Source organism: Pantoea sp. ABR1s (genome assembly GCF_057812235.1).
Window position 1 is genome coordinate 399,057 of the sequence record NZ_JBSZSY010000004.1, and the last position, 113,344, is coordinate 512,400.

Annotated in this window: 108 protein-coding genes and 4 pseudogenes (1 of these 112 running past the window's edge); 51 read left to right on the forward strand and 61 right to left on the reverse strand. The window is 51.1% G+C overall.

The features are described from left to right. Window positions 1–115: 115 nt before the first annotated feature. On the reverse strand, window positions 116–625 hold the full coding sequence (locus ACXKZD_RS23035) for a GNAT family N-acetyltransferase (RefSeq protein ID WP_488982271.1): 510 nt from the start codon (window positions 623–625) through the stop codon (window positions 116–118). Between the two features lie 63 nt (window positions 626–688). On the opposite strand from ACXKZD_RS23035, the gene ACXKZD_RS23040 reads away from it, so the two are divergent. Beyond that, window positions 689–1,267 carry a helix-turn-helix domain-containing protein gene (locus ACXKZD_RS23040; protein WP_033773786.1) on the forward strand — a complete coding sequence of 193 codons (579 nt, stop codon included), beginning with the start codon at window positions 689–691 and terminating at the stop codon, window positions 1,265–1,267. A gap of 127 nt (window positions 1,268–1,394) precedes the next feature. On the opposite strand, the gene ACXKZD_RS23045 is transcribed toward ACXKZD_RS23040, so the two are convergent. The 3 genes from ACXKZD_RS23045 to ACXKZD_RS23055 form a co-directional block, all read right to left on the reverse strand. Then, window positions 1,395–2,426, reverse strand: a complete 1,032-nt coding sequence (locus ACXKZD_RS23045) for a methionine synthase (RefSeq protein ID WP_488982272.1) — start codon at window positions 2,424–2,426, stop codon at window positions 1,395–1,397. 27 nt (window positions 2,427–2,453) lie between these two features. Further along, on the reverse strand, window positions 2,454–3,434 hold the full coding sequence (locus ACXKZD_RS23050; RefSeq protein WP_182504931.1) for a DUF1852 domain-containing protein: 981 nt from the start codon (window positions 3,432–3,434) through the stop codon (window positions 2,454–2,456). Window positions 3,435–3,897: 463 nt separating this feature from the next. Continuing rightward, on the reverse strand, window positions 3,898–4,608 hold the full coding sequence (locus ACXKZD_RS23055; RefSeq protein ID WP_223564354.1) for an IclR family transcriptional regulator: 711 nt from the start codon (window positions 4,606–4,608) through the stop codon (window positions 3,898–3,900). A gap of 172 nt (window positions 4,609–4,780) precedes the next feature. Between ACXKZD_RS23055 and ACXKZD_RS23060 the strand changes: the two genes are divergently transcribed. The 3 genes from ACXKZD_RS23060 to ACXKZD_RS23070 all read left to right on the forward strand — a co-directional run bounded on the left by ACXKZD_RS23060 (window position 4,781) and on the right by ACXKZD_RS23070 (window position 7,199). Next, entirely contained in the window at window positions 4,781–5,473 is a 693-nt protein-coding gene (locus tag ACXKZD_RS23060) for an RraA family protein (RefSeq protein ID WP_223564353.1), read from the forward strand. Beyond that, entirely contained in the window at window positions 5,473–6,423 is a 951-nt protein-coding gene (locus ACXKZD_RS23065; protein WP_223564352.1) for a hydroxyacid dehydrogenase, read from the forward strand. Before ACXKZD_RS23060 ends, ACXKZD_RS23065 begins: the two co-directional genes overlap by 1 nt. Window positions 6,424–6,800: 377 nt before the next feature. Then, window positions 6,801–7,199, forward strand: coding sequence for a TonB family protein (locus tag ACXKZD_RS23070; RefSeq protein ID WP_223564351.1), 399 nt, complete (start codon window positions 6,801–6,803; stop codon window positions 7,197–7,199). A 253-nt stretch (window positions 7,200–7,452) separates the two neighbouring features. On the opposite strand, the gene ACXKZD_RS23075 is transcribed toward ACXKZD_RS23070, so the two are convergent. Continuing rightward, window positions 7,453–8,484, reverse strand: a complete 1,032-nt coding sequence (locus ACXKZD_RS23075; protein WP_427053061.1) for an MFS transporter — start codon at window positions 8,482–8,484, stop codon at window positions 7,453–7,455. Window positions 8,485–8,643: 159 nt separating this feature from the next. Then, window positions 8,644–9,171, reverse strand: coding sequence for a GNAT family N-acetyltransferase (locus tag ACXKZD_RS23080; protein ID WP_191920193.1), 528 nt, complete (start codon window positions 9,169–9,171; stop codon window positions 8,644–8,646). A gap of 98 nt (window positions 9,172–9,269) precedes the next feature. Between ACXKZD_RS23080 and ACXKZD_RS23085 the strand changes: the two genes are divergently transcribed. Beyond that, on the forward strand, window positions 9,270–10,175 hold the full coding sequence (locus ACXKZD_RS23085) for a LysR family transcriptional regulator (protein ID WP_191920194.1): 906 nt from the start codon (window positions 9,270–9,272) through the stop codon (window positions 10,173–10,175). A gap of 229 nt (window positions 10,176–10,404) precedes the next feature. On the opposite strand, the gene ACXKZD_RS23090 is transcribed toward ACXKZD_RS23085, so the two are convergent. The 5 genes from ACXKZD_RS23090 to ACXKZD_RS23110 all read right to left on the reverse strand — a co-directional run bounded on the left by ACXKZD_RS23090 (window position 10,405) and on the right by ACXKZD_RS23110 (window position 14,388). Continuing rightward, window positions 10,405–10,827, reverse strand: coding sequence for a surface-adhesin E family protein (locus tag ACXKZD_RS23090; protein WP_235605086.1), 423 nt, complete (start codon window positions 10,825–10,827; stop codon window positions 10,405–10,407). 49 nt (window positions 10,828–10,876) lie between these two features. Further along, a complete protein-coding gene (locus ACXKZD_RS23095; protein ID WP_010669693.1) occupies window positions 10,877–11,494 on the reverse strand; it encodes a hypothetical protein in 618 nt (205 codons plus the stop codon). Window positions 11,495–11,835: 341 nt separating this feature from the next. After that, complete coding sequence (locus tag ACXKZD_RS23100; RefSeq protein WP_364109860.1) at window positions 11,836–12,273, reverse strand: hypothetical protein; 438 nt, start codon at window positions 12,271–12,273, stop codon at window positions 11,836–11,838. A 49-nt stretch (window positions 12,274–12,322) separates the two neighbouring features. After that, entirely contained in the window at window positions 12,323–13,711 is a 1,389-nt protein-coding gene (locus ACXKZD_RS23105) for a sensor histidine kinase (protein ID WP_337028719.1), read from the reverse strand. Beyond that, window positions 13,711–14,388: a response regulator gene (locus ACXKZD_RS23110; protein ID WP_277976798.1), complete on the reverse strand. Its 678-nt coding sequence runs from the start codon at window positions 14,386–14,388 to the stop codon at window positions 13,711–13,713. The genes ACXKZD_RS23105 and ACXKZD_RS23110 overlap by 1 nt, the downstream gene beginning before the upstream one ends. 206 nt (window positions 14,389–14,594) lie before the next feature. Between ACXKZD_RS23110 and ACXKZD_RS23115 the strand changes: the two genes are divergently transcribed. Further along, the gene (locus ACXKZD_RS23115; RefSeq protein WP_488982273.1) at window positions 14,595–15,431 is read left to right on the forward strand and encodes a MipA/OmpV family protein; all 837 of its coding nucleotides are present in this window, start codon (window positions 14,595–14,597) and stop codon (window positions 15,429–15,431) included. An 832-nt stretch (window positions 15,432–16,263) separates the two neighbouring features. Here ACXKZD_RS23115 and ACXKZD_RS23120 read toward each other — a convergent pair. The 3 genes from ACXKZD_RS23120 to ACXKZD_RS23130 form a co-directional block, all read right to left on the reverse strand. Next, window positions 16,264–16,500: a hypothetical protein gene (locus tag ACXKZD_RS23120; protein WP_010669697.1), complete on the reverse strand. Its 237-nt coding sequence runs from the start codon at window positions 16,498–16,500 to the stop codon at window positions 16,264–16,266. 93 nt (window positions 16,501–16,593) lie between these two features. Beyond that, window positions 16,594–17,154 (reverse strand): hypothetical protein, encoded by a 561-nt coding sequence (locus ACXKZD_RS23125; RefSeq protein WP_223564349.1) that lies wholly within the window; start codon window positions 17,152–17,154, stop codon window positions 16,594–16,596. 253 nt (window positions 17,155–17,407) lie between these two features. Continuing rightward, window positions 17,408–18,382, reverse strand: a complete 975-nt coding sequence (locus ACXKZD_RS23130; protein ID WP_033760113.1) for a hypothetical protein — start codon at window positions 18,380–18,382, stop codon at window positions 17,408–17,410. A 730-nt stretch (window positions 18,383–19,112) separates the two neighbouring features. Between ACXKZD_RS23130 and ACXKZD_RS23135 the strand changes: the two genes are divergently transcribed. After that, on the forward strand, window positions 19,113–19,556 hold the full coding sequence (locus ACXKZD_RS23135; RefSeq protein ID WP_031292560.1) for an NUDIX hydrolase: 444 nt from the start codon (window positions 19,113–19,115) through the stop codon (window positions 19,554–19,556). Between the two features lie 160 nt (window positions 19,557–19,716). Here ACXKZD_RS23135 and ACXKZD_RS23140 read toward each other — a convergent pair whose 3' ends face one another. Both ACXKZD_RS23140 and ACXKZD_RS23145 read right to left on the reverse strand, forming a co-directional pair. Next, window positions 19,717–20,019, reverse strand: coding sequence for a putative quinol monooxygenase (locus ACXKZD_RS23140; RefSeq protein ID WP_488982274.1), 303 nt, complete (start codon window positions 20,017–20,019; stop codon window positions 19,717–19,719). A gap of 63 nt (window positions 20,020–20,082) precedes the next feature. Continuing rightward, window positions 20,083–21,098: pseudogene (locus tag ACXKZD_RS23145) on the reverse strand (NADP-dependent oxidoreductase). An 89-nt stretch (window positions 21,099–21,187) separates the two neighbouring features. Between ACXKZD_RS23145 and ACXKZD_RS23150 the strand changes: the two are divergent. Further along, entirely contained in the window at window positions 21,188–22,099 is a 912-nt protein-coding gene (locus tag ACXKZD_RS23150; protein ID WP_033760103.1) for a LysR family transcriptional regulator, read from the forward strand. Window positions 22,100–22,279: 180 nt separating this feature from the next. Here the strand turns inward: ACXKZD_RS23150 and ACXKZD_RS23155 are convergent, their stop codons facing one another. Continuing rightward, on the reverse strand, window positions 22,280–23,620 hold the full coding sequence (locus tag ACXKZD_RS23155) for an MFS transporter (RefSeq protein WP_488982275.1): 1,341 nt from the start codon (window positions 23,618–23,620) through the stop codon (window positions 22,280–22,282). Window positions 23,621–24,097: 477 nt separating this feature from the next. Between ACXKZD_RS23155 and ACXKZD_RS23160 the strand changes: the two genes are divergently transcribed. Beyond that, on the forward strand, window positions 24,098–24,568 hold the full coding sequence (locus ACXKZD_RS23160) for a DUF1203 domain-containing protein (RefSeq protein WP_346456824.1): 471 nt from the start codon (window positions 24,098–24,100) through the stop codon (window positions 24,566–24,568). 153 nt (window positions 24,569–24,721) lie between these two features. On the opposite strand, the gene ACXKZD_RS23165 is transcribed toward ACXKZD_RS23160, so the two are convergent. Then, window positions 24,722–25,597 (reverse strand): LysR family transcriptional regulator, encoded by an 876-nt coding sequence (locus ACXKZD_RS23165; RefSeq protein WP_033760092.1) that lies wholly within the window; start codon window positions 25,595–25,597, stop codon window positions 24,722–24,724. A gap of 101 nt (window positions 25,598–25,698) precedes the next feature. Here ACXKZD_RS23165 and ACXKZD_RS23170 point away from each other — a divergent pair, with 101 nt between their 5' ends. Then, a complete protein-coding gene (locus ACXKZD_RS23170; RefSeq protein ID WP_400368914.1) occupies window positions 25,699–26,673 on the forward strand; it encodes a nitrilase family protein in 975 nt (324 codons plus the stop codon). A 491-nt stretch (window positions 26,674–27,164) separates the two neighbouring features. Here ACXKZD_RS23170 and ACXKZD_RS23175 read toward each other — a convergent pair whose 3' ends face one another. Further along, entirely contained in the window at window positions 27,165–27,638 is a 474-nt protein-coding gene (locus tag ACXKZD_RS23175) for an Lrp/AsnC family transcriptional regulator (protein WP_154210262.1), read from the reverse strand. Between the two features lie 472 nt (window positions 27,639–28,110). Between ACXKZD_RS23175 and ACXKZD_RS23180 the strand changes: the two genes are divergently transcribed. Both ACXKZD_RS23180 and ACXKZD_RS23185 read left to right on the forward strand, forming a co-directional pair. Continuing rightward, window positions 28,111–28,737, forward strand: a complete 627-nt coding sequence (locus ACXKZD_RS23180; RefSeq protein ID WP_060678999.1) for a LysE family translocator — start codon at window positions 28,111–28,113, stop codon at window positions 28,735–28,737. Between the two features lie 433 nt (window positions 28,738–29,170). Then, window positions 29,171–29,971 carry an SDR family oxidoreductase gene (locus tag ACXKZD_RS23185; protein ID WP_010670685.1) on the forward strand — a complete coding sequence of 267 codons (801 nt, stop codon included), beginning with the start codon at window positions 29,171–29,173 and terminating at the stop codon, window positions 29,969–29,971. A 180-nt stretch (window positions 29,972–30,151) separates the two neighbouring features. Here the strand turns inward: ACXKZD_RS23185 and ACXKZD_RS23190 are convergent, their stop codons facing one another. After that, a complete protein-coding gene (locus tag ACXKZD_RS23190; protein ID WP_179256621.1) occupies window positions 30,152–30,700 on the reverse strand; it encodes a TetR/AcrR family transcriptional regulator in 549 nt (182 codons plus the stop codon). A gap of 127 nt (window positions 30,701–30,827) precedes the next feature. Between ACXKZD_RS23190 and ACXKZD_RS23195 the strand changes: the two genes are divergently transcribed. The 4 genes from ACXKZD_RS23195 (at window position 30,828) to ACXKZD_RS23210 (ending at window position 34,636) form a co-directional block, all read left to right on the forward strand. Continuing rightward, the gene (locus tag ACXKZD_RS23195; protein ID WP_132498944.1) at window positions 30,828–31,916 is read left to right on the forward strand and encodes an alkene reductase; all 1,089 of its coding nucleotides are present in this window, start codon (window positions 30,828–30,830) and stop codon (window positions 31,914–31,916) included. A 75-nt stretch (window positions 31,917–31,991) separates the two neighbouring features. Continuing rightward, complete coding sequence (locus ACXKZD_RS23200) at window positions 31,992–32,774, forward strand: SDR family NAD(P)-dependent oxidoreductase (RefSeq protein ID WP_307618310.1); 783 nt, start codon at window positions 31,992–31,994, stop codon at window positions 32,772–32,774. Window positions 32,775–32,976: 202 nt separating this feature from the next. After that, window positions 32,977–33,999 (forward strand): NADP-dependent oxidoreductase, encoded by a 1,023-nt coding sequence (locus ACXKZD_RS23205; RefSeq protein ID WP_488982276.1) that lies wholly within the window; start codon window positions 32,977–32,979, stop codon window positions 33,997–33,999. Window positions 34,000–34,159: 160 nt separating this feature from the next. Next, window positions 34,160–34,636, forward strand: coding sequence for a glutathione peroxidase (locus ACXKZD_RS23210; RefSeq protein ID WP_488982277.1), 477 nt, complete (start codon window positions 34,160–34,162; stop codon window positions 34,634–34,636). A gap of 235 nt (window positions 34,637–34,871) precedes the next feature. Here ACXKZD_RS23210 and ACXKZD_RS23215 read toward each other — a convergent pair whose 3' ends face one another. Beyond that, window positions 34,872–35,885: a LacI family DNA-binding transcriptional regulator gene (locus tag ACXKZD_RS23215; RefSeq protein ID WP_033760065.1), complete on the reverse strand. Its 1,014-nt coding sequence runs from the start codon at window positions 35,883–35,885 to the stop codon at window positions 34,872–34,874. A 113-nt stretch (window positions 35,886–35,998) separates the two neighbouring features. Here ACXKZD_RS23215 and ACXKZD_RS23220 point away from each other — a divergent pair, with 113 nt between their 5' ends. Beyond that, window positions 35,999–36,829 carry an SDR family oxidoreductase gene (locus tag ACXKZD_RS23220; protein WP_033760062.1) on the forward strand — a complete coding sequence of 277 codons (831 nt, stop codon included), beginning with the start codon at window positions 35,999–36,001 and terminating at the stop codon, window positions 36,827–36,829. 9 nt (window positions 36,830–36,838) lie between these two features. Continuing rightward, window positions 36,839–37,981, forward strand: coding sequence for a phytanoyl-CoA dioxygenase family protein (locus ACXKZD_RS23225; RefSeq protein ID WP_033760058.1), 1,143 nt, complete (start codon window positions 36,839–36,841; stop codon window positions 37,979–37,981). 506 nt (window positions 37,982–38,487) lie between these two features. On the opposite strand, the gene ACXKZD_RS23230 is transcribed toward ACXKZD_RS23225, so the two are convergent. Both ACXKZD_RS23230 and ACXKZD_RS23235 read right to left on the reverse strand, forming a co-directional pair. Beyond that, window positions 38,488–39,675 (reverse strand): MFS transporter, encoded by a 1,188-nt coding sequence (locus ACXKZD_RS23230; RefSeq protein ID WP_488982278.1) that lies wholly within the window; start codon window positions 39,673–39,675, stop codon window positions 38,488–38,490. Window positions 39,676–39,847: 172 nt separating this feature from the next. After that, on the reverse strand, window positions 39,848–40,777 hold the full coding sequence (locus ACXKZD_RS23235) for a LysR family transcriptional regulator (protein WP_488982279.1): 930 nt from the start codon (window positions 40,775–40,777) through the stop codon (window positions 39,848–39,850). Between the two features lie 127 nt (window positions 40,778–40,904). On the opposite strand from ACXKZD_RS23235, the gene ACXKZD_RS23240 reads away from it, so the two are divergent. Together ACXKZD_RS23240 and ACXKZD_RS23245 are read left to right on the forward strand one after the other, a co-directional pair. Beyond that, window positions 40,905–41,471, forward strand: coding sequence for an NADPH-dependent FMN reductase (locus ACXKZD_RS23240; protein ID WP_187494838.1), 567 nt, complete (start codon window positions 40,905–40,907; stop codon window positions 41,469–41,471). 43 nt (window positions 41,472–41,514) lie between these two features. Then, window positions 41,515–42,039 carry a VOC family protein gene (locus ACXKZD_RS23245; RefSeq protein ID WP_089415235.1) on the forward strand — a complete coding sequence of 175 codons (525 nt, stop codon included), beginning with the start codon at window positions 41,515–41,517 and terminating at the stop codon, window positions 42,037–42,039. Window positions 42,040–42,294: 255 nt separating this feature from the next. Here the strand turns inward: ACXKZD_RS23245 and hemH are convergent, their stop codons facing one another. From hemH to ACXKZD_RS23280, 7 genes and pseudogenes are all read right to left on the reverse strand, one after another. Continuing rightward, on the reverse strand, window positions 42,295–43,266 hold the full coding sequence (hemH, locus tag ACXKZD_RS23250) for a ferrochelatase (protein WP_033760042.1): 972 nt from the start codon (window positions 43,264–43,266) through the stop codon (window positions 42,295–42,297). Window positions 43,267–43,895: 629 nt separating this feature from the next. Continuing rightward, window positions 43,896–44,186 (reverse strand): Bor family protein, encoded by a 291-nt coding sequence (locus tag ACXKZD_RS23255; RefSeq protein ID WP_033760039.1) that lies wholly within the window; start codon window positions 44,184–44,186, stop codon window positions 43,896–43,898. Between the two features lie 198 nt (window positions 44,187–44,384). Then, window positions 44,385–44,519 (reverse strand): annotated as a pseudogene (locus ACXKZD_RS23260) (molecular chaperone DnaJ); the annotation flags it as partial. Between the two features lie 175 nt (window positions 44,520–44,694). Further along, entirely contained in the window at window positions 44,695–44,922 is a 228-nt protein-coding gene (locus ACXKZD_RS23265; protein ID WP_008924478.1) for an Imm74 family immunity protein, read from the reverse strand. Between the two features lies 1 nt (window position 44,923). Beyond that, window positions 44,924–46,087, reverse strand: a complete 1,164-nt coding sequence (locus ACXKZD_RS23270) for a PAAR domain-containing protein (protein ID WP_033768635.1) — start codon at window positions 46,085–46,087, stop codon at window positions 44,924–44,926. Continuing rightward, window positions 46,084–46,890: a DcrB-related protein gene (locus ACXKZD_RS23275; RefSeq protein WP_488982280.1), complete on the reverse strand. Its 807-nt coding sequence runs from the start codon at window positions 46,888–46,890 to the stop codon at window positions 46,084–46,086. Before ACXKZD_RS23275 ends, ACXKZD_RS23270 begins: the two co-directional genes overlap by 4 nt. Window positions 46,891–47,134: 244 nt before the next feature. Continuing rightward, window positions 47,135–47,353: a DUF7661 family protein gene (locus ACXKZD_RS23280; RefSeq protein WP_033768639.1), complete on the reverse strand. Its 219-nt coding sequence runs from the start codon at window positions 47,351–47,353 to the stop codon at window positions 47,135–47,137. 696 nt (window positions 47,354–48,049) lie between these two features. Here ACXKZD_RS23280 and ACXKZD_RS23285 point away from each other — a divergent pair. Both ACXKZD_RS23285 and ACXKZD_RS23290 read left to right on the forward strand, forming a co-directional pair. Then, on the forward strand, window positions 48,050–48,436 hold the full coding sequence (locus tag ACXKZD_RS23285; RefSeq protein WP_033768640.1) for a hypothetical protein: 387 nt from the start codon (window positions 48,050–48,052) through the stop codon (window positions 48,434–48,436). Window positions 48,437–48,574: 138 nt separating this feature from the next. Beyond that, window positions 48,575–48,886 carry a hypothetical protein gene (locus tag ACXKZD_RS23290; protein ID WP_071998025.1) on the forward strand — a complete coding sequence of 104 codons (312 nt, stop codon included), beginning with the start codon at window positions 48,575–48,577 and terminating at the stop codon, window positions 48,884–48,886. A gap of 292 nt (window positions 48,887–49,178) precedes the next feature. Here the strand turns inward: ACXKZD_RS23290 and ACXKZD_RS23295 are convergent, their stop codons facing one another. Then, a complete protein-coding gene (locus ACXKZD_RS23295) occupies window positions 49,179–50,426 on the reverse strand; it encodes a sensor domain-containing diguanylate cyclase (protein WP_010259132.1) in 1,248 nt (415 codons plus the stop codon). Between the two features lie 433 nt (window positions 50,427–50,859). After that, window positions 50,860–51,243, reverse strand: coding sequence for a nuclear transport factor 2 family protein (locus ACXKZD_RS23300; protein ID WP_010670660.1), 384 nt, complete (start codon window positions 51,241–51,243; stop codon window positions 50,860–50,862). A gap of 233 nt (window positions 51,244–51,476) precedes the next feature. On the opposite strand from ACXKZD_RS23300, the gene ACXKZD_RS23305 reads away from it, so the two are divergent. The 5 genes from ACXKZD_RS23305 (at window position 51,477) to ACXKZD_RS23325 (ending at window position 55,894) form a co-directional block, all read left to right on the forward strand. Beyond that, entirely contained in the window at window positions 51,477–52,115 is a 639-nt protein-coding gene (locus tag ACXKZD_RS23305; protein WP_480250153.1) for a TetR/AcrR family transcriptional regulator, read from the forward strand. Window positions 52,116–52,178: 63 nt separating this feature from the next. Beyond that, window positions 52,179–52,760 (forward strand): TetR/AcrR family transcriptional regulator, encoded by a 582-nt coding sequence (locus ACXKZD_RS23310; RefSeq protein WP_488982281.1) that lies wholly within the window; start codon window positions 52,179–52,181, stop codon window positions 52,758–52,760. Window positions 52,761–52,813: 53 nt separating this feature from the next. Then, complete coding sequence (locus ACXKZD_RS23315; protein ID WP_010259137.1) at window positions 52,814–53,917, forward strand: alkene reductase; 1,104 nt, start codon at window positions 52,814–52,816, stop codon at window positions 53,915–53,917. Window positions 53,918–53,971: 54 nt separating this feature from the next. Next, on the forward strand, window positions 53,972–54,715 hold the full coding sequence (locus ACXKZD_RS23320) for an SDR family oxidoreductase (protein WP_122890060.1): 744 nt from the start codon (window positions 53,972–53,974) through the stop codon (window positions 54,713–54,715). A 405-nt stretch (window positions 54,716–55,120) separates the two neighbouring features. After that, complete coding sequence (locus ACXKZD_RS23325; RefSeq protein ID WP_022624647.1) at window positions 55,121–55,894, forward strand: COG4705 family protein; 774 nt, start codon at window positions 55,121–55,123, stop codon at window positions 55,892–55,894. A gap of 103 nt (window positions 55,895–55,997) precedes the next feature. Here the strand turns inward: ACXKZD_RS23325 and ACXKZD_RS23330 are convergent, their stop codons facing one another. Together ACXKZD_RS23330 and ACXKZD_RS23335 are read right to left on the reverse strand one after the other, a co-directional pair. Beyond that, a complete protein-coding gene (locus ACXKZD_RS23330) occupies window positions 55,998–56,324 on the reverse strand; it encodes a hypothetical protein (RefSeq protein WP_010670656.1) in 327 nt (108 codons plus the stop codon). A gap of 185 nt (window positions 56,325–56,509) precedes the next feature. Then, window positions 56,510–57,580: a LacI family DNA-binding transcriptional regulator gene (locus ACXKZD_RS23335; protein ID WP_010259142.1), complete on the reverse strand. Its 1,071-nt coding sequence runs from the start codon at window positions 57,578–57,580 to the stop codon at window positions 56,510–56,512. Window positions 57,581–57,845: 265 nt separating this feature from the next. Between ACXKZD_RS23335 and ACXKZD_RS23340 the strand changes: the two genes are divergently transcribed. After that, window positions 57,846–59,108 carry a maltoporin gene (locus ACXKZD_RS23340; RefSeq protein ID WP_022624645.1) on the forward strand — a complete coding sequence of 421 codons (1,263 nt, stop codon included), beginning with the start codon at window positions 57,846–57,848 and terminating at the stop codon, window positions 59,106–59,108. Between the two features lie 83 nt (window positions 59,109–59,191). On the opposite strand, the gene ACXKZD_RS23345 is transcribed toward ACXKZD_RS23340, so the two are convergent. From ACXKZD_RS23345 to ACXKZD_RS23370, 6 genes are all read right to left on the reverse strand, one after another. After that, window positions 59,192–59,515: a PTS sugar transporter subunit IIB gene (locus ACXKZD_RS23345; RefSeq protein ID WP_010259145.1), complete on the reverse strand. Its 324-nt coding sequence runs from the start codon at window positions 59,513–59,515 to the stop codon at window positions 59,192–59,194. A gap of 543 nt (window positions 59,516–60,058) precedes the next feature. Beyond that, complete coding sequence (locus tag ACXKZD_RS23350; protein WP_033761010.1) at window positions 60,059–62,134, reverse strand: beta-galactosidase; 2,076 nt, start codon at window positions 62,132–62,134, stop codon at window positions 60,059–60,061. Window positions 62,135–62,175: 41 nt separating this feature from the next. Further along, window positions 62,176–63,369, reverse strand: a complete 1,194-nt coding sequence (locus ACXKZD_RS23355) for a glycoside hydrolase family 53 protein (protein WP_488982282.1) — start codon at window positions 63,367–63,369, stop codon at window positions 62,176–62,178. Between the two features lie 3 nt (window positions 63,370–63,372). Further along, a complete protein-coding gene (locus ACXKZD_RS23360; protein WP_010259151.1) occupies window positions 63,373–64,224 on the reverse strand; it encodes a sugar ABC transporter permease in 852 nt (283 codons plus the stop codon). Window positions 64,225–64,234: 10 nt separating this feature from the next. Continuing rightward, the gene (locus ACXKZD_RS23365; protein WP_031292502.1) at window positions 64,235–65,542 is read right to left on the reverse strand and encodes a carbohydrate ABC transporter permease; all 1,308 of its coding nucleotides are present in this window, start codon (window positions 65,540–65,542) and stop codon (window positions 64,235–64,237) included. A gap of 41 nt (window positions 65,543–65,583) precedes the next feature. Next, the gene (locus tag ACXKZD_RS23370; RefSeq protein ID WP_010670651.1) at window positions 65,584–66,804 is read right to left on the reverse strand and encodes an extracellular solute-binding protein; all 1,221 of its coding nucleotides are present in this window, start codon (window positions 66,802–66,804) and stop codon (window positions 65,584–65,586) included. A 325-nt stretch (window positions 66,805–67,129) separates the two neighbouring features. Here ACXKZD_RS23370 and ACXKZD_RS23375 point away from each other — a divergent pair, with 325 nt between their 5' ends. Next, a complete protein-coding gene (locus tag ACXKZD_RS23375) occupies window positions 67,130–68,248 on the forward strand; it encodes an ABC transporter ATP-binding protein (protein ID WP_228312721.1) in 1,119 nt (372 codons plus the stop codon). Between the two features lie 244 nt (window positions 68,249–68,492). On the opposite strand, the gene ACXKZD_RS23380 is transcribed toward ACXKZD_RS23375, so the two are convergent. Together ACXKZD_RS23380 and ACXKZD_RS23385 are read right to left on the reverse strand one after the other, a co-directional pair. After that, window positions 68,493–69,092, reverse strand: coding sequence for a hypothetical protein (locus ACXKZD_RS23380; protein WP_033760995.1), 600 nt, complete (start codon window positions 69,090–69,092; stop codon window positions 68,493–68,495). A 30-nt stretch (window positions 69,093–69,122) separates the two neighbouring features. Then, a complete protein-coding gene (locus ACXKZD_RS23385; RefSeq protein WP_010259779.1) occupies window positions 69,123–69,464 on the reverse strand; it encodes a hypothetical protein in 342 nt (113 codons plus the stop codon). Between the two features lie 401 nt (window positions 69,465–69,865). Here ACXKZD_RS23385 and ACXKZD_RS23390 point away from each other — a divergent pair, with 401 nt between their 5' ends. The 4 genes from ACXKZD_RS23390 to ACXKZD_RS23405 all read left to right on the forward strand — a co-directional run bounded on the left by ACXKZD_RS23390 (window position 69,866) and on the right by ACXKZD_RS23405 (window position 75,407). Beyond that, window positions 69,866–70,303 (forward strand): DUF2628 domain-containing protein, encoded by a 438-nt coding sequence (locus ACXKZD_RS23390; protein ID WP_033760988.1) that lies wholly within the window; start codon window positions 69,866–69,868, stop codon window positions 70,301–70,303. Between the two features lie 358 nt (window positions 70,304–70,661). After that, complete coding sequence (locus ACXKZD_RS23395; protein WP_033786801.1) at window positions 70,662–72,539, forward strand: M48 family metallopeptidase; 1,878 nt, start codon at window positions 70,662–70,664, stop codon at window positions 72,537–72,539. A gap of 135 nt (window positions 72,540–72,674) precedes the next feature. Beyond that, complete coding sequence (locus tag ACXKZD_RS23400) at window positions 72,675–73,643, forward strand: YiiG family protein (protein WP_488982350.1); 969 nt, start codon at window positions 72,675–72,677, stop codon at window positions 73,641–73,643. A gap of 246 nt (window positions 73,644–73,889) precedes the next feature. Further along, a complete protein-coding gene (locus tag ACXKZD_RS23405) occupies window positions 73,890–75,407 on the forward strand; it encodes a hypothetical protein (RefSeq protein ID WP_488982283.1) in 1,518 nt (505 codons plus the stop codon). Window positions 75,408–75,603: 196 nt separating this feature from the next. Here the strand turns inward: ACXKZD_RS23405 and ACXKZD_RS23410 are convergent, their stop codons facing one another. Next, window positions 75,604–76,494 (reverse strand): LysR family transcriptional regulator, encoded by an 891-nt coding sequence (locus ACXKZD_RS23410; protein WP_223564332.1) that lies wholly within the window; start codon window positions 76,492–76,494, stop codon window positions 75,604–75,606. A gap of 129 nt (window positions 76,495–76,623) precedes the next feature. Here ACXKZD_RS23410 and gstA point away from each other — a divergent pair, with 129 nt between their 5' ends. Further along, window positions 76,624–77,229 carry a glutathione transferase GstA gene (gene gstA / locus ACXKZD_RS23415; RefSeq protein ID WP_223565846.1) on the forward strand — a complete coding sequence of 202 codons (606 nt, stop codon included), beginning with the start codon at window positions 76,624–76,626 and terminating at the stop codon, window positions 77,227–77,229. A 168-nt stretch (window positions 77,230–77,397) separates the two neighbouring features. Further along, entirely contained in the window at window positions 77,398–78,141 is a 744-nt protein-coding gene (locus tag ACXKZD_RS23420) for an alpha/beta hydrolase (RefSeq protein ID WP_223565845.1), read from the forward strand. Here the strand turns inward: ACXKZD_RS23420 and ACXKZD_RS23425 are convergent. After that, the gene (locus tag ACXKZD_RS23425) at window positions 78,138–78,449 is read right to left on the reverse strand and encodes a cupin domain-containing protein (protein ID WP_031594071.1); all 312 of its coding nucleotides are present in this window, start codon (window positions 78,447–78,449) and stop codon (window positions 78,138–78,140) included. The genes ACXKZD_RS23420 and ACXKZD_RS23425 overlap by 4 nt on opposite strands. 436 nt (window positions 78,450–78,885) lie before the next feature. Here ACXKZD_RS23425 and ACXKZD_RS23430 point away from each other — a divergent pair, with 436 nt between their 5' ends. Continuing rightward, on the forward strand, window positions 78,886–79,707 hold the full coding sequence (locus ACXKZD_RS23430) for a DUF4225 domain-containing protein (RefSeq protein WP_223564328.1): 822 nt from the start codon (window positions 78,886–78,888) through the stop codon (window positions 79,705–79,707). On the opposite strand, the gene ACXKZD_RS23435 is transcribed toward ACXKZD_RS23430, so the two are convergent. Next, the gene (locus ACXKZD_RS23435; RefSeq protein WP_223564327.1) at window positions 79,679–80,008 is read right to left on the reverse strand and encodes a hypothetical protein; all 330 of its coding nucleotides are present in this window, start codon (window positions 80,006–80,008) and stop codon (window positions 79,679–79,681) included. The genes ACXKZD_RS23430 and ACXKZD_RS23435 overlap by 29 nt on opposite strands. A 631-nt stretch (window positions 80,009–80,639) precedes the next feature. On the opposite strand from ACXKZD_RS23435, the gene ACXKZD_RS23440 reads away from it, so the two are divergent. After that, window positions 80,640–81,323 (forward strand): hypothetical protein, encoded by a 684-nt coding sequence (locus ACXKZD_RS23440; RefSeq protein ID WP_191920218.1) that lies wholly within the window; start codon window positions 80,640–80,642, stop codon window positions 81,321–81,323. Window positions 81,324–81,651: 328 nt separating this feature from the next. Beyond that, entirely contained in the window at window positions 81,652–82,272 is a 621-nt protein-coding gene (locus tag ACXKZD_RS23445; RefSeq protein WP_010259809.1) for a protein phosphatase CheZ, read from the forward strand. A 152-nt stretch (window positions 82,273–82,424) separates the two neighbouring features. On the opposite strand, the gene ACXKZD_RS23450 is transcribed toward ACXKZD_RS23445, so the two are convergent. Both ACXKZD_RS23450 and ACXKZD_RS23455 read right to left on the reverse strand, forming a co-directional pair. After that, window positions 82,425–82,865, reverse strand: coding sequence for a GNAT family N-acetyltransferase (locus tag ACXKZD_RS23450; protein ID WP_199740660.1), 441 nt, complete (start codon window positions 82,863–82,865; stop codon window positions 82,425–82,427). A 208-nt stretch (window positions 82,866–83,073) separates the two neighbouring features. Continuing rightward, window positions 83,074–84,066: a threonine ammonia-lyase gene (locus tag ACXKZD_RS23455; protein ID WP_488982284.1), complete on the reverse strand. Its 993-nt coding sequence runs from the start codon at window positions 84,064–84,066 to the stop codon at window positions 83,074–83,076. 51 nt (window positions 84,067–84,117) lie between these two features. On the opposite strand from ACXKZD_RS23455, the gene ACXKZD_RS23460 reads away from it, so the two are divergent. Next, window positions 84,118–84,465 carry an ArsR/SmtB family transcription factor gene (locus ACXKZD_RS23460; protein ID WP_022624627.1) on the forward strand — a complete coding sequence of 116 codons (348 nt, stop codon included), beginning with the start codon at window positions 84,118–84,120 and terminating at the stop codon, window positions 84,463–84,465. 408 nt (window positions 84,466–84,873) lie between these two features. Here the strand turns inward: ACXKZD_RS23460 and ACXKZD_RS23465 are convergent, their stop codons facing one another. Next, window positions 84,874–85,485, reverse strand: a complete 612-nt coding sequence (locus ACXKZD_RS23465) for an SDR family NAD(P)-dependent oxidoreductase (protein ID WP_262419637.1) — start codon at window positions 85,483–85,485, stop codon at window positions 84,874–84,876. A 382-nt stretch (window positions 85,486–85,867) separates the two neighbouring features. Between ACXKZD_RS23465 and ACXKZD_RS23470 the strand changes: the two genes are divergently transcribed. Together ACXKZD_RS23470 and ACXKZD_RS23475 are read left to right on the forward strand one after the other, a co-directional pair. Beyond that, a complete protein-coding gene (locus ACXKZD_RS23470) occupies window positions 85,868–86,077 on the forward strand; it encodes a DUF6434 domain-containing protein (RefSeq protein ID WP_072014623.1) in 210 nt (69 codons plus the stop codon). A 144-nt stretch (window positions 86,078–86,221) separates the two neighbouring features. Next, entirely contained in the window at window positions 86,222–87,139 is a 918-nt protein-coding gene (locus ACXKZD_RS23475) for an arginase family protein (RefSeq protein ID WP_488982285.1), read from the forward strand. A 260-nt stretch (window positions 87,140–87,399) separates the two neighbouring features. Here the strand turns inward: ACXKZD_RS23475 and ACXKZD_RS23480 are convergent, their stop codons facing one another. Genes ACXKZD_RS23480 through ACXKZD_RS23500 form a run of 5 tightly spaced genes read right to left on the reverse strand, consistent with a single transcriptional unit; the run spans window position 87,400 to window position 92,924 of the window. Further along, entirely contained in the window at window positions 87,400–88,374 is a 975-nt protein-coding gene (locus tag ACXKZD_RS23480) for an ABC transporter ATP-binding protein (RefSeq protein WP_187506717.1), read from the reverse strand. Then, the gene (locus ACXKZD_RS23485) at window positions 88,371–89,351 is read right to left on the reverse strand and encodes an ABC transporter ATP-binding protein (protein WP_089415232.1); all 981 of its coding nucleotides are present in this window, start codon (window positions 89,349–89,351) and stop codon (window positions 88,371–88,373) included. The genes ACXKZD_RS23480 and ACXKZD_RS23485 overlap by 4 nt, the downstream gene beginning before the upstream one ends. Further along, complete coding sequence (gene opp4C / locus ACXKZD_RS23490) at window positions 89,348–90,295, reverse strand: oligopeptide ABC transporter permease (RefSeq protein ID WP_488982286.1); 948 nt, start codon at window positions 90,293–90,295, stop codon at window positions 89,348–89,350. The genes ACXKZD_RS23485 and opp4C overlap by 4 nt, the downstream gene beginning before the upstream one ends. After that, window positions 90,295–91,254, reverse strand: coding sequence for an ABC transporter permease (locus tag ACXKZD_RS23495; RefSeq protein ID WP_207253820.1), 960 nt, complete (start codon window positions 91,252–91,254; stop codon window positions 90,295–90,297). Before ACXKZD_RS23495 ends, opp4C begins: the two co-directional genes overlap by 1 nt. Window positions 91,255–91,298: 44 nt before the next feature. Continuing rightward, a complete protein-coding gene (locus tag ACXKZD_RS23500; RefSeq protein WP_371315799.1) occupies window positions 91,299–92,924 on the reverse strand; it encodes an ABC transporter substrate-binding protein in 1,626 nt (541 codons plus the stop codon). Window positions 92,925–93,235: 311 nt separating this feature from the next. Between ACXKZD_RS23500 and ACXKZD_RS23505 the strand changes: the two are divergent. The 3 genes and pseudogenes from ACXKZD_RS23505 to ACXKZD_RS23515 all read left to right on the forward strand — a co-directional run. After that, window positions 93,236–93,717 (forward strand): annotated as a pseudogene (locus ACXKZD_RS23505) (helix-turn-helix domain-containing protein); the annotation flags it as partial. Window positions 93,718–94,258: 541 nt separating this feature from the next. Further along, complete coding sequence (locus ACXKZD_RS23510) at window positions 94,259–94,960, forward strand: glutathione S-transferase family protein (protein ID WP_031292479.1); 702 nt, start codon at window positions 94,259–94,261, stop codon at window positions 94,958–94,960. A gap of 250 nt (window positions 94,961–95,210) precedes the next feature. Next, window positions 95,211–95,774: a TetR/AcrR family transcriptional regulator gene (locus tag ACXKZD_RS23515; RefSeq protein WP_045139943.1), complete on the forward strand. Its 564-nt coding sequence runs from the start codon at window positions 95,211–95,213 to the stop codon at window positions 95,772–95,774. Window positions 95,775–96,122: 348 nt separating this feature from the next. On the opposite strand, the gene ACXKZD_RS23520 is transcribed toward ACXKZD_RS23515, so the two are convergent. After that, window positions 96,123–96,248: a terminase gpP N-terminus-related DNA-binding protein gene (locus ACXKZD_RS23520; protein ID WP_222940105.1), complete on the reverse strand. Its 126-nt coding sequence runs from the start codon at window positions 96,246–96,248 to the stop codon at window positions 96,123–96,125. A gap of 208 nt (window positions 96,249–96,456) precedes the next feature. Here ACXKZD_RS23520 and ACXKZD_RS23525 point away from each other — a divergent pair, with 208 nt between their 5' ends. The 3 genes from ACXKZD_RS23525 to ACXKZD_RS23535 all read left to right on the forward strand — a co-directional run bounded on the left by ACXKZD_RS23525 (window position 96,457) and on the right by ACXKZD_RS23535 (window position 99,787). Further along, window positions 96,457–98,664 (forward strand): DUF4401 domain-containing protein, encoded by a 2,208-nt coding sequence (locus tag ACXKZD_RS23525; protein WP_050679630.1) that lies wholly within the window; start codon window positions 96,457–96,459, stop codon window positions 98,662–98,664. Next, a complete protein-coding gene (locus ACXKZD_RS23530) occupies window positions 98,657–99,187 on the forward strand; it encodes a GDYXXLXY domain-containing protein (protein WP_050679629.1) in 531 nt (176 codons plus the stop codon). The genes ACXKZD_RS23525 and ACXKZD_RS23530 overlap by 8 nt, the downstream gene beginning before the upstream one ends. A gap of 186 nt (window positions 99,188–99,373) precedes the next feature. Beyond that, window positions 99,374–99,787 (forward strand): hypothetical protein, encoded by a 414-nt coding sequence (locus ACXKZD_RS23535; RefSeq protein WP_050679628.1) that lies wholly within the window; start codon window positions 99,374–99,376, stop codon window positions 99,785–99,787. A gap of 595 nt (window positions 99,788–100,382) precedes the next feature. On the opposite strand, the gene ACXKZD_RS23540 is transcribed toward ACXKZD_RS23535, so the two are convergent. From ACXKZD_RS23540 to ACXKZD_RS23560, 5 genes are all read right to left on the reverse strand, one after another. After that, on the reverse strand, window positions 100,383–100,736 hold the full coding sequence (locus ACXKZD_RS23540; protein ID WP_346545855.1) for a hypothetical protein: 354 nt from the start codon (window positions 100,734–100,736) through the stop codon (window positions 100,383–100,385). A 482-nt stretch (window positions 100,737–101,218) separates the two neighbouring features. Next, a complete protein-coding gene (locus ACXKZD_RS23545; RefSeq protein WP_488982287.1) occupies window positions 101,219–105,319 on the reverse strand; it encodes a BapA prefix-like domain-containing protein in 4,101 nt (1,366 codons plus the stop codon). Between the two features lie 607 nt (window positions 105,320–105,926). Next, window positions 105,927–107,144, reverse strand: a complete 1,218-nt coding sequence (locus ACXKZD_RS23550) for a cupin domain-containing protein (RefSeq protein ID WP_309600719.1) — start codon at window positions 107,142–107,144, stop codon at window positions 105,927–105,929. Between the two features lie 559 nt (window positions 107,145–107,703). After that, window positions 107,704–108,045 (reverse strand): enhanced serine sensitivity protein SseB C-terminal domain-containing protein, encoded by a 342-nt coding sequence (locus tag ACXKZD_RS23555; protein ID WP_488982288.1) that lies wholly within the window; start codon window positions 108,043–108,045, stop codon window positions 107,704–107,706. Window positions 108,046–108,057: 12 nt separating this feature from the next. After that, window positions 108,058–108,492 (reverse strand): SseB family protein, encoded by a 435-nt coding sequence (locus ACXKZD_RS23560; RefSeq protein WP_488982289.1) that lies wholly within the window; start codon window positions 108,490–108,492, stop codon window positions 108,058–108,060. A 439-nt stretch (window positions 108,493–108,931) separates the two neighbouring features. On the opposite strand from ACXKZD_RS23560, the gene ACXKZD_RS23565 reads away from it, so the two are divergent. The 3 genes and pseudogenes from ACXKZD_RS23565 to ACXKZD_RS23575 form a co-directional block, all read left to right on the forward strand. Next, the gene (locus tag ACXKZD_RS23565; protein ID WP_488982290.1) at window positions 108,932–109,540 is read left to right on the forward strand and encodes a dTMP kinase; all 609 of its coding nucleotides are present in this window, start codon (window positions 108,932–108,934) and stop codon (window positions 109,538–109,540) included. Window positions 109,541–109,871: 331 nt separating this feature from the next. Then, entirely contained in the window at window positions 109,872–111,185 is a 1,314-nt protein-coding gene (locus tag ACXKZD_RS23570) for an NAD(P)/FAD-dependent oxidoreductase (RefSeq protein WP_307618197.1), read from the forward strand. 15 nt (window positions 111,186–111,200) lie between these two features. Next, window positions 111,201–111,575, forward strand: a pseudogene (locus tag ACXKZD_RS23575) (NmrA/HSCARG family protein); the annotation flags it as partial. Window positions 111,576–111,717: 142 nt separating this feature from the next. Here the strand turns inward: ACXKZD_RS23575 and ACXKZD_RS23580 are convergent. Continuing rightward, on the reverse strand, window positions 111,718–112,464 hold the full coding sequence (locus tag ACXKZD_RS23580; protein ID WP_307618199.1) for an NADPH-dependent F420 reductase: 747 nt from the start codon (window positions 112,462–112,464) through the stop codon (window positions 111,718–111,720). Window positions 112,465–112,564: 100 nt separating this feature from the next. On the opposite strand from ACXKZD_RS23580, the gene ACXKZD_RS23585 reads away from it, so the two are divergent. Beyond that, on the forward strand, window positions 112,565–112,933 hold the full coding sequence (locus ACXKZD_RS23585; protein ID WP_158132412.1) for a winged helix-turn-helix transcriptional regulator: 369 nt from the start codon (window positions 112,565–112,567) through the stop codon (window positions 112,931–112,933). A gap of 174 nt (window positions 112,934–113,107) precedes the next feature. Here ACXKZD_RS23585 and ACXKZD_RS23590 read toward each other — a convergent pair whose 3' ends face one another. Continuing rightward, on the reverse strand, window positions 113,108–113,344 hold the end of the coding sequence (locus ACXKZD_RS23590; RefSeq protein WP_488982291.1) for a DUF4142 domain-containing protein. Its footprint extends 333 nt past the window's final position; the window shows 237 of its 570 coding nt (coding positions 334–570); the start codon falls outside the window, past its right edge — the gene reads right to left on this strand; its stop codon occupies window positions 113,108–113,110.

Sequence of the window (113,344 nt, forward strand, 5' to 3'; positions counted from 1 at the left end):
CGTTTCTCGCTTTAAACGATCTGCAGCAATCAAACATTTTCCAGACATAGCTTTCTTCTGCGGGGATCGGCATCCTGCCGGAAGCATCATCAAAGGATTCACTTTAAGGGACAACTCAGGGTCGTTTACGGTCATCCAGACGCAACTGCAAAAATGTCAAATCCAGCCAGCGTCCAAACTTAGTTCCAACCTCCGTCATTCTGCCAGACTCAATAAATCCCAGTTTTTTATGCAGGGCAATGGATGCCGCATTTTCCGATTCAATCGCCGCCACCATAACGTGCTTCCCGGCTTCGTGAGCAAGCTGGATAAGCCCCTGCATCAGGGCGCCACCCGCCCCTTTACCTCGTGCATCTTTATGAACATAAACCGAATGCTCAACCGTATGACGATATCCGTCCCAGGGACGCCAGTCACCATAAGAGGCATATCCCAGCACGGTATCATCTTTGTCTGTCGCCACAATCACAGGAAAACCGGCCTGCTGGCGGCTGTTTATCCACGCGATGCGGTTAGCCACATCAATACGATTTTCATTCCAGATCGCGGTGGTGTTAAGCACCGCGTCGTTATAAATCTCTGCGATGATTTCAGCATCGCTTTCTACAGCCGCACGGATAATCATGGTGGACACCCCTTTGCTCACTCACTAAAGTAGATGAATTGTTCACTATGATAGTTATCCATTATGTTAGATAAAAAGTCCAGCAAAGAAGACAGCCTGAATGTCCGCATCGGTCAGAAGGTAAAAGAGGAAAGGGAAAAACGCGGCTGGTCACTTACCGAGCTGGCTGATAACTCAGGCGTTTCACGGGCGATGATCCATAAGATTGAGCGTGGGGAGAGCAGCCCGACGGCGGTTCTGTTAGCGCGCCTCTCAGGCTCGTTTGATATGACCATCTCTCAGCTGCTTGCTCAGACTGAAGTGCAAACCGGGACGCTGGTAAGGCATGAAAATCAGCCGGTGTGGCAGGATCCGGAAACCGGCTATCTGCGTCGCCACGTTTCACCGGGCGAGATGCCGGTCGATCTGGTCAGTGTCGAACTGCCGGCAAATACCGCTGTGCCGATGCCGGCAATCTCCTATGTTTCAAGACGCCAGCTGATATGGGTAATTGAAGGGACGCTGACTTTTGAAGCAGGTTCCAGCACCTATGAGATGGCTGCTGGCGACTGTCTGGAACTGGGCGATCCAGCTGATTGCGTGTTCAGAAATAAAACGACTCAGGGCTGTCGATATGCCGTTATCGTACTCCGGCCTGCCTGAGCAGGCAGACGGCATAAATCCCTGAGTAAATCGGCCATTAGCAGAGGGATGATTGTTACTCAGTCCGGCTATTGATCGCCTTTCAGGAATCAAATCGTCAGCCGGACTGAATCTGCTTAGGGAAAAATTATCTCCCCAGAATCTCTCTGCGGACAATCTCAGCGCCAGCACTTAACGCATGCAGTTTGCCATTAGCAACCTGACGCGGCAGTGGAATCATGCCGCAGTTGGTTGAAGGATAGAGATTTTCAGCATCCACAAACTGCAGCGCTTTGCGCAGCGTATTCGCCACTTCTTCAGGTGTCTCGATGGTATGGGTTGCCACATCGATGGCACCGACCATCACCTTCTTACCGCGAATCAGCTCGATCAGATCCATTGGAACCCGCGAGTTCTGACACTCCAGTGAGACAATATCGATAGCTGAACGCTGTAATTTAGGGAAGACCTCTTCGTACTGACGCCACTCTGTACCCAGAGTTTTCTTCCAGTCTGTATTCGCTTTAATGCCGTAGCCGTAGCAGATATGAACCGCGGTTTCACACTTCAGACCTTCGATGGCGCGCTCTAACGCGGCGATGCCCCAGTCGTTCACCTCATCGAAAAAGACGTTAAACGCAGGCTCATCAAACTGAATAATATCCACGCCAGCGGCTTCTAATTCTTTGGCTTCCTGATTCAGAATCTTTGCGAATTCCCAGGCCAGCTTTTCTCGACTTTTATAGTGATTGTCATAAAGGGTATCGATCATCGTCATCGGACCCGGCAACGCCCACTTAATAGGACGATCGGTCAGCTTACGCAGGATTTTCGCATCTTCAACAAACACGGGCTTCTGACGTGAGACTTCACCCACCACGGTCGGGACGCTCGCATCATAGCGATTACGGATTCGAACCACTTCACGCTTTTCAAAATCCATACCGCTGAGGTGTTCAATAAACGTCGTCACGAAGTGCTGACGGGTCTGCTCGCCATCACTGACGATATCAATACCGGCCCGAACCTGATCGTCCAGACACAGACGCAACGCATCTCTTTTGCCGTCGACTAACTCTTCATCCTGCAGTTTCCAGGGTGACCAGAGCACCTCTGGCTGCGCAATCCAGGAGGGTTTAGGCAAGCTGCCAGCAGTAGATGTCGGTAATAAGGTTTTCATAGCAGGTGACCTTTTATATTTAATTAATCAAAGAACGGATTCAGCAGACCATTGCGCGAGAAGTGTCTGATTCGGCTTAATGAAATGCGCCTCAGTAAACTTACCCTGTTCGACGGCCAGACGGCTGCGTTCTTCGCGATCGTAAACAATCCGGGTTAACGAATAATCCTGATGCTGCAGCGTGGGTTGATAGTACTGTCCCGCAGCAGAATTCGCGTTGTAAATTTCAGGGCGATAGATCTTCTGGAAAGTTTCCATGGTGCTGATGGTGCTGATCAGCTCGAGATTGGTGTAATCGCTGAGCAGGTCACCGTGGAAATAGAAAGCCAGCGGCGCAACACTGCCCTGCGGCATGAAGAAACGCACTTTCAGACCCATTTTTCCGAAATAGAAATCAGTCAGGGAAGGTTCATCCTGCTGATATTCAATGCCCAATACCGGATGCTGATTACCGGTGCGCACGTAGGTGTTTTTGCTCGATACACTCAGGCAGATAACCGGCGATTTACTGAAGTTCTCTTTATAGACCGCTGAGTTCACGAAACTTTTGAAAATATTGCCATGCAGCTGACCAAAATCATCTGGCAGGCTGAATTCAGTCTGACCTTTGTTATGCTCTGACAGAACAACGCTGAAATCATAATCACGCACATAGGAAGAGAAGTTATTGCCGACAATCCCCTCGGTGCGCTGACCGGTTTTATGATCCACGATATGCGTTTTTAAAATCTCAATCGCCGGGAACGTTTCGTCGCTACTTCCGGGACGAAGATTCAGCTCAGCAGAAATAATCTCAAGTTCAACTGAGTAGCGGTCGCCCTTTGGATTGTCCCAGTGCGCCAGAGAGTTGAAACGATTGTCGATCATCACCAGAGCGTTGTTCAGGTTTTCCTGACGTTTTTCGCCGCGCGCTAAATTAGCGAAGTTAGTCGTCGCCCGCGTATTTTTCGAAGGATTATAGTTTTCGTCGAAACGAATGCGCTTGAGGGTAAAGGCTAAGTTGTTCATCGCTATCGGGTATCCTGGTCGCTGATATGCGTTGTTGCTTTTAAGGGTTATCCAGCGTGGCTATCCCTTTACAACTATTCATATGACTCAAAGTTATTAACAATTCTTACTTTATGCCTCAACACCCGGTTGAAAAAAAGTGATTAAATTTCAACGAACATGAAGGAAATTCATGTTGGGGCAGTAAAGCTGGGAAATTTTCATGAGGCTGCGAGTCTTTTAACACCTGATGTAAAATCCGGGTGTAAAAAGCCTCGCACAAAGAGGGCTTAGCAAGAGATGTCAGAGGTGGCGTGATCTTTCGCCTCCACTTATGGCGCGGAGGCTTTCATGATCCCATAATCAGGCACGCCAGCGTGCTGTTAGTCATTTAGCGGAAATCAATCGGTTCCCACCCGCAGAGCGTTAAAACGCAGCATAGTTGGGGCAACTAATACCTTCCGGTCGCAGCAAAGCAAGACGACTAAATTTTATAAACGTTATCACACATCACTTTATGTGCACCTGATTTTACCGAAAGCCTGCAGGCCGCCTCTTTCATCAGTTTTCCCATCTTACTGTCGCGCATCGATTGCGTCAGGCGTGAAGCCGGACCGGTTAATGCCAGCGCCGCGAGCAGTTTGTTACCTTCACCAAACACCGGTACGGAGAATGCCGCGATATGTGGATCGCGAATACCTGACGTGAACAACGGGAGTTCAGGTACAGAGTCAAACAGAGGTTCATTCAGCCCCCAGTAACGAAGCACCTGCCCGATGGCAGAATTATCCAGCGGCAGATAAGTGCCGGGCAGACGTGTTTCACGCAGTCCTTCAGAGGGCTCTGCTCTGAAAAGACAGAGTCGTTGACCGTTTTCAATTACATACCATGTGGCGCTTTCGCCTGTCGCAGTCGCCAGTGCGTGAAGTTCAGGCTGAACGATACTGGCCAGATGAAAGGACTGTTCATAGAGCTTGCCCAGATAAAGCAGTCTTGGCCCCAGGGTATAAACGCCATTGTCGCGACGAATGACATAGTTCATGCGCTCAAGTGAGTTCATCAGACGATAAACTGTCGTTTTATGGTACCCCGAAAGCTGCGCCAGCGCGGTCAGCGTCAGTGATTCCTCACCAGGCCTGAAACAATCCAGCAGCGCCAGCGCTTTTTCTACGGCAATTACGCCTTCATTCCCCATCGGTACGTCCTCCTGTTTGCGACGGCAGGCAGTTTACCGCGCAATTTGTGATTTACATCGTATTTACATCACAAATGAATGCTTAACACTGGTGCGAACTCAATTAACATCGATATAGTAGTTTTATATTGTACAACTTAGTTGTGCCTGGTAAAACAAAGAGGATTAATCTATGCCCCATGCAGAGAATACCTTCATCAATCGCGACATTATCCGTATCGCACCAGAGCGCGTAAAACAGGCTGCTCAGTTTCAGGCGGCAATCCTTGCTGATGTTGCCGGACGACGCGGAACGCTGCACGGTCGCGTAAAACCTGTGTCCCCCACAATGAAAGTCGCCGGACCGGCTATCACTGTCGAGGTGAGACCGGGCGACAACCTGGCAATCCACGCCGCGCTGGCGATTGCCCAGCCGGGCGATGTCATTGTGGTCGATGGCAAAGGCGATATCAGCTGTGCATTAATCGGTGAGATAATGTCCACCCAGGCAGAAGCCTCCGGCATCGCCGGAATTATTATTGATGGTGCGGTGCGTGACGCCGATGCACTCAGCGCAAACGGCTTTCCGGTTTTCTCTGCGGGCCTGAATCCCTGCGGTCCGACCAAGTCCATTGCGGGACGCGTCAACTACCCGGTTTCTGTGGCGGGCGCAGCCATTCAGCCAGGCGATCTCGTCATCGGGGATATTGATGGCGTGGTGGTTCTGCCGCGTGAAGACGTTCCTGCGTTGCTCGAACTGGCCCAGAAAAAACTCGATGTCGAAACCAGCCGTATCGCAGCCATTCGTGATGGCGACCTTCGTGCGCCGTGGTTAGAGAAAGCCCTGCAAACCGCTGGCATGCTGGTCGATGGGGAGTCGCTCTGATGACAACCTCTTCTCCCGTGATCCTGGTGACGGGTAATGACCTGGCACCGCAGGCAGTAAGCCTGCTTAGTGACTTCAGCATTGTTTATGCCGGCAAACAGCCCAGCGAAGATAGCCTGTTCCAGCTCTGTCAGCAGCATAACCCTGTGGCGATTATCGTCCGATACGGAAAAATCAACGCCCGCATTATGGATGCCGCGCCTGACCTGCGGGTTATTTCCAAACACGGCAGCGGCATTGACGTTATCGACCATAAGGCGGCGGCTGAACGTCATATCAGTGTTCAGTCAGCCCCGGGGGCCAACGCAGCGGCCGTGGCCGAGCATACCTGGGCGTTAATTTTAGCCTGTGCAAAATCGGTGATACCGCTTGATCAGCGCATGCGCCAGGGACACTGGGACAAATCGACCCATAAGTCGGTGGAGCTGGAGGGCAGAACGCTGGGTCTGGTAGGGCTTGGTGCCATAGGCGGTCGTGTTGCCCGCATTGGCCGTGCTTTTGGCATGAAGGTGCTCGCTTATGATCCTTTTGCCCGAACCTTTCCCGATGAGTGTGAATCGTCCTCACTTGACGACCTGCTGCAACAGGCAGATGTCATTTCGCTGCACTGCCCGTTAACCGAACAGACGCAACAGATGATTAACGCTGAGAAACTGGCTCTGTTTAAAAAAGGCGCCATCCTGGTGAACACGGCACGCGGTGGTCTCATTGATGAAGAAGCGCTGTTAGCGGCGCTGGATAATGGCACTGTCGACTGGGCCGCACTGGACAGTTTTGCCACAGAACCCCTGACTGCGCCGCATATCTGGCAGAGTGTTAAGAATGTGATTCTGTCGCCACACATCGGCGGCGTCAGCGATAACTCCTACGTGAAGATGGGCACCGTCGCGGCCAGTAACATATTAAACGTGCTGGCAGAATCGCTGAAAAACGAAAGTCCGGTAGCCTGAACCGCCCTCTCCAGCCGATCAGACAGATAACAGCACTGCCTGGTCGGCTGATTAATAGGTTTAATCTGCTGCAATAGAGCGTAATGCTTAGCTGTCAGGTTTTACGACACGAATCTTATTCTGTTCTATGCCGTCCTGGCTTACTTGCCTTCGCCCACATAAATGGGTTTATTACCCTTCAATCGTTAACGACTCTTCCCGCGTATTGAATGAGGTGGCTGCCTGCAGCGGTTTCTTTGAAGTGTTCATTGTAGGTCATGTGTTATGAAGGATATGTCCGCTATGAGCGAGGAGCGGATGACTAGTTTGCAGCAAGACGGGAGCAGGATTTATTGGGGTTATATCCACTGTTTTTTTGGATTATAACGCGATATTCGATGAGTTCAGCAAATGTCCTTCCGTTGATGTTTAAGTATAATGATAATGTTTATCAACAAAAGGATATTGTTATGTATGGGTTTATGATGATTGTGGCTGTTCTTGTACTCAATGCATGTACTACTTATTCACCTGTTAAAGTTGAACAACCCAAGCCCCTTCGACAAGATCGACCCGTTTACCCATACTATGCGGCTAAGAACCGGATAGAAGGTATGGTTAAGTTTAACTTTGACGTTGATGCAGAAGGCAGGGTAAGTCAGATGAGAATTATCGAGTCTACACCAGACCACTTGTTCGATGATGCTGTAATAACAGCCGTTTCAAAATGGCGTTTTGAAAAGGGCAAACCTGCCAGGAATCTTCCCATGACTGTAAAATTAAAAGTGCAAAAATAGATTTGATTTTAAGGCTGCATAAATGAAAATTAATGACTGTAATTCAGGAGGTTATTATGGCTGAATGTTCTTCTTCTAAATATTAATATAAATTATTATCCGATGTCCGCTTCTGGCACAAAGCGGACATCTGCATCAGATAAAGTCCGATATGTGCGAAAAGCGAAAACACAAGATACGGATTTATCCAGATCAAATCCTGATAGTATCGCGAACCGTATCAAACGTTTTTCCCGGGCAGATGTAGTATTTTCTAATCACGGCTCTGTACTCCTGAGCCGGAATGACGTCGCCAGAGCACTACGGAAATCGCCGTAATGAACAGTGTCAGGAAAGCTGAAATAAGCAGCGTACCGCCTACGCCGTCCCGTTCCAGCAGCATGGCATAAGCAGAAGGGGCAAGTGCCGCGAGAAAAAATCCTGGTGATAACAGCATGCCTGTTTTGCGGGCGTAATGTTGCGGATCAAACAGCACGAGAGGAAGTAAGGCCTTCACGACCGTGCACAGTCCGTTCACGGCTCCATAACCCAGGACGAAGAGGGCTGTAGCCACAGGCGTAACGTACCCCGCAAGGCCGGTCATAAAACAGAGTAGCAGCAGGATACCGGTAATAAGGTTCAGGCCTAGTGCGGAGATTCGTGCGCCAGAGGCCACGTCCAGCAGGCGGGCACTCACCTGTCCCACGCCCCAAAGCATGCCGGCCAGGGCAGGCATGCTATAAGCGGCCAGTATCTGGGGGAAATGCGTAGACACGCCGGTGGAGACAAAGCTGAGCAGCGCTATCAGGGCGGCATACCACAGGCCGCTGATAAATCCTTTTCGTTCCTCTGCGGTCCCTGCCGCCGGAAGCTCAGATCGACCAGCAGCGGGAGGTTTTACCCGACGGCCTGCCGGAACGGCGGTCAGAAAAAGCAGGCCCACCAGACCCGCACACCCGTAAACGAGTAAGGCATGCCGCCAGTCGGTAATGTGCAGCAGGGCCGCGCCAGCAGTCCAGAACACAGCTGACGCGAGGCCGCCCAGCAGTGTAACCAGAGAAACTGCTCTTCGGGCCCCGGCACCTGCGGTTTCCACAAGCAGGGCAAACGCAGCGTCATACAAGGCAAGGCGCATGCCGACACCCGTCAGGACCCAAACCGCAATCCATGCCACCGTGGAATGGGTAATCGCCATCAGAAAACACCCAATGGTTATGGCGAAGGTTCCCGCCATCATCATCATGCGTCCTCCGGTCCGGGCCATGACGGAACCGGTCAGCGGTGAAACCAGCCCCATAACCAGCATGGCAACGGTCAGACCAGAGAATGTCACCAGGGGGAGACCAGCCCGTCTCCGCCATGATGGCGGCTCCGAAAACGCCCGGCATGTAGAACGTAATACCCCAGTTAATAAGCTGTGTCATACCGATACAGAAAATGCTGCGGCCTGTCAGATGTCCGGCTGTCAAACTATGCTCTCCGCAAGCGTGGAGTCGCCCTGTCCAAGCGTGCGCTGCAAAATGACCGTATCGAGCCAGCGCCCGTGCTTGAATCCTACCGAACTGAGTGTGCTAGTGATGCTGAAGCCTGCGGCGCGGTGCAGGGCAAGGGAGGCAGTATTTTCGCTATTACCTACCACGGCCACGAGCTGGCGAAAGCCACGGGCTTCTGCCCAGGCTATCGCACGGGATAACAGCATTTTGCCGTAGCCCCGCCCCTGACAAGTGGCGTCAATATAGACTGAGTCTTCCAGGGTAAACCGGTAGGCGCGCCGTTCCCTGTAAAATGACAGGTAGCAGTATCCCCGGACTTGCCCATCATCAACCGCCACAAACCAGGGCAGTCCTGCTGAACGCACCTTTTTCAGGCGGGCTGCCATTTCAGGTACATCTGGCGGTTCGGTTTCAAAAGTGGCGGTGCCATGTAATACGTGATAAGCATAAATCTGCTGGATAGCAGTAATATGTCTTTCATCTGCTTCAGTTATTTCCATCGGTATTGCTCTTTATCCGGTCAGAAACAAAGATTAACCCGGGTAAATAATTTCAGACAGGCCGCGGGACTTATCAGCGGTATAAGGAAAACTTTGGCATGGCAAACCTGAACCTTGATCACCTTGCTACTTTCAGGATGGTCATCAGCCGGGGCAGCTTCTCCGGAGCGGCAGAAGCTCTCGGACTATCACAGCCTGCTGTCAGCCTGCAGATAAGACAGCTGGAGCAGGCGCTCCATGTCCGGCTTATTGAGAGAACCAGCCGGGGGATAAGGCCCACTCCTGCCGGGCTGACTTTTTCTGAGCACTGTATGAAAATTGATTCAGTGGTAAATACGGCCATTGAATCGGTGTCTCTGCATTCAGACGACATAACCGGCACCGTTACCCTTGGCACTGGTGCAACAGCCTGTATTCATCTTCTGCCTCCCTTACTGCAACAGCTGCGACAGGCACATCCCCTGCTGAAAGTGGACGTACGCACGGGCAATACTTCCGATATTGTTCGGAGCGTAGGGGAGAATCGTATAGACATTGGACTTGTAACGCTTCCAGTAACCGGCAAATGCCTGAGCGTAAGCCCGCTGGGTACTGATGAGTTTGTTGTTATCATGGAAAAGGATGCATCAGAGCAGAGTGCGAACCCGCTGTCTCCCGACGCCCTTTTGTCACTGCCGCTGATTATCTTTGAACCCGGAAGCGGGACACGCGCCCTAATCGACGAATGGTTCCGGTATGCCGGGCATACTGCCAGCCCTGTGATGGAACTTGGCAGTATTGAAGCAATCAAAAGAATGGTACGTTCCGGTCTGGGCTACAGCATCGTTCCCCTTATGTCCGTTGCTGGTATGGAAGAAAGTCAGGGTCTCAGCCTTTACTCTGTGACGCCCTCGCTTCACCGGACTCTGGGGACAGTAATGCGGGAGGATCGGATTGTCAGCAGGGGCATAAGTGAAGTGCTGAAAAGACTAAACGCCAGTTTTGCAAAAGATGAAAGCAGATAAATATCACTCAATATATTTATCTGACAGATCCGGTCTGCTCAGCTCCGAAAAATATCCTTGCTGCTTAAGCCTCTGATGTCCGCTTCTGGCACTAAGCAGACGTTGTGCAGGCCCATGTCCGCTATGAGCGTGAAGCGGACATAGTTACAAGCATTCTGTTAAAATTAACAGGAAGCAGGTTAATGCGCGGCTTCAATTATGCTTAATTATCTAATAAAGGCTTACGTATTTACTCATCAGGTTCCGGCTTCAGCCGGTCGGGAGGTATTTTACACAGTAACTGAGCTATCATGCCGATAATTGATTGGGGCGGGAAACTCTCCCATTGCCCAATATCAGGTTTTGCGTAAATGATATCGCCTTCGGCATAAGGTTTAGTAAACAGAGTCCATCCCATGACGGAACGTTGATTTTTATCACAATTAATAATATTGATTGTTCGTGAGCTGTTTGCGTAAACGGGAGGATGAGAACTAATACGTTTCGTTTCTTTATAATTATTGATCATATAAAATTTGCGCAAATGATTGTTTCCTTGATATATTGAAACCATCCGCAGGTCCGCATAGGAAATGGCATGATCATCTGTCAATACTTTAATCAAGCCTGCAGGTTTTTTTGCGGATGTATCAGGTGATGATGTATTTTTCAAAGCACATCCTGATAGTAAAAAAAACATAAGACATAGTAGAGTTTTCATATTAATTTTTCACCTTCAAATCAGGTCTAAACTCTGCAAGCATATCAGGCGTGACATAACCTTGAATTGAGCAAAGTAATAACGAACCATTCTTATCTTTGCTCAGAATCAAAAGCTTCTCAGTACTTTCTTTGGCGGGTGCAATACCACTTACAGCTTGATTATTGATTTTCCAGTTGCTGTCAGGCCCTTCTTTTATCATTGCCTGAGAAATAGAGTCATCGCCTGTTTTTACCCACTTCAGATGGTTAAGTGCGTTCATCACTTCTTGAGGCGAATTTTGCAATATCATGCCCCAGTAATAAAATTTCCCGTCATTAATCACGTCGAGATCGCTGGTTTGAAGATAATAGCCTGAAATCGTCAGATTTAGTTCTTTCAAAGGCTGGGCGAACCATATTCTGCCATTACCATCGGCTGGCCCTTTGAACCATGCTAGATGATGCTCGCCTATAGCGAGAGGAACCAAACCTTTAAATTTACTTTTCTGATGATAGATTTCTTGGAAAAAACTCGCGTCGCAACGTGAAAGGCTTTTCGTTAATGTGCTGGCCTGAACAGAAGATACTGCGCATCCCATACCAAGTATCATGGCGGTTATGTATACAATTTTACGCACGTTATATCCTTATTTAGAAAAAACATTTTTTATTATCGGCACGAGTTGATGAAACTTTACAGTTTTCAATTAAATGTCTTTCATGTTGATTTTGTTAGTGCAATAACAGTAAGTCTGGATCGTCATTGTCAGACTGTGACCTGCTCCCGGTAAATTAACTTACCATGATCCAAGCAACGTCCGCCCTTGGCACATAGCGGACTGTGTATAGGCCAATGTCCGCTATGAGCGAATAGCGGAAGTTTGAAATGGCTCTCACCTCTGATGAAGGTATTACTTAAAATTGCGGTGTTAATCAATGTGGCGCAAGTCATATAACTGGAATGCTTCGCGGTGTCGCGCTAGCACGTTTTATCGCCGTCAGCCCAGCGCTTGATATCAATTATCTTTGGTGACCGGATTCCCGTGCTCAAGACGTTCTTGGTTGTATAAAGGGAGACCTGTGCGTTGTCACCATGCCGACTTTCGATCTCAATTAGCGTGTTATTTATCAACAATCCCTGTGAAAGGAACTTTTGATTAATCTCCCCTGCTTTGCGTTCACCATCAAATTCGCTCAGTACGATGACCGGATTTCCTGAATATGCCTCATATTCGAGGCACTGTCTTGCCATGTACCTTAGGGTTCGATAAGTATCAGATGAGCCTGCCTTGCTCACGAAACTGCCGTCAAAAGAGGATTGGCTGCTTTTTAGTTCACTGACCGTAATAGCGCACCCGCTTAGTGAGAGCGAAATTAACAGGCTTGCAAGAACAACGTATTTCACATTTAACTCCATCATTCAGGTAACGGCCATTCGCCGGGGCGGATCAACGTTGTCCTTGCTTTCAGGCGGACTTGTGATTTGGGAAATCAACCGAAACCATCAGCCCACCTTCTGCCGACGTACTGAGGCTTACGCTGCTGTTGTGTTGCTGCGCAACGGCTTTAACGATGGCAAGCCCCAGCCCACTCCCGCTTTGCAGCTGGTTAGGATCACGAAAAAATCTGTCAAACACGCGCTCCCTCAATTCAACGGGAATGCCAGGCCCTGCATCTGAAACACGTAACTGCGTGGATTGATTTAAGGATCGTAATTCCACCTCAATCCTCCCGCCCCAGGGGCTATACTTCACGGCATTTTCAATTACGTTATCGATAAGCGACATCAACCGTTCCCTGACGCCAGTCACCCAGATTTCCTCTTCGGCGTAAAATTCAAGTTCAATCCTGCGTTCCGCCGCGAGCGGTGCCAGCCCGGCCATGCGTTCCTGTATGAGCGTTGTCAGCGGCAAAGGCTCCATAACCATGTCAATGCGCGCTTCGCTGTGCATCAGCAGCAGCAACTGATTGACCAGACGAGCCGCACGGCTGTTGCTGCGAACAATGCCCGCAAGCAACTCTTTTTGGCTGTCACTGCTCACATAAGATTCCAGCGCCTCAACATTGATTCGCATCGCCGCCAGGGGGGTACGCAACTCGTGAGCGGCATCGGCAATGAAAACGCGTTCCCGTTCAGTACTTTCCCGCACCCTGGCAAGAAATCCATTAACCGCGTCAACCATCTGGCGAAGCTCCCTGTGCTTTGGCACTGCTTTTAAGGGCGAGAGATCGTCCGGCGTGCGCAAGGACACTTCATTTACCACTTTATTCCATGGGCGCATTGCAATGCGGATCGACAGCCATGCAGGGAACAAAAGAAAAGGAATGCATACCAGCAGCGGCATCACGTAGTAGCCACGCGAGTTCAGATAGATAAAGAAATTCCAGCCTCCAGCAGGGGTGATAAGCGTGACCTCTGTGTCGGCGTTCCCGGACTTTAAGGTACGGCTGTTCCAGGCGCGACCATCACTCTCCACGCGCTCAATTTTTCCATAACGGCTATTTATCACTCCGACTGGCGCACCATCAGAGGCATAAATTATCTCTTTATTCTCGCGTACGATAAGGCTGATTGAGAGTGCTGGATCTTCACCGCCGCCATAATTTTCCCGTACTGCCTTACTTAATGCAGCCAGCACATGCGTTCGCTCCTGCGGGCGATCGTCCATACTCTTAACCACCGTAAAAATGGTTTCGTACGTCTTACTGCCCGTTAATATCGGCGGACTACGTAAGTCTTCCCACAAAACGTAAGTCAGAAAAAGACACCAGAGCAGAGTGAGCAATAGCATCTGCGCTACCATAATTCGCCGTACGAACGTTGGGGTTCTCAGATGGCGCCAGACATTTCGCATCAACCTGCTCCCTTCTGAATGGGTACGGTATCAATGACATACCCAACGCCCCTCACCGTTCGTACATAGCCTTCGCCGATTTTGCGACGCAAATTCCCCATATGCACATCAAGCGCATTACTCATATTTTCTTTTGCGCCGAAGATCCTTTCTTCCAGAAAACTGCGAGTAAGCACGCGGTCAGTGCGTAACATCAACGTTTCAAGCAGCGCGTATTCACTTGCCGTCAACTCAATATGCCGTGCATTCACGGTCACGCGTCGTGTGGGCACAAAAAGTGATAATCCCCGAAGTTCTATCGCCTCGTTCTGAAAACCATAACTGCGGCGCGCAAGCGCTCTCACCCTCGCCAGCAACTCGGCGAGAACAAACGGTTTGACGAGATAGTCGTCTGCACCCGCGTCCAGCCCGGAAAGGCGATCGTGCAGTGTGCCTCGCGCCGTCAGGATGATCACGGGAATGCCCTTGTGCTGCTGACGCAGGCCCCCCATCAGACTCATGCCATCGCCGTCGGGTAATCCGAGGTCGAGCAACACAAGTTCAGGCACGCAGACATCAAGCTGATGCAGCGCATCCTCTTTGCGGCGAACCCATATAACATCAAATCCTTGATCTGCAAGGGCAATACGTATGCCGTTACCGAGATCCAGGTCGTCTTCAATCAGGAGTATTTTCACAATGGTTACGGTATCAGCAGTGAATGAAGAACGTCTGAAGAAAAAAACGGTATCAGGAAATCTATCAGCTTTGCAGCATCTGTGGTTGCTTCACCCTTTCTTCATTTTTGGCTCATGAGAACTTTAGCGGGCGCATTCAAAATGAACGTTCTGGCGTTTACAACCCGCTTGCATCGTAATCATTTGAATGCATAAGGACTTCTTTAATGAGAAATAACACACTGCGTCATAAGTTCCCCCTTTCACTCACGGGGTACAGCCTGAAAAAAATGTTGTCGGGCGCAGTCCTGGCGTTACTGACCACCCCGATACTGGCGGCAGCACAGAATCAGGGCAACGCGTTGACGGTGGGAGGCGGCGCGAACGTGACGCCACGTTATTCTGGTTCGGACAAAAGCCGCGTCACGACTTCCCTGGTGCTTGATTACACCATGGAAAATGGTTTCTTCGTCAGCTCCACGCGGGGCATCGGTTATGGCAATAACATCGGCAAATTCGATTACAACGCTGCGGTGAGCTATCGCGCAGGCCGTAAGGATCGTGACGTGGACAGTGACTCCCTAAGCGATGGCAGCGACTATTTGCGAGGTATGGGGGATGTCAAAGGCTCGGCTCTCGGTGTATTTGGCTTGGGATACGGGGTGACCGACTGGCTTATTTTGCAATTGCAGGCTGAAGTGCCATTTTCTGAGCAAAACAATGGCACGGCATTGCATTTTGGCATTAATAGCCCGCTCTATACCTCACCGAATAATACAGTAACGCTGGCGCTGACCGGCAGCTGGGGGACGGACAAATACATGCAGACTTACTACGGAGTCAGTGCATCTCAATCGGCTGCATCAAGGTTTATCCGATATGATGCCGGATCGGGAATTTATGCCTGGTCGATGAATCTTGACTGGACACACAAGTTCAATGAGGACTGGAGCGTGATTGCCGCAGCAGGCGTTACGCAGTTAACGGGAGATGCGCGCAATAGCCCGATTGTGCAACGAGAAATATCACCCACAGGAAGCCTGCTGGTGACATACCACTTCTGATCGTTATTCAATGTGTGTTTCCCGCCAGCTTATGGCTCTTCTCTGCCAATAAACACGCTTTCTAATCCACCCTCTTTTCAGCTAACGGGGCAGTACGCAACAGATTGCAAAACCTAAAGCTTCAGCCCCGAACATGTATAACATCTGTTCACCTCCGCTGGCGCAACAGCAAAAGCGCGCGCGCCGAAGAACATGCCTACCTTGCTGGTGTTGCGGAATTCGCCAGCAATGCATCGGCGATATCCAGTATGGACCGCAGCGATCGATATGCCGGAGATAATAGTGACATCCCTCGGCGGCATTTGAATACTCTGCAATCCGGCGATGGCGTCGCCATGAGTCCCTGACAGCATGGCGGCAATCCCTATTCCCCGATGGCACATCTGCGCCTGAACGTCCCGACAGGTGCTGGTGAACATGCACCGCGATTGAGGGAATCTATCGGGCAACCAGGCGACGTAAAAAAAGCGGGATGTACCGTATTAATAAGAATAAGCCCAGTGTCGTACCTACAATGAAGCGAGCATGCGATAGAGCGAGTTGCCTGCCTCCGCCACGGTGATGGATTAAGACTCGGAGTAAAGACGGTCACAAGGATAATGCCGACTACTTACTTTTTGAGAACAGTCTCGGACATAAGCTTAACTATACCCACTCAGAAAATGATATGGCTGTAGATTGCTCCCTGCATATGAGTACATCTTGATGTCAGTAATGTCAGCTTATGGCACACAGCGGACTTTTACTGCAGGCTTAGGTCCGTTATGAGCGAAAAGCGGACGTCACGGAGCTATTAGAATACCGAGCGACGATTATATAAATGTTGTGCTTTTTACTCCCATCCCAATTCTTTGTAAGTCTTACTATCCTGTGCAGGAAAATCAGTTTGATATTCTCCCCAGTTACGGAACGCGTAATATTCTTTCATCGCTTCAAAGTGGGAATCTGCGTCACATATCCACACTAATCTGTAGTCCGGCTCCAGCATTTTACGAGCAGAGTCTCCCCGTGGACCAGCAAGACAAAACAAATCCAAACCACCTTCGTTTGTCCATAGCTCATGCTTCATAATATTGCTTCCATGAACTGCTCCCCATAATTTAAGATATTCCAATGTTAGCAATATCCCCTCCTAGCAATGACTGTGAGGGTAGACCCTTTTTCAAATCGGGATACCCGTTTTGAGATCGAGCTTAAAGGGTTCCCAGCCTCCTGGCGGATCCCACTCTCCCAGGCCAAGCACCGTCTCATTCTCTATAGATGTAATGATCACGCCATCAATGGCGCACCGAATCGATTTCCAGAGAATGCCCACTAGTATATCAATCAGAAAAACATGGGCGTAAGTGGTAACCAGAATCCGGCCCTGTAACCTGTCAGAGTGGATGTCAGGGACTGAATAAATATGGGCGACGTAATCACCTAGTCGATGGCTTCTGAACGAGTGTGTGGCCATGTCAAAAACATATAAATGATCGCCACAAATGATCGCCACGTGGGATTCATTCAGAAGAAACTCAGAAAAGGTGCTGGAAATCAGCCAACCGTCCTCATCTACACGTACATACAATTGTAAAATCAGAATGGGCTCAGCGTCCTTACTGATTAGCAGTCGCCGATCCATTTCTCCATTAGTGCCAAAAGGATTGACGTCGATGATCGATACAACTTCCGTTTCATCACCGGACATATTTTGTTCAACATAGGTCGCTTGTAATGTCATTGAGCATCCAAAGGGTGACAGGAGAAGAACTCATACTACTTTACAAGCTAATGTCACGACAGCACCGTATGTTGCCATATTGCACTGACCAGCCCCCGCAGATTAGTACATTCCGATGTAAGCTACGTCCGCTATTGGCACAAAGCGGCCATGTATGAAGGCAAGGTTCGCTATGAGCGAGGTGCCGAATCCACAATTTTCCTTACGGTTGGTGTGAGCATCCCTGTTAATGAAAAGGATGCATCTGTATGCACTATCCATGGGATTTAGTATTAGCCTTAGATGAGAAAAGAAAATCAAAAAAACTGGCTGCATTTTTAGTATTGATACCATCTGTATTGTTTTGATTCAGGAAGTAATCCATTAACGTTTTGCCCCCCTTCTTACCAGACTGAGTATCATTTATGCCAGTGCCTTTATCCTGTACGACGTCATTGCCTTCTAACCTGAATCCATGCTTTTTACCAGTTTCGGTGACAGTAAATACACCATCTTTGTTGATGACATCAGGTTCTTCGATTTTCAGTGTGGCTTCGCTGGCAGTATTTATTATGTAGTTATTCTGCCCCTGGCTTACATAAGTTGCGAATTGAGATGACATGTGTTGGCCTTTCGATGTCACATCAGAACCGGTAGTGTTCATGATGGATTCCAGATAGTCAAAACTCGCGGTATGACTGAAAGAATATCCGGGGTCGAGTTCATATCTGAGAAAAGCAGGGTCGAGGCCAGAGCCTGAAAGGTTATCGCTACTCAGAATACGGGATGCCGTTGCAGCATCTTTATCTGTAAACGATACCGTTTGAACCCGACCACTCGCATCGTAAGTATTTCCTGTATTGTAACTACCCGATACGCTTCCAAACTTTCGGTAATTCCCTAAGTCGCGTGCTATGTCATCGACATATCGTAAGTCAGTGCCCTGAGCTTGTGCCTGACCATACAGATCTGAAAGTGCACTGAGATCGCTCTTCGTCAGAAAATTAGTGGCATCCATGTCTTGGGTACTTTTGGTTAGCTGCGTCTGAATTTCAGGTAAGGTGCTTACCTTACCAAACAGACGAGACATCATAAGTCCTTGTCCACTTATCGTAGACTGGCCTGACGATACTGGCTGCGCTACCGTGGCGTTACTTTCTCTGACAGGTTGGGGGCTGGAGATTTTAGAGGTCTTAACTGATGCAGCTTGAGTTTGGCTGTAAATATTGCTTAATGTATTGATATTCATAGTTAAATTTCTCTCCATCCTGAATAAAGCTAAGTCCGTGATTTAAATCGATGGCTTTTTTCAAGTAACGGCAGAGCGACATAAAGCTTTAGAAAAATGATTTACTTAAAGTCTTCAGTTAAAGATTCAAGCTTTCTGTTCTTTACAGATGAAAGCAAAGAGGCCGCTTCTGGCACAAAGCGGATTAACTTCAGATTAATGCCTGCTATGAGCGAAAAGAGGAAAAAAGATGATGCCGCGCAACATATCTTCTTATCGGGATTGAAAGGTCATGATACTAGGCGTATCAAAAAGACGGCACTTTTGCCATTCTATTAGGAAATGGAATTATGGCGGACAGAAGACCACTCAATCCTGGCGTAGTTGTTCCTAAACCTGGCGGTGGTACCCAGCCCCGCGATCGTAACAATGATGGAAGAGTTCGAGAGAAGCGCTCGGATGCGGATAAACCACGCAAATAATGACTAGCCGCCTCTGGGCGGCTCTTTCTTATGATGATCCAGCCGTAAGCCGGATTCACCCTAATACTCAAGTGGGTTGTTGATAAGTCAGCGTCCGCTTATGGCACAAACCGGACATCGGCATCACGTAGTGTCCGCTAAGAGCGAGGAGCGGACGTTGTGTAAGATTAAAGCTGTAAGAAAATACAGACCTATAGGCCGATTCAGGCTGCAATTTATGTTTATATAAATATCAAGAATTAGTATTTAAGCTTTTTTAAGGGGGGTACGTGCGCATTCGACCATCATCTCGACTGATCATTGTTTCGCCTGATAATCGCGTCCTGCTCTTTAGGTTCTGTCATAAAGATGGAGCTCTGAGAGGAAAAACATACTGGGCAACACCGGGTGGAGGGCTTGAAAAAAATGAATCTTTTGAGCAGGCCGCTATACGCGAATTATTTGAAGAAACGGGTTTGATAAGGACATTAACAGGACCACAGATAGCGTCCCAAAACTTCACAATGATGCTACCCAGTGGGGAGACTGTACTTGCTGAAGAGCGTTTCTTTATGATTGATGCAAATACAGTTGAGCTCGACCGCTCAGGGTGGAGTAGCAATGAACAGGAAGTCATACGCGATTATCATTGGTGGACAATTGAAGAGCTCATACACACCAATGAGACAATTTTTCCACGCGATTTAATCATTAACATACTTGAAAGGGAGTAAGCCGGACCTTCAACATTAACTGCAACATGATACCCTGAACGTCCGCTTATGGCACAAAGCAGACCATCGTCCAGGCTTATGCCTGCTATGAGCGAAGAGCGATTACTCACAGATCCGAGGCTTGATAATAAAGTACTCTCGATTTAAATAAGATTTTTATTTACCCATCCATAAGCCCTCTCTCGTTACAGGCGTCATATTTGAAGAGTTCCCCCTTCATTTTTCCCTGCCATCGGTTTATAAACTCTACCGTGTCGGTTTTTATAAGATGGGCATTGAGCGCGTCCTGATCCACCCATCGTTCTGATATAAGCAATCTTCCGGTCTGATAGTCCTCCACGGCAGCGTTATACGAAAGGTTTCCATCACGTTGTCGAACGGCATTCGCCAGTAACTTAAGTTCTCCCATAAATTGTTCCAGGACAGAAGGATAAATGTACATATAACCGGAAATGATAAGCATCTTATTTTTCCTTTAACTGACTACTATTCGCCCTCAGAAAATGACTGATCAGGTATGGGGTTATCAGAAGTTAGTCAGCACAATTTTGCCCTGGATGCTTCCTGACGAAGCACGTTGATGTGCGGCTGATGCCATGGCTAACGGATAGGTGCTGTCAATCACGACGTTGATAATGCCTTTTTCCAGTAAAAGCCCCGCTTCGGATAGCTGCAGACCACTTGAACGCACTTGCGTTGTTGACACAGTAATCCCTTTTTGAGCGGCCTCAGTCTGCCCAGTAAAACTCAAAGGATTCACCAGAAATAGTGCTCCGCCCTGTCTGATGCAGCTTAAAAAGCGCTCTATATGCTTTCCGCCAACAGCATCAATAACCAGATCGACGTTTTTCACTACATTCTCAGCGGCTACTTTGGTGTAGTCGATAAAATCATCTGCGCCCAGTTCGCGCATAAGCACTTCATGACGGGAAGAAGCGACGGCAATGACTCTCGCACCCTTCCACTTCGCGATCTGAACAGCAATGTGCCCTACGCCACCTCCTGCACCGTTAACCATCACCGTCTGGCCTTCAAGCAGAACCGGTTTATGGTTGAAAGATTGAAACGGATTGGGCGCATCATGGCCGACGTCGACAAGAAATTGCCACGCGGTGAGCAGTGACATCGGGGCACCCGCTGCCTGGATATGGTCTATTCCAGGAGATTTAACGCCACCTCTGATGCAGGAACGCTTACATAGTCGGCATAAGCTCCACTACCGGCCATTACCCCATCAGGAAAACGCACCATTGAATAGACTTCATCTCCGGTGCTGAATGCGGAAACATTTTCGCCCACGGCTTCGATAACACCTGAAACATCCGTTCCCAGGATTAAGGGAAAGTGGGGTTCGGGCCGCCACTCAGGCGGAAGCGCCCGATAACCATCACGCAGATACAAGTCTGGCGGGTTCAGACTTGCGGCATGCACGCGCACAAGGACTTCGTCAGCCCCGATAGTTGGGCGGGGTGCATCTTCATACCTGAGATTCTCCGGGCCACCAAACGCATGTAGCTGTACTGCTTTCATCATTTCAGTCATGGCAATTTCACTCCAACACAGATTCAGGTGCCAGAATATGACCAATTGTGATGATTGATAATGGGGCTGGATTTCGCTTTAATATTGCCATGAAGGAACAAATAATCTTTGAAAGACTAACAGGTCTGATTGCATTCGCTCGTGCGGGATCGCTCGGCAGCTTTACCGCTGCCGCTCGCTCGCTGGCAGTATCCCCTTCCGCGATAAGTAAAAGTATCCAGAGACTGGAGCAGCGTCTTGGCGTCACATTGTTCACCCGAACCACCCGTTCGCTGGTGCTGACTGCTGAGGGTCGTGAACTGCACGAGCGCACGCTGCAGTTATTACGCGATGCTGAGGAGCTTGAGCAGGTCGCCATGCGATCGCGAGAGGAGCCAGCGGGAACGTTACGCATTGCGGCATCGTTTCCGATTGGTGTTCATGTGATCGCGCCTCTCCTTCCGCAATACTGTGCACTTCATCCTAAAGTGACAATCGACTTAAAGCTGAGTGATCGCGTAATTAGCATTGTTGACGAGAGTATTGATATAGCCATCCGGATCGGCGACCTCGCAGATTCAAATCTTCTGTCGCGTCGTTTGTCACCCTATCAGATAGGTTGTTATGCTTCGCCAGATTATTTGACCCGATGCCCGGAACCCGAACACCCCAATGATCTTATCGGGCATAAAACGGTTAATTTGCGATATCAAAATACGGGGCAGATTTTTCGCTGGCCGTTCCGGGTTGGCGAGCGGGAGATTGAAATTGTGCCATCATCTGCTGTCATCGTCGATGCAAGCGAGGCCGTTATCGCGGCTGTGGCGGCCGGTGCCGGAATAGGCATGGTGTCGAGTTTTATGGCTGCTTCCTGGGTTAAGCGCGGGGAGTTAGTGCCCCTTCTCACTGATTTTTCAGTAGAGCGGCATAATATTTCTGCGGTATGGCATGCGAGCAGGCGTTCAAATCCTGCTGTACGCGCCTTTATTGATCTCATGCTTAACAGTTCTGAAAGCTCTTAAACTGGGTATTGTCAGTAAATCCCCAAAGGTAAGTTCTTTCCGCATCTGACACATAACAGACATCAACAACCAGCAGACTGATTCAGTTAATGACAGGATGTGGAATGTTTATATGGCAGAGATAAAGCCGGAAGAACCCGCCTGCAGAGGCGCTGCTTAGCGTCTGCAGGCGGGATTACTTTATTTACTGACTGACGAAGCGCTATTTTCAACGTCGATGGTTAACACTTTTATGCGGCCCATGACCAGCACGGCAATGCCCCCGATACCACAGAGGATAGCCAGTGGCACCATAGCCAGCGTATGGCTGCCGGTCGCCTGATTGATAATGCCATAAACGTTGACCATCACCCCACCGCCGATCAGATTCGCCATCGCACCGATAGCCGCCAGACCCGCGGCAGCGGTAGTCGATGACATCCATCCCGATGCCAGCGCCCAGAAAGGTCCTTTCATTGAGTAGGCTCCGATTAATACCAGCGACAGGATCACCACACTGCCGGTCAGACTATTGGTGATAAAGGCTGACAGCAGGCCACCTGCAATTAAGAACAGCGTTAACGCGGTGTGCCAGCGACGCTCGCCGCTGCGGTCAGAACTTCTCCCCCAGATAATCATCAGAATGGAGGCCAGGCCGTAGGGAATCGCATTGACTAAACCGGTGGTGAAGTTATCCAGTCCAAACGATTTAAGCAGTTGCGGAGACCAGACGCTCAGCGTTGAGCCCGCCGCAGACGCGCCTGCATAAATCAGCGCCATCACCCAGATATGTTTGTGACGCAGCAACTGCCACAAAGAGATATGACCTATCGCCTTCTTCTTCGCATTTTCGGCTTCGAGAGTGCTGTTCAGCCACGCTTTTTGTTCCTGATTTAACCAGCTGGCATTAGTGGGACGATTGCTCAGTAAAAAGAAGGCTGCAATTCCCAGAATGACCGCCGGAATACCTTCCAGGATAAATAACCAGTGCCAGCCACGCATACCGTACCAGCCATCCAGTGACAAAATCAGACCAGAAATGGGCGATCCAATAAAGTTCGCCGCAGGAATGGCCACCATAAAGGTAGCAATCACGCGTGCACGGTACTTTCCGGGGATCCAGTAAGTCAGATAAAGAATGACGCCAGGGAAAAATCCGGCCTCAGCGGCACCCAGTAAAAAGCGCAATATATAGAGTGTATTGGCACTTTCAACAAAGGCGGTACAGACAGAGATGATACCCCACGACACCATGATGCGAGAGATCCAAATCTTTGCGCCAATTTTCTGCATGGCCAGATTGCTGGGCACTTCAAACAGGAAGTAACCGACAAAAAACAGACTACTCGCAAAACCAAATACCGCTTTCGACAACCCTAAATCTTCGTTCATCTGCAACGAAGCCATCCCAATGTTGCCGCGATCAATAATGGCAATCAGATAACAAACAATCAGGAAGGGCAAAATGCGCCAGACCACCTTCTTAACGGTCTGCTGCTCAATATCGGCAGAGAAAGTCGGGATGTGCTGTTTTTCAGACATGATGATCCTCACAATTTTGTCATCGCTTTACGTGCAATCCGCAAAGCGCTTTGTTTTACTCTGTAAAACTGCAATGTACTGAGTAAAACCATTATCACGATAAAAATTCTTTCCCGCCGGAAGATGTAATGAGGTTGTGTTATTTGTCACAAAAAAGTATTCATCAACCTTAGTTTATGTGACGAGTATGTCGTTAACGGGTGGAGTTCAGCGATCTTTTTAATGAAGTGACGACAGGAGAACGGGAAAGAGTGAGAGGGAACAGAGTAATTTGAGCGCCGCTGTCGGGAAGTGAGGCCTTAGCACTTGTGTGAAGATATCAGCCAGCGTCTGAGAAGTTCGCAGCTGATGAAGCACTCGCCTGCCACTGTCGGACGGTCACATCATGAAATTCCCTGACCGATAACGGCGAGTTTCTCCTCACAGTATTCGATAACGTCATTGTTCGCGGTGTTACGGTGAAAAGAGAGGGATGCTATGAAATACCAAATTACTGGCCTGAACGCCGGGCAATTTGCTCATCTTTTTGGACAGAGCGATGAATATCTGAGAAAACACCATGCAGTACGACAAACGGTAGAGTGCTATCCGGGTTATCCCGACAGAATCTCATTGTGCGATATCCCCGTTGGAGAAAGCGCCCTCCTGATTAATCACATCTATCAGCCTGCCGACACGCCCTATTTTGGTACTCATGCAATCTATATATGGGAGGGATGCACCCGGCAAGGCATTTACATCAATGAATTACCTGAAGTCCTGCTAAGCAGAACGCTGTCATTAAGGGCCTATGACGGAAAGCATTTTTTAAAAGAGGCGGATATAGCTGAGGGGAAACTTGCCGAAGATCTCATCGGCCATTTTTTTGCCGATCCGCAGATTAGTTATATCCAGATACATAATGCGAAACGGGGATGCTATTCCTGCTGTGCAGAACGTTTTGAATGACGGTTTGTATTGAGAAGCCCTATCCGCAACAGGAAATTATTCGTCTCAAGGGTCGCTTCCGTATCATGACCCTCTTCTGAAGAGGGTACTAAGAATTATGTCAGTAATCCTGCCCTATCCAATATGGCAAAAGGAGTGCCTGTTTCTGGAGGGTCAGACGTCATGAAGCGCGATACCCTTCTTTATACTGGTAATAAAATTATCACGGATTATATCCTCGTGGTTCGCGTTCCAGGCAATGCCAACTTTCCAGCTAATTGACTCACCTGTTAACGGAATAATAACCAGCTCCGGCGGTGCAATATGCATAACACTGTATGGCACAAGGGCAACACCCGTGCCCGCGATGACCAGCGCGACAATAGTTTGTATATCATCACTCAATTGAGTGGATGATATGAAAAGCGCGTTGTCATGAAGAAAGCGGTCAATTTGCGCATTTAAACCCCGTCCTCGCTCGGCATGAAGTCGCAACAGAGGGCGTTTCTTCAGCCAGTCATCAGCAGGCAATGACGGTGAACTTGCAGGCGCAATCAAAACCAATCGATCGGTAAACAATGGCAGGTAATCCAGCGCTACAGGAGGCGGAACTCTGACAAAACCGATCTGGAGCTCATCATTTTGCAAAAGTTCGTACTGCTGGAAGGAAGGAAGATCCGTCAATGACATCTCTATCCCCGGACACTCCCGACGAAATTCTGCCATACAGCGTGGTGCAAGATAAAAACTTGAGAGACCAAACCCCACGGCTAAATGCCCTTCAATCCCTTTTGAAACCCGCTCTGCATGATGCATAAATAATCGGGATTGCCTGACCACTTTTTCAGCCTCTGGCAGCAGACGCCTGCCACCGCCCGTGAGTGTGGCTCCATGTCGCCCCCGCGTAAACAGTGACGTTTCCACCAGGGACTCAAGGAGATTAATCTGCTTGGTCAATGCAGGTTGCGAAATAAACAACGCCCGTGCCGCGTCGGCATAATTTCTTTTTTCAGCCAGCATCAAAAAGGCCTTAAGCAAGCGGATGTTCATTTTTTACATTCCAAAAGGTTATCGAAACCGGAAATGTTTTGATTATACAGTTATCAGCAATGGTTATGTAATTCAGTTTCGATTACTACCGGAGAAGTACCATGAGCAACCATACATCCTTAAAAGCTGCCACCGTGCAATTTCAGCATCTGGCAAATAACAAAAATTATAATCTGCTGATAATGGAGAAATTTATTGAACAGGCAGCGATTGAGCAGGTGAAAATCCTCACATTCCCGGAAATGTGTATTACTGGCTACTGGCATGTACCCAAACTCAACTCGGCTGAGGTAGCTGCTCTCGCCGAGCCGATCGAGGGGAGTCCTTCCCTTACATTGATTCGTTCCCTGGCGATGAAACATCAAATGCTGATTGGCGCCGGGCTTATCGAAAGAGCCGATGATGGCCGCCTCTATAATGCGTATGTTGCCTGTATGCCGGACGGCTCAATGCACACTCATCGCAAACTCCACGCTTTTGAACATCCGTCAATCAGCAGCGGTGACCGCTTTACCGTTTTTGAAACGCCCTGGGGAGTAAAAGTAGGTATCCTCATTTGCTGGGACAATAATCTGGTAGAAAATGTGCGTGCAACGGCATTGCTGGGTGCAGATATTCTTCTCGCGCCACATCAGACAGGCGGTACCGATTCCCGCAGTCCTTATGCGATGAAACCCATTCCGCTGACGCTCTGGGCGGAGCGGGAAACGCGAAGGGAGGAAATTACTGCTGCATTCAAAGGGGCAAATGGTCGGGAATGGCTGATGAGGTGGCTGCCCGCTCGTGCGCATGACAACGGATTATTTATTCTCTTCAGTAACGGCGTAGGTGCAGATGATGATGAGGTGCGCACAGGTAATGCAATGATCCTGGATCCCTATGGAAGAATCATTAATGAAACCTGGGTAGCGGAAGATTTTATGGTGAGCGCTGACCTTGATTTGAGTCTGCTTGCAATGAGTACCGGACGTCGCTGGATCCATGGTCGCCGTCCTGATTTATACCATATTCTGACACAACCGCAGGGCTACGAACGTGATACGATTAGCGCCCGATTTTCTGATGAGACGCCTTAAATAGGCTCGGCGACTGAAATCATCCAGTCGCAAGAAAGATTGTCAGGGCGCGTCATCGTGAAAACCCCGCCCTGACATTAAAGCTTAAACTACGCCGGCAAATCCCGGTACAACGGTTATCGTCACGGTAAAGCATGGACTTTATGGCTGGGGGAAGATTGATGGCATAATTTCATGTAAATAAGCGTCTCTTTTTAAGCTGACTTTGGCTGAAGAGAGGCTATGAATTAAAGTTTAAGCCGCTGGCGGCTCCGTTTTGAAAGGCACTATTGGTCGTTATCAACAATCAAGTCATCACAAATACTCGTGTTGTTAAAGCAGAAAAATGAGGAGAGTCAGCAAGCTTGCTAACGCTATGCCGCTTTTAACTTGTGTAAGATCATGCCGGATATCAGTTTTGTGCGCTGAATAACGCAGGTAGCGTGCCTGATCATTAAATCCGCTCTATGCGGAATTGATAATCAGTCACTGGGCATCCCGGCAGCGATAGACTACTCAGAGATTTTCTTAATAGGATAACTAACGAGTGGTTTGATCTCTTTAAGCACAAACATACTCTGCATTTCTTTAATTCCTGGCAATCTGCGTACCACTGACATTGCAAAATCAGCATAGGAGTCCAGATCTGAAGCCACAACCTGTAGCAGAAAGTCAGCATCCCCACCGATGCTATAACAGGCAACCACATCCTCCAGGGCGGTCACTTCCTCTTCAAACTTTCTGGCCTCCGCTTCGCTATGGCTGTCAATGACGACCCGAATGAAAACCATTACTCCCAGCCCAATTTTCTTGCGGTCAAGAACAGCACGATAGCCCTGAATAACATTATCTTCCTCGAGCTTACGAACTTTGCGCCAGCAGGGAGATGCTGAAATGTTTATCTTCTCCGCCAGCACCTGGTTAGTTACCCGGGCATCGTCCTGTAAAATTTCGAGAATTTTCATATCTGTCGAGCTAAGCATCATGAGGGGAAATTCCTTTCTTTATGTAGGCGGTTTAGGGTTACTTTTACCTAAAAACAGGCGTTAAGTAAATAATATAGGTAACAATTTTCCGCTTTCCTGCTGCATAATATCTTTACTTTTCCAGCCTGTTATTACAAACAATATAAGGAAAAACTGAACCCTGATTTAATGCATATGGTTCAATTTAATTTAAAGAATGCAGGGAGCTGATCATCTCTTGAAGAGAGGATCGGATAGAGCACTGCGCGCACATGAAAATTAAACTTGTCATCTGCGTAGTTAAATTAATGCAGCAATATCCGCTTTGGAATAATCGAACCTCCACTTTCAACGTTAAACCAACTGATAAAAAGGATGCATATCTTTAACCCTTAATTAAGCTTTTTATATGACAACCATCGCTCAGAACCAGGCATTTTTGAACAACTAACTCTGTTCCCTTTTACCGAAGTGCATTTCAACAGGAATAACTATGTCAGGAACTACTGAAATACTATCTTATATTGCTGCACTCGGTTTAGCTGCTGCAATTCCGGGTCCGGGGATGACTGCATTAGTCGCTCGCAGCGTGAGTGGGGGCGCAATAACAGGCTTTACGATGCTGGCCGGTCTCATTCTCGGAGATTTGATTTATTTATCTGTGGCGGTATTTGGTCTGGCGGTGATCGCTCATACCTTTACCTCTCTCTTTACGCTGATTAACTGGGCTGCCTCACTCTTTTTATGCCTGCTGGCATGGCAGTTCTGGTGCCACCAGCCTCAGGCAATAAATATCGATCAAAAAGCGACAAAACGAGAACTGGCATCAGCCTGGTTTTCAGGACTGACCATAACGCTGGGCAACCCTAAAACCATCGCTTTCTATCTGGCTATACTGCCTCTGGTTATCTCTCTCGATAATGTATCTTTTCAGATGTGGGGAGGACTGCTGGTTCCGCTTACCGTGTTAGTCCTTTTGAGTGTGGGAGCCGTTTTTATTTTTGCAGCCCTCAGAATACGCCATCTCCTGACCAGCGCTAAAGCGCAACGACTCCTTTTCCGTTCAGCCGGTACCATCATGATGCTGGCCGCGGCTGGAATGGTGGTAAAGACTCTTTAGCGTTCATTACCACCTCCTCTGCCTCAGGAAAAGGGGGCCGGTCTCGTGGTCTTGATAGAAAATGATCAAGCTCTGGCCTGTTTATCAGGCAATAAGCAATAAATAGTAAAAGTGATTCCAGCCAGAAAAGCCTGAGCGTCAAAAGCAGCTATCTTCTGATAGCTGCTTTTTTGCCTTTCAGATATCCCATTTTTTACTGCTTATGTTCCTGCTTCAACGTTTCCTGACTATCCACCAGGACCGCATTAGCGGCTAACCCTGTACTTCACATCTATAATTCAGTGACTCAGGCCCATGCGCCCGATCCGGCTAGCCGATTAATCAGTTTGGGGGTGGCTGGACGTCGTAGTGTCAGCGATACATCAAAATTCACTTTCCCGATGATACCGGCCGGGTTTAAGACGCTCATCATTTACAGAAATAAGGATGCCTCATGATCTTTTCTCTCAAAAATCAGGTTGCGCTGGTTACCGGTGCCAGCTCGGGTCTCGGCTATGCCTGCGCAGAAGCACTCGCTAAAGAAGGGGCCTGTGTAGTGATTAACTACCATAGCCAGGCGGAACCGGCCGAGGAGCTGGCTGAGAAAATCCGCGCCGATGGAGGTCGTGCAATTGCTGTCAAAGGAGACGTGTCTAAAGAGGCGGATGTAGAGAATCTTTTTGACCAGACAATCAGGGAATTTGGCAGGCTGGATATCCTGGTGGCGAACTCAGGACTGCAGAAAGATGCCCCGTCCATTGAGATGACGCTAGAGGACTGGAATACCGTTCTGGACGTGAACCTGACTGGCCAGTTCCTCTGCGCGCGTGCTGCGCTGCGTCAGTTCAAGCGTCAGGAGCATCGCAAGGACATCAGCAAAGCTGTTGGTAAGATTATTCATATGAGCTCGGTTCATCAGCTCATTCCCTGGGCCGGACACGTCAACTATGCCGCATCAAAAGGCGGCGTTGACATGCTGATGAAAAGTCTGGCTCAGGAAGTGGGTGAAGAACGTATTCGTGTCAATGCAGTGGCACCCGGCGCTATCGCTACCGCCATCAACGAGGAAAGCACCCAGGGTGAAGCTGGCAAAGCGCTGTTAAAGCTCATCCCTTACGGGCGTATCGGTGCGGCTGAAGATGTGGCGAATGCCGTCGTCTGGCTTGCCAGTGATCTCTCTGATTACGTTCATGGCACCACGCTTTTTATCGATGGTGGAATGAGCCTTTATCCTGGATTCCGCGACAACGGCTGAGTGATGGGTCACTGTCCCAGGTGGATGGCCGACTGATTGATAGCGCGTTGATGGGAATGGTATCCGGAACGGGAAGTCCGGATTACGCATTCCCGCCGTTCATAATAAAACGCCAGCGGGCTGGTGCGTTCAGTCCAGGCCGCAACGATTTTAGTAAGGTTGAACGGCAAGAGCATCGATTCAATCTTTACAGGCATCCGGGCTGATCAGACGCGTACGGCAGACCTCCAGAATTTCATCAGCAAGCCCGGAATTATCCGGGCAGGCACGCGAAAGCATCAGTGCACCCACAAGCTGCGCGAGCGTATTGATCAGATCCGCACGCGTGACCTGTTCCGTTTCTAAAACGGCAAGCTGTCGTTCAATTCCGGCCGCAAAGGTCTCGCGGATGGATTCAGACTGGCGCGCTGCATCGGTGCCCAAAGCCGACATGACACACCCCTTTGCCATATCATCGCGATGCTGCCGGGAAAGGTAATATTCAACGAACTTTTCCCGACTCACACCCTGAGTTTTTTCCGCCGATTGCGCGAAGCCGCAGCTCATCGCTTCGGCTAACAAATCGGCTTTCGACCCAAAGTGCTTATAGAACCCGCCATGCGTTAACCCTGCGGCTGACATCAGTTCAGCGACGCCTACCCCATCGTAACCCCGCTCACGGAAAAGTTCTGACGCCGTTTCAACGATTCGGTTCCTGTTTTCGCGAACCTGCTCTTTTGACACTTTCATCTTTTCCTCCTGAAACTGAGCTTAAGTATACATTGATGATGATCATAATCAAACCAGTTGACTTTAATGATTACGATCATCATCATTAAATCAGTTTACTGACCCGCTAATCCGCAAAGGAATAACCATGACGAATCAATCCTTATTTCAGCCCTATGAACTGGGATCTGTCACGCTTGCGAATCGCATCGTGATGGCCCCGCTTACGCGTAACCGGGCAGGCGCAGGTCTGGTGCCAGGTGAACTGGCAGCGACTTACTACGCTCAGCGTGCCACAGCAGGGTTACTGATTACCGAAGCTACGCAGATTTCAGCAGAGGCGCAGGGCTATCAGGATACGCCGGGGATCTACACGCAGGCCCAGATTGAGGGCTGGCGTAAAGTCACAGACGCAGTCCATGCCAGAGGCGGACGGATATTTGTGCAGTTATGGCACACAGGTCGAATTTCGCATGTCGATTTACAGCCAGAGGGTGCAGCACCAGGCGCGCCGTCAGCTATCCGTGCTGAAACCAAAACCTTCGTGAACAACCATTTTGTTGATGTTTCAGAACCCAGAGCGCTTGAGCTGAAGGAAATAAAAGGCATTGTTGCCGATTTCAGAAAGGCATCAGCCAATGCCATTACCGCAGGTTTTGATGGCGTAGAGATACACGGTGCGAATGGCTATCTGCTTGAGCAGTTCCTTAAAGATGGTGCCAATCAGCGCACCGATGAATATGGCGGTTCAGTTGAGAATCGTGCGCGTCTGCTATTAGAGGTCGTGGAGGCCGTGAAAGATGAGATCGGCGCAGCGCGGACGGGCGTTCGCATCTCACCGGTCTCACCTGCTAATGCGATTTCATGCAGCGATCCGCAGCCACAATATGACTACCTGGCAGAGCAACTTGATGCTTCAGGTATCGTTTATCTGCATGTTGTTGAAGGCGCGACGGGAGGTCCCCGTGATGCCTCACCGTTTGATTACGCTTCGCTGCGTCGCCGCTTTAAAAACACTTACATTGGTAACAATGGCTATGACCTGGCGCTGGCGTCTGACCATCTTGCACAGGACAAAGCCGATTTGTTCGCGTTCGGTCGCCCCTTCATTTCTAACCCCGATTTCGTCGAAAGACTTAAGTCGGGAGCACCTCTGGCTCCGCTCAATCCTGAAACACTGTATGGCGGGGGTGCGGAGGGCTACACCGACTATCCATCGCTTAGCGGTAACAGTTAATCACTCTTCAGGTATCACGGTTAACTCTATATCGCTAACGGCGGTTTTTATCAAACAAATGAAGAAGATAAAACTATGACTCGTACTTCAGTCCTCATTACAGGCGCATCAACGGGTATTGGTGCTGTTTACGCTGAGCGCTTTGCACGTCGTGGACATGACCTGGTTCTGGTTGCTCGCGACAAATTAAAATTAGAGGCGCTTGCAGAACGGCTGCGGCAGGAATGTCATATTTCCGTCGATGTGCTGCCTGCCGACCTCACGCTGTCGAGTGATTTAGCTGCTGTTGAAGCACGCCTCCGGGAAGACACGCGGATAGGTATTCTTATCAATAACGCAGGTATCGCTCAATCCGGCACGTTTACCGAGCAGACGCCTGATTCCATCGAACGCCTTATCGCGCTTAACGTCACTGCCCTGACGAGACTGGCCACTGCTGCAGCACACCGGTTCGCAGAAGCCGGAGAAGGTTCGATCGTCAATATCAGTTCCGTAGTCGGACTCGCCCCGGAATTTGCAATGACGGTTTACGGCGCAACAAAAGCCTTTGTTCTTTTCCTCTCTCAGGGAATGAACGTTGAGCTCTCTTCAAAAGGCATTTATATCCAGGCGGTGCTCCCTGCAGGTACGTACACCGAAATCTGGGATCGTGCCGGTATCGACATCAGTAACGCCTCAAAAATGATGGAAGTGGGCGAACTGGTTGACGCCGCTCTGGCGGGTTTTGACCGCCGCGAACACGTGACGATTCCGCCATTACATAAAGCTGATCGCTGGGATGTTCTTGATGCCTCCCGTCAGGGTCTGCTCTCGGACATCCGACAGGAAGAGGCCGCAGAGCGATACAAAACCCTTTAGCTAAGCCCTGCTCAGCAGAACCTTTTACAGGGTTCTGCTGAGCGGTAAATCGACCATGAATGTCTTAATGGCGGCATGAGCATATTAACCGGCAAAACCTTATTCCATTATTTATTACGTTGCTCCCCGAAGCCGCTTTTTTGCTCAGCAACAGAGGCACCTGAAAGTAGGTCAGTGCTAAACATCAGAGGATAAACACCAAATGAAAACCAGGACGATGCGAGCCTTTACGTTTAAACGCTACGGGAAGTCACCTGAGCTGGGATTTGAAAATGTAGATTACCCTTCCCCCGCTGCCGATGAAATCCTGGTAAAAGTCTATGCCGTTGGTCTGAATCCCATTGATAACATTATCCCCGGCGGAATTTTCAAACCGATTCTGCATTTTAAACTTCCGGCGACACTGGGCAGTGATTTGTCAGGCGTGGTGATTGCAACAGGAAGTCGGGTGACACGTTTCAAGCCGGGCGATGAAGTCTTCGCCAGCATTTTCGACACGGGAACAGGTTCACTCGCCGATTTTGCATGCGTTCCTGAACGTCTCGCGGCTATTAAGCCTGAAAATATGGATTTCATTGAGGCTGCTTCGTTGCCGATGGTTAGCCTCACCGCCTGGCAGGCGTTTACAGAGAGAGCACATCTGCGACCAGGCCAAAAAGTGTTTATTCCGGCAGGTTCGGGAGGGATTGGCACTATTGCGATTCAGCTGGCAAAGCATCTTGGCGCCCGGGTAGCGACGACGACCAGTTCAGCCAACGTAGAGTGGGTGAGTCGGCTGGGCGCAGAAGAAGTGGTCGACTATAAAAAGCAGGAATTTGAAACCGTGCTGAGTGGCTACGATCTCGTACTCGGCACGCTGCGGGGGGATTCCATTGAAAAATCCATGCAGATTCTTAAACCTGGTGGAAAGATTGTTTCTCTGGTTGGTCCATTAGACGTTAATTTCGCGCGAGCCCGGCAGCTGAATATCTTGCTGCGGATGATTTTTGCCCTGATGAGTCGCAAAATTATGCGCCTTTCAAAAAAGCGCGGTCTGGATTATTCATTTCTCTTTGTTCGTCCTGATGGCGATCAACTCACCCAAATCGGCAAACTTATAGAAGCAGAACACATCAAACCGGTAATCGACAGGGTGTTCCCATTTGCAGACACAAAAGATGCCCTGGCTTACCTTGAACAGGGACATGCAAAGGGTAAAGTCGTGGTTAAAATTCATCAGGAATAACAACCAGATCTGACGTGGGAAATAGTCATTAACTCAGGCGGTAGCACCTGAAGCCAGGATGCTGGCCTGCTAACTAAGCATCTGCTTTCCAGACCCCGCTGTCGTTATGCACTCTGTGGTAATGTTAACGTCACACGGTTTTTGCTCTGAGGATTGCGACATGTCTCCCTTTTATCAACTCACTGCCACCAGTCTGAATGGCCAGCTTATCCCGATGACCGACTACGCTGACAAGGTGGTTCTGGTGGTTAATACCGCCAGCCATTGTGGATTCACGCCACAATACGCAGGTCTTGAATCGCTCTATAAAAAGTACGCCGCGCAGGGGCTGGTGGTGCTGGGTTTTCCCTGCAACCAGTTCGGAAAGCAGGAACCCGGCGGTGCCGAAGAAATCGCGCAGACATGCCACTTCAACTATGGTGTGAGTTTTCCGATGTTCGGGAAAGTTGAGGTCAATGGCACATCAACGCACCCGATTTTTCGTTACCTGAAAGATGAATTACCCGGCGTGCTGGGTGGTCGTATTAAGTGGAACTTCACTAAGTTCCTGATCGGGCGCGACGGCAAACCGATCAAACGCTTTGCCCCTACCACCACCCCGGAGAAAATGGAATCCGCCATTCTTGCTGCTCTTTAAGTGAAGTGTTTTACCCTCTCACTGTCAATGACAAGATTACCAGTAAACTGTTTATTTCCGCTACACCTGGCAGCGCCTGTAACTCATCGACGTCTGTTCAGTGCCAGAAGCGTACGTTGTTCATCCTTAACTACGTTGATTATTGGGGGAGGGAGTCAATAATCCAGGGCATCAGTAATTTAACTTTTAACTCGTACACCTCTCAGGGCTCGGATGACTTTAATGGAGATATAAGTCAGATGTTGTAAGGGGTTACAACAATTACGCGTGATAATGCCGCTTCATCCTCTGTTTCTGGCAAAAAACCATGAAAACGCAGAATCGCGCTAAATGCTGACCTCGCGTCTTCCTTCAGATCATGATCAATCACCGCATCTATTTTTTCAGCAGTCAGCAGAGCGCGGTTCTCTTCATCCAGGTCGTGACCAATAAAGGCTTCAATCTGCCGTTGCATTGCTGTAAAAGCCCGTAGAATCGCGCTGTTTCCCCCGCCCACGCTGTAAACAGACTTGATAGAAGGGTCCTGTTCCAGCGCCTTGCACATCTGCGTAAAAGTCAGTGAATCGATACCATATCCTTCACTGACGGTTATGGTCTTCAGATACGGCGCCCGCTGATTAAGCGCCTGTATGAAGCCTGCCATGCGCTGTTCTTCTCCGCGAAAATCCGTACTGCTGATCACTATCGCGACTGTTTGCGCCGTCCTCAAAAGCCATCGGGAAAGGAGCCATGCTGCCGTTCGCCCCGCACCGACATTATCCATTCCCACATAGCAGATACGCCTGCTGTCCGGCAGGTCTGTAACCAGTGTGACCACCGGAACGTTAAGCTCCGCCAGCTCTGCGATAGTTCCCTCGAGCAACTGATGATCGCTGGCTTTGAGCAATACGCCATAGCTGTCATTACTGCAGCGACGCAGCTCGCGTTGCAACTCTTCTAGTGTGACCTCTTCAAAGATGTGGCAGCGCAGTGTCAGCCGGAAAGGTGCAAAGCTTTTAATCTGACTGAGCAGCGCCGCCACAGTCAGTGAACTGAAGCGTTCCGGCGTGTGCATCACCAGGTCAATGGGCAACGTGCGTCCGCTGGCAAGGCTGGCGCGTTGTTGTAATTCCAGATCCTGGATTGCCTGGGCAATGCGCCGGGCAGTACGAGGACTTACGCTGCCTCGCTGGTGCAATTCTCTGTCGACAGTGGCTTTACTGACGCCGGACTGGGCCGCGATTTGTTTGATGGAGAATGACCTGACCATAAATTGAGGTCTCTTTGAGGTTATGTGGACGTATTGTTAACCGAATGTAATTGCTAAGGTCAGTGTTAGCAAGCGGGCAGACCTTACCTCTCCTGACTAAGAAAGGACAACAAATGGACCTGAATGAAAGCGGCAGTTTTAAACATAAAGTGTTCGTCGTTACCGGCGGAACCCAGGGGCTGGGCGCAGCCGTTGCCCGTCTGCTGTCAGAGCGTGGGGCGCGGGGCATCGTGATTTGCGGACGTAATGCGATAGCCGGACGTGAACAGGCGGAAACCCTCAGCCACCCCGGGTGCGAGGTGATATTTGTTGAAGCGGATATCAGCTCGCCAGAAGCCTGCATGAAAGTGGTGGAGGTAGCAGAATCGGCGTTTGGCACCCTGCATGGACTGGTGAACTGTGCAGGCATGTCCGACCGAGGCACTATCCTCGACACTTCCCCGGAACTATTTGACGCCATTATGGCGGTCAACATCCGTGCCCCTTTCTTTCTGATGCAGGCGGCAATCAAGATGATGATTGCCAAAGGCGTTGAAGGCAGCATTGTCAATATCATTACCATGACCTCCCATGGCGGTCAGAGCTTCCTGACCGCATACGCCGCATCGAAAGGCGCACTGGTTACGCTCACTAAAAACGTGGCTTTCAGCGCCATGCGCAATCGTATCAGGGTGAACGGTCTGAACATTGGCTGGATGGACACGCCTCATGAGCACGACATCCAGCGGCACTATCATAATGCTGAAGAAAACTGGCTGACCAAAGCTGAGCAGGCGCAACCTTTTGGGCGTCTGCTGAAGTCAACTGAAGTCGCACGGGCCGTAGCGTTTCTCCTTTCCGGGGAGTCGGGAATGATGACAGGCGCGGTGATCGATTTTGATCAAAGTGTGGTTGGTTGCGGTGACAACGGTGGTTTTCAGCCATCACATGCTCTGACTCTTTGAGGTAAAAACATGAACAGCATCTATATAAATGACAGTCATATTTCTCTCGATAAGTTTGCTACGCTTTGCTCGCAGACGCTGCGCAAAGACGATTTCCCACTGGCGCATTCCGTCGATAAAAATGTGCTTATCTATCATCATGACGATCTGATGGCAGCAGCCAAAACCGATCGTCAGTCCCTGCTGGGTGAACTGCATCACGCATTGTCTGGCGGACCAGGAGTGTTCGTGGTTCAGGGCTTATACAGCGACGTTTCCGCTATAGACAGCAGCAATAAGGTGTTTGAGGATATTCTCGCCAGCGAAGCGGAAAACGGCGGTGGTGGCGACCACTTTGCCAAAGCCGGAAGTAATGGGCGTATCTGGAATGCGCTGCAAAAAGTAGCGGAGCGTGATGCCGATGTCTTCGTTGCATACTACAGCAACCCTTTGCTGGCGCTAATTTGCGAAGCCTGGGTTGGCCCCGGCTATGAAATTACGGCGCAGGTAAATCAGGTTCGTCCCGGCGGCAAAGCGCAACAGCCGCATCGGGATTACCACCTTGGCTTTCAGCTTAATGATGTCGTCGCCCGCTTCCCGCTGCCGCTGCATATTCTGTCGCAATACCTGACGCTTCAGGGTGCGGTCGCGCACAGCGATATGCCGATAGAATCAGGGCCGACCCAGCTGTTACCCTGGTCGCAACAATATGCAGAGGGCTATCTGGCCTGGCGCGATTCGCGTTTTATTGAATTTTTCCAGCAGCATGCCATTCAGTTACCACTGAAAAAAGGAGACGGATTATTTTTCAATCCGGCGCTGTTCCATGCCGCGGGAAATAACGTTACGCAGGACCATGTACGCACTGCTAATTTGCTACAGGTCTCATCCGCCTTTGGCAAAACCATGGAAAAAGTTAATCATGTCAAGGTGATGGAGGCAATCTATTCTACTCTGCTGAGTAAGCCATTAAGCGATGAGCAGCGACAGGCCGTTGTGGCGGCGAGCGGCGAAGGCTACTCCTTCCCGACTAATCTTGATACCGATCCTCCGCTGGGTGGTCTGGTGCCCAAAACGCAACAGCAGCTGTTGCTTGAAGCGTTACAACAAGGCTGGTCGGCTGACGAGTTTAGCCGGCAACTGGCAAATCACGAGAGTAAGAGAAAAGCATAGTTTTACATGGGTTACAGGCATGGCGTAACTCACCAACAGATGCGTTACGTCATGTCGATAGAATCGGGCTTTAGTGGCTCATTTTTTCTGACTCTGTTCCTGATTCATCTGGTTATCGGGACATGGTCAGGAGTACAGGCTTCATTTCTGCCATCAGGGTGATAAAAGCTTTCCCTGAAGCTATTTCAGTGCTCTTCCCCCTGGACAGCCTGAAGACAGGCAAAACAGGATCGAATCGCAGCAATTACGTTGTTCCTGCTCAGTGTTTCAGCAAGATGCAGTACATAAAAGTCCGTGGCCTCAGAAACCAGACTTTCAAATATCTCAAGCTTCCGTGCGAACAGTGCGGGCGTACTCCTGATAAGCGCCCGCATCTCTTTTTCCTGCTGTCTGGTAAAGTGCGGCGCGCATTCAGCTATTGAATTTTTCATTGCCTCCCAGACGTCCTCAGTATCGAGTCTCTATGCGAAGACTGCCAGATGCCCGCTCTGTGCCAGAAGCAGACGTTACTCACTGTGAGAAGCAGAACGCATAGCAGCGCTATGCCCGGTTTTGTCAGTCAGTCCGGATATAACCGCCAGAATCAGCGCTATAACCGAGAGTATCGCGCCTGCCCAGTCAGGCGACTGAAGACCAAAGCCGGCCGCTATAACTGCCCCTCCCAGCCATGCACCCAGGGCATTACCGAGATTGAAGAGACCTATGTTAACGGCTGCAGCCAGCGTCGGAGCCCCTGCCGCCCGCGCTTTGTCCATCACCAGTTTCTGGATGGGGGACACGGTCGCAAACCCAAACGCAGCCATCAGAAAAATACAGACCGCTGACATGACCTGGCTGTGGGCAGTAAAGTTAAATACCAGCAGGACTACGGCCTGAGCAGCCAGGGTGACGTAAAGCATCGGCATCAGCGCGCGATCGGCATATCTGCCGCCCAGCTGATTACCGACAAATAGCCCCAGACCGAACAGCAGCATCAGCCATGCCAGGCTGCTTTCGCTGTATCCGGTCAGCTCGATCATCATGGGTGCGATATAGGTAATGGAGGTAAAAAATGCACCCGGCCCAAAGACCGTTATGCCCATCGCCAGCAGAACATTGACGTTGCGGAAGGCATTAAACTCGTGTGCGAAATTATGGTTCTCCGGACGGGGCTGATGCGGGATAAGCATGCCGACGCTGATAACCGTAACAACTCCAATTGCGGCAATAACCATAAAAGCATCCCGCCAGGAAAGATGCTGCCCGATCCAGGTACCGACGGGAACACCAATAAGATTTGCTACGGTCAGTCCCATGAACATGAATGCAATCGCCCTTACCCGCTTAGACGGCGCAACCATATCGGCAGCAATGATCGAACCAATACCAAAGAAGGCGCCGTGAGTCAGAGACGTGATGATCCTGCCCAGAATGGCAATGCCCAGCGTGGGCGCAAAGGCCGTAACGAGGTTACCCGCCACAAACAGCAGCATCAGGAAAACCAGCATGGCTTTTCGGGGCACTTTTGAGCCCAGAATAATCAGGGCCGGCGCGCCGACAAAAACACCCAGCGCATAAGCCGTTGCCAGATTTCCGGCCACGGAAATAGTAACGTTGAAATCAGCGGCAATAACGGGAAGCAGGCCGGCAATGATGAATTCAGTCGTACCGATACCGAATGCACCAATCGCCAGCGCCCAGAGAGCAAGTGGCATAACAAATATCCTGTCAGTTAACCTATTTTTTTGTCTGAGCTGCGCATAACACGTGCCGGCTTTCGTTTAGAGAACCGGCACATGACACGGTGATGGCAGCAGGACAGACAGGATATAAGCTTGCTTAGAGTTGATAAACAGCCCTGAAATCGCCTGAGTGGTGACAAAAATTCTACTTAAGAGTGCCAAAGTATCCTTTTTCGGCCTTATTCAGCAGTTCATCGACAATAAGCCTGACCCTGGGGATCAGATGCCTTGTCCGGGGCCAGACAACGTTCAGCTCGACGGGTACGGGCATATGATCGGGCATAACAGCAACAAGCCTGCCCTCATCAATATGGCTGTTCACCATCGATTCCGGAAACTGGGCAATACCTGCTCCTGCCAGGCAGGCCTGAAGCATGGCGTCTCCGTCGCTTATCTGGTGTGCCGAGGCCGAGATAAACTTTATTTCCCGCTCCCCGGCTGGCCGCAGCCGCCAGGCAAGCGGTGCCCCTCGCCGGTACCCCATAATGCAGCAGTGTTTTTTTAGCGCATCGACATCAAAGGGCTGACCATGCCGCTCAACATAAGCGGGAGATGCGCAGAGCATGAGGCGCTGCCGGCTCAGACGACGCGCAATCAGCTCATCGGTACTCTGCAGTTCGCCCAGGCGCAGTACCAGGTCAACGCCCTCCTCAACCGGATCAATCAGACGGTCGTTAAAGGTCAACACCAGACGCAGGGCTGGATAACGATTCATCACTTCAAGCAGCACCGGCATCATCAGGTTGCGTCCGAATGATGCCGGCATGTCTATACGCACCGTTCCGGCAGGATTGTCCTGCCGCCGGCTTAGCGTATTTTCAGCCGAGTCCAGAATTTCCAGCGCAGAGAGGCAACTGGTGAGATAGGCCTCTCCGTCACTGGTCAGGCTTAGCTTACGGGTTGAGCGGTGAAACAGACGCGTTCCCAGCCTCTCCTCAAGCCGCGCCACGCTTTTTCCGACGGCAGATTTTGTAATGCCCAATTGCTCCGCAGCTTCAGTAAAGCTGCTGGACCTGGCCGTTGTGACAAAAGTCGTGATTCCTCGCAAGGATTCGGCTGTAAACCCGGTAGACATAAAGTTGACTCTCTGGCGACACATAGCGTGTTTATCGATGTGTAATTCTATACCAGGCTTAAGTCAGTTCGAAAACAAAGTGCCGGCACCTGTCGGCGTATCCATATTAAAAACACGGGGAGCAGTCATGTCACAGACAAGACCTTTGAAATTTGTCTCACTGCTGGGCAGTCTTCGCGCGGATTCTTTTAACGCCGTCGTAGCCCGCAATCTTAGCCTGCTGGCGCCGGCAGGCGTGGATGTCAGCGCGCTCAGCTCTGTCGGGGAAATACCGCATTACGACGCTGACCTGCAGGCTCAGGGGTTTCCTGAATTGGTTGTGGAAATGGGACAAGCGATAGCGGCAGCAGACGGCCTGATTATTGTCACACCTGAATATAACTATTCTGTGCCGGGTGCCCTGAAAAATGCGCTGGACTGGCTTTCACGTCTTCCGGATACCCCTGTCGCCGGTAAGCCCGTCGCCATAATCACTGCGTCACCCGGTGCCATAGGTGGCGCAAGGGCGCAGTATCACCTGCGCCAGATTCTGGTCTTTCTTGACGGCAGAGTGCTTAACAAGCCAGAGGTCATGATTGGACAGGCCTCATCCCGGCTTGATCCGAAATCCGGCCTCATAACGGATGCGGACACCCGTGACCATATTTCGGCTCAGCTTAGTGCGCTCGCGACAATGGCGGCCCGCCAGGGCTGATTAATAACATTACTCACATCTGAACAACCACAGGGAGAAAACTATGTCTACCAACGTTATTCGCGGTATGGACCACGTCGGCATTACCGTTTCTGATATTGATGAGGCTACCCGCTTCTTTTCTGACGCCTTTGGTGCAGAAGTTATTTATGACTCCGTCTCGCCTTCAGACGATGACGTAAAAGGCGAAGAAACGGAAAATATTCTGAACCTGTTCCCGGGAACGAGAATTACCACGGTCAGAATGATGAAGCTGAAGCACGGCCCGGGACTGGAACTTTTTGAAATGAAGGGGCCAGAGCAAAGTCAGCCCGTGCGACCCAGCGATTATGGCCTGCAGCATTTTGCTGTTTACGTTGATGACATCAACGAGGCTATCAGCCTGTTCGAGCAGGCTGGCGGGAAAATGTTTACTTCTCCTCAGCCCCTGATGTTTCCAACTGAGGTGGGAGAGAATAACTTTTTCTGCTACGGCCGCACGCCGTGGGGTAGCGTCATTGAACTGATTTCTTTACCTTCAAAGCTGCCGTATGAAGACCATACCTCTCTGCGCCGCTGGAAGCCCTGAGTGTAACCGGGTGCGCCAGCGCAGGCGTACCCGTAAATACTAAACGTCCGCTCCTCGCTCATAGCTGACTTGCCCACGAATAATCTCCGACTCATACCCTCGTACAAGACAGTTGCTTGCAGCTGGAGTAGCGGGTTTCCAGGTGGCTCCTATAACGCCGCCCCGGCACGTATCACATACATGTCCGAGAGGGCCCACGCCTGGTTTCACTATGAATGTTGACACCTGCAACATCCGCTCACAAGAGTGTGAAAATCATCCCTGAAACCGATTAAGGTTCACAAGTTGTCGCAGCATCTCGATATGAATCGGTTTATCATTAAGCGCCGGTATGTAAGTAAACGATGTACCACCCGCATGCATAAAAATCTCCCTGTTCTGCTCATCAAGCTCCTCAAGCGTTTCTAAACAGTCTGATGCAAACCCCGGGCTGATTACCTGCAGGCTTTTTATTCCTTCATTCGGTAGATTTTTAATTGTCTCATCAGTAAAAGGCGTTAACCATGGCTCTCTGCCGAATCTTGACTGGAACGTCATCAATATTTTCAGTGACGGCATATTGATTGCTTCAATGAGTAATTTTGTCGTTAACTCACATCTTTCCTGGTATCGGTCCCCCTCTTTGACAAACCTTACCGGTATACCATGATATGAAATTAACAATGCATCTGGAACGCCGTTAGCTTCGAAAGATGCCTGAACGGATGCTCTTAACGCTTCAATGTAGGCAGGGTGATCGGCATAGTCATTGATGAAATTTATGGAGGGTGTATACCGGTTCTTCATTATCTGCAGGTGACGGCTCACGCTATCCCAAACAGAAGAAACGGTCGAAGATGAAAACTGGGGATACAAAGGAATGACGATAATTTTATCGACGCCTTTTTCCAATAGCCTGTCAATTGCACCACCTATACTGGGCTCGCCATAACTCATCCCCAGCTCGACGGGCATACCTGTCACTTCTTCAAGCGCACGGGCTTGCCTGACGCTGTAAACCATAAGAGGGGAACCTTCCTCCATCCAAATCGAAGAATATAATTTCGCCACTCGCCTTGCACGTAATGGGATAATCACGCCATGTAGAATGGGGCACCAAATGATTCTTGGTAAGTCGACCACTCTGTAGTCATGCAGAAATTTAGATAAAAATTTCTTTACCGCAACAGGCGTTGGTTCTTTTGGTGTTCCAAGGTTAACAATCAAAACACCCTGTTTATTCGTCATCAGGTGGGACCCTCAAAGCCATTGTCACTAACTCACTCATGCCAGTCACTCCGTAGCAGCTTGTCTTAAAGGCCTCAATTTGACCTCATTTTGTAGAAATAATTGAAATGCAGATTGACTGTTTCACGGCTTATGATGCTATGAGTCTGATTGCAGCCATCGTTTTTACTCAATGATCATGATTTTAGGACAAATCATCAGTGAAAACATTACTTTCTCTATCGTCAGATTTAACCGGTGCGGGGCTACGCGACGTCATTATTGAAGTCGGCGTGTGGAGGAGTTAGCTGGAGGAGGTGAGAAAACCGCATCTGGATGCCCGCGCAGATGCATGCCTTAGGCTTGATCTTTTTATGCGTATAAGTGATGAAGGCGACTGACCTGCTCCCTGTTAATCCTTACAGCACGCTTTTTGCAATGTCTGTTACTCGCTCAAAGCGGACTGACACGCATCAACAGCTTACCACTGCTTTTACCAGGCTGGACGACGTTGCCTGAACTCGTTTCGGATATCGTCGTCAGCAGGCGAGCCGCGCAGCGGTGCGAGAGCAGAATTTAATAGTTACAATATACTAATGCGATTTAATAACAGGCGCAGGATTAGGCCGGCGAACCGGCCTGAGGCATTATCAGATGGCGCAATAAACGCGCGCTTCACGTGGCGTGTAGATACCAAATGTCACCACGCTCAGTAAGCCATTAACAAACGTCTGCTGCACTTCAACCCGGTTAACTTTTTCCTGGCCGCCGCACACCTGCGCCGCATCAATGCTCTTACGCTGACCGATACCTGAAACAAAGAACGGCTGGCTGGTGGTTTTCGTCGCCGCGCCAACTTGATTCTGTTTCATTACGAAAGTCTGCTGCGCACAGCCGGTTAAACTCAGAGCCAAAAACGCCGCAACACAAAGCTTGTTCATAAATATCCTTATCGCCTGAAATGAAAAAAATGCTGAGTGAAATCATCACTCAACCAGCAATCAGGTTATCGACAACGAAAGCGGAAACATGAGAAAAATTTTTAAGTACCCCTAACGGATACGTTTTGCTGAATAGTACAGCAATAAAAAAAGCCCCTGCACAGCAGGAGCTTTTTATGTTTACCGCAGCGTTTCCGCTTAGCGAGTCAAATCGTAGAAGAACTTTTTGACGCCATCGAGAAAGCTTTTTGAATGCGGACTGTTCTTCTCGCCCGCCGCACCACCAAAGCACTATTCCGGCTCACGCAGCAGCGACTTATGCTTCTCGCTCATAGTGGACCATGGGCTGCCGTCAGTCCGCTTAGTGCCAGGAGCGGACATTGCTTGAATCATGATATGTTAGTTTACGGGGGCTGGTCAGAACGGCTATACCCCTCTACGCCTGTCTGAATGCTGTGGCGCGAGTGATGTGTGAAAGTGATTAGCAGGTCACCCTCACGGTACAAATTTAAACAAATTTCAGGACCATATGAGATCCTTGGGTTTTTTTGACTGCTTCATCGATATAGTGCTGGCGAACGGCATCAGTCACAGGTTCACTTTCGTAGGGGGGTTCAAATTGTTTCATAGTGCTTGTTTCAGCCACGAAACCACCCACGACCATTTCACCTTCTGCCCTGATTTTTTTTCCGTCTATATCGAGCATCACATATGAACTAGTGCCTGTAATTTTCATATCAGTTATCCCTTACAAAAATGACTTTTTCCGTCTGTGATACCGGATCGATTGTAGTGATTTTTGTGACGTTATCATTGCCCATCAGGCGCGGTAACTCAACGTTTTCCCATATATTACCTTCACGCAGCGCCTGTCCCACTACGGCCCTGACTTCTCCTGATACCTGTTTAGCATAAGACGCGGAGACGTCCTCCCAGGCCTTGATGCTCTGGGGGTTATCGAAATCCCATTCAGGCATTTTAATGTTTTTATCTTTGATTGTGGATTCGAGCGTGACACCGCCCCGGGACTTGGCAATGCCTTCTGCGACATCAGGTCCGCCGACACCTTCAGTGCGTCCTGACCAGAAAAAGGCACTGTCCGGATCGGTCGCCAGTTGAGGTTCTATTTCTTTCAGGTTGATGAGGCTCTGAGGCGTGTTTCGCCACGTATTGAAGGCTGCGCCTCCTTTTACGCCGGCAAGGCCGCCTGCAAACGCACCGCCCAGCGCTAGCCACTTCTGACCGTCAGAGCCTTCTCCCCATAATTTCCCGCCTATATAAGCGCCACCATAGCCTCCACCCAGTCCTCCTGCAAAACCAAGCAGGGCTATCGCCGGCCCAGCCAGAACAGCTGTAGCAGCAAGGCCTACGCCCAGCAGCACTCTGTCAACCCAGTCCGGAATTTCCGGACTGATTGCGTCAGTCTGCTCTTTACTGCCACCAATAAAGACGTTGGGTGAGCCGCCGCTGATCACACCGCTGCATGTCAGGCGATCCCCCGTCCGGGCAGCAGGCAGTCCGTTGATGTAGACGCGTGAAGACCCTTTTGCCACGCGCTGCAGGGCCGGACCGTGTTCGTCACAGTCACCGACAGACATATGCGACATCACCGCCGACCTTCCATTGATGAACACATTTGATGAACCGGTGACCAGGTGGCCGGTTTCGTGGTGGGGTACCCATGACATGCTGCCAAGAACTTCTCCCAGCCCGCCACCACCTGCAGCACCGGCAACCGTCGCCGCCAGGGCTACCGCTCCGACACCCCCTGTGGCTAGCGTGAACGCCGCGCCGGCAATGGCCCCGCCTATCAGACCGAGCATCAGCCAGCCCTTAGAGGCAGAGTGTTCTATGCCATCCCCCACCCGTGCAGCGGAAAAGGCTTCAGCTGTACCACTCATTTTTCATTTATCCGCTGACTGAGGTAAGCCTCAACGGCTTCAGTTGTATCCAAGCCGTCAATACCCCGGACACTTCTGGCCAGAAGCAGGCTTGATATCAGTCCCGGTATTTTGGCACCGGTCATCTGCCATAGCGCAAAGCGGCCTGCATGCTCGCCGTCAGGTATCGGAGACAGCATCAGCGGTTCGCCGGCAGTGTCAAAAAACAGATAGCTGCCGTTCCTTGCCCGGATGAGATCAATGGATGAGTACAGGTCAGAAATTGAAGGGAACACGGTCAGTTCGCGGCTGTCACGGTCAAAACTGAAGAAGATTTTCTGACTGTCGGCCGGGATCTGGCTGCTCCGTGCGGGCGAACCTTGTGCATCGTCCGGAAACGTAATGCTGTCCGTGATGCTGTCATAAATACGGCTATGGTAATCGTCAAACGCATCCGTGCAGGTGCCAATGAAGCAGAGTAGCTTTTTCCCTGTACTGTTTTCAGATGTCAGTACAATCCTTTGCTTCTGAAAGATGATTCTTTCGCCGGATTTGAAATTGTAAAACAGTTCCAGCGCCTGCCTGCCATTTATTTCGGTGAGCCGGGCATGATTGAGAGAAAGATCCTGCAGAGTAGCCTGCAGTTCAGATGACAGCTTCTGGGATACTGACTGAAGCGTATCTTCTGCCGCAGCTGTTGCACGTGAAATCACGAAGGTGAATTCGTTGGCATTCGTATGACTGAGGGTAAAGAGGTTCATGGTGCGATCGCGAAATACGTCAGGCACCGTAATGTTGCAGTCCTGCAAGGTATATTCAGACATGTAAAGCTTCTCCAGTCCGTGAGTCTGGACCAGAATATCAACGTTTATAAAAATGGTCTCTAAGTGATTCTGATTTAAATTTGATCTAATTCAAAGGGTTTCTTTGCACCTTCTGATCTGCTCCCTGTTGATTCACACAGAATGATTTAAGCAATGTCTGTTGTTCGCTCTTAACAGACCTCACACCCGCGTCAGTCCGCTTCGTGCCAGAAGCGGACTCAGAGTCAAGCTATTCATCAAATCCTTATTCGATTCGTTCCACATTTGGATGACGCTCGGTTGAGGCTTCATGAAAAATATCACTCAGCCAGCCAGCAATCTCACCTTCTGTCATATCATCTGGAATAGCGACGTCATAGAGCCGAGAAAACTTTCTTTCCGTCAGGTCAGCACGAAATACCAGCCACCGATCATTCTCACGTTGAACGCCAAGATGCCGCCCAAATACGTTATATACCAACATATGCAACCTCCGAGCATGCTAATGAGTCTCTGAATTAATGATATATACGTCTGGGCATGTTAACGAGAATATCGTAGGTATATGAATGGCCAGCGTCCGCTCCTCGCTCAAAGCAGCCAGTCGATGCGCTAACATCACGTTTTCAATCAGTCACCGTTTACTGCGCTGGCGAACGTGTGCGGACCCCCAGCGATGTCTGTTCCTCTGGGCTTCTTTCTTCCCATAATCTGCCGATTGGCATGCAGTTCTGCGCAGGATTTAATCAGGAGAATTTAATGCTGGCACTGGCGGATCAGCTTAAAAGCACCTATCCGTGGCAGACAAGAAAACCGGAGGTGTGGGCTGGTCGCTAAAGACCCTTTCAGAAGCATCGCCTGATGCTTTTTTCCAGAACGTGTGAGCGACGACTTCCTCTCTGCTATTTTTTGTCTCGAAAATAGCGGGGAGAGGCGACCGGCTCATAAAGTCACCTGGAAAACTTTAGCTCACTGCTCACGGTTGACATGACTCTCCGTACCAGGCATACCACTTTGTCAGTTTTGCCGTTAGCGAACAGGTGAACAACCGGGAACTTCCGCTATCGACCAATCTAATGTTGTGAGTATTTGCGCTCGTCGTCAGAAGCGGAATAATATCGATATCGGTGGTTTAGACTGTTGAAGTAACAACTCAGGTCTGAAAGAGCAGGAGATTAATATGCAATCAGTTCGCCTCATGGGTGACGGATACGAACCTCATGTGACACAGGAGGAAGGTAAACTGACCTACTCATTGCCTGTCGATTCTGGTTTTATCAGCTATGAATTTGCCTTTGAGATCAGCCGGCACGATCTGGATATTCTGCTTTCCGATGATTACAGACGTGCCGTGCTCGAAATTACTGCGCATACCTTGCTCCAGCGTTCGACGCTAACAGGCTATGACCGCTTTACCCAGAAAGACTTCGATAAACTGGTCACGAACACCCTTCACTCCACACCCGATTTCCTGCAAACATTCATTTCTCAGATAAGCCATGAACATCACATTGTTATTGAGCATTACGTGAAAGAAATCATGGACCGGCGTTCTGCCTCACAATGAATACAATGAGTACTAAAGAACACATTTAAACTTTTTGAAGTGAAAGCGACTGTCCCTTCAGGTGGGATATAAAGTGCAAAACAGTGTCCTGCGATAGCTCTACACCTGAACATTCAGATAAAGGGGAGGTTTTACAGAGTGAGTTGTGAGTTCTGTCAGGATCTATGTGTTAAATACGTTATACGGGAACCTCGTCAGTTGCGCCTGGCAATACGTATTGCACATAACGCAGTTAAAGAAGAGATCATTTCCGAAGTTTCAACCATCAATAACTGGAATCAGTACACCTTTTCTGAATGTGCTGAACAGATGATTTGGGGCGATATCGTTGATTACCATTTTGCATGTAATCATTGCGGAACCTCGTTCGTGCTGGGAGCTGAAACCTATCATGGCAGTGGGGGTTATTGGTCTCCCGAAAGTGAAAAACCAACAGAAATAATAAACTGAGGCAATGAATTGCCGTACGCGGAGTTCCGCGAAGTCACTCAGGCCAGTTCATCACAGACGTTTGAATGAATTCAGTAGCCTGTCTCGCACATAGATGTTGGTCATCAGCAACAGACTTCTTTTTGAGCCTGAAACAGAAAATCTTTCTGCCGTGGCACGCGGTTTCAGAATATAAGGCGGGTTAATCAGGCGTTCAGGAAATGTATCCTTGCGGGAACAGGCGGCAAAGCGTTAAACGTAAGATCTATTACCGTTAAATCCGGAAGGTCATACCAGCAATCATATGCATCGACTAAGGCTCTTCTGACTCAAAAAACTGATACGACCCATCACGTCGGGCTTTGGCCTGATACATCGCTTTATCCGCGTTTTCGAATAATATTTTGGCCGATGCCGTCCCAAAGCGGGCAAGGCTGATACCGATAGCCGCGCCAATGCGCACGTCCATATTATCAATGGCGAATGGCGCGTGCAGACTTTCAATAATACGCAGGGCAATGGCAGCGGCTGTATCGCGATTTCTGCACTTTGCCGCCACAACAAATTCATCTCCGCCCAGTCGCGCCAGTGAGTCGCCCGGACGCATACAGCGTTGCAGCCGTTCACTGACCTGCTGCAGCAAGGCATCCCCTGTCGCGTGGCCCATCAAATCGTTCACCGCCTTAAAGCCATTAAGATCGATAAACATCACCGTCGTGTAGGCCTCATCATCCACCTTCGCCAGCATGCGCCCAACCTGGTCGTTGATCCAGGTACGATTATGCAGCCCGGTCAGCGTATCCAGCGTTGCCAGCTTCTCCAGATTGCGCATCCTCTCTTTGTCTCGCGTAATGTCGCGCGACACCAGAACTGCACCGATATTTTTGCCGGTAGAGGGATTGATGACGCCACAGGCTTTGGTGCCCAGAATGATGTAGTGGCCGTCACGATGCAGCTTGCGCACCTCAACGACGTCCGGCAGTACTCCTCCGTTGAAGATGCAGGCGAGTGCTTCAGAAGCGGGGCCGCGGTCATCGGGATGCAGGAAATCCACCACCAGCTGACCGACAACTTCTTCGGCTGTCCAGCCAATCATTTCGCTATAAGAGGGTGAGATTGAAACGTACCGGCCATCCGCGTCGCAATGGGCAATCAGATCGGTGCTGTTTTCAATTAACAGACGATATTCTGCCGCCGTGCGCAGCGCATCTTCCAGCGCTTTACGCTGTCCGGTCACATCAAGAATGAAGCCGTTATACTGCAGACGGGACGTGCCAGGCTGGCGATCCGGCAGGCCAGATACAATAACCCGACGCGTCTTGCCATCCAGACAATGGATCGGCACTTCAATATGAAAAGGCGTCAGGAAATCAAGCGCTGCGGTCAGTTGCAGCGCGATCTTTGCATCGTCGTCGGCCTGTGCCAGTCTCAGCCATGAACTCAGCGTCACACCCTTCAGTTCAGGCATCAGACCAGCAGGGCTTTCCTGACTGGCGACGCAGATACCCTGGGCATCTGTAGACCAGACAGCGGTAAAAGAGGGTTTGATCATTGTGTTCATGGCGGCCGACTCCGACGTAGCTGACGATATTAAACAGGCTCAATACTCGTCGCTACAGACCTGATTATAACCGTTAATGTCCGCCTGTAGCTGAAGGAGGATCCGGAGACAGGTTCACCATTGCGAGAATACCCGCCATTGACGGCGGCTGACGCTGCGCTTGTCCGTCTGCAGCTGCTGAGGTGCCGCCCTGCCCGCACAAAAATGAGCGAACCCGGGATTCAGTGTCAGAAGTATGAGCCAGTGTTTATCGGCCGATCGGGCCAGAATCTTTAATGATGCCACCTCTGCCAAAAGCGCTGGGGTATGATTATGTTGATTAATAGCAACCGGATAATCAGGCGTAAAATCACTTTACTGTTTTATTCGTCTCAATACTTTTTTGCAGCCCGCAGCAAACGCAGGCTGCAACGGTCAGCTGACCAGACCTGGATCAGTCTGCCGTATGTGTGTGATAGATCTTGCTGACCACGGTCCAGCGATCGTTCACTTTCAGCAGGTTAAAAAAATCAGTGAAACGGAAACCAGAAATGTCGTCAGTGTCGATGCGGGCACTGGCGGCAGACCCAACAATATCTACGCGCACAATAGCCGCTTTTGCTTCGGGTGAAGGACGGAATGCGGTGTCGATGGTGTCAAACAATCCCTGAATTGGACCGCCGCTGAGGTTGCCGTCACTGTCGAGACCAAAAATGGTCGCCCTGTCGCTGAAAGCGGGCTTCATGAGCTCACTTTTCGCCTGCTTTCCTCCCTCGTTATACTGATTGAGCACTGCCACGATGGCGTTATAGTCCTGTACATAGGTCGTGTTATTCATCTGTTTTCTCTCCGTTCTGATTAATAAGGTATCCCTTCAGACACCCCGCCTTTGGGTGATATTTTCTGACACAGACATGTACCGACTCAGCGCGACAGCAGCCTGCCGGGGGAGCGCAGGCGGAATAAAGGGCGAGCCACTGTGTCGATTTAATTCTGTAGTGAGCACTACGTAATAGTATTATTGTATAGTGATCGCTATGTAATGTGTCAAGAGAATGATTGAGGCCGTCTATGAAAATACCTGACCAGCCTGCTGCCACTGAAAAGCCGAAAGGCCGGCCACGAAGCTTTGACCGTGATAAAGCGTTGCTGAAGGCGCTGGATCTGTTCTGGCGCAAAGGTTTTGAGCCGGCATCGGTTGCCGAACTTTGCACCGCCATGGAAATCAACCCACCCAGCCTCTATTCCGCCTTTGGCAATAAAGCAAAACTTTTTCTGGAGGCCGTGAACTACTACGAAACGAAGTACTGGAAAGCCAGCTGGCTGCGGCTTGAGGAGAGGCAGGATATTGGTGAAGCGATTGACGGTTTCTTTAGCGAAGCAGCCGATATTCTGCTCTCCCCTTCAGCGCCCTGCGGCTGCATGGTGGTGCTGGCAGCCATCAATGTTTCAGCAGAATCGACGGACGTTGTCAGGGCGGTTAGCGTTCTCAGGCAGGAAGGGAAAGATCTGTTTGAAAAAAGGCTGGTCAGAGCGGTTCAGGAGAAGCAACTGCCCGCAGATACCAACACCGTCGCGCTGGCTACCGTTCTGAATACGCTGCTGGAAGGCATGTCGATAGAGGCGAAAGACGGTGCGACGCTTCAGAGCCTGAAATTGATCGGCCAGCACGCCACCCGACTGCTTCACCCGCTCACAATCAGAAACTGATAGCATGAAACAGGTTAAAAGTTACTAGACGACCGGTCAGTTTTTCACTAGAGTGTGCACATTATGAAAAGAAACGTGACAGATATGCGGCAGCACATCATTGATGTGGCCAGGGCGATCATTACTCATAAGGGCTACAGCGCCGTCGGGATTTCCGAGATTGTAAAAGCGGCTGATATCCCAAAAGGCTCGTTCTATTACTATTTTCCGTCGAAGGAAGCGTTTGCAGAGGCGCTGCTGGAGCACTACTTCAGCCACTATTTGCTGGAAGTAGAGCATCAGCTAGGCGGAACAGGAACGGCGAGAGAGCGACTGCTGCGCTATTTTACCTTCTGGAAAACCACCCAGGGCACAGACCTGCCTGAAAGTAAATGTCTCGTGGTCAAGCTGGGGGCGGAAGTCTGCGACCAGTACGATAACATGCGGCATGTGCTGGCAACGGGCACCCATGAAATTGTGCTCAAAATTGCTGCCTGCCTCCGGCTCGGTCAGGAAGATGGCTCCCTGCCCGCCGTAACGGATGCCACTGAACTGGCAGAAGAACTCTATCAGCTCTGGCTGGGGGCTTCCCTGATGGCGAAAATCCACGATCCTGACAAAGCGTTCAGTCAGGCAATGAACGCAACAACACGGCTACTCGGGTAGCCGGTTTTTTTTGCCCACCTACTAGACGACCGGTCAACTATTAAGAGGTTTATATGACTGACAACAGTACTCGTACCGATTTATTCTCACCTGTTTCGATGGGCAGTCTTCAGCTGTCAAACCGCATTGTAATGGCACCGGTCACGCGTAGCCGTTACGGTGAAGAGGGTGTGCCTGATGAACTCCATGCTACCTACTATGCACAGCGTGCCGGGGCTGGCCTGATTATTTCTGAAGCCACCAACATCTCTCCGCAGGGACGCGGCTATGCCGCTACGCCGGGGATATGGAGCGAAGAGCAGGTGGCTGGATGGAAAAAAGTCACTGATGCGGTTCACGCTAAAGGCGGCAAAATCGTCTGCCAGTTATGGCACGTGGGCCGTTTTTCAAGCGTGGAACTGCAGCCTGAGGGCCAGCGTCCGGTTGCACCTTCTGCTATTAAAGCTGATGGACAGACTTACACCGTAAACGGTTTTGTGCCGGTATCGACGCCGCGGGCGCTGGAAACAGAAGAAATCCCCGGCATTATTGAGCAATATAAACGTGCAGCTGAAAATGCCCTGCGTGCCGGTTTTGACGGCGTTGAGGTCCACTCTGCCAACAGCTACCTGCTCGATCAGTTCCTGCGTGATTCCACCAATCACCGTACCGACGCCTATGGTGGCTCTATTGAAAACCGCGCCCGCCTGACGCTGGAAGTGACAGAAGCCATTATCAACATCTGGGGCAATGACAAAGTCGGTATCCGCCTCTCTCCGGTCACACCTGATGCCGGTAACACGCCGCCAGACAGCAATGTTATGGCGATGTACGGCTACCTCATTCAGCAACTTAACCGGTTCAACCTGGCTTATCTGCACTTCGTTGAAGGCGCGACGGCCACCTCTCGTGATGTGCCTGCCGATGTGGACATGGACGCGCTGAGCGCACAGTTCAACGGTCCGTTTATTGGCAATAACAACTATGACCTTGAGATGGCCATCAGCCGCCGCAACGCCGGAATTATTGATGCGGTTGCCTTTGGACGCCTGTTCATCTCCAACCCGGATCTGGTTAAGCGTCTGCGTTACGGTGCCGCGCTGACCATCGCGCCGAAAGAAGCCTATTACGGCGGTGGTGCAGAGGGTTATACCGACTGGCCGGAAGCCAGCTGCTGATAACGGTTTATGGCGGGTGAGCACCCGCCCCTTTCACCAGAAGGAGAATTAAAAATGAATTACCTGCAACAGAAAACAGCCATTATTACGGGTGCATCCTCCGGGATTGGTGCGGCTACCGCGCGGGAACTTGCGCGTCATGGCGTGAATATTGTGGCGGCAGCACTGGACCAGAACGGCCTCGATACGCTGGTACGCCAGATTGAAGCTGAAGGGGGACGCGCTGTCGGCCTGGTAACCGATGTTACACGTCTGGAAGAAACCCAGGCGCTGGTGAAGTTCGCCAGTGACATCTTCGGCGCCATAGACATACTGATTAACAATGCGGGCCTGATGCTTTTCTCAAGCTGGAGTGACGTTGCATGGGAAGAGTGGAACAAAATGGTCGACGTCAACATCAAAGGCTATCTGAACGCCATTGCCTCTGTGTTACCCGTTATGCTGAAGAAAAATGAGGGACAGATCCTGAATATGGCATCGGTTGCAGGTCATCAGGTTGATGCGGGTGCAGGGGTTTACAGTGCAACAAAATTCTTCGTCCATGCCATGACAGAATCGATGCGCAAAGACTTAGGGGTTAATAACGGGATACGCGTCAATACCATCAGCCCTGGCGTAATCAATACCGGCTGGGCCGATAAAGTCGGCGATCCTCAGGGCCGTAAAGTGGCTCAGGAACTCAATAAATTAGCCATCAGCCCACAGGATGTGGCTAATGCGGTGGTGTATGCACTAAATCAGCCGCAGAACGTTACCGTCAACGACCTCATCGTCTCTCCCACCAGACAAAACTGGTGATATCCGGATAACAGCGTCGGGGTTGCCACGCCATCCACTCTGTCCTGATGCTGATTATCAGGGCAATACTGCCCCGGCATGGCTCGCACGCCCTGATGCTACTTTCCTTCAATTTTCGCCTGATTAAGCCGCCAGGCTATCACTCTTTGCATCGTCTGAAAATTAAGAAGAAAACAGAGTAACTCAGAATTAATACTTATATTTTAACAGGTAAAACAGCCCAACCACCACACTTCGACAGAGCAAATATTACATTAAATCAAAGGGTAAATGCCGGCTTAGTGAGTGACAAGCTGTGATCAAAATTCCTGTCATAGTTTTCTTTAGCTTAACCTTTTCTTAAGATTAATCTTATAACATCGTCTCTGTATTAGCCCATATTGGGCTGTTCCGGAGTATCACCCTATGCAAAATAACAACACAGCTTCTCACGCTCTCAGTAAAGTTCCGGCCGTTACCGCGGCTTTCTGGTTAACCAAAATCGCTGCGACTACCCTGGGTGAAACCGGCGGCGATGCGGTGACCATGTCGATGAATCTCGGTTACCTGACCGGGACATTGATTTTCGCCATCATCTTTCTGATCGCGGTGGTGGTGCAGATAAATCGCCACAGTTTCAACAAATGGATTTACTGGTTCACCGTGGTGGCCACAACCACGGTCGGCACGACGATGGCAGATTTTGCCGATCGCTCTCTGGGCATAGGATATTTAGGGGGCACCTTGCTGCTGAGCACCCTGCTTATCCTCTCGCTTTTCCTGTGGAAAATCACCTGCGGTACGGTTGCGGTCAGTTCAGTGAGCAACGGCGTCACAGAGAGTTTTTACTGGGTCACTATTATGTTTTCACAAACCCTGGGCACGGCCTTAGGTGACTGGACGGCAGACACTGAAGGGCTGGGCTACGATGGCGGGATCCTGCTGTTTGTTGGCGCGCTGGCAATCATCTGGGCGGCCAGTCGCTTCACATCACTTTCGCGTACGGGGCTCTTCTGGGCGGCCTTTATCCTGACCCGACCACTGGGTGCCGTGGTCGGCGACTTTCTGGACAAACCCCTTGCCTCAGGCGGACTCGCGCTAAGCCGCTACGGTGCCTCACTGACGCTGGCGCTAATCATCATCGCTCTTCTGGTGATACTGCCCCAGCGTCCGGCAATGAAGACCGCCACGGCGAGTTAAAAAACGTTACTGGCAGATTTACAGATAACGCATCGACTTAAACGTAATCAGGGCCGCCAGCGATGGCGGCTTTTTTTTATTATTTGATGCGTAACAGGCTACATCAGACAGAGCGCTCAAAGGAGACGATTTGACCATCGGGTGCAGCAGCGAGTACCGGCAGACTCTCTGCTGGCTCCTGCATTTTCACCCGAAACGCCGTGTTGCTGGCATCAAGGAAAACGGTTCTCAGATGACGGTTACAGATGAACCATATTTCATCGCGGTCATTTGAAAGAATGTAGTAAGCATCTGAGGTTTCAGAGGGGTTAAAACAGCCCAGTGCGCGATAAGCCGTCTGCGGGGTAAAACCGCTGGAAAGCGGCAGTGGCCTGGGGCCATGCGCTAACTCTTCAATCCTGAGGTAAAGCCCCTGTTCAAGCCACAACATAATGTCACTCCCTGAGAGTAGAGAAACCGGGCTGAACGTGTCGGCTGCATTACCGCGAAGCAGAATGCCCGTTCACTGACCGATTTAGTGATCGGATAATTTTTCCGACATGCAGAATCGTTATCCTGATCTGAGCATAGCAGCGGCGCGTTCTTATGCTTTTTTTATCTGCTTACGGTGTTCTGCTACTCAAGACGACTGGCGAGCAGCCGCAGCTGCTCAGCAATCTGCTTCAGATCCCGCTGCTGCTGACCGGCGATACCCGTCGAGCTGCGTACCACCAGTTTTGCCGGAAGGATAGAAGAGGAACGCTGCTCATCCTGCTCACTGGCTAACAACAGACGCGCGACCGCCTCTTTGCCCTGTAAATCAAGATCGAGCGACACCGTGGTCAGCGCCGGATGGAAGAAGGCACTTTCATAGGTGTCATCGTAGCCAATCACCGAAATCTGCCCCGGCACCGCTACCCCGCGCTGATGCAGCGCGCTCAGCACACCCAGCGCCATCTGATCATTTCCCACCAGCAGCGCGCTGAACTCCGGCGCTTCACGCAGTAGTTGCAGCACGCCGTTGTAACCACTTTGCGCATCCCAGTTACCGTGGCTGACGCTGACCGGCTTCAGACGATAGCTCTCCAGCGTATCCAGCCAGCTCTTTAACCGCAGATTGGCAGAAACGGACTCCTCTGGCCCGGCCAGCAGAGCAAATTCCCGATGCCCCTGCTCATAGAGATATTTGACACTGGCACGGGTGCCGTCAGCCGGGTTAAACGAAACGTTAAACACCGCGCTGTAGGGATCAACATCAAGAAACAGGCACAGGATATCGTCGTTCTCCTGCACGATCTGCTCCGCATCACTGCTCTCCAGCGGAACGTTGATAATCACCTTATCCACGCGCTGCGACTTCAGCTCATTGATACAGTTCTGCAGACTTTGATTGACGTTCTCATCAATCATGGCGATCAGCACCTGATAGTCAGCGGCATTGGCATATCGTTTAACCGCAGCGGCCACCTGCGAGGGAGCATGCAACGCCAGCGATGTGGTCACCAGACCCAGCGTTGTGCTCTGCTTACCCACCAGCTGTTGCGCCAGTCTGTTTGGCACGTATCGCAGGGTTTCAATAGAGTGCTCCACCTTGCGCCGCGTTGATTCTGAGACGTTTGCCGACTTATTCAAAACCCGCGAAACCGTCTGGTAAGAGACGCCAGCATGGCGGGCGACATCCTCTAAGGTGGCATTTTTTGATTTCATAATTCGCATCCCTGATTACCGATGGCGGAATGGTATCACAGCAGCCGAATAAGCCAGGTTACCGCAGTCACATTGCGCAAATAAAAAGTAAAAGTCATACCTTCACATCACGAGATTTGGTGATCTGATTCACTAATCGTTACAAATACCGCCACTTTATTTGCACTGCATCACACATTATCGTGATTTTGTTTGTCACTCATCTAACAAAAAGCGTTAACTGCCGCTGTCATGTGAACGTATTACAAATAAAATTGAGGATAACATGGAAACAAGGTTACGTACTGCTGCTGTGGCGCTTGCTGCGGCCCTGACCTCCCCGACGCTCTATGCTGCTATCGACAACATTGATTTCCATGGCTATCTGCGTGGTGGCGTTGGCGTATCGCAGGATGGCGGTATTGAAGAGTATCAAAAGAACAAGATTGGCCGTCTCGGCAATGAAGCCGACACCTACGGCGAGGTTGAGCTGGGCAGCGAAGTCTACAAAAAGGATGACGTCAGTTTTTACGTCGACACCATGGTCAGCATGTTCTCCGACGGTTCTAACGATAACGAAACCACCTTCGGTGACGATGCGCAGTTTGGTTTGCGTCAGCTTAATCTGCAGATTAAAGGGCTGGTGCCGGGTGACAAGAATGCGGTGATCTGGGGCGGTAAACGTTACTACCAGCGTCACGATTTGCACATCATTGATACCAAATACTGGAATATCTCCGGCTCCGGTGCGGGTATCGAAAATTACACTCTGGGCCCGGGCGCGATCTCCTTTGCCTGGATCCGTGGCGATGCCAATGACGTCGATTACAGGGTGGATGGCGATAACGACGTCAACATTAACTACCTCGATCTTCGGTATGCTGGCTGGAAACCGTGGAGCGGCGCCTGGACCGAGTTTGGTATTGATTACGCCATGCCGAACACGACTAAAAAGCAGGAAGAGTATGGTGGCCTGTATGATGCGGAAAACGGCGTTATGCTCACCAGTGAAATCAGTCAGGATATGTGGGGCGGCTATCAGAAACTGGTGTTCCAGTACGCTAACAAGGGCCTGGCACAAAATATGATTTCACAGGGCGGCGGCTGGTATGACATGTGGAACGATACCCGCGATGCCACCGGCTACCGCGTAATCAATACCGGCCTGCTGCCGATCACCGACAAGTTCTCCCTGAATCAGGTCTTTACCTGGGGTTCAGCAGATGACGTCACCGCGCAGACCAGCAAAAGCACCCTGCTGTCGCTGGTGGGTCGTGGTCAGTATCAGTTCACACAGTATGTCCGCGGCATCGGCGAAGTGGGTAGTTTCTGGCAGAAAGATGAGAACAAAGTGGGCAGCGACTACAAACAGGCGGGTCAGAAATATACGCTGGCGCTGGGTCTTGCAGCCGGTCCCGAATTTATGTCACGCCCGGAACTGCGTCTGTTTGCCTCTTACCTGAATGACTCAGAAGACGGACACAGTTTCCAGGACAACACCAGTAACAACACCTGGAACTTCGGCGTACAGGTCGAAGCCTGGTGGTAACCAAGCAGTCTCCTCATTGTGATCATTGTTAAGCTCTTATGCAGGGGCTTATTTGGATAACCGGCGACGGTTATCCATTTTTTTTACTCCGGCTGAAGCGGCTTAAAGAATCGGGCTTCCAGCAACTGACGCAGCTGGTCGGATTGCGTACCAAAGATGGCATGAACTTCCTGCCCCAGAATCACCACGCCAATCGCCCCCGCCTTCTGTAATCCTGCCGTATCTACCGCCCTCAGCGATGTCACTTTCACCCGCAGCCGGGTTAAACAGGCGTCCACCTGCTGAATATTTTCACGCCCGCCGAAGCACTCTACAAGACGCTCCAGCAGCGCACTGTCAATCTCAACCTCTTCCGCCGTCAGCGGCTGCCGACTGAAATATTGCTTAAACGATTTCAGACTCACCATGTTGTTCTCCTCCAGATAATAAAAAGGCGGGCTGCTGCCCGCCACTCACGACTGATAAACGAAAACGAGGGGGAATAGCTTCAGGGCACTCACAGAAAATACACTCTTCCTGCCCTCAAACCCTATTCCTCTGCCACAAAGTCCGCAATTAAAGCCACGGCAGAACTTCCCACACACAACTCTCATGCTCAAAGCTCAGCCTGCCAACAAATTTAACCAAACCTGCTCATTATCCACAGTTCCCGCACCCTCCTGCCACAGACAATGCCCAAACTCAAAGCGATGGGGGCATATGCCTGGAGCAAAGCATCACGGGCCAGGGATGGCCCGTGCTGAGCTGGCAGGGATGCCATCTTTTGCGTCTTTGCGGAAGGCATATGCCCCCTGAGCCAGTGCTCAGACTGCCAGCAAACTTAATCAAGCTGCTCCATATCAACAGTTCCGGCAACCTCCTGCCACAAACAACGCCCAGACTCTAAGCGATGTGGGCATTTGCACCCTGAGCTAACCCTCACCCTGCCATCGAGCGGCATTCAACTAACTTTAAAGGCTTGTGCCTTCAGTTAGCGGCACACTCAGAACGCGACATCCCCACGGCGCCAGCAGCAGCGATCCCCCCACAACCGAGCCATCGATCAAATCGCTGAGCCCAGCAGGCAACGACAGCTGCTGCACCTGACAGGTAAAATTCTGCACAAAAAGAAACGCCTGTTCGCCATCAGTGCGCCGCTGAACAACCACGCCCGGTGGCAGATCAATCGCCAGCGCGCGTGGCAACGCCAGCTGCTTAATCAACGCACCATAAAAATCCCGCTGGAAAGACAGATCATTACGCGATGCGATATACCAGGCTTTGCCCTGACCTACGCGATTCACCGTCACCGCCGGGGTACCGGCATAAAAATCGCTCTCATAGCTGGCCAGCGCCGTTGCGCCTTCCAGATGAATATGCTCGCAAAGCTCTCGCGCCTGATAAGGCCCGCTCAGACCCAGCTCATTGCCGCGCACCCCGCGTACGCCATTGAATTCCTCATCAGTCAGACTATCGATCTCTTCTGACCAGATGCCAAGCAACGGCCGTAACGGCCCCGGGAAGCCACCGGGATAACACAGATCGCTCTCATTCACGATGCCGCTCCAGTAGCTGGCAACGAAATGCCCGCCCTGCTCAAGATGCTGTTCCACCCGCGCCGCAAAACCATCCCGCACCATATACAGCATCGGCGCAATCACAAGATCGTAACCGCTGAGATCGCAGTCGCCGTTAATCACATCCACCGCCACGCCCTGCTCCCAGAAAGCACGGTAGTGCTCGTTCACTGTGCGCTCATAATGCAGTCCGAGATTGCGCGGCCCCTGCGCATTATCCATCGCCCAGCGACTCTCCCAGTCGAAAATAATCGCCACCCGCGCCTCAACCCGGCTGCCCATCACCGGCGTCATCGCGGCCAGCATCCGGCCCAGCTCACTCACTTCACGACCGGTGCGCGTATCAAGATGACCCACATGATCGACTACTGCGCCATGAAACTTCTCGACCGAACCCCGGCTCTTGCGCCACTGAAAATATTGCACCGCGTCCGCACCATGGGCCACCGCCTGCAGTGACGACAGAATATGCATCCCCGGCTTCTTCAGCTTGCTGGTCGGCTGCCAGTTGGTGGCGCTCGGCGTCGACTCCATCAACACGAAAGGCTTGCCCTGCTTCAGGGTGCGCATCAAATCGTGGTACATCGCGGTATAACAGGCGAGCGTGGTCTCATCCTTCTCGTTATGCCACATCGGGTAGCTATCCCATGAGATAAAATCGAGCGCCGGTGCCAGCTTCCAGTAATCGTAGTCGTAGAAATATTCCATAAAATTGGTGGTCGCAGGCAGATCGGGATTGGCCTGCTTCAGCGGTTTAATCTCCGCACGACAGAAATCAGTAACCTGATCGGTCATAAACCGCCGCCAGTCCAGATTCAGACCGTGAATCGACATCTCACCCTGTGGCGCTGGCGACACAATCTGTGACCAGTCGCTGTAGGTATGGCTCCAGAAATCACTCCACCAGGCGAGATTCAGGTTCTCCAGCGTCTCATAACGGCGCTGCAACCAGCCGCGAAACGCCTGCTGACAGCGATCGCAATGACATTCTCCGCCATATTCATTGGAAATATGCCAGCCGAGCACCGCCGGATGATGCGCATAGCGCGCCGCCAGCCGGCTGTTCATCGCCTGCACTTTCTGGCGATATACCGGCGAGGTCATGCAGTGGTTATGACGGCCACCATGCAGAGCCGGCACGCGATCGCGCCCCACACGCAGCACCTCCGGATACGCCTGCGACATCCAGGCTGGCCTGGCCCCACTTGGGGTAGCAAGAAACACAGAAATCCCCTGCAGCCAGAGCGTATCAATCACCTCATCCAGCCAGCCAAATTCATAGCGCCCCTCTTCCGGCTCCAGCTTCGCCCAGCTGAAAATACCCACCGACATAACGTTGCAGTTCGCCTGCTTCATCATCATTACATCGTCATCAATAATGCCCGGCTGGTGCGCCCACTGTTCCGGATTGTAGTCAGCACCATGCAGCAGCCGGTTAACCCGGGCGCTGAGCGGGGGAAATTTATTCATACCTGTTCCTCAGAGGTAGACATCAGCATTTGCGCTAATGGTTAATGAAAAACCTGCAGCGAAGGCAGCGCCTTGCCGTGACAGTCAAACAGCGCCTGGTTTTCGCGGGCGTTCCCCTGTTTCCATTCGTCGTGGATATATTTCATGCCAGCGGGCGTCGCCCAGGTATTGCCGGGCGCAGGGATCCACGCCGGTTCCCAGTAGACGACACCCTTGCCGCGATGGTCCGGCACCGCCAGCACCGCTTTAATCAGGTCATGCAGATAAGCCGCCTGGCCCGCTACACTGCCGGGATAGCCGCCCGCCTGCTCCTCTTTGGCCTGGAAACTGTTCTCCGCGCTATCGCAGTTTTCCAGCGTGTAGCCGTAGGCCGCTTCCACCACCATCACGTCTTTGTCATAGCGCCGGGAGATATCATCCATGTTGGCTTTCAGGGCGCTGATGGGGCCGTTCCAGTAGGTGTACATCGACAGGCCAATCACATCGAATGGCACATCACGCTTAACGATCTCGTCGAACCACCAGCGGAACATGTCGTTCTTTGTGCCCTCAGCCAGGTGCAGCATGATCTTCACCTGATGCGGGTCGCTGAGGTTCTCACGCACCCCTCTGATCCCGGCTTTCAGCAGACCGGCCAGCCGATCAAACTCACCGCCGTTCTGGCCCCAGCTTTTGCCTTCCGGCCAGAGCATGCCACCGTTAAGTTCATTGCCAATCTGCACGATATCCGGCATCACACCGTCCGCTTTGAAACGGGCGATGGTGTCGCGGGTATAGTCATGAACCTGGGTTTCCAGCTGCGGAAAAGGCAGCGACTGCCAGGCTTTGGGCTTGAACTGCTTGCCTGGGTCAGTCCAGAAATCGCTGTAATGAATATCCAGCAGCAGCTTCAGTCCCGCCGCTTTAACGCGCTTCGCCAGCGCCAGCGTGGTTGCCAGATCGTTACCGCCGCCACCGTAGGTCTGACCGCTGCCGTCGCGTGGATCCACCCACAATCGCAGTCGTATGGTGTTGATGCCGCTGGCTTTCAGGATGGCGATGGCATCCTGCTGCTGGTTATCTGCGTTGTAGAATTTCGCACCCTGCTTCTCCAGTTCAGCCAGCGATGAGATATCCGCACCTTTGATAAAATCGGCTGGCCACGGCCCGGCAGAGCCAATGACAGGCTGATCGGCGGCGAGCAGGGGTGTCGCCCAGGCCAGCGCCAGGGCGAAAATCAATGTTTTTGGCGTCATGATTTATCCTTTAGTACTGCCTGAGGCCAGGCCAGAAACGAAGTATTTCTGCAGGGCCAGATAGAACACCGCCACCGGCACGGCGATCAGCACAGCACCGGCGGCATAGGTGGTGTAACTGGCGCCCATTTTTTGCGACACCAGGTTATAGAGGCCAATCGGCAGCGTGAACTGCTCTGGCGTTCGCAGAATGGTGCTGGAGAGGATGAAATCACCCAGCGGGCCGGTGAAGGAGAACAGCGCCACTACCGCCAGGATCGGCTTCGACAGCGGCATAATGATCTCAACAAAGATGCGGAAGTTGCCCGCACCGTCCATGCGCGCCGACTCATCCAGATCTTTGGGAATCGAGTCGAGATACCCCTTCATCAGCCAGGTGTTCATCGGGATCATCCCGCCAACGTAGATCAGCACCAGCGCCAGATGGCTGTTGATCAACCCCAGCAGCTGCGACAGCACGAAAATCGCGATCAGCGCCGAAAACTGCGGGATCATCTGTAACAACAGAAACAGCATTAGTCCGTTCTGCCGCCCCTTGAACCGAAAACGGGAAAAAGCGTAGGCGGTACAGCTGACGCTGATCAACGTCAGCACCATGGTCAGGAAACTGATTTTCATCGAATTCCAGTACCACGTCAGGTAAGGCACCGTGCCATTGAACAGGTCGCGGTAATGCTGCAGCGACGCATTCTCCGGAATGATCGAACTGCTGAGCAGGCTGTTACCTGCATTCAGGGATGCTCCTACTGTCCAGACCAGCGGATAGATAATGATGGCCGAGACGGCCAGCACCACCAGCCAGGTCAGCGACAGGCGTATCCACCTTTCGCGTTTAATACTGCCGGACTTCGCCATAACTGCTTCCTTACGCCATCTCATCTTGTTTAAACGACCGGGTCGCGCGGAACTGCCACAGCGCCAGACCTACCACGAAAATCGACAGCAAAATGGTGATAGTGGCGGCGATAGCATATTGCGACGACGACATGGTGAGCTTGTAGATCCACGACACCAGGATATCGGTTCCTCCGGCATTCGACCCCGCCACCGCCGGACCGCCGTTGTTAAACAGATAGATGATGTTGAAATTATTAAAGTTGAAGGTGTATTGCGTGATGATGATCGGCGCAATGGCGTAGAGCACCAGCGGCAGCGTGATGGTTTTCAGCCGCGTCCAGGCGCTGGCACCGTCCATGATCGCCGCCTCATAGAGATCGTCAGGGATTGCCTGCAGGACGCCGGTAGTCATCGCAAACACAAACGGGAAACCGAGCCAGGTCTGCATCATAATCAGCGCGGTTTTGGTCCAGAACGGATCGGTCATCCACGCTTTAGGTGCAATGCCAAAGAAGTCGAGAATAGCGTTGTTGATCACCCCAAAGCTGTCGTTGAACATTCCGGCGAAGACCAGAATGGTGACGAAGCCCGGCACCGCCCACGGCAGGATAAAGATGGTGCGGATCAGCGGCTTAAAGCGCAGGTCCTTCTGATTGACCAGAATCGCCAGCATGACGCCCACGGTGCACTGCAGCGTGGTAGCGAGCAGTGTCCAGACCACCGTCCATTGCAGCACGTCAAAGAAGGTGGAGCGCCAGATCGACAGGGTAAAAATGTTGATGAAGTTTTTGAACCCCACCCAGTCCACCAGCTTCGCCGGTGGCGTGTGATAGAGGTTGTAGTTGGTGAAGGCGATGGCGAAACCGAACAGAATCGGAAACACCACCACAAACACCAGCAGAATAAAGCCTGGCGAAATCATCAGATAGGGGAAGCCATCGCGCAGCAGTAACTGATACTGCTGGCGCACGCTGTTCAGCTGCTGACCCTTGTCGCGCCTGACGCCATTGACCCAGGCGTCGCGCATTGACACTCCCCAGACCGCCACGCCGAAGGCGGCAATCAGTACGCTGATAATGCCCTCTGCCAGCAGAAAAATGGAGTTATCACGCGGCACCGATTCGCCCAGCGTATAGAGCCCCCAGAATCCCTCACGCAGAAAATCGTGGAACACGCCGGTAAAACTGCTGAGCAAAATCAGAAAACAGAGCCCTTTAGCCCACTGGCGGTGGTAAAACTGGCCGAAGCCAGGCAGCAGTGCCAACAGCGCACCGGTGGTCGCATGACGACGCGGACGCTTAGCCGTCACCAGATTTTCATCGGAAGATATAGCCACACCCTGATCCTTATCCTGTACGGTTATCCCGTGAACCTGCATTACTGGTTGCTGGCCTGCATCGCTTCAATCTGCATGGTGATCTGCTTCACTGCATTATCCAGTGCCGCTTTTGGCTCCTGCTTGCCGGATACGCTCAGCTCCAGCGCAGCATTGGCTGGCCCCCACACTTCCTGCATTTCCGGCACGCCAGGCATCGCTGACGCACGCGCCGCCTGCACCGCGACCGCGTTGGCCTTCTCATCATCTTTGATAATCGGATCGTTCATCAGCGCGGTGACCGGTGGGATCTCCTGGGTTTTCTGATAACGCTCTTTCACGTACTGCGGCTGGTTGATGAAGGTGAGGAACTTCTGCGCCAGCGCCTGATCTTTACTCCAGGTAGAGACCACATAGCCTTTGACGCCCAGGAAGGAGCTCATCGGCTTGCCGTTAGGCAGCAGCGGCAGCGGTGCCACGCCATAGTTGATTCCGGCAGCCTGATAAGGCTGGAATGCCCACGGCCCATTGATCACCGCCGCCGCTTTTTTCTCGGTAAACAGCGAGTCGATGGCGTTGAGGCCGTTGTCGCCCATGATGCCGCCTGGCAGCAATCCTTCACTGAAGAAGCGCTTGAGATAAGTCACCGCTTCCACGCTGCCTGGGGTGTTCAGACCAATATCCTGAGTGTTAATGGCGCCTTTGGCGTCTTTGCCAAAGATGTAAGAGCCCATCGGAGCCATCACGCCCCAGCTGTAATAAATCTGGTCAAACTTAGCGAGCAGGCCATACTGCTTCGCCTCACGCTGCTTCTGGGAGAAGGCACGGTATTCCTCCAGCGTTTTCAGCGGTGACGGCAGCAGATCTTTGTTGTAGATCAGCACCAGCGTTTCCACTGCTTTGGGTACGCCGTAGACCACACTGTTCTGTGTGAAAGCCGCCATTGCTGAGGGGGTGTAAGCGCTCTGCTCTGCTGCATCTATTTTCAGCGGTGCCAGTAATCCCTGTACGACCGCGCTGCCGAGCTGGTCATTAGGGATTACCAGGACATCCGGGCCAATACCCGCCGGGCCATCAAGACGCAGCTTCTCAATCTGCTGTGCAAACGGCATCTCCTGAACTTTCACTTCAACACCGAACTGTTTCTGAAAATCGGCGATCGCCGTTTTGATGCCGTCTGATTTTTTAATGTCTTCCCAGACGGTAAGTTGCTGAGCGGCCCAGGCGGATTGATTAAGCATCAATGCGGAAAGAAGTAGCGTAACGCTGATTTTGATTTTCATTACTGGCCTCGTGTGAAGGTATGACATTTTAAGCTGTCATTTGCTGATTTTCTTTTTTCAGGCACATGCTGAACAAGGAATTATTGAGCATATGAAGTGTGAATAACGTATCGCATTTAAGCCATACGCTACGCGGAATGCGTACCGCGCTCCAGCCCGTTCGCATCAATGTGTGATCGCTATTACAGAAATCAAAATCAGCGGTAGGGCGCACTCTGGCGGAGCGATATAGTCAGCGCAGGCACCATCAGGGCTGACGTGTAAAAAGACAAACTGTTATACGTCGTACATTTTAGCCGCCAAATCCCTTGCCATGAGGATCAGCATGTCCAGCATCAGATTGAGAAACGTCACCAAACGCTTTGGTAAAACAGAAACGCTGAAAAATATCGCGCTTGATATTGAGGCCGGTGAGTTTGCGGTCTTCGTCGGTCCGTCAGGCTGCGGTAAATCCACACTGCTGCGGCTGATCGCCGGGCTGGAAGAGATCAGTGACGGTGAGATTTTGATTGGTGATGAGGTCATGAATGATGTCGCACCCTCGCACCGCGGAGTGGCAATGGTGTTTCAGTCTTATGCGCTTTACCCGCATATGACGGTGGCGGAAAATATCGGTTACGGACTGAAGGTGAACGGCGTGCCGAAAGCGCAGATTCAGCATCAGGTAGAGATGGTGGCGAAGACGCTACAGCTTGCGCATCTGCTGGATCGTAAACCAAAGCAGCTTTCCGGCGGTCAGCGTCAGCGTGTCGCCATTGGTCGCGCAATCGTGCGTAATCCCCGGGTGTTTATGTTTGATGAGCCCTTATCGAACCTGGATGCGGAGCTGCGTGTCGATATGCGGCTGCACATTGCGAAGCTGCACCAGGAGCTGAAAACCACCATGGTCTATGTGACGCACGATCAGACGGAAGCAATGACGCTGGCCGATAAGATTGTGGTCATGAACTACGGCAAGGTTGAACAGGTGGGTTCACCGATGGCGCTCTATTACAACCCGATTAACCGCTTTGTCGCCGGTTTTATCGGCTCACCTAAGATGAACTTCCTGCCTGCGCGCGTGGAGCAGTGCGGCCCTGCTGGCCTTGTCGCCCTGATCAATGACGGCGAGCATCGGCTGCAGCTCCCCTCGCCCATCCGCCAGTTGCAGCCTGGTGATGAGATCACGCTGGGTATCCGGCCGGAGCAGTTGCAGATCAACGGCGATGCGCCACTGAATATCAATTTCCACTGCGAAGTGGTTGAGCGACTTGGCAACAACACCTATCTGTTTGGTCAGAGCCACGGCCACGACGGCTTCAAGATGCTGCTGCCCGGCGATGTGCATTTCCGTCCTTATCAGACGCTGCGCCCCACCTTCCATCCGCACCACTGCATGGTGTTTAATGCTGAAGGTGCGCGTATCAGCGCGGATATAGCGATGCCGCAGGTTCGCGCAGCCTGAAGTAGATGTTTGCATAAAGTTAACGAGAGGCCGGAGACGGCCTTTTCTGTTTTCAGGCCTGGCATAACGCCTGAAGAAAGAGGTCAGGAAAGGGGTTTGCGGGCAAGCCGTGATGACGCGCAGACGCGTCAGCCTGAGCATTGTTCAGACAAGGCATTGCAGGTGAGTTCTGAGTAAACTCATGAACCCCACCGGCAACCCCTTATCCGGGTCGATCAGCTAACCGGGCTTATCGACTGAGGCCTTACTTACCGAGGATATTGTTTACTGCTTTCAGGTGGCCAGCCTTGTCTTTGTGGTTTGAAATCACCTGAATAACGGTGAATTTCTTGTTGGCGACCGCCAGCAGCGTCGCCTGTTGCACATCGTTGCCACCCATTTTGTCGGTGGCTTCAATATGATAGACCGGCAAACCGTTGGTATTTTCAGTTTTCTCACTGATCACCGTATAAGAAGGTGAAGCCTGCTTCTGCTTGTCTTTGATAGACTTCCCGCCTTCAAGAAAATCAGCGTCACTGCCACCGCGCGCAATCAATGGAATTTCTTCTTCGCCAATAATCAATACGCGTTTTTCCTGCTTGTTCACATACATGGTGCCTGGTCCGCCGCCCGGCACAGGCTGCTTTTCATAGCCCTGCAGTTTGAACGTCTGTTTGCCATCCAGCAAAGAGATCGTCTGAGTCTGCGTGTTTGCAGCTGGTGCTGTCTCAGCTGCTGATGCCATCAGAGAAGTACCGCCGATGGCAGTTGCCAGGCAGATCGCACCCATAATGTTTAATGATTTTCTTAATTTCACCATGAACTCCTTCGTATTGATGATATTTCCATTTCGCTGATACAGCATCAGTATGGCCTGTATCAGTGATGTGAGGTGTTATCGGGTCAGGTCGTAAATACAGATCCCTGAGCCGAGCAGAAACAGAATAATCGGCCAGTAGAGAACGGGAATAAAAAAGAAGTTGTGGGTTTTTTCAGGGGCCATCATTGGCTGGCTTTTCGTTGCTTGTGCAAGGGAGTCCAGCCATTTTTCCTGCCGAAGCACCCAGACAAAGGCCGCACAAAAAAGGGCAGAAACGATCAGCGTAGCCCCTGTCGCCCATAGATGGGCGACAAAGAAACCGTCGTAGTAATAAATATCTAACAGCCATTTACACAAGAGGTAGGCGGCAGAAATTAATACTGCGACGAAAAAACCCACTCCGCTCCATGCGATCATCTTTATATCCTTCTAAGGTGTGAGGAACGAGGAATATTTTTTTTGAAAATTAACATATTTTTATCATTGTGGCGATATTTTCTTTGGTGCTAATATCAATTACATCCAGCCCAGGAGATGTCCGGCCTGTGCAATTTTCACATTACTGATTCTGATGGATTTATTTTCAAATATTGTTGTTTAACCTGAATTCGGCACCCGTGCAGCTAATAGCGCACCCAGGGTGTAGCATGGCTATTTGTACCGTACCGATATTATTTTCGTGCAAATTAACACGGCTACCCTGTTTTTAAAATTCGTATGCGCTGTTCTGGCGGTCGATAAGCACCATTCATGCGGCTGTCATCCGTCTGAAACAGTGTCGGTCTCTGTAGTTTTCTGCGCAGGATATTGAGGTAAACATGAATCAACCTATTGAAAATCATAATAAAGTAAATGCAACTAAAGAGTACAGTGCGAAATGGCAGACCCGATTTGATTTTTTCGACCTTCATGGTGCTCCCAGTACACCAGGCTTCAGACAGGCATTGAAACAACTGCCTTTCAGGCAAAAATTAAAAGTGAACATGAATTTAATTGCCTTTCTTTTCGGCCCGATTTATCTGTTCGTACTCGGCCTGTGGAAGAAGAACATCATGCTGATTTTAATTATGGTAGTTGTTTATACTATTTTGATCATCGCCTTAGCGATAGCGGGCATGGAATTTCCACGGTATCTTCAGATCGGCCTGGGCTATGGTTTTAATGCCCTGTACGGCATGAGCACCAATTACAGTTATTACCTGAAAGAGAAAAAAGCCGATAACGGCTGGAATCCCTTCAAAGGGATGCGCTGGTAATTTTTTCGCACCGCTCTGATGGTAAAATATAGGATTATGGTGTATCGGATGCAGACAGATGGCGGGGATTAGCCCTCGGTCAGGAGATCGGACAGAATAAGTGATGAGTACTAACTCAAATTAGTGCTGTCGTGGCAGAACCACCGGAAGCCGCCAGAAAAATAACCTGACGGAAAAGGAAAAAATCGCCGAAAATATCCGTCTATACCTTTTCAAAACGGGTTCAGGCTGGCTTATAATCGCTCTGCAATAATTATAATATCGTGAAGCTCGCATAAATGTTTCCGCACCGTTTAACCGGGGCCAGGATATTCTTTTCGGAATTTCCTGATAGCAGCAGCTTCTCCCTTTCATAGACATGCAGGATGTTATTATTTTGAATACATTAACGGAATTGAAAAAGGGTTATCTAAAGGTATTTTTCTGGCTGCTGTTCACACTGTTTCTCGTCCCTGTTATTACCCTGTTTTTTGCTGAATATGGCAACAAACAACTTGATCAGCAATACACGCAGTTCTTCATGGACGATGCGCGGGAACAACATCAGGATACGGACAAACTACAGGCGTTTCTGCAGCAGAACCCGCCTTCCAGTGTCTGCGGCCCGGTAGATGAAAATCTGCAGGATTACAAAAACGCCGTCTGCGAACCGCAATCCGAACTGTGGCAGTTCTACATGATGGATAAAGTGGCATTCTGGACACTGATCGGCAGCGGCGCTGTCCTGCTGATGGTGCTGTTGTTCAGTGCGCTGGCCTTTAAAAGCCGCCAGGGACAGGTTATCAGTCTGGCGCTGGCCCGCAAGTTCCTGATGCTGGCCTGTTCGCTGGAAGTCATGGTACAGGGCGGCATGCTGGTATGGCTCTCATTCTGGGGCACCGCCTTCTTCACACAAACCTACTATCCCAAACTGGTGATGGCAGTAGGACTGCTGGTGCTGGCCGGCATGTATTACATGATTAAAGGCATCTTCAAAAAACTCCCACCGGAAGAGAGTATTGAAGGCGAAGTCGTGACCCGCGAAGCGGCACCGGCACTCTGGTCACAGATTGATATGCTGGCCGCAAGAGTGGGCACCACGCCACCCGATCATATTGTTGCGGGTATCGACACCAACTTCTACGTGACCGAAGCTCCGCTGAACGTGAATGGGAATCCGCTCACCGGCCGTAAGCTCTATGTCAGTATTCCGCTCCTGCGTCAGCTCACCGTTGCGCAGGCTGATGGCGTGATGGTCCATGAACTGACCCACCTGCATGAAGGCGACACCGCCTCCGGCGCATTACTGGGACCGAAACTGCATCGGTTTGATCTCTATATGCAGCTGATGGGTCAGAATGTGGCCACGCTGATCGTCTTCTATCCGCTCTATCTTTATCGCATGCTGTTTGAACTGGCGTGGCAGCGTAACAGCCGTGAACGTGAGTTTGTCGCGGATCGCAATGCATCAACGCTGGTCTCCCCTGCCGCGATTATCGAATCACTGATCAAAGTATCTGCGTATGCCAGCTACCGGAATGAAGTTGAGCGAAACTTCTTTAATAATCAGACGCTGCACGAAAATGAACTGGGGATCAGTAAAGCTATTGCTGCCGGTCTGCCAGAACATGTCGCCTCTCCGGACTTTATCAGCGTCATCCGTGAGCAGAATGTGCCGCACCCGTTTGATTCACACCCGCCGCTGGCGGAAAGGATGCGCAACGTAGGATATGAGATTAACGAAGCTGACTATGCAGCGATCGCCGCCGATTTCCCGGCCCAGAGCTGGGTCGATCTGATGCCGGTTGCCAACGAGATTGAACAGCAGTTATGGCAGAAATATGAGCGCGACTTCTCTTCTGTGCATGAAGAGAGCCTGGCCTGGCGCTATCAGCCTGATGGTGAAATGGAAACCGCGCTGGTGCTGAAGCATTTCCCCAATGTTCCTTATACCCTGAAAGATGGCTCGCAGATCGTCATCACCTGGCAGGGCATCGTGTCGCCGAAAACCGGCGAAGTGCTGGAGTGGGATAACGTTAAAAACATCAACGTCATTCGTAGCTTCGGCCGGGATAAGCTCTACGTGCAACATGTGCAGCCAAACTCGCAGGGAAAAAAACGCAGTGAGATCCCTCTGCCGGGCCTGAAAAAGGAGATTGAAGCCTTTAAAAACACCCTCGGCTATTACTGGCATCGTCATCAGACAGTCAGGGCGTTGCTGAAAGAAGAAACGGCGGCAGCGACGCAAAGCGCATAACCCGTTTGTCATCGGCTCCCTCCTCGCAGCTGAAAAGGGAGCCAATGCGAACATCCATTTTCAATCTCTATTTCTGACCACATAAATAAAGGAACGATTGTGTTTAAAAGAGCAAGCAGGGCCATGATACCCGGGATGCTGGTGACTGCACTTGTGCTGCCGCTGGCAGCATGTGACAACAGTGACAAAGCGGATGCAAAACCCGCCCCGCAGAGTCAACCCCAGGCTGTTGCGGAGGATAGCGCTGCGCAACTCACCACAAAATTAAACGCCTATGTGGGTTGCTTTAACACTACGGATGGATCGGTTCGCGATAGTGCCCTGCGCTATGTGAGCTGGATGGCGAATGCTGAAAAGGGGCCAACCGGCAAAGAGCGCAGCGTCAACGTACTGGGCGAGGTCACGTCTTATGAACTGGAGAGCTGCACTAAAGCCATCAACCAGGCATCGAAGGCTAAACCGACGTTACCGGCGCTGGATGCTGCAGCAACACAGTATCTGGCAGATTTAACGACATTGCAGCCGCTGGTTTCGCAGGCTCATCTTTACTACAGTCAGGAAGATTACAAGGATGATGGCTTCGCGAAAGCCAAACAAATGCATCCGCCGCTCATGAAGGCGTTTAACAGCTTTATGAAATCCAGCGACCAGTTCGGTGCCGAAGTTGAAAAAGAGAACAATGAGGTCGTTGCTGCGCAACTCGTTGAGATTGAAAAGTCTGAGGGCCGTCATAGTCGCTACTACAGCCTGGCATTAGTCACACAGGCCAAACCGCTGGCGACCCTGTTTACCTCTTCCGCTCCCGACGTGACAGAGATGACAAAAGCGATTGATGCTTACAGTACGCTGCTGAGTGAGGCAGAAAAGGCAACGGCCAGCGAAGCGGGCAAGCCATTAACCTGGTCCATCTTCCAGGATAATGCCGGAACCTTCCTGAAAGACTGCAAGGATCGCATGCGTCGGATTCGCGATAAAACACCTTACAGCACGGGTGAGCAGAGTCTGCTGAAAGGAAGCGGCAATTCAGGCTGGATGGTATCGGGTTCACCGATGCGTGTTTTAAAATCCTATAACGAACTGGTTGAGGCCGGTAACCGCCTGTAAGCTGAATACCTGCCCCGCATGCCTCCGGGCAGGCTTCGTCAGTCGGGCTGCTGCGTGCAACCCGACTGACGCTGTCACCTGCCGCGAAAAAAAATAAAAATGTTCACGCGCCAGCATTTCGTTAAAACGTTATGCCAGGCTAGTGTGCTGGATGGATCTGAGATCCGTGGCAAAGCGCACCCCTGAGCAGGATGCGCGCCGCATCAGATTTTCTGACTGTAAAATTTTTGACTGAGAGGAGTGAGAGTGCAAGCAAAGGTCGGCGATATCTACAGCGTGTATTCCCCGCAGTTGCAGCAGTACGTCGCCTGTCAGGTGACACACCTCCAGCAGCCTGCTAGTGCCAGAGGCAAAGTCCTTGCAGCCATACTCCAGCTCGACTGGGCAGGTGATCATTTGCCTGACAGGGCGGAAGCCAGCCGTATGCAGCCTTTGCGCTGTAGCTACTATTTTGTCAAAGACAGCTTCGATCACGGTTATGTTTCTGCCAATGTCCCACCGGGACATGTATTAATTGCCAACCTGCCGCCGCTGGCAGATCAGGAAGTAAACGCCTACAAGTTCGGCTGGGACGTGGGAGACAGTCTTGTTCGTCAGCGAAACTGGGAGAAGATCGACCCGGCCAGCCGTGCGCGGTTCAAGGCTGCTTCAGGCGCGCACAACGTGGTTATCGGCGGCCAGACACTTCGCCAGGACACCACCCGTATCAATGACCACCTCCTGCAAACCCTGACCGATCTCTCTGAACTGGATCGCCTGCCCTGCCTGATGACCATCGAAACCCGCCATGGCACCCCGGAACTGATGGCCTATATACAGCAGCATGACTTCATTAATGAGCTGCACTGGCAATCCGCTGTCGTCAGCGAAATCGATGTCGGGGAGACCCGTCTGTCGCGTTTTATTCTGCACCCTGAAGGCGTCAGCTGCGTGCGTCTGAATCCTGATCTCTCCCTGCTGTCACTCACCGCAACGCCTTCTTCAGGCTTTCAGGTAGAGGCGGATCAGGAAGGGCGCAACCTGTGCCTGCAATGCTCTCAGGCTTTGCCTGTGCTGCAGGGTATTGACCGGCTCAGGGCATTGTCACTGACAGGCGTTAAAGAGATTGACCTGGCGTCAGTCGTTGAGCGCTTTACCTGCTTAACTGAGCTGCGCATCTGGGGAAATCCCGGCGTAGCCAGCAATATGCATCGTATTGCCGCACTGCCACAGTTGCAGATGCTGACCTTCTTCAACCTGTTTGGCTTCAGCGCGGCTGACTTTCCCTCACCAGAAGCGTTGCCCAATCTCTCATGCCTGTGGATGACCAGCGTCCCGCTTGACTTGGTCAGCTCTGTCAGAGCCGCTTATAAAAAGGCGACAACTCAGGGGTTGGATCTCTCGCTGAGTAAAGCACGCAAGCCGGAATGGCTGGCTGAGAATCTGCACAATCCGTTCCGGGACTGGGATGGACGCGAACATATTTCGGCCACTTATGCCAAAAAAGCATCGCTGGCTTACAAAAACCTGCGGGCTGCCACGAACAACATCGATAGCAGCATGGATGTGGCGAGCCTGTTAACCGCCGCCGTAACCGCCTATACCGAAGCCTTTAATCTCATCGACCGGCGTTCAAAAGCGATTGAGACGGTCGAGCGTGAGGAGATCTACAGTGTGCTGTGCGATGTTCTGAACCCGCTGGAGCAGAAACTGGGCGAGCAAGGCGCCACGCTTGTGGATCAGCCGCGGTTGTATCAGCTGTTCGACCAGTTACGCGAATTCTGAGCCATCCCGATGATTCAGGCGTGTTCCGCCACGTCAGAAAACCGTTATTCGTCCCGATCACCTTATGCGGCAAAGCGTTAAGACGTGAGTTGAGAAAGGATCGCGGGCGGGAGAGTCTGCAGACCTCTCTTTCCCGGCCAGCCATTCTGCTGTTTCTGATCGGGTAACGGCAAATAACGTCAGCTGTGCAGTGGGATTATCCGGAGATATTACCCTGCCCTTTACGCAGTCCGTTCAGGAGTGCCTGCGTCGCGCCAGAAGCTTTTCCGGAAGGCGAACAGACCAGCCCGAATTCACGGTGCAGAGGCGGGATGACCGGCATCACTGACAGGCCGCGCCGTACCGCTGGCAGGGCTGATTCCGGCACCAGCGCGACTCCCATGCCTTCACGCACCAGCATGCAGGCGCTGATCCAGTCGCGGACTTTTACCCGCACGTCAGAGAGGTGGCATCCTGACTGTTCCATCAGGCTTTTGCCATTAACGACGCATCCGCCTGTTGCAAGCACAAAGGGCTGGTCTGCCAGTTCCTGCAGGGTTATACCGTTCGCGCCTGACTGACCGATGTGCGGAGCGCTGGCTGGCATGACGGCGACCCATGCGTCTTTTCCCAGTATCACCTCAGCACGTCCGGGTGTGGGGTTCATTACCACCCCCAGTTCAACGGTGTCTGCTGCAAGCCACTCCTCAACTTCTTCATCCGTCCCTTCCAGCACCACCACCTCCATGCCCGGATGCAGACGCCTGAAGTTACGCAACAGCCCAGGCAGGAGTGTGGACGTCACAGAGGGAAAGCTGGCAAGCCGAATGCGTCCGCCCTTTAAACCCCGGCTCTCATCAGCCAGCACGCGGATCGCGCTGAGCTGCGACAGCATAATTCTGGCATGTTCAATGACCTGCTCTCCCAGCGCGGTAACACCGATGTGCCGGCGCTCACGCACGAATACCGGGAACCCGAGTGATGACTCTAACTGGGCGATAGCCTGGCTGGCACCGGACTGTGTCATACCTGTCGTTTCAGCAGCACGCGAAATATTGCTGGCATCGGCCACCGCCACCAGCAAGCGCCAGTGCAGAAGATTCATCATGGTTATCAGTAGCTCAGCTAATAGTTAATTTTTGAAGCATTAATTTTACAGAATTCTCTGCGTTAAGCACAGTCTGTTCCGTAACGACAAAGAGAATCTCACATCGCTTTCAATGTTAACGGAGAAGACATGAAACTTTATTACGCCCCGGATACCTGTTCGCTGTCACCCCATATCGTGCTGCGTGAACTCGCACTGGGGTTTGAGTTGGTTAAAGTGGATAACAGGAGCAAGCTCACCTCTGACGGACGCGACTTTCGCCTTATCAACCCCAAGGGCTATGTTGCTGCACTGGAACTGGACGACGGGCAGATACTGACTGAAGGGCCGGCGATTGTGCAGTACCTCGCCGACCTGAGGCCGGAAACCGGGCTGGCACCGCCAGCAGGCAGCTGGGCGCGTGTTCGACTGCAGGAGTGGCTGAACTTCATTACCAGTGAAATCCACGCGGGTTCCGCTCTGTTATTTAACCAGGCACTGCCCGACGCTGTCCTGTCACTGTTTCGTGAAAAGCTCTTCCGGCGGTTCGACTTTCTGCAGGATACGCTCGCCGAAAAAGCGTTTCTGATGGGGCCGTCATTCAGCATTGCTGACGCCTACCTTTTCACCGTACTGGGCTGGTGTAAGTTCTTCAGCATTGAACTGGATCGCTGGCCTGCGCTGGTGGCATACAGAGCAAATATCAGTGTGCGCCCTGCTGTGCAGGCGGCATTATGGGCAGAGGCGACGCAGTAAGCGCGGACAGATTGGTGGCCTGACGCCAGAGTATGAATAACCGATCCTTGATCTGCTGCTGGCGCCTTGCGTAACGGTAGTCTGGAGCCAGAAGCGGACTGAAATTTATCGTTTCACCGGGAACGGGTTAGTATCTCCAGACTGACCTTTTAGCGGGGAGTCGGCTTTATGATTAACAATACCAGGGCGGAAACCTCTGTCATCAGGCATGCCGACAGGAATTTTGACGTCACGTTATTGAAGGTGAATGAGGCCAGCCAGTGTATCCTTTTTGCAGCAGGTGCTGGCGGAAGTCCATTGCGTCATCTTGAGCTTCTGCAGACCTTTAGCCGCAATGGTATTTCAGTTGTAGCGCCCCATTTCGAACGGTTAACCTCTTCCACGCCCTCAAAGGCTGACTTACTGGAACGCAGCCAAAGGCTGGCCCTCGCCCGCGATGCGTTTTGTCAACATTATGCCTCGATTACCGGCGTCGGGCACTCACTCGGCACCGTGATTCTGTTGATGCACGCCGGGGCGACGGCGTGGACTCGCACCAGAGAGAAGGTGACATATGCAGGCAGACAGGATTTGAATCAACTGGTGCTGTTAGCGCCACCTGCGGATTTTTTCAGAGCACCCTCGGCCCTCGCCTCCGTGAAAGTGCCGGTCAGGATCTGGACTGGCGAGCAGGACACCCTGACACCGCCATCGCAAGCGCTGTTCATCAAAGAAGAATTAGATATTCGAACTGAGACAAAACTTTGCGTGGTTAAAGATGCCGGGCATTTCACCTTCATGAACATCCTGCCGCCGCATATCACTGACACCCACCCATCACGCGACGCCTTTCTTATCAATCTGGGAGAAGAGATTGCCCGTTTTGTCACTGGCTTGTTGGCTCAGCCAGATAATGAATCACAACTTAATTAAACCGATCCCTCTTTTTCAATCACCAGCACGCGGGCGACGCCCTGTGGACGCGCAATATGTTCTGTCCCTTCACTGGCATAAAAAATATCACCGGTTTTGAGTACCCGGCTTTTAACTTCGCCCTGCTCTTTATATTGCATTTCAACACACCCATCCATGACAGCAAAAACCTCCTGACCATCGTTGATGTGCCACTTATAAGGCTGATCGGTCCAGTGAAGTTTCACGCTGACATTATCGAAGCTGGCAATATGCTGTGAGTCCCAGGCCTTCGAGCCGGTAAATTCCTTACTGCAATAAAAATTCATTTTAGCTCTCTCAACAGAAGTGATTTAACGCCATCGACATCATCAATATCAGAGAGAGTTGATCGATTCTATACGTCAGGCATCTGTTGTCCTGATCTGTCCTCTGGTTGTCCGTTTAGGGGCAGAGCGGGGGTTGTGACAATCAGTATGACCTGCCCTCTTTTACTGACTTAGCCAGACAGGCGCGACATGCTGATAAAGCGTAACGCGGCCGATGCGCTGGCGATCTCAATCACATGAGTTTCGCTTTGGGTCGGTTTTCGGTGTCATGTGAATGGCCTCTGTATAAGTGTGAGAGCCACGATCATTTGAAATAAATCCTGATAGTTCATCCTTTAACGTGTTATCCGAAGCAATATATCTTCAACTGTAACGACGGTTTACACCTGTAAATAATGGGGTATTATCGGCGATATTATGTACAGGGAGAAGATAAATGGATGTAGCATTGCTTGATATGATGCGCTCAGGCAGAAGTAAAAACTGGGCTGAAACAATGATTAACCTTGAGGCCAGAATGCTGATTAATACAGCTAATCATGTGTCCTCAGTCCATCTTTCGAATGGCATGACTCAGGTGAAGTTTGTTCAGGAGATCAGAGATCTGGTTGAGCAGCAGTTTGCGTCTGCCCGACGTGCAAAATCAGACGAAGAATGCATAGCCTGTATTAAAAATCTGAGGGAAGAAACGGAAAACCTTCAGGAGCAGGACAGAATGCTGCGCATGAAAACGGCGAAACTTTATGCCAAAGTGGAGTTCGTCAGGGAAAATAATAAAATTGTCGGGTATGTCATTTCGGCTGTAAATGTAGTTTTGTCGGGGGCTGAAATAGCTGCTGGCCTGACCCTTATAGGAACTATGACACCATTGGGCGTTCTGGCCGGTGCAGTTTTAGTTACTGATGGTGCGAACGGCATAAGCAAAGAAATTGCGCACTATGTAATGGATAACAAACAGTCTGAAGGATTGGTTGCGGATGCCGCTATGTCCACTGCTGCATTCATGGGGTTCAGCCCTGATAGCGGGCTGGGAATCTATAAATCAATCTCGCTTGTTGCAAATGCCTATAGCGTATTCGGTCTGTTCAGACGCCCTGGAACCTGGCGTCTGTTCAGATATTTGCCCGCGGATTATTTCAGGAAAGTCAGCACTATGAGCCGTCCAAAACTCACAATGAATATAGTCGGTTATGGTGTTAAAGCTAAGGTCATATTTGACCTTATGTATATCACTGATGCTGCTCTGAATGAGCCGTGATTCTGCGATAGCGCCATGACTTGTATGCAAGCTTTGCTGGGGCTAAATACCATATAAAAGGCAATATAATCGCAAGTGTGGCCGCCAGCGTGATGCTGGTATCTACGGATGCCAGCATCAGCGTAAGAGCAAGTATGATAAAGGCAATAATAGTAATCCACTTCGAGGCGTTAAAGCGGTTAGCAAGATCATGGATCATGGAATCCAGTGAGCCACCATAATTAGCCATATTGTTTTTCAGTTTTAGTAGATCTGCATGACTAAAGCCGGATTCCAGTAGTGCTTTTTCACTCACTTTCATAGATTTTCATCCTTAAAAATTACCTTAATAGCTTAAGCAAGTTTACCTGAAAACGGCACTAAAAAACCCGTGAAGCGCAGGCTTTCTGTCGCGTGATACTTGTAAACGTCCATTATCCACAGAGCGGGTGGTTAGCTGGGATCAGCATGATGTACCAGTGCGCTTTTCCTGATCTATCAGATAGTGCCCCTTGTGAATGTACTCCTGACCGCGAAACAGCTGCGGCTAATCGGGATTTCCAGATACTGTTGGCATTTACTGAGATATTGCCAACTCATCAGCCAGCCCTGAACCGCCATCCTGACCGTGAATAACCATGTAATACAATCGTTTAAATCTGGTCGCTAACTGGTCATCAGTGGCCACTGTACGGGTAGACTGCGTTCGCCATCTCCTGTGACCTGGACGAATCGACGCAACGCTATCCTTAAAGATGTGTGAGACGTTGAACATATGGTGATATGTTTGCGATCAGCAAAGGGGATATGCCTGATAAGTTATGGGCAGTAATAACAACTCACTTCTCAAATCCTTATTATCCCTTAAAAATTAATCGAATAGCCTAAAATACCAGACAGAAATACTATTAATGACGAATCGCCTCTGTTCATACCAATGCCAAAGGTCTGTAATGAAATCGATAAATCTGGAAAACTTGTATCGCTCTGCCAACGAGAACACCTTCTCCATATGGTCGGAAAATGCAGGAATCGGAGCAATTAAAGAGGGAAATTACTACGATCCTTTAAGGCTGGCTCTTGCAGCAGGCATTCAGCCGCCGGTGACCTTTGATGTCTCACGTCTTATTTGTGAATTACAGCAGCTCACAAAGGATGATCCCCTTGCCGATATTCTGCCCACACAGGGTTTCCATTTTACCTTCCTGCCCCTGACTCTGCCGCTCTATAACGAAAACGAGCCATTGCCCGAAAAAATCAATGAATTAACGAATATCTGGAGCGAATTTGATGCGATAAAAATTGTTATCAGAGATTTGCATTTAGTTGCATTGCCCAGTCAGTTATTGCTTGCGGGGATCCCTGATAGTTCGGCAATAGCCATGCGCCACTCATTCTGCGAAAAAGTTCTGGATTCGCACTGGAAAAATGAGTTGCTGATGCGTCATACCGGCAGCCCATTACCGGCACCCTTCTGGCACAGCACGATTCTGCGCTACGGCGCTGATTTTTTACCTGCACCCGTGCGTGAGTTTATTTTTGAACGTCAGACCATTAATTTTGGGGATGTAGATGGAGAATTAAAACTGGCGAGGGTTAACTACAACTGGACAAAATGTTATTCGTTGGCGGATTAATTAAGACGAAGAAATTACATGATAAATAAGATACTGCCTGCCCTCGCGTAAACGTTTCAGAAGTGGGTAATACGCCCCTTTTTTCGCTCATAACAGTCATTAACCCGCACACATTCCGCTCTATACCTGACAACCCCCTCCGGCTGAAAAAACAGGGCCTGCGCGCAACACTTTCTGCCTATTACAACCCTGATGTCGTTAGCTCTAGGGTGTCTCATTCACATCATGTCACTTTTTACACGAGTAAAAACCTCAGGAAATTTAAAAAACCGCCGCGAGCTGCCGATAACCTCAGGTATCGAAACTCTGTACGCAGGAAACAACATCCATGTCACCATCCGACACCCATAGTAAGCATCAGGAAATTGGCGAAATTACGGCGCGTGCTGGCTTCATCCTGCGGCAGCTTCGCGACAGTCTGCAACAGCTGGGGCTTGATAAAACCATCGCCGATGTGGCGGGAAGCATCCCAAACGCCCGTGAAAGGCTGGGTTATGTCGTCACAATGACCCGCGAAGCAGCAGAGGGCGTAATCAACAGCGTGGAAATCACGCAGCCTCTGCAAACCGATCTGGGAGAAAAAGCTGAGAAACTCTCGCAACGCTGGGATGCCACTTCCGGTACGCTGTCAGACAAAGAACAGACCCAGGCATTAGCGGCAGATACCGTTGCCTTGCTGAATGATGTCCCCCGCGTCACGGGTCTGACGCAACAGCAGTTACACGCGATTATGATGTCACAGGGCTTCCAGGACCTCACAGGACAGATTGTGCAGGCTATGATGGCCGTGCTGAATCAGGCTGAGCAGCAGCTGATACAGGTCATCCGCGATAATACCGGCTCACACAGCACCGCCGAGCGCACTGCGCCGTCTAAACCTTCCTCCGCACCAGAGACTCCTGCCAGTCAGGATGATGTGGACGACCTGCTGGCCAGTCTGGGAATGTAAGCCGACGTAATAAAATCGCTCTGAGAAAGGACGATTAATGATTAAAGCGTTTTCGCCATGCCACCCAATCGGTCTTGCTGACAGCAAAGATGTTATTTTGGCTAAACGTCCGCCTTATGCCATTGGCAGACGTTTATGAAAATGACAGTAGATTACACGCTGCGATATTTCTCCAGTTTGATATCGGTATCGTTAATCTCTTTTTTATTGCCCCAGCCGATCTGCATGTAAAATTTCGCCGCGCGACTATTTTTATCGGTTTCCAGCCACGCAACTTCATGATGTTTAAATAATTCCTGCTCGGCGAGAAAAACCAGCCTGCGACCTATCCCCTGGCCTTCATATTCCGGGAGAACAAAGGCCGCAAAAAGACAGCCTTCATCCGGCAAAATCATTGAAAAGCCGACTATTTTGTCGTTTTCAGCTGCAACCCAGGCGCATAAATTCTTTTCAATCATATCGGCCACGACGCTTTCGGTGATCCCCAGCTGACGCATTTCTTCACGACTCAAATAATTCTCGAGCACTGAGGTTCTGACTTCGAAAATACTATCAACATCAGAAGCCCGGGCTGTTCTTATATTTATATTCATTAGTCTTACTCCTTGTATGACAGAAATATTTTTTGATGATGATGCCTGACATTCCCTTGAACCAACCATAGAATTTTGAGCGAAAAGGCTGTTAAACGGCAGGCCGTCAAAGGCGGCACTACCTCAAAGCCTGCGTAATGGATGAAGTCGTTATGATAAGAACGTTGTGCAATAAGAGCTCAGCCGACCTTAACTCCGCTCTGTTTCTTCATAGTGACGCCTCATTAACTAATTTGAGATAGCGGGAACCCGATATGTTTCTACCGCTCACCACGCAGACAACTTTACGCCCGCTCAGTTCTTTTGCATAACGAAGGGCTGCCGCAACTGCGGGTACGCCCGAAGGCTCTACAACATGGCTGTGAAGATTAAGCATTAACAGCATCGCTGCTTTGATTTCGGCTTCTGAAACCAGAAGAACACGATCGACGCGATCGCGTATAAGTGGCCAGGTCATCGCTTCAGGCTCTATATAGCCACTTATGCCTTCGGCGATTGACGAAGATATTTCCACTGGGATCGCCTCACCAGCTTCTTTCCAGCGCGCAAACGTAGGGCTTGCTTCACTCTGCACTGCCCACACTTCGGCTGCAGGGTTTATGCCCTTGATGGCTGTTGCGATACCGGAGGCCAGCCCGCCGCCGCCAATGTTCACGAGAATAACGTCAGCGTCTGGCCAGTCTTCCATGATTTCCAGACCGACGGTGCCGCCTCCGACAATCATATGCTGATTATTATAGGCTGAGACGAACGTTGCGCCGGACTGTTGCGCTGCGACAATGGCTTCCTGCCTTGCGTCTTCAATGTTGTCAAAAAACGTAACCTGCGCACCATAACTTTTCATTGCAGAAACCTTAATCGGGTCTGCTGAAAACGGTAGGAATATGGATACGGGTATGCCTGCCGCATGTCCCGCACAGGCAAGCCCTAAACCATGATTCCCTGCCGTCGGGGCGATGACGCCGGCACGTCGCTGGTCTGCATTAAGACTGGCAAGAACGTTTGCAGCACCTCTCAGCTTAAAGCTACCGGTATGCTGAAGATTTTCCATCTTAAGCCTGACCTCCGTCCCGACAAGAGCAGACAGCGAGTGGGAAGGCTCCAGTGGAGTTTTGCATACTGTTGATTTAATTCGCCCGGAAGCGGCATAAATATCTTTCAGCGTGAAACTGTCTGTTAGCCTTTGTCTGTGGTTTGTCATAGTATGCCCCTAAAGTTATATAAGAAAATGACTATATAGGCGATTGGCTATATGCACAACTCAAAGACATTAATGGCCGATATTTTTCGTGCCCTTGGTAATGAGCATCGGCTCGTGATTGTTGAATGGCTGTCCGATCCAGAGTCACATTTTCCGGTGCAGCAGGACGGCGATTTGGTTAAGGATGGTGTGTGTGTCGGATTTATCACCGAAAAAATTGGTCTGAGTCAGCCCACCGTGACAGGCCATCTGCAAATTCTTGCTAAAGCTGGGATTGTGACATCGAAACGTATCAAGAACTGGGTGTTCTATAAACTTGATCGTCAACGGATGGATGAAGCTACGGCAATGTTGTCTGGATATGGGAAGCAGGCGACTGATTCACCTGAACAGCCATAATTGGTCAGTATGTGTTTTTACAGGGCAGGAAATCCAGTGTGTGTGTATATCTCGCTCCTGGCGTGCCCGCCTTTCAGATAAATTTATTCGGTCATCGTTATCTGTTGTCATCTTCTGCAAAACTGCCGTTTAACTTCAGAAACTACCCCGGCTGATGACCAGCCTGTAGGTCTGGGTCCGCTTTACGTTCAAAGCGGACCTTATGACCTAACTTTCTGTACGATCCGTGCCTGAGGCGGCCATTAATTACATTCAGATGCGCTAAGAAACATTGAGCCGCTTATTTTCCTTCAGGATGATTCGGACATATTTGAGAACCGACTGCGCACGACACGCCTGGCGTTCTGCCGCAACCCGTCAACCAACCTGCCCCATTCAGGCAGGTGGAATGCTTTTATTAGAAGAGATTCACCAGGGTGCGCGCTCTCCATCCAAAAAGAATCCTGCGGTGATTGTCTGGCATGCTTCAGCAGCGAACCAGACGATCCCTCTGGCCGCCTGGGATACAGTTCGATAACCGGTATGTCCGTTAAAATCGGTGGCCGTATATCCCGGGTCAACTGCGTTTACGCTGATGCCATACTCAGACAGTGAATTGGCAAATGCCACCGTAACGCCATTTAATGCCGTTTTTGAACTGGTATAGCCCAGTGCCGCTACCTGAGAGTAGGGATGCGCTTTGTCAGATACCCATTCCAGCGATCCCAGCCCGCTGCTGACCATGATAATCCGGGGTTCCTCACCCAGTTTGAGCAGCGGCAGAAAAGCCTGCGTTACTCTGATGACGCCGAAAACGTTGGTGTTATACACCGTCATAATATCGCTGATGCTCTGCGACTCAGGCGCGATGGGCCAGGTTCCGGGAATACCCGCATTGTTGATCAGCACATCTAGTTTTCCATCTTCTGACTTTATCTGCCCGACGGCCGCATCAACACTTTTCTGGTCTGTCACGTCAATGATAGCCAGCCGCACTTTAATGCCTTCCGACAGCAACCGGCTGTCGCCGTCTTTGAACACTGGCTGCAGCCCTGCTTTACGACGGGTGAACTGCTGCCTGTGCTTCCGGAGTGGTGGCCCGAATTTGAAGGTCCCTGGCTCTACTTTCCCAGCCGCTTTATGTCAGCACCTCTGCGCGCTTTTGTAGATTTTCTGAAAGAGGTACAGTCAATGCCTGAACCGCTCGATTGACTGCAGTAGCAGGCCCGCCAGTCGATATTGAGCTCGGCTAACAAGCGCACCTCTGTTTTGACGGGTTGTGGCAGGTTAAAACGCACTGGAGGCATGGGGCCGCGTTTCAGACCGCTTTTTGCCCGGAGCAGACCTTGAGAAATTTCAGCTTCTCTGACTAAAGTGGAGTACTAATTTTTATTTAAAACCACTCATTACGGGAACTGGAAAGATGGAAACTGATTGGCATAGCTCCTCACTAACACGTTCTACCATCATTGATAAAAATTACAAAAACACACAAAACGTTCGCCGTTTTATGGTCAAAGAGTGTGGGGAGAATTTCCGATTCAATCGTGAATTTATGATCTGGATAAGTAATGCTACCCCTAAGAATTTGGGTGATGTCGTAGATGAGTGGAAACGGCGATATAAACGTTAAAATATGGATGTCAGCCTCTCACTTATAGCGAACCTTGTGCGTTCTGGCACAGGTTAACACCTCGAATTTTATCTCGGCGACAAAGCTGTTTCGTAAGAAAGCTTAGTTTCTGTGGTACTCAACCCAGTTAAAATCAGGTTTTTTATGGAAAAAATAATTCTTGTCCCGTCTGGTCTTGGTCTCAACCCTCTTTATGAAGGGCACATACCGGGCACATTCCGTGCGCCAGCAGTTCTCATGCACCACGGACTCGATAAAATGTTTCCCTCTTGTAACTTTGTTACTGTTCCCTGCCCTGAATACAGTCCTGAATGTGAGCCAGGTACTGATATCCTGAACGGTCACAAGCTCAGACAACTTAATCTACGATTGGCTGATGAAGTAGAGGCGGCGCATCATCGCAACTTAAAGCCCGTTGTTATCGGAGGCGACTGCGCCATCCTGCCCGGAGCCTTGCTGGGCAGCAGGCGTCAGTTAGGGCAACTTGCACTTGTGCATATTGACGGCCACAGCGATTTCCGTCATCCCGGCAACTGGAAGCGAGAACCAGGAGCACGACCAGGCGCTGCGGCCGGAATGGATTTGGCACTCGTTACCGGTCGGGGAGAGCCATTACTGACTGCATGGCCCGGTATCGAAGGATCCCTGGTTCAGGATGACGCAGTGATTCAGCTGGGAGAGCGTGAGTCGCTCCTTGAAGATTATGAATGGCCTGACATTGTTGGCACTGATATCCGGCGTATAACTATTTTTGACGCGCTTAAGTTGCCTGATCATCATCTCATCAATGTGATATTCGAGCGGCTCAACCTTTTTACTGAAATGCCCTACTGGATTCATCTTGACATGGATGTTTTGGACAGTTCTGAAATGTCTGCAGTTGATTGTCCCGGCAATCCCGGTTTGTCTTCTGAAACACTTGTAAATCTCTGTCGCGAACTTTTCAGAAATATGCGCTGCTGTGGCATCACAGTGACCATTTATGATCCTGATTTAGATCATGAAGGGACAGCAGCAAAGCTCATTTTGGACATGCTCAGAAGCATAACTAACAATACCTGACCCACTTACAATCAATGCGGTTACTACGTGCGCTCTTCGCTCATAGCGGTCATCCGCCCTTTTCAGCAGGCAGTTTTGTACCAGAAGCGGAACTTGCTTACATTGCTATGTCAGTTTGCTGGGAGCATGTCAGATAGGTTTTTATGACCTTTTCAGACAGGGTCGTATCAGGATTAATTTCTGATACTGACAGGCATGGTTTTTTACATCATTGAACGTCAGACTCCATCAACCAGGGAGGATGAATCCTCTCTTTTTTATTACGTCAGCTGCACCCAGTGGCACGCCACCTGATGGCCGGGGCGCATTTCGCGAAGTTCCGGAATTTCTGTGCGGCAGCGTACTGTTGCCTGCGGGCAGCGAGAAGAGAAGCGACAGCCAGAGGGCGGGCGCGAAGGATCCGGAATTTCCCCCTGCACCACCGGCACGGATAAGCTTCCAGGGGCAAGCGTCGGCACCGCCGCCAGCAGCGCCTGGGTGTAGGGGTGAAGCGGCTGGCTGAACAGCGCATCGCGGCTGGCAGTTTCCACCAGTTTCCCCAGATACATAACTGCCACGTCATCACACAAATGCTCCACGACACCGAGATCGTGAGAGATGAACAGGAAGGTGACGCCATGGTCATCACGCAAATCGGAAAACAGGTTAATGATTTGCGCCTGAATAGAGACATCCAGCGCCGAGATGGGTTCGTCGGCAATAATAAAATCCGGGTTGAGAATCAGCGCTCTGGCGATGCCGATACGCTGGCGCTGGCCGCCGGAAAACTCATGGGGAAAGCGATTGTAATGCTGCGGCGCCAGTCCACAGATTTTCATTACCTCCAGCACTTTGTCGCGCAGTTCTTCTTTGCTGCACAGCGTGTGTTCCAGCATTGCTTCCCCAATTGCATCACCTATTCGAATGCGTGGATTCAGCGAGCTGTAAGGATCCTGAAATACCAACTGGATTTTCGGGCGCAGCGCGCGCATCTGTTTCGGCGTCAGATCCTGCAACTCCTGACCACGATACTTCACGCTACCTGCCGTTTTGTCATAAAGCCCCAGCAGCGTGCGTCCTACGGTGGTTTTACCGCTACCGGATTCGCCCACCAGGCCAAAAATAGTGCCAGGTCGAATGTTAAAACTGACGCCGTCCACAGCGCGTAGCTGTCCGGTTTCCTGACCAAAAATCCCGTCGCGTAGCGAGAAATGCTTTTTCAACTCGTCCACTTCAATAACATATTGCTGGCTCATGCGATCGGCTCCGCTAACTCACTGTGAATACATGCGACTTGCCGCGTATGCCCGATCAGCGGCGGAATGACCGCGTGGCACTGCGCGGTTCTGCGTTCGCAGCGATCATAGAACGCGCAGTACGGCGGCAGTTCGGCCAGGTCAGGCACCTGTCCGGGAATGGAGTAGAGGCGGCGTCGGCGCTCGCCCGGAACAGGGCGCGATGCGATAAGCCCTTTGGTATAAGGGTGCAGCGGGTTGTGTAGCACATCGGCAGTCGGGCCTTGCTCAACGATGCGCCCGGCGTACATCACCACGACATGTTCCGCCATCTGCGCGATAACCCCCAAATCATGAGTGATCAGCATCAGCGCCATCTGCTGCGCCCGCGCCTGGTCGCGCAGTAAGCGCAGGATTTGCGCCTGCACGGTGACATCCAGCGCCGTGGTTGGCTCGTCGGCAATCAGCAGCTTCGGCTGGCAGCTTAACGCCATGGCAATCATGATGCGCTGCAACATGCCGCCGGAAAGCTGATGCGGATAGCAACCCATCAGACTCTCCGCACGCCCGAGTCCGACATCGGTGATCATTTGCGTGGCGTGCGTCCAGGCCGCTTTTGGTGTTTCGCCGCGATGGCGTATCAGCGGTTCACAAAGCTGCTCGCCAATGGTCAGCACCGGATTGAGCGCTGTCATCGGCTCCTGAAAGATCATCGCTAATTGATTACCACGCAGATCGGCCATTTTCGACGGCTTCAGAGCAAGCAGATCGGTGCCCTCAAAGCGGATTTCTCCGCCGTCGATACGCGCAACCTGCGGCGGTAACAGTCCCATCAGCGACATGGCGGTAACGCTTTTGCCGCAGCCAGATTCACCAACAACGCCAATGGTTTGCCCTGCCTGAATGGTAAAGGAGACATCCTGTACAGCGCGCACACGCCCCTGCTCGCTGGCGAAGGAGATGGATAAGTTATTAAAGGTAATTAGCGGCTCGCTCATTTCATGCTCCGTTTCATCTTCGGATCCAGCGCATCGCGCAGGCCATCGCCCAGCACATTAATGGCGATGACGGTCAGAAAAATGGCAATGCCCGGCGGCATCCACAGCCATGGGCGACGCTGAAAGTCGATCAGGCTGTTGGCCGCGTCCATCATATTGCCCCATGAGGGCGTTGGCGGTACGACGCCAAGGCCGAGGTAGCTAAGCGCGGATTCCATCAGGATGGCGTTGGCCACCGCCATGGTCGCCATCACCACCAGAATGGGTATGGTGTTCGGCAACAGATGACCGAACAGGCGGCGGCGCGAAGAGAGGCCCAGGACCTGCGTCGCCAGCATAAAATCACGTTCGCGCAGTGACAGGATTTGCCCTCGCACCAGCCGCGCCAGCTTCGGCCACTCCAGCAAGCTAAGCATCACTACTACCATGTAGATGCGCGAATCAGACGAAAAATCCAGCTCAGACAACATCGCTCCGGCAACAATCAGCAGCGGCAGGCTGGGGATCGTCATCACCAGATCCGCCATGCGCATAATCAGTTTGTCCGTCCAGCCGCCGGCATAGCCGGATACCGCACCCAGCAGGTAGCCCAGAGCCACCGAAAGTAGCATGGTCATCAGGCCAATAATCAGCGAGATACGACCGGCAAGCAGCAGGCGGGTATAAATATCGCGGCCAAGAAAATCGGTGCCCAGCCAGTGTTCTGCGCCAGGCGGTTTGTTGATCATCAGCGCATCGGTGGCGTCATCTTTCCACGGCGACCACACCGGGCCCAGCACGCACCAGATGGTCATGATTACCAGCAGAACCAGGCACAGCATCGACAGATGATTGTGGCGCAGCGCTTTCCACGCCTGGTGCCACGGAGAAGGTGTGGCCTGCGCCATCGCCGGAATTTCCGCCTTGCGTAAGCGGCGATTCGTAGAGAAAAGGGAACCGAACATCACGACCTCACGCGAATGCGCGGGTCGGCCCACGCGTACAATATATCGGCAATCAGGTTGCCCACAATGGTCAATACCGCAAGAAACAGGGTGAACCCCATCAGCACCGGATAATCGCGGGCGGCCAGAGAATCAATATGAATATGCCCTGCGCCCGGCCAGTTAAACACCTTTTCGGTGATGATCGCGCCGGAAAACAACCCCGGCAGCTCAAAACCTAACAGGGTGATGATTGGCAGCAACGCATTGCGCAGCGCGTGTTTAAGGATCACTGTACGTTCGCGCAACCCTTTAGCACGCGCGGTGCGGATAAAATCCATCTTGACTACGTCAAGCATGCTGGCACGGAAATAGCGCGTCAGGCTGCCCGCCTGCAACATCACCAGCGCCATGACCGGTAACACCAGATGCGCCGCAACCTGCATCACCCACACCCAGCCGTTATCGTCGCTGCCGGTGTTGGTCATGCCGCCCACTGGCAACCAGTGCAGATCGACTGCGAACCACTTAATAAGCAACAGGCAGAGAAAGAAGGTTGGGAAAGACATGGCGGCGAACACCGACACGCTCACCAGATGATCGAACAGCGAATTGGGTTTCAGCGCCGAGGCAATGCCCACCGCAAGCCCGATGCTCCAGTAAAACACCAGCGCAACGCTTGCCAGCAGGAAAGAGTTCCAGATGTACTGGTTAAGTAGCTGACTCACCGGAATTTGGTATTGCAGCGAGAACCCCAAATCGCCGCGTAGCAACTGGCCGAGCCAATGCAGATAGCGGGTAAGGATCGGTTGATCGAGTCCATAAATAGCTTTCAGTTCGGCGGCGCGGGCAGCGGTGAGGGTAATGTTACCGTCGATAAAGTCGCCTGGCGTTTTCGCGAAAAGCATAAAAATAATCAGTGATGCGAGCAGCAGAATTGGCAGGGTTTGCAGCAGTCGCCTGAGGATAAAATTTCGCATAGCTTTCTCATGACAACTGCCGGGAGACCCGGCAGTTGTTACTGTTATTTAATGATTTTCACATCCGGCAGGCTACCGGTCAGCCCGTTGTAGATATCTGGTTTAAAGCCGGTGACGCGGGCACTACTGGCCGATAAAATCTCGCGGTTACCCAGCAGAATCACCGGCGGATCGTCCGCCAGCACTTTATACAGCTGGTGATAAATTGGTTTGCGTTTTTCCACATCCAGCACAGCATTACCTTCGTTGATCAGCTTATCAACCTGCGGATTGTTATAGCCGGACTCTTTCGCTTCCGTGCTGTAGTAATCCCACACGCCATCATGTGGATCGTTGAGTGTGCTGGTGCTGAAAGAGGCCAGGTCATAGTTACCGGCTTTACGCTGTGCCATGAGGGCGTTGAAATCCACCACCTGCGGCTTCAACAGCACGCCAATCTGCTGCCAGTTCTCTTTGGCGATGGGGATCAGCGCATCATTCAGCACTTTCTTGCTCACCAGCAGCGTCAACTCCAGACGTTTACCGTCCTTCACGCGGATGCCATCAGGCCCCGGTTTCCAGCCCGCTTCATCAAGAAGTTTCTTCGCCTGTGCCGGGTCAAATTTGTATGGATTCACGCCATCTGTGTTATACGCCCATGAAATCGGGGCAATAGGTTCAATTGCCACTTTTCCATAGCCCTGATAAACCACATCAATCAACTTCTGGCGGTCGAGACCATAAATCAGCGCCTGTCGCACTTTCACGTCCTGCAACGCCGGGCGACGTACGTTGAATTCCACTTTGCTGTAGTCACTGGAGCCAAACAGGTTGATATTGGCGAAGCCCAGCATTTTCAGTTGTTCGATATCATCAGGGCGAGAAGTAAACGAGTCGTAATCGGTTTCGCCGGTCTGGAACAACTGGAAGTTAGTGGACGGGTTGGTTACGCGGTAGATAAAGCGCGGCGTCGGTGGTGTGCCACGGTAAAAATGGGTATTGGCGTGGAAACGAATCTCCTGGCCCGGAATATATTTGTCATAGACATACGGTCCGTTGCCCAGCGGTTTACCGTGCAACATGCGCAGATAGTCGAGATTGCCGCGCTGATACCCTTTCCCATAATACGCTTTCGACAACACCGGGCCGCCAATTTTCGCCAGCGTTGTCGCGCCAGGCTGCCCGGTGGTGACCTGTAATGTCAGCGGGTCGATCACTTTCAGGCCACTGACGCTATCAGCTTTTCCGGCTTTATACTCCGCGCCGCCCACAATGTTGGCGAGGGTGATGTCAGTATCGCCATCATATTTCGGGTCATGCAGCACGGTCAGGGTAAACGCCACATCTTCGGCGGTGAGGGGCGAGCCGTCGCTGAAAGTCAGGTGTGGGCGCAGCTTAATGGTATAGACATTGTTATCCTGACTAACGCTCCAGCTTTCGGCCAGGCCTGGCACCAGCTTACCGTGGCTATCCCAGTCAATCAGACGTGAGAAAATCACGTTGGTGACGTTTTCGTCCCAGCCGTTAACAAAGAAATAAGGGTTAAAAATACCCTGCGGTTCAGAGATACCAGCCACCACAGTGTCTTTACGCAGCTTAGCCACTGCCGGAATCTGGCTGGCATCGGTGGCTGGTGTAATGCCCTCTTTTAAGGGTACATCGGCGAAAGAGGCTGAAGAGAAAGCCACCATACTGCTGAGTAACGCGATTTTAAGCGCCAGAGTAAAACGCGTGGGTTTTGTTTTTATGCTTTTCAGTAGGATGGACAAAATGGCTCCCTCATCAAATGTTTGTATGGAATTTACAAATCATGACGAAAGATAAAAGCCGCACCGCACCCTGTCTAACAACGAAACAATCTGGCTTATAGCAAATTATCATTAGTAGATTTATGAGAAAGCAATGCTTAATTTCATCTAAAGAAGATGAGACATTACGCGGGGCAGTCGAAGAGTTCTGATATCGTAAGGGGTTTGACAATCAATAATGTGAAAAACCACGGCACAGCGCGCCATTGTTTGTCGAACAGGCGCTTGCGCTTGTCAGGCGCGATATCAAATCCCGTATATCCGACGCGGATCTTCGTCAGCATGGAATCAGCCCGGAGCGGATGCGGCGCTGGTTCCTGCAACAGCACGGCATCACTTTTCAGGCCTTCCAGCGAATGCAGCGGGTAAATATTGCCCTGCAGGAGCTGAAAAGCGGACGTGCGGCGACTGACGTAGCACTGGACAATGGCTACGAATCCCTGAGTGGGTTTGGTTACATCTACAAGCGGCTCACTGGCGCAGCTCCCACTCAGATTATAGTCATTCACCGGTTTACCACTACACTGGGCCTATGTTTGTCTGTGCCAAAGAGCAGGAGGGAGTGTGCCTGCTGGAGTTTACCGATCACCGAATGTCAGAGACGGAATTTCACGATATCCAGCGTTTACTTAACGCCAGGATTGTCACAGGTGAAAATAGTCATTCCCGACAAACATGAAAGAAATCGGAGTTAAATGAGTCAATACAGAATGCTTGCTGTATGAAACAGTCTTTTTCCGATCCTGTTACTTTTTACATGCAGTTTTAAGGTATTTGAAATCCCCACGTCCGCTTATCGCTCACAGCGGCCGCTCATTTTTGTGACCAGTGATGATGCCGACACCAGCCGGCTTCATGGGCTGATCTGACCGCTACTACCTCACCCCGTGGCCCTTGCGCTTCCGGACTATCAGCCGGCTCTTCCTGTTGGCCAGCAGCCCGAATGGCAACCAGTCGACAGTAATTGCAAAAATGCAACTCACCTGAAAACCCGTTTGAATCCAGCCTCTCCACTCATTTGCATTTTTCAACCCTCCGGCGTCATTGTCCCCCTCCTTCAGCTATGCCTCCGCTGAAATATCGTATCAAGCATGAAGATCACCGAAAAATTAACCTAACAAGTGTTAGACCGGTGTTGACGTGTGTTGATTTGCCCGCTAATGTTTGCCTACCTAACGTTAGTTAGATACCCCAACCATCAACCTGTAGGATCGACCATGACTGCTAAACTTCAGCTTTTTACATCACCTTCGGCCTTTCCTAATCCACAGCGCCTGCGGCTTTTCATGCATGAAAAGGGCATCGCTGACCAGTTTGCCGAGACCATCTATGACATGTCCCCTGGAGGAGAGCAGCGTGGCTGGCGACATTTGAATATGAATCCGTGGGGCGAAACGCCTACCCTTGAACTGGCTGACGGGAGTTATATTTCTGAAACGGCTGCCATCGTTCGCTATCTTGATCAGGAGTATCCGGGCCGCAAGATTATGGGAGAAACAGCACTGGAACAGGGGCTGGATAATATGTGGGATAACCGGGTGTGGGTGCATATCCTGTACCGCATCGTTACAGCGTTCCACGTGTTGCACACCGGCCTCGGCTTCAGGCTGGAATTGACCAAAAATGAGGCCTGGGGTGAACACTGCCGTAAAGAAGCTTTGGCTCACGCCGCGCTGGTTAATCGCCATCTGTCAGACGGCCGCGAATGGCTGCTCGGCGGCGATGCGCCGACCTTCTCGGATATTACTCTAGCAACCGCGATCGCCTTCTCGAAATTCCCGGTCAATGCCACTCCACTGGACGAGCGTTTTGAGTTCTTAGATGCCTACTGGCAGCGCTGGACAAAACGTCCTGCCTTCCAGGCGGCCTACGCCGATCGCAACAGCGGCATTCCTGAGCTGGATTCGCCAGCCCGGTAATAGCGCCACTCGATGTAAACTCCGGTACGCCGGGTTCGTTATCTACTGACTTTCCCGGTGACCAGAGTGCTTATGATAGCGTCGGCTGTCGATGTTACTTGCTAAACCATGATGCAATGACGTCTGCCTGAGCACCCTGGATGCATTGAACTTACTGTTTTCCATGGCAATCACCCTGTCACCCGGTAAGCGTTTGCTGTAAATTAGCATTCTCTATTTAAGAGATCATCCCAATACCAAAGGCATCAAGATGAGCGTCAACACCAGGGAAGCCATTTTGCAGGCGGCCAGGAAAATTGCCCAATCTCAGGGATATAACGGTTTGAATTTCCGCGACCTCGCGCAGGATGTGGGTATCAAAGCGGCGAGTATTTACTACTATTTTCCAGGCAAAGCCGAGTTGGGTATTGCCGTTGCCAGACGATACTGGGAGGACGGTGCGCTCGCACTCGAGATGATCGAATCAGAAAGCCCATCACCCATTGACGCGCTGCGTCGCTTTCCTGAAATCTTCCGAAGATCACTTGAGGCCGAAAATCGTCTCTGCCTGGGCAGTTTCATGGGCGCTGAAAAAGATACCTTACCTCCTGAAATGAATGCAGAAATACAGAAGTTTGCTGATGTGAACATTGCATGGCTGAACAGACTGCTGGTGGCTGCGAAGGTGTGCGATTCAGGTGAGAGTGAATCCAGAGCACGTGCAATTTTCACGGCCATTGCCGGTGCCCAGCTTATCGCCAGAAGTCGCTCAGATATCTCGCTTTTTGATTCACTGGTGGATTCATACAGCGCCTTCGGACCTCTGCCAGAATAGCAACTGCCCGCAATCCGATTCAGCGAATGGGCGATTTTCTGCACGCGCGCCCAATGCGGCGCGGCGTCCGGTAGCGTATGCGCTTTTCCACTCAGGAACTCACCCCTTTGAATCAATGCGCGACGGGCCAGGGTAAAAGTATTACGCCGTGTCTCATCATCACCTGCAATAAAGGAGTGAAACCTCGGTTCAGGAAAGCGTTTATTTCAGCGGTTCAGGTAGCTAACAATCCACAATTTGCTGTCCGACTGCGGTTTCTTTAGCGGCTTCTGGCCAATAGTCGTGGCAATCAACTTATCATCAACCGTAAGCGTCCCCTGCTCGGTCACCCGATAATCTTTACGCTTCTTACCTTTCAGCAACGCGGGTGATGCGGTACCCCTGAGAGTACAGCAGTAAAGCCTGCCTGCGGGGATCGCGTTCGTCGGGGGCGGATGTCATGTTCACGCAGCCCAAATACGGCCGCGACACCATTTGATCACAATAATGCGGCAAATTGCGCAGAGTTCCCCCCTCGCCTTTGATTTACGCTGTTATATCCTGGAAAAGATGTTTACATTTGTTCAGCAAAATTATCGGCCGCTCAGCAGAGCGTCACTGACCGACACGCGGATTGATCGCAGGGAAGAACAGCCGTTAACTTCATCATCAAAGTCATACCGCTAACAGAGGCAGGGAAAGAATGAGGGAGCTTGCACCCGATGGCATCACCGGGATGCCGTCACGGACGGCAGAGTATCTTTGTCGCCAGATCGCACGCCTGCTGAAAGGAGGAAGCCTGACCCCGGAGACCTGCCAGCGTATCTTTGCTTTCTGTGGAATCAGACCGTCAGATGCTCAGTGGCGTCAGTTTCTTATCCCGGTTCTTTCCTGTCTGGGATTACTGTCTCTGGTTGCCGGAGCGGTGTTCTTTATTGCCTGGAACTGGGCCTGGCTGCCGAAAATGGCGAAATTTGCCCTGGCCGAGCTGTTGATCGTCGCGCTGGCGGTGATTGTCTGGTGGCGCTGGTACAGCACGCTGGCACGCAACGCATTACTGGCGACAGGGTTAAGCTTCGGTGCCCTTTTTGCGCTGTATGGACAGATTTATCAGACCGGTGCTGACAGCTGGGAGCTATTCCGGGCCTGGTTATACGTTCTTCTGCCGCTGGCGCTGATTGCCCGGCAAAACAGCCTGTGGTTTTGCAGCTGGCTGGTCGCTAACCTGGCGTTCCAGCTCTATTACAACACCCTGCCGTCGTCACTGCTGGATCTCGCCGCGTCTGACAGTTTAACCAGGCTCCCGACCGCTGTGTTCTACGGATATCTGGCGTTGCTGGCAGCCTGCCTGATTGTCAGGGAAGCGCTGGCGTGGCGCGCGATAACGCATCATCCCGAGAGCTGGCTGGTAAGCCGCTGGTTCTCGCGAATCATGGTGGGATTTTTACTGCTTCAGCTGACCGCCATTGTGGCCGGGAACCTCTCTGACTGGGCCGGCGGTGACCACCTTCCTTATATCACGGGCGGTTGGGTGATCACCCTGCTGGCAGGTTATTACCTGTACCGTTACCGCTATCCGGATCTCTGCATGCTGACGCTGGGCATCGCCAGCCTGACCGTGGTTGGCTGTGCGCTAATCATGCAGTTATTCCTTTTAGCCTACGATACGGGTGATCTGTTTTTGACTGGCATCCTGATGGCATTCTGGGTGGCGGTAAATGGTTCAATTCTGCTGAAATGGCAACGCAAACTGGTTGAAAAGGGGCCAATCGATCTGGCTCCGGCCAGGCTGACCTTACTGACAGACACTTTGCGTCAGCAGGGTTTGCTGAGCGCCTCGCAGGTTGAGGAAATTAAGCAGCGCGGTCACGCATCCGACCTGCCCTGGTATCTGAGGCTGGCGCTAAGCGTCGGAGGCTGGGTGGCAGCGATCATCATTCTGTTACTGATGATACTGATGCTCTATGCCACTGATCTGCTGGAAGACCCGAATGCTGCCACCCTTATTATTCCTTCGCTGCTGCTTGCCGCCATTGCACGTGGCTTGTTAAGCAGTCAGCGTGACGGTAAACATCACCTCGGGCTGGCATGGGCGATTGCGGCAACGTGCGGGCTGATAACCGGTGTTCTGCTGCAAATTCAGAGCAATGACGTCAGCTTTATTATGCTGAGTTCACTGACTGCCTTGCCGATCCTGGCCGCAATGGCGATGGCTATGCCCGACCGCACTTTTCGGTTTATTGCCATCACTGCCCTGACCTTTTTCCTGGTGCTGGCGGGCTACTCTCTGACCCGGATCTGCCTGTCTCCGATGGCTGCACGCCTTGTTGTGTCCGTACTGGTGGCGGCGGTCATATTTTTGTGGACGTGGACTGTCAGTCATCAGTTGAGGTTACAGGCAGGGCCGTATGCTGACGCGGTACATCCTCTGCTGTATGGCATCCCGTGTGGTCTGATGTTGCTGAGTTTCCTTGGGATAAACGCGGCGTATCTCACGGATTTCCTCTGGTCAGCATCGCAATTTTCCACGCTTCAGTCTGCGACTGGCCCAGGGATCGCGGCTGGCTTAGTGCTGAGTGCGCTCAGTCAGAAAAGGCATAGCCAGCCGCTGTTTTCGATTATCACGCTGCCCGCTGCACTTATCTGCGGGGCTGCCGCCCTCTATGCACCGGGTATAGGGCTGGGATTGTGGTTAATTCTGATGGCACGTTATCAGGGAAGTCTGGGGTTGCTGGTGGTCAGTGGCGGTTTCATGGTGTTGTATGTCATTGGCTGGTATTACTTCCTGGAGGTAATTCTGCTGCAGAAATCCCTGCTGCTGCTGGTCAGCGGTCTGGTTTTACTGGGGCTGGCATGGGGAGTCAAAAAAGTATTACCTGCACAAATCGGAGGTGCCAGTGAAAATGCATAAACAGAGCCGATGGCTGGCTGGCGCTGTGATAGCGCTGGCGCTGATAGCCGTCAATGTCAGCATCTGGCAAAAAGAGCAGTTGCTGAAGCAAGGTGCGGTCATGATTTTGCCTCTTGCCCCGGTTGATCCGCGATCCCTGATGCAGGGTGATTACATGGCGCTGAATTATGCCCTTACCCGCCCGCTGGAACTGACGTTGTATCAACAGGCTGAGTCCTGTGGCGCGACCCTGTCAGCGCCATGCCTGCCCACCAGCGGAACCCTGATTGTTGACCTCGATGCGCAGCGTCATGCGACTCAGGCCCGTTTTGATCAGGGTGAACCTCTGCAGCCGAATCAGCTACGGGTAAAATACCATCAACATTATGGCTCGCTGACCGTCGGTACTAACGCTTATTTCTTTCAGGAAGGTCATGCCGACAGATTCGCCCAGGCGCGTTACGGGGCATTTCGGGTGGGAAGCGATGGCACAGCACTCCTGACGGATCTGCTTGATGAGCAGGGTAAGGTGATTCAGCCTTAAGGATGCGAGACGCTCACTGACCAGCCCCAAAACCTGACAGGCGGCCTTAATGTCCTTATTGCCCGGATGCCCGTCACAGGTCAGCAAAAGGATGCTGTGCCGGAAGCCTGTTTTGCGATCAGGCCCGTGCCGAAAATTTAAGCGAGTAAGCTGCATCAATATAGCTGCTCAGACATAGAGAAAATTATGCCGAACATTATTGACGACAACTGGATTAGGATATCTGTGATATCAGCAATATTTAGTAGTGTCGTGGGTTCATTACTGGTTTTAACCTATCTTTCCTTGGGAAAAAGCAGTACACCCGTAATGGGTTTAATTTTTACTTATTTTTTCATCGTTATGGTGAGTATTATTTGCACCACGATGGGCTCAATGATAATCGGCATGCCATTAGCGATGATTTCAAAGCGATTTTATCCTGACGCTGCCCTGAAGGGGAGCTTTTTTATCGTGTGCTCTGCGCTCTTCATGTGGCTGGTTGTACTGGCATGGCCTGTTATCAGGATATGTGAAACGCCTTATTCGGATATTTTGCTTTTAAGCCCCTATGCCTTCTGTTCAGCTGCCGCACTTGCTTATCTGGTTTACCGGGATTGATGCGTATCATATCAATCAGGATCGGGGCAGCAGGACCGTTAATGAAAAGAACTAATGGTATCATTTTTCAGCCAGACATATAGAAACAGGTTAGTCCAGGGTGTCGGAATTCGGATGTTTTCCACCCCCCCTGTGAGCAGTTTCAATTACAGACTCACCTGGATGTTAATTAGATAATGTTTACGTGACAGCACGTGATCACATTTTGCCTGCCAGATAATCATGGATTCTGCTCGAAATACTGTTTATCCATCTCGACAAGTTTCTTTTGTAATCCTGTCTCACCTTCAACCACTTCGTGAAATTTACTGTAAGTATACAGATAAATACGCTCGGATGACGCAAACATAAACATGTCTGGTGAAGCCATATTTGAGAAGCGACTTATCACTTCGGACTGTAAAAAGATGACACCATTCCCAACCTGAGGAGTATTTTGCCACTGAATAAAGATTGCGCTTTTCTATTCACCCCATTTACATCGGCTTTTCCGTTAAAAAACCCCAGGAGATAATAGTATAAATTAAACCTATAGTATCTTCCGTGCCACAGATGCAAAGAGCGTACTCATAATTACTTTTACTCGTCCAGTAAATTACCACCCTATCAACTTGCATTGACTGAATTCAGTCCTTGGTACAATGAGCGCCATATGGTTTTCTGCCATACACTGTTTAAAAACCTGCTCTTTGTAACGGCCCGCCTGCAAACCCAGCATGGTGCTGGACCGTTCCGCTGCGTTATTTTCAATGTAAGAGCCACAATTTTCTTTGAACTCCTGAGGATTATCGCTATAAGACATCGACCATTTCAGCTGAGCTTTAACTGAATCATCTGAATGATGCTGGGGGACGGCTTTTACTGGTTCCAGGCCAGAATAGAGTGGATTGCCGAGTAATTTCTGTGCAAATCGTTGATTTTCTGCGGTTAAACTTCCGGTTTTACACATCTGCAGATAGATCTGCGAAAGGCGTTGCTCCTCAGCATCGGCAGCATGGGTGCATTCCTCCAGGACTTGTTCATTGGCCTTAGCCGGTTTTTTTCAGTGGATCTCCAGTAACTATTTTTCAAGTCCGGAATCGTGCCTTCGGTGGTGCCAAAAGGGCAAAGTGCACTGGCGCAACCCAGTAAAAACATGGGCACACACGTCAACGTCAGAACACGTAACAGGGAAAACGCTTTAAGACTGCTTTTGTTCATTTTATTTTCACTTTAGTAAGCTGCGGACATGGGGTCTGAGCAATGTCATTATTTTTAATGTTCCGCTTTTCGCTCATAGCGGAAATTAGCCTGACGTCAGTCTTCCCTATACCAGCAGCGTAGGTTCGCACGCCATTAGAGAATAGCTACGCTGGGCACTCGTATGCGCTTCACTGGCAATCTTAATTGCGGAAAATGGCCAGGGAAGAAAATCCGCCCCGGCCATCTGATTTAAGCCAGTTGTAAGTGAAGATTATGTTGCATCAGGATATCAGCCAGCGAACCTTCATGGCTGGCAGAGGCATTGTGATACAGGTCGTACTGCTGACCGTTACAAATACGCGGCCCATCCTCGCTCCAGACGCCGCCTTCAATGTTACTTAGCGTAACCACATTGCCGTCCGCGTCTTTTATCGTCGGCGCCTCACTCGCATTGTCGTTCAATGGCAACGGCTCTTTTTGCCCCAGAGTGACGCTATTACTGCTGAAAGCGCCCAGATTAATGACCTCAGCGTTGCCTGATCTCAGCCCAAGCGTGGCAAAATCAAACGCCTCATGCGCACCATTCAGCTGAAACGAATCGTCATCGGCAGCACCGTTCAGGCTGGTGTGCAGATTTGAATATAAAAGCGAGAGCGTTTCACTGCTTACTGTTCCAGAGAGATGGAGTTTGTCAGCCATATCAGGATGAAGAGACGCGTGCTCCAGTGTGATAGCACTATGGCTTTCCGAATTGCTGCCATCTTCTGTGTTGCTGCTGATCACAGTTGTGGCATTGGTCAGGTTGTCCTGCGCTGCGGTTGCAATACTCAGCTTCGGCTGCGGCTCGGCCATATAAAGCTCGACGTTTTGCGAAACGTGGTTAACGTTTCCGGCAGCATCACGAATAGTTGCGGTAATCCTGTGCTCGCCCGGTTCAGGCGTAAGTGCGTCCAGCGTTTCAAGCTGCACGGCCCACGTGCCTTTGCTGGTCACACTGGTTTGCCACTGGTGGTCGCCAGGCCTGACAGTAACAATATCACCGGCTTCACCCGTACCTGATACATGCTGATCATGGCTGGAGGCAAGGTTGATTTGCTGCCCCTCTGTGAGGTGAGTAAAAGCGATTTTGGGTGCGCAGACATCCACCTGATAGCTGGTCGTTATCGTAGCCGTATGGCCAGCCGCGTCGCTAGCAGTCACGACAATGTCATGCTGCCCCTTGCCGAAACCTGTTTTCATCGTCCCCGGCGCCAGTGGCAGGCTCCAGTGACCGTCGTCGCTTACTGCCGCATTGTGATGTTTACCACCAATAATCACCGATACCGTCTGACCGCTGCCAGTGACGCCCGTTGTGCCGGTCAGCATCGAGCCCTCTTTTTTCTCCGCACGGTTCAGCCAGCCGTCACCAAATGGCGTATCAATTTCAGGTGCAGGCTGACCTGGAATATCGACCACTGGCGTAGTATTGCTTCCATCGGTGGGATTATCGGGGGTGACCGGTGGCAACGGATCGCCGCTGTTATCACTGACCGGAGAAGTCAGATCCGCTGTGACGTGACCACTCTGTTCAAACCAGTTTCCGGCGCCATCCAGCACGCCAAACGACAGGAAGTTGCCGCCCTGGGAAAGCTCCGACGCGCTGATTTCCGCGCGCCAGCTGCCATCTGCCTCTACCACGGCATAATTCCAGTGGAAAGTATCAGAAACCTGCACCGCAAAAGTCTTAAGCGGCAGCGGTGCTTCAAGCGTGCCGCTGATAACGTACCAGGTCTGACCGTCATGCTGTACCGCATCCGCCAGCGTAATGTCGTTAACGGTGACTTTCGGGTTGCTGCTGTTGTAGTGGGTAATCAGCAGCAGATTCTGGCTGAGGCTGGTACTGTTTCCATTCAGATCCGTTGCACTGACCTGAATGGTGTGGTTGCCATCCTTGATAGTTTTCACGTCACTGTCAGAGAGCTGAACCTGCCACTGATCCTGGTAGACGCTGCCCTGCCAGGTTCTGCCGGCAAGGGTCAGTTCAACCGGCGTGCCGGAGGGGAGATGGGCGGCGGAGCCGGTGAAGATAATGCCGTATATCCCCTCCTGGTAACTGACCGCATTGTCGCCGGTGATCGGATCAAGGGTCAGCTGCGGCAACGCCTCAGTAGCGAAGATTTGCACACCTGCTGAGGCATAACCTTTGTTGCCCGCTTCGTCGGTTGTTTCAGCAATGGCACGGTAGCTCCCTTCCTCCATTCCCTGCAGCGTTTCCGCGGGAACTGAGAACTGCCACTGGCCATTTTGATCGACGATGCCGCTCCAGTGGGAGGCCCCAAAACTAACTTCAATCGTGCTGCCGGCTTCGCCTCTGCCAGAGATCACCAGCGGGCTGCTGATTTCATGACTGTCGATCACCCCGTCCCCTGCCAGTGTATTAATCGTGACAAGAGGATCCTGCGTATCGGTAATAAACGTCGTCTCCGTGATACCGGACTGGCCCCAGCGATCGGTGGCGGTTAGCGTAACGGAATGACTCCCCTCGGCTAAATCTGCTTCCATCAGCTGCCCGGTGGAGAGTGAGACAAGCCAGTTGCCCAGACTGTCCACAGCGCCCGCATAGTGAACACCATCTACGGTCAGATCGATCTTCTGGCCCGCCCCGGTCACACCAGTGGAGCCGCTCAGCGTAACAGGCTCGAAGCGTTCATGTGCGTTCATAAACCCGTCGACAAACGGCGTGTCTATAGTCGGCTGTGGCGGGATAGCGTCTGATGGCGGTGCTGACGCCTCTACGGTAATGACTTTGTTCGCGGTGGTCGTACCGCCAACGCTGTTTTCAAAGGTTACGCTGATGTGGTTAGACCCTACCGGCAGCACCTGCAGATCGGCAGACGGCAGGGTAACACTCCAGCTGCCGTCAGCGGCCAGGGTTGTGGTATAGGTCTGACCGTTCAGCATTATGGTCAGCGTGCTCTCTGCGGCGAGGTTCGATGTGGTGCCGCTGAACGTCTGTGGGGAGAGCTTCTCCTCAGCGCTTAACACGCCGTCACCAGTAAAACTGTTCATGGTTAAAGAAGGGGGCGTGCTGACAGGCGGAATCGGCGTGCCACCATCCGTTGGATTGTCATCGATAACCGGCGGAACCCCATTGCCGCCTTCAACGGGCGTAATAAGGTCGGCTGTGACATTGCCACTCTGCTCAAACCAGTTTCCGGCACCGTCCAGCACGCCAAACGACAGGAAGTTGCCGCCCTGGGAAAGCTCCGACGCGCTGATTTCCGCGCGCCAGCTGCCATCTGCCTCTACCACGGCATAATTCCAGTGGAAAGTATCAGAAACCTGCACCGCAAAAGTCTTAAGCGGCAGCGGCGCTTCAAGCGTGCCGCTGATAACGTACCAGGTCTGACCGTCATGCTGGACCGCATCCTCCAGTGTGATGTCGTTAACGGTGACTTTCGGGTTGCTGCTGTTGTAATGGGTAATCAGCAGCAGATTCTGGCTGAGGCTGGTACTGTTTCCATTCAGAGCCGTTGCACTGACCTGAATGGTGTGGTTGCCATCCTTGATAGTTTTCACGTCGCTGTCAGAGAGCTGAACCTGCCACTGATCCTGGTAGACGCTGCCCTGCCAGGTTCTACCGTCAAGGGTCAGTTCAACCGGCGTGCCGGAGGGGAGATGGGCGGCGGAGCCGGTGAAGATAATGCCGTATATCCCCTCCTGGTAACTGACCGCATTGTCGCCGGTAACCGGATCAAGAGTCAGCGCCGGTAATGGAATGGGGCTGGCCTTCATAGCGTCGGAGGTGGCGGGGGCATCTGAAGCTGTTGCTGACTCAACCTGGGGCGTAAGCGTTAAGGTTGAATCAGCTTCGCTGGTCGTCGCCCTCAGGGCGACAGCTGCTCCGTTTAACGGCGTGCCTGACGGGATCAGAATCTGGCTTTGGGTAGACTCTACGATTGATAACGCGGGATCTGACTCTGGACTGGCAGGGAATGGCATTGGAGATGTTGCAGAAGCTGGAGATTGCCAGACAGGTGTCAGCGTGGTGACAGTCTGAGCATCGCCGGAAACGTCTGTGCTGAACTGTGCCTCCTGAAATAAACTTCCCTGCTGGAAAAGCATTTTACTCTGCTGGCCTGCAACCTCAGTAAAGAAATTCTGATAGCGAAGCGTATCGCTCTCGTGCAGGTTAAGAATGAGATCGTCACCCTGTTTCTGAAAAGAAGAAATCTGAGAAGGTGAGCTTTGCAGCGTGATAAGAGCGGGTTCGCTCAGAATAGATTGTGATTTTCCTTCAGTGGACTGAGACAATGGGTGACCGCTTTTCAGCGATATGACCGTGGCGCGGCCCGTTCCTGAAAATGCCATCGAAATCTCCTTATATACCAGTTATTAAGTAGGCAATGCCGTTGGAAATAAAGCGACGCTTTACTTATTCCAGGCACGCAACGGCCAGCGCCAATAAAGGTGCTGAGGCAGAGCCGGCACTCAACGCATTAAACGCAATTCGTAGCAACAATAAAGGGCATAACCACAGCCAGATTAAATATTCGATTTTGAAAACAGATTATTTCTGCTGGCAAAATAAAAAGTACCATTCTTTGCAAGAGTCCGGGCATCGGCTCAATTAACCTTTACTGACTTCCACGACGTATCGTCAGGAAAAAGTGAATAGTTGATGCTGGATATACATAAGCTAAACTTCGTTTTCATGTCTGGCTACCAGGTAAAATCTGGAAATGTCCCCTGTTAATAGCAGATGCTTCATGATGATTTAACTGCCCTGCTGTCTCAGTTCAGTAACGACTTCCCCATCCCTGTAAGAGCAATGCTGATGCTATTGCACCATTTTAAGTGGCAGGTGGGATATTGCATTACCGATATAAGTGTCCGCTTTATGTTAAAAGCGGACACTTTAATTTAAACAGGAATAGGTCAGCGTCAATCCTTATTAATCAGGTAACGACTGAGCCGGTTACTTCACCACCGGGTTCTTTTTAAGTGAAAGCATGTTCATAAACTCTTCATCCAGGTGCAGGTGTTGCCGGACAAGTTCAGCTGGTGTACTGGCGAGCCACTGGTTAAGCGAAATATCGGCATAGTAATCACTTTTAAAAAGTTCTAGAAAACGCAGTGGTCCCTTACCGGTATTTTCGATGTAGTGTCCCATAGCAAAAGGAACATATCCCACATCGCCGGCGCGGTAGTCAAAAGTCCTTGCCTGACCGGATGATGCAAAGACCCCCATCCGCCCCTCTCCTTCAAGGTAATACTGCCATTCATCATTGTTAGGATGCCAGTGCAGCTCGCGCAGTCCGCCTGGCTCAATTTCTACCAGTGCGGCAGCAATCGTTTTTGAAACCGGAAAATTGGATGAATCCGTGATCCTGACGGTTCCTCCCGGCGCGCGTACCGGATCCTGAGCCAGCATTTTGTGGGTAAAGCGGATTTTCGACTTCACCGCACCTTTTATACTGTCTGATTCCAGGCTGCCCGGAACGTTGCCGGCAAAAATGTACTCATCATCAGGTGAAGGCAGGTGAGAAAATGAAGATACCGGAACCCTGAAGTTTTTGGCGAGAATTTCCGGGGGAATATGCCTGAACCAGTCTGACAGCAGAAAAGTGCTATCCTCATCAAAATTTCCGTCGTCAAAAGCCAGTAAAAATTCACAGCCATCCGGACCGAGACCCTGAATCGAATGGGGAATACCGGGCGGAAAATACCATAGGTCACCTGCAGCGATATCATCAACAAACCATCCTCCGCTGGCGTCAAAAGCGGTAATCCGCGCGTTGCCATAAGTCATGTAAGCCCACTCCCCCTCTTTATGCCAGTGCAGTTCGCGAATACCTCCGGCATTGAGGCGCATGTCCACACCCGCAATCGTCGTAGATATGCCCAGCTCCCGCTGCGTCACCTGACGCGTCCAGCCACCGCTTCCCTTGCGTACGTGCGCATCACTGAAAGAAAAGCGAAGGTTTGGCAGCGTTCCGCTGTCGGTAACGGGCGGATTTAAGATGTCCGGACTTTCTGCCTCACGAATAGGATCATGTGGTCCGGGATCTCGTCCTCCGCTCCCTGCCGGAAACGTCTTTACACCGTTGTCATGTGCCATGGCCTGACCCGCCGCAAGCGCGACCGTTCCTCCTGCCGCAAAAGCCATAAAATGTCTTCTTGTCAGTGTTTTCATATTCATCCCTCTTAAGAATCTTTTATAAACGGTATTATTTTTGTTACCGCCATAAAGTTATAAGCGGGCTGAATGCGGAGGGAAAAACAACTTTGTAACACTGTGGAAAGAGTGCAGTTTTCACGCAAATAGTAAAGATACTTGAATGTATTAAGAAAGATTAATGTTGTTTAATCACCGTATAGTTATAAAGGGATTATCCTGTGCATAAGCGCACTAATCGTCAATTAATGTGGATCTTTTTGATTTTCATTTACCCGGTGATCGGTAACTGCTGATAAGAATTTTTACGAATTGAGGGATTAACGAGGCCTGAGCCTTTGATGCGTGAGCTTTCACGCACGTACTCAGATAGACGAGGCGTATGTGCAGGGCCGCTCTGTTACGCCTGATTAAGCCAGAAGCATAAAGTCCACTCCTCACTCATAGCGGACATAGATAAATCCGCCCTGGATCACCTATTTCAGTCACTATCACTGGCACTGTTGAAACCGGAGATCAAAGTCACCCCCGATTTACTACGCTGGTTACAAGACAACATTCAGAAGCCGTTCAGCACTCAGCGTCCAAACATGCCCTTTAGTTTTTGCTTCATGCTCCGAACATAGAATGGCGTAAACTGCGACCTGATATGTGAATCCAGACCTTTGTCGTTCTGGCCAAGGCGCATCAGATCCACCGCCTGCCCATCCGGAGAGGTATCCGCTGCGACAAGACCCGCACCACGCATCACCTCTTGCACATCACCGCTCATTTCCACCCCCACCAGATAATGCGGTTTATCATCGACTGACGGGTCGTGCATTAAAACCAGGAATGCACGGCTGACCCCGGGACATTTTGCAAACCAGGCAGATAACTCTTTCAGAAGCCTGTCCGGAACAACGGCAGGTACTCCCACTAATACCTGTGTTTATTCCTCAACCACCCTTGTCTGCGGCAGGCGACCCGTTCCTTCCGCCAGCATGGCTTCTATTTCTTCCGGCACAAACTCCTTTCCGTAATCTGACCCTGGATTAAGAAACACACCCTCTCCCCGCGTCATTTCAAAAAAGGCTCTGGCAGGCAACTTCATGTATTTGCTTTCCTGGCTGATGGCGCGCTGCAGGGTGGCAAGCGAGGTGAATACCGGAATGACAGGCGTTCCATCCGGTTTTTCCCAGTGCTGAATCGAGATATTCTCACCCGCCTTTAGTTCGACCTCACCATCACCCGTTGCCCCTCCGGAACTACCCAGGACGTAAAGCGATGAATCTAACAGTACCCGGTAAAACTCAGGTCGTTCTGCTGGATGATCGGCCGCCAGTTTTAAAGCAGTCTCCAGTTTGATTTCCCTTTCGTCAGACATTTAACCACCTTAGGCAGGATTGGATTAGAATCAATTTAACAAGGGTTTATGAGCATAATATAGATAATTTCTACTCGCCAGATTCCTGCACGTACCGGAGGATTGCCTTTGAGGGCTCGTTATTGCGATTAAGGACATGCGTCTGAATGGGTAAATGGCAGAACAGGCACGATCTTTTCCGTTTTCCAGACGCTTCCCTTAAACTACACCGCACAGGCCTCAACTATTAAGCTTACCTGACTAACATCCTGTTCTATAAACTCGTGAGTCAGAACCGTTACCAGCGTGTTCACCAGGGTCTGTTTAAAAATCATGTTCACGCTGACGTGCCTGAAGAATCCAGAGAACGATGTAACTTCAGCTGTTCAAACCAGGAAAATAAGATGTTTTTACCGGATGCACGATTCACGAAAATCTTTCCTTACTTCTTATTCCAGGCATGAGTCGTCAGCTGTTTGTATCTGTGGATGGGCCCAAGGGAACCGGTAAAACCACTCTGCTGGAGTCCATTACGCAAGTGCTAAGAGCAGATAACAGGAAGGTGATTCGACTTAGCGAGCAAAAAAGCGATCCCTTCAGGGCGGAAACAATGGCGCTGGTTAACAGGCTCGCCAGAAATCCCTCCGTTGATCTTGAACGGGATATTTGTGAACGCTTTGCCGTTAGCCGTGCCTGGATTTCACAGAACGTACTGACTAAACAGCCCGGGAACTGCATTATCCTGATGGATCGCTGGTATCCATCAGATGCCGCGTTTCGGCGGCTGGTGCCCTTTGCAGAGATTTTGCAGCGAAATATTAAGCTCAATGTGCGAGCGCCAGATCTGCATGTCGGGGTGGTCACGGCACCTGAGATTTCATGGGAACGAGCCGCGGCACGATCGCGTGGGCTGGGGAGTACAGTGATTCACAGGCTGGAAGAGCATGTCGCTTGCACCAGAGCGTTCGAGCAGGAGATGACTAACCACGGCTGGTTTTTATGTCGCAATGAAGGAACTATAGAAGAGGCAACGATGCAGGTCATTGCTGAAATCTATAAAACGCTTTGATGCCCTACAGTTATCCGTTTCAGGGGCTGATTCCTACTCGAAATTGCCAGTTAACAGCGCGACCTGTTCCGTTTCGCTCTCCCCTGCTCGCGCTTTATGAATACCGCTTTGCAGATCACTGGTTTCGGTCTTTGACACCAGCAAATAAAACACATAACAGTCGCGTTATCATCTCTTCTTCGAAAATTCGTGCCACCTTTGGTTGTTAACTCAAAAATCATCCTCCTGAATTTTACTTGTATGAAATCAACAATAATCAGATTACCGCTGGCACAGATATCCCGCTTTAACTTATAAAATTGCTTTATTTTTCAGATAAGGGCACAGGGAATTGCGCTACGCATCGATACCATTTAATCACAATCAACTGGGCTGGCCTGCGGGTGAGCATTGTTTTACACCGCAGCCCATGCTGCGAGAGGATATCACTGCCGACTGGGTTATCGTCGGCGCGGGATTTGCAGGTATTGCCTTTGCGCGCCGCCTGGCTGAAATTAATCCCGACCTGAAAATTATCATCGTCGATGCGCACAGCACACGAGAAAGCGCATCGGCACGTAATTCCGGGTTTGTTATCGGTCTGCCTCATAATATTGGCAGCTCCACCGCTGAATTAAAAAAGGCCAACGCTTACCGTAACCTGCTTCAGGAAGGCATTCGTCAGCTGGAGCAGGTTATTTCTCAGCATCATCTTCATTGCGACTGGGAACAGGTCGGTAAATATCACTGCCAGGCTGAACGTGGCAGTGATCGTATTTTAAAAGAGTACGCCAGCCAGCTCGATTTAATGGATGAGCCATGGCAGATGTCAGACAGCGAGGAGCTTTACCTTAAACTCGGCACGCGCTTTTACAGCAAAGGGATATATACACCTGGCTGTGTGCTGGTTAATCCGGCGCAGTTGATCGCCGGGCTAAAACACTCTTTACCTGAAAATATTCAACGCTTCGATAACACGCCAGTGCTGGGGATTCGCTACGGCAGCATGGCTGAAGTGCTGACACCGTTTGGCATCATCAAAACGCCAAAGGTGATGCTGGCCACCAACGCATTATCGCCAGAGTTGCGACCAGGACTTTCGCGTCAGGCAGCAATGGCGACCTTCGCCAGCATTACCGATCCGCTGACCGATGAACAACTGGCCACCCTGCCCCTCATGCAGAGCTGGGGGCTTACGCCGGTTAATGCGATTGCCGGTGCAACCTTCCGTTTTACCTCAGACCGCCGTTTCCTGATTCGCCAGCACGTGATACCCGCACTCAGCGGTCAGGTGAATGCCGCGCAGACCTGGCAGGCAACCCAGCTGCATCAGCGCTTATTTCATAAAGTCTATCCGACCCTCGGCAGCGTAAAGATAACCCACACCTGGTCCGGCACCATCAGCGTTACGCGAAACAGCGCGCCTGAATGGGGCATGCTGAACAAATTTATCTGTACGGCGGGTGGCTGTAACGGCGCAGGTGTTTCAAAACAGACCGTAGCGGGCAGTCTGCTGGCTGATTACATGATGAAACAGGACAACCCGCATATCGCGGATATGCTGTCGCTGGGCAAGGCCAGTTTCATGCCGCCATCGCCAGCGCTGGATATCGGCATAAAACTGTCACTGATGAAAGAGCGTTATCTGGGCCGTAAAGAGGTCTGATAATCCGTAACTGTAATGGTCGATACACGGGATATTGCTGAAGTAGCGGCAATTGAACTGATAAGGCGCGACCAGGCCAGCAAAGAATTACAAGTCGAAACGCTCAATCTCATGGGGCCAGATACGCTAAACGGAGAAGAGGCAGCAGCAGCCTGGCAACAGCTTCTGGGCCGTCCGGTAATTTATGGCGGAGATAATCCGGATGCATTCGAAGCCAATATGGCGGAGTTTATGCCGCGCTGGATGGCGTATGAAATGCGGCTGATGGCTAAACGTTACGTCAGTGATGGGATGATTCCACAAGAGGGCGACCGGGAACGTCTGGTCACCCTGCCTGGCCGCCCACTGCATACCTATCGTGACTTTATTACCGCACTCGCCGGAGAGTAATCTGGATCTCTCAGGCTTAAGGACAAGCCTGCAGAGCAATACCGTGGACCAGATGCCTGAGCCAGAGCCACTATGCAAAAATATTCTCAGAACAATCTTTATCCAGAACTTCAATGCAGACAGATTATCCTTGCCGGGCGATTTAAACAGGCCAGTTTATGGCACGGTTGTTTTCGATAATATCCTGATGAGAGGGTGCATCACCCAGCGTCGCGAAACTGGCATAAAGCTGTGGCAACCGAGCCTGACCTTCTCCCTTTCTGGCCAACGCCAGAGCTCGCAGCATCACGGGCGCTTCCCAGTCACAGCAGTAACAAGGCGTGCAGGGCTGCTGGCGCCATGATTCAGCGATAGTCCCAGAGAACACAGGATCAAAACCGGTGTCGTTAACCAGTGACATGGCCGTCTGCACAGCATCAGGATGATCTCCCGCTACGGCAACTGCCAGACGACCCCGACTTCCCTGCAGCTGGCCCAGATCGGCGAGCGAGTCGGCAAGGATGTTATTAAAAGCTTTAACCACAGGGTGCCCGATTTGCTCCTGAACCCATTCGCTTTCGGTCTGCCCATTATCCAGTGCAGTAATCGGTGCATCGCGCAGGCCAGGATAGTAGTTGCTGGTGTCGATCACCGGGACATGGGGTGGAAGGTGATCGAAAAGCCCATCAGGCAGGCTGCTAAGTGCCGGCAGCGGAATGGAGAGAATTACGGCTTCGACGTCTGTAACCGCTCCCCTGATGTCTGTGGGTTCTGCATTAATTTCACCCGCGAAATCACGCACGCCATCAATTCCGCGTGAGTTAGCGATTTTTACCTTGTGCCCCGCTTCACTGAGCTTACGTGCCAGGGTTCCACCGATATTACCTGTGCCAATTACGCCGATTTTCATATTTCGCTCCTGATTCTGTGATTAAGTGAGATACCCTATATATTCACTGAATAAACAACAAGAACCGACAAAATAGTGGGTTACTAACCTGAAGGTAAGTATGGAAAGAGAATGGCGTTGTGATATTCCGGAGCAGCGGCTGGTGTGGGCTCAGGCTACTACTGAGGCGCTGAAGATTATTGAAGGAAAATGGAAGACAATTATTATCTGTCAGCTTTTCGCCGCTAAAGGCCCGTTGCGCTTTTCAGAGCTGGAGCGCCGGATTGAGGGCGTAAATCAAAAAATGCTGATCCAGCAGCTTAAACAACTGGAACAGGATGGCATCGTGACTCGCACGGTTTATCCCGAAGTCCCTCCGCGTGTTGAGTACTCACTTACCGATCTGGGAAAAGCGCTTGGGCCATCAATGACTGCTCTGATTGACTGGGCCTTCCTGCGTCGTGAAACGCTGGGGCTTGATGGCGCCTGAAGCTCGCATTTCAACCTAGTTATACCGATGTGGCTGAGCGCAGGGCATGGCTGTTCAGGCCAAGACTGGCGTAACGAGAAAGAAACTCCAGCCGATGGTGGATTATGTCGTTTCTGGCTGGTCCCGATGATCCCGTAACAGCGCTTGCGGATAATTCGGAACCGGCCAGCCCGGTTACATCGCCATGTGCTGGGCGGATTTCAGATGCTGTTCTACAACAGGGGTATGCGCGTCGGCCAGCGCCTTCACATCCGGATCCTTTATCTTCGTCGCGTCACTCTTCAGCGTCGACAGCACCATCTTATGATCCATTATTCCGGCATTTTCCATATACATTTTGTCAAAGGCACCGCCGCTCTGCTTTTCCAGCTTGTCGGCTATGGCCTTATGTTTAGCGTCTGGCGCAGTCGG

What these genes read in the sequence shown, in the direction of transcription:
- ACXKZD_RS23190 (WP_179256621.1), bottom strand. Translation starts at nt 30,700, where the DNA reads ATGAAAGTGTCAAAAGAGCAGGTTCGCGAAAACAGGAACCGAATCGTT.
- ACXKZD_RS23120 (WP_010669697.1), bottom strand. Translation starts at nt 16,500, where the DNA reads ATGAAGCATGAGCTATGGACAAACGAAGGTGGTTTGGATTTGTTTTGT.
- ACXKZD_RS23280 (WP_033768639.1), bottom strand. Translation starts at nt 47,353, where the DNA reads ATGTTGGTATATAACGTATTTGGGCGGCATCTTGGCGTTCAACGTGAG.
- ACXKZD_RS23540 (WP_346545855.1), bottom strand. Translation starts at nt 100,736, where the DNA reads ATGTGTAAAACCGGAAGTTTAACCGCAGAAAATCAACGATTTGCACAG.
- ACXKZD_RS23265 (WP_008924478.1), bottom strand. Translation starts at nt 44,922, where the DNA reads ATGAAAATTACAGGCACTAGTTCATATGTGATGCTCGATATAGACGGA.
- ACXKZD_RS23085 (WP_191920194.1), top strand. Translation starts at nt 9,270, where the DNA reads ATGGCAAACCTGAACCTTGATCACCTTGCTACTTTCAGGATGGTCATC.
- ACXKZD_RS23530 (WP_050679629.1), top strand. Translation starts at nt 98,657, where the DNA reads ATGCATAAACAGAGCCGATGGCTGGCTGGCGCTGTGATAGCGCTGGCG.
- ACXKZD_RS23535 (WP_050679628.1), top strand. Translation starts at nt 99,374, where the DNA reads ATGCCGAACATTATTGACGACAACTGGATTAGGATATCTGTGATATCA.
- ACXKZD_RS23420 (WP_223565845.1), top strand. Translation starts at nt 77,398, where the DNA reads ATGATTAACAATACCAGGGCGGAAACCTCTGTCATCAGGCATGCCGAC.
- ACXKZD_RS23075 (WP_427053061.1), bottom strand. Translation starts at nt 8,484, where the DNA reads ATGCTGGTTATGGGGCTGGTTTCACCGCTGACCGGTTCCGTCATGGCC.
- ACXKZD_RS23105 (WP_337028719.1), bottom strand. Translation starts at nt 13,711, where the DNA reads ATGCGAAATGTCTGGCGCCATCTGAGAACCCCAACGTTCGTACGGCGA.
- ACXKZD_RS23330 (WP_010670656.1), bottom strand. Translation starts at nt 56,324, where the DNA reads ATGTTGTGGCTTGAACAGGGGCTTTACCTCAGGATTGAAGAGTTAGCG.
- ACXKZD_RS23445 (WP_010259809.1), top strand. Translation starts at nt 81,652, where the DNA reads ATGTCACCATCCGACACCCATAGTAAGCATCAGGAAATTGGCGAAATT.
- ACXKZD_RS23210 (WP_488982277.1), top strand. Translation starts at nt 34,160, where the DNA reads ATGTCTCCCTTTTATCAACTCACTGCCACCAGTCTGAATGGCCAGCTT.
- ACXKZD_RS23035 (WP_488982271.1), bottom strand. Translation starts at nt 625, where the DNA reads ATGATTATCCGTGCGGCTGTAGAAAGCGATGCTGAAATCATCGCAGAG.
- ACXKZD_RS23225 (WP_033760058.1), top strand. Translation starts at nt 36,839, where the DNA reads ATGAACAGCATCTATATAAATGACAGTCATATTTCTCTCGATAAGTTT.
- ACXKZD_RS23170 (WP_400368914.1), top strand. Translation starts at nt 25,699, where the DNA reads ATGAGCAACCATACATCCTTAAAAGCTGCCACCGTGCAATTTCAGCAT.
- ACXKZD_RS23450 (WP_199740660.1), bottom strand. Translation starts at nt 82,865, where the DNA reads ATGAATATAAATATAAGAACAGCCCGGGCTTCTGATGTTGATAGTATT.
- ACXKZD_RS23475 (WP_488982285.1), top strand. Translation starts at nt 86,222, where the DNA reads ATGGAAAAAATAATTCTTGTCCCGTCTGGTCTTGGTCTCAACCCTCTT.
- ACXKZD_RS23550 (WP_309600719.1), bottom strand. Translation starts at nt 107,144, where the DNA reads ATGAAAACACTGACAAGAAGACATTTTATGGCTTTTGCGGCAGGAGGA.
- ACXKZD_RS23585 (WP_158132412.1), top strand. Translation starts at nt 112,565, where the DNA reads ATGGAAAGAGAATGGCGTTGTGATATTCCGGAGCAGCGGCTGGTGTGG.
- ACXKZD_RS23470 (WP_072014623.1), top strand. Translation starts at nt 85,868, where the DNA reads ATGGAAACTGATTGGCATAGCTCCTCACTAACACGTTCTACCATCATT.
- ACXKZD_RS23360 (WP_010259151.1), bottom strand. Translation starts at nt 64,224, where the DNA reads ATGGCGAAGTCCGGCAGTATTAAACGCGAAAGGTGGATACGCCTGTCG.
- ACXKZD_RS23200 (WP_307618310.1), top strand. Translation starts at nt 31,992, where the DNA reads ATGACTCGTACTTCAGTCCTCATTACAGGCGCATCAACGGGTATTGGT.
- ACXKZD_RS23350 (WP_033761010.1), bottom strand. Translation starts at nt 62,134, where the DNA reads ATGAATAAATTTCCCCCGCTCAGCGCCCGGGTTAACCGGCTGCTGCAT.
- ACXKZD_RS23100 (WP_364109860.1), bottom strand. Translation starts at nt 12,273, where the DNA reads ATGGAGTTAAATGTGAAATACGTTGTTCTTGCAAGCCTGTTAATTTCG.
- ACXKZD_RS23440 (WP_191920218.1), top strand. Translation starts at nt 80,640, where the DNA reads ATGAAATCGATAAATCTGGAAAACTTGTATCGCTCTGCCAACGAGAAC.
- ACXKZD_RS23275 (WP_488982280.1), bottom strand. Translation starts at nt 46,890, where the DNA reads ATGTCTGAATATACCTTGCAGGACTGCAACATTACGGTGCCTGACGTA.
- ACXKZD_RS23410 (WP_223564332.1), bottom strand. Translation starts at nt 76,494, where the DNA reads ATGATGAATCTTCTGCACTGGCGCTTGCTGGTGGCGGTGGCCGATGCC.
- ACXKZD_RS23380 (WP_033760995.1), bottom strand. Translation starts at nt 69,092, where the DNA reads ATGCTGTATCAGCGAAATGGAAATATCATCAATACGAAGGAGTTCATG.
- ACXKZD_RS23355 (WP_488982282.1), bottom strand. Translation starts at nt 63,369, where the DNA reads ATGACGCCAAAAACATTGATTTTCGCCCTGGCGCTGGCCTGGGCGACA.
- ACXKZD_RS23245 (WP_089415235.1), top strand. Translation starts at nt 41,515, where the DNA reads ATGTCTACCAACGTTATTCGCGGTATGGACCACGTCGGCATTACCGTT.
- ACXKZD_RS23580 (WP_307618199.1), bottom strand. Translation starts at nt 112,464, where the DNA reads ATGAAAATCGGCGTAATTGGCACAGGTAATATCGGTGGAACCCTGGCA.
- ACXKZD_RS23230 (WP_488982278.1), bottom strand. Translation starts at nt 39,675, where the DNA reads ATGCCACTTGCTCTCTGGGCGCTGGCGATTGGTGCATTCGGTATCGGT.
- ACXKZD_RS23435 (WP_223564327.1), bottom strand. Translation starts at nt 80,008, where the DNA reads ATGAAAGTGAGTGAAAAAGCACTACTGGAATCCGGCTTTAGTCATGCA.
- ACXKZD_RS23080 (WP_191920193.1), bottom strand. Translation starts at nt 9,171, where the DNA reads ATGGAAATAACTGAAGCAGATGAAAGACATATTACTGCTATCCAGCAG.
- ACXKZD_RS23055 (WP_223564354.1), bottom strand. Translation starts at nt 4,608, where the DNA reads ATGGGGAATGAAGGCGTAATTGCCGTAGAAAAAGCGCTGGCGCTGCTG.
- ACXKZD_RS23460 (WP_022624627.1), top strand. Translation starts at nt 84,118, where the DNA reads ATGCACAACTCAAAGACATTAATGGCCGATATTTTTCGTGCCCTTGGT.
- ACXKZD_RS23205 (WP_488982276.1), top strand. Translation starts at nt 32,977, where the DNA reads ATGAAAACCAGGACGATGCGAGCCTTTACGTTTAAACGCTACGGGAAG.
- ACXKZD_RS23500 (WP_371315799.1), bottom strand. Translation starts at nt 92,924, where the DNA reads ATGGTGGCTTTCTCTTCAGCCTCTTTCGCCGATGTACCCTTAAAAGAG.
- ACXKZD_RS23560 (WP_488982289.1), bottom strand. Translation starts at nt 108,492, where the DNA reads ATGTCTGACGAAAGGGAAATCAAACTGGAGACTGCTTTAAAACTGGCG.
- ACXKZD_RS23185 (WP_010670685.1), top strand. Translation starts at nt 29,171, where the DNA reads ATGATCTTTTCTCTCAAAAATCAGGTTGCGCTGGTTACCGGTGCCAGC.
- ACXKZD_RS23115 (WP_488982273.1), top strand. Translation starts at nt 14,595, where the DNA reads ATGAGAAATAACACACTGCGTCATAAGTTCCCCCTTTCACTCACGGGG.
- ACXKZD_RS23180 (WP_060678999.1), top strand. Translation starts at nt 28,111, where the DNA reads ATGTCAGGAACTACTGAAATACTATCTTATATTGCTGCACTCGGTTTA.
- ACXKZD_RS23300 (WP_010670660.1), bottom strand. Translation starts at nt 51,243, where the DNA reads ATGAATAACACGACCTATGTACAGGACTATAACGCCATCGTGGCAGTG.
- ACXKZD_RS23315 (WP_010259137.1), top strand. Translation starts at nt 52,814, where the DNA reads ATGACTGACAACAGTACTCGTACCGATTTATTCTCACCTGTTTCGATG.
- ACXKZD_RS23155 (WP_488982275.1), bottom strand. Translation starts at nt 23,620, where the DNA reads ATGTCTGAAAAACAGCACATCCCGACTTTCTCTGCCGATATTGAGCAG.
- ACXKZD_RS23285 (WP_033768640.1), top strand. Translation starts at nt 48,050, where the DNA reads ATGCAATCAGTTCGCCTCATGGGTGACGGATACGAACCTCATGTGACA.
- ACXKZD_RS23390 (WP_033760988.1), top strand. Translation starts at nt 69,866, where the DNA reads ATGAATCAACCTATTGAAAATCATAATAAAGTAAATGCAACTAAAGAG.
- gstA (WP_223565846.1), top strand. Translation starts at nt 76,624, where the DNA reads ATGAAACTTTATTACGCCCCGGATACCTGTTCGCTGTCACCCCATATC.
- ACXKZD_RS23340 (WP_022624645.1), top strand. Translation starts at nt 57,846, where the DNA reads ATGGAAACAAGGTTACGTACTGCTGCTGTGGCGCTTGCTGCGGCCCTG.
- ACXKZD_RS23565 (WP_488982290.1), top strand. Translation starts at nt 108,932, where the DNA reads ATGAGTCGTCAGCTGTTTGTATCTGTGGATGGGCCCAAGGGAACCGGT.
- ACXKZD_RS23160 (WP_346456824.1), top strand. Translation starts at nt 24,098, where the DNA reads ATGAAATACCAAATTACTGGCCTGAACGCCGGGCAATTTGCTCATCTT.
- ACXKZD_RS23425 (WP_031594071.1), bottom strand. Translation starts at nt 78,449, where the DNA reads ATGAATTTTTATTGCAGTAAGGAATTTACCGGCTCGAAGGCCTGGGAC.
- ACXKZD_RS23195 (WP_132498944.1), top strand. Translation starts at nt 30,828, where the DNA reads ATGACGAATCAATCCTTATTTCAGCCCTATGAACTGGGATCTGTCACG.
- ACXKZD_RS23050 (WP_182504931.1), bottom strand. Translation starts at nt 3,434, where the DNA reads ATGAACAACTTAGCCTTTACCCTCAAGCGCATTCGTTTCGACGAAAAC.
- ACXKZD_RS23515 (WP_045139943.1), top strand. Translation starts at nt 95,211, where the DNA reads ATGAGCGTCAACACCAGGGAAGCCATTTTGCAGGCGGCCAGGAAAATT.
- ACXKZD_RS23295 (WP_010259132.1), bottom strand. Translation starts at nt 50,426, where the DNA reads ATGAACACAATGATCAAACCCTCTTTTACCGCTGTCTGGTCTACAGAT.
- ACXKZD_RS23375 (WP_228312721.1), top strand. Translation starts at nt 67,130, where the DNA reads ATGTCCAGCATCAGATTGAGAAACGTCACCAAACGCTTTGGTAAAACA.
- ACXKZD_RS23320 (WP_122890060.1), top strand. Translation starts at nt 53,972, where the DNA reads ATGAATTACCTGCAACAGAAAACAGCCATTATTACGGGTGCATCCTCC.
- ACXKZD_RS23270 (WP_033768635.1), bottom strand. Translation starts at nt 46,087, where the DNA reads ATGAGTGGTACAGCTGAAGCCTTTTCCGCTGCACGGGTGGGGGATGGC.
- ACXKZD_RS23255 (WP_033760039.1), bottom strand. Translation starts at nt 44,186, where the DNA reads ATGAACAAGCTTTGTGTTGCGGCGTTTTTGGCTCTGAGTTTAACCGGC.
- opp4C (WP_488982286.1), bottom strand. Translation starts at nt 90,295, where the DNA reads ATGTTCGGTTCCCTTTTCTCTACGAATCGCCGCTTACGCAAGGCGGAA.
- ACXKZD_RS23310 (WP_488982281.1), top strand. Translation starts at nt 52,179, where the DNA reads ATGAAAAGAAACGTGACAGATATGCGGCAGCACATCATTGATGTGGCC.
- ACXKZD_RS23240 (WP_187494838.1), top strand. Translation starts at nt 40,905, where the DNA reads ATGTCACAGACAAGACCTTTGAAATTTGTCTCACTGCTGGGCAGTCTT.
- ACXKZD_RS23385 (WP_010259779.1), bottom strand. Translation starts at nt 69,464, where the DNA reads ATGATCGCATGGAGCGGAGTGGGTTTTTTCGTCGCAGTATTAATTTCT.
- ACXKZD_RS23510 (WP_031292479.1), top strand. Translation starts at nt 94,259, where the DNA reads ATGACTGCTAAACTTCAGCTTTTTACATCACCTTCGGCCTTTCCTAAT.
- ACXKZD_RS23545 (WP_488982287.1), bottom strand. Translation starts at nt 105,319, where the DNA reads ATGGCATTTTCAGGAACGGGCCGCGCCACGGTCATATCGCTGAAAAGC.
- ACXKZD_RS23235 (WP_488982279.1), bottom strand. Translation starts at nt 40,777, where the DNA reads ATGTCTACCGGGTTTACAGCCGAATCCTTGCGAGGAATCACGACTTTT.
- ACXKZD_RS23495 (WP_207253820.1), bottom strand. Translation starts at nt 91,254, where the DNA reads ATGCGAAATTTTATCCTCAGGCGACTGCTGCAAACCCTGCCAATTCTG.
- ACXKZD_RS23520 (WP_222940105.1), bottom strand. Translation starts at nt 96,248, where the DNA reads ATGGTGTCGCGGCCGTATTTGGGCTGCGTGAACATGACATCCGCCCCC.
- ACXKZD_RS23065 (WP_223564352.1), top strand. Translation starts at nt 5,473, where the DNA reads ATGACAACCTCTTCTCCCGTGATCCTGGTGACGGGTAATGACCTGGCA.
- ACXKZD_RS23370 (WP_010670651.1), bottom strand. Translation starts at nt 66,804, where the DNA reads ATGAAAATCAAAATCAGCGTTACGCTACTTCTTTCCGCATTGATGCTT.
- ACXKZD_RS23130 (WP_033760113.1), bottom strand. Translation starts at nt 18,382, where the DNA reads ATGAATATCAATACATTAAGCAATATTTACAGCCAAACTCAAGCTGCA.
- ACXKZD_RS23040 (WP_033773786.1), top strand. Translation starts at nt 689, where the DNA reads ATGTTAGATAAAAAGTCCAGCAAAGAAGACAGCCTGAATGTCCGCATC.
- ACXKZD_RS23165 (WP_033760092.1), bottom strand. Translation starts at nt 25,597, where the DNA reads ATGAACATCCGCTTGCTTAAGGCCTTTTTGATGCTGGCTGAAAAAAGA.
- ACXKZD_RS23345 (WP_010259145.1), bottom strand. Translation starts at nt 59,515, where the DNA reads ATGGTGAGTCTGAAATCGTTTAAGCAATATTTCAGTCGGCAGCCGCTG.
- ACXKZD_RS23125 (WP_223564349.1), bottom strand. Translation starts at nt 17,154, where the DNA reads ATGACATTACAAGCGACCTATGTTGAACAAAATATGTCCGGTGATGAA.
- ACXKZD_RS23525 (WP_050679630.1), top strand. Translation starts at nt 96,457, where the DNA reads ATGAGGGAGCTTGCACCCGATGGCATCACCGGGATGCCGTCACGGACG.
- ACXKZD_RS23335 (WP_010259142.1), bottom strand. Translation starts at nt 57,580, where the DNA reads ATGAAATCAAAAAATGCCACCTTAGAGGATGTCGCCCGCCATGCTGGC.
- ACXKZD_RS23480 (WP_187506717.1), bottom strand. Translation starts at nt 88,374, where the DNA reads ATGAGCCAGCAATATGTTATTGAAGTGGACGAGTTGAAAAAGCATTTC.
- ACXKZD_RS23430 (WP_223564328.1), top strand. Translation starts at nt 78,886, where the DNA reads ATGGATGTAGCATTGCTTGATATGATGCGCTCAGGCAGAAGTAAAAAC.
- ACXKZD_RS23455 (WP_488982284.1), bottom strand. Translation starts at nt 84,066, where the DNA reads ATGACAAACCACAGACAAAGGCTAACAGACAGTTTCACGCTGAAAGAT.
- ACXKZD_RS23220 (WP_033760062.1), top strand. Translation starts at nt 35,999, where the DNA reads ATGGACCTGAATGAAAGCGGCAGTTTTAAACATAAAGTGTTCGTCGTT.
- ACXKZD_RS23070 (WP_223564351.1), top strand. Translation starts at nt 6,801, where the DNA reads ATGAGTTCAGCAAATGTCCTTCCGTTGATGTTTAAGTATAATGATAAT.
- ACXKZD_RS23140 (WP_488982274.1), bottom strand. Translation starts at nt 20,019, where the DNA reads ATGCTTATCATTTCCGGTTATATGTACATTTATCCTTCTGTCCTGGAA.
- ACXKZD_RS23395 (WP_033786801.1), top strand. Translation starts at nt 70,662, where the DNA reads ATGCAGGATGTTATTATTTTGAATACATTAACGGAATTGAAAAAGGGT.
- ACXKZD_RS23325 (WP_022624647.1), top strand. Translation starts at nt 55,121, where the DNA reads ATGCAAAATAACAACACAGCTTCTCACGCTCTCAGTAAAGTTCCGGCC.
- ACXKZD_RS23400 (WP_488982350.1), top strand. Translation starts at nt 72,675, where the DNA reads ATGCTGGTGACTGCACTTGTGCTGCCGCTGGCAGCATGTGACAACAGT.
- ACXKZD_RS23485 (WP_089415232.1), bottom strand. Translation starts at nt 89,351, where the DNA reads ATGAGCGAGCCGCTAATTACCTTTAATAACTTATCCATCTCCTTCGCC.
- ACXKZD_RS23060 (WP_223564353.1), top strand. Translation starts at nt 4,781, where the DNA reads ATGCCCCATGCAGAGAATACCTTCATCAATCGCGACATTATCCGTATC.
- ACXKZD_RS23045 (WP_488982272.1), bottom strand. Translation starts at nt 2,426, where the DNA reads ATGAAAACCTTATTACCGACATCTACTGCTGGCAGCTTGCCTAAACCC.
- hemH (WP_033760042.1), bottom strand. Translation starts at nt 43,266, where the DNA reads ATGACGAATAAACAGGGTGTTTTGATTGTTAACCTTGGAACACCAAAA.
- ACXKZD_RS23305 (WP_480250153.1), top strand. Translation starts at nt 51,477, where the DNA reads ATGAAAATACCTGACCAGCCTGCTGCCACTGAAAAGCCGAAAGGCCGG.
- ACXKZD_RS23215 (WP_033760065.1), bottom strand. Translation starts at nt 35,885, where the DNA reads ATGGTCAGGTCATTCTCCATCAAACAAATCGCGGCCCAGTCCGGCGTC.
- ACXKZD_RS23175 (WP_154210262.1), bottom strand. Translation starts at nt 27,638, where the DNA reads ATGATGCTTAGCTCGACAGATATGAAAATTCTCGAAATTTTACAGGAC.
- ACXKZD_RS23150 (WP_033760103.1), top strand. Translation starts at nt 21,188, where the DNA reads ATGAAGGAACAAATAATCTTTGAAAGACTAACAGGTCTGATTGCATTC.